Annotated in this window: 90 protein-coding genes and 8 tRNA genes; 13 read left to right on the top strand and 85 right to left on the bottom strand. The window is 60.8% G+C overall.

What is annotated here, in order from left to right; translation table 11 throughout:
• Positions 1-258 precede the first annotated feature (258 nt).
• From ACESSC_RS06605 to ACESSC_RS06680, 16 genes are all read right to left on the bottom strand, one after another.
• Positions 259-474, bottom strand: a complete 216-nt coding sequence (locus ACESSC_RS06605; RefSeq protein ID WP_373162049.1) for a hypothetical protein — start codon at positions 472-474, stop codon at positions 259-261.
• 233 nt (positions 475-707) lie between these two features.
• Positions 708-2,003 (bottom strand): M20 family metallopeptidase, encoded by a 1,296-nt coding sequence (locus ACESSC_RS06610; RefSeq protein WP_373162051.1) that lies wholly within the window; start codon positions 2,001-2,003, stop codon positions 708-710.
• A 116-nt stretch (positions 2,004-2,119) separates the two neighbouring features.
• Positions 2,120-3,103 carry a DMT family transporter gene (locus ACESSC_RS06615; RefSeq protein WP_373162053.1) on the bottom strand — a complete coding sequence of 328 codons (984 nt, stop codon included), beginning with the start codon at positions 3,101-3,103 and terminating at the stop codon, positions 2,120-2,122.
• A 201-nt stretch (positions 3,104-3,304) separates the two neighbouring features.
• Positions 3,305-5,494 (bottom strand): YhgE/Pip family protein, encoded by a 2,190-nt coding sequence (locus ACESSC_RS06620; protein ID WP_373162056.1) that lies wholly within the window; start codon positions 5,492-5,494, stop codon positions 3,305-3,307.
• Positions 5,495-8,260 (bottom strand): YhgE/Pip family protein, encoded by a 2,766-nt coding sequence (locus ACESSC_RS06625; RefSeq protein WP_373162058.1) that lies wholly within the window; start codon positions 8,258-8,260, stop codon positions 5,495-5,497. It lies immediately after the preceding gene.
• Positions 8,261-8,549: 289 nt separating this feature from the next.
• Positions 8,550-9,767: an IS3 family transposase gene (locus ACESSC_RS06630; protein WP_373162061.1), complete on the bottom strand. Its 1,218-nt coding sequence runs from the start codon at positions 9,765-9,767 to the stop codon at positions 8,550-8,552.
• Positions 9,768-9,898: 131 nt separating this feature from the next.
• Positions 9,899-11,923 (bottom strand): molecular chaperone HtpG, encoded by a 2,025-nt coding sequence (gene htpG, locus ACESSC_RS06635; RefSeq protein ID WP_373162064.1) that lies wholly within the window; start codon positions 11,921-11,923, stop codon positions 9,899-9,901.
• Positions 11,924-12,125: 202 nt separating this feature from the next.
• The gene (locus ACESSC_RS06640) at positions 12,126-12,626 is read right to left on the bottom strand and encodes a GNAT family N-acetyltransferase (protein WP_118288826.1); all 501 of its coding nucleotides are present in this window, start codon (positions 12,624-12,626) and stop codon (positions 12,126-12,128) included.
• 39 nt (positions 12,627-12,665) lie between these two features.
• Positions 12,666-13,316: a tyrosine-protein phosphatase gene (locus ACESSC_RS06645; RefSeq protein ID WP_055250497.1), complete on the bottom strand. Its 651-nt coding sequence runs from the start codon at positions 13,314-13,316 to the stop codon at positions 12,666-12,668.
• Positions 13,317-13,333: 17 nt separating this feature from the next.
• A complete protein-coding gene (locus tag ACESSC_RS06650) occupies positions 13,334-14,071 on the bottom strand; it encodes a CpsD/CapB family tyrosine-protein kinase (protein WP_055250501.1) in 738 nt (245 codons plus the stop codon).
• 2 nt (positions 14,072-14,073) lie between these two features.
• Positions 14,074-14,730 carry a YveK family protein gene (locus ACESSC_RS06655; protein WP_055250503.1) on the bottom strand — a complete coding sequence of 219 codons (657 nt, stop codon included), beginning with the start codon at positions 14,728-14,730 and terminating at the stop codon, positions 14,074-14,076.
• Positions 14,731-14,925: 195 nt separating this feature from the next.
• Positions 14,926-16,350 carry a sensor histidine kinase gene (locus ACESSC_RS06660; RefSeq protein WP_373162067.1) on the bottom strand — a complete coding sequence of 475 codons (1,425 nt, stop codon included), beginning with the start codon at positions 16,348-16,350 and terminating at the stop codon, positions 14,926-14,928.
• Between the two features lie 3 nt (positions 16,351-16,353).
• Positions 16,354-17,082: a response regulator transcription factor gene (locus ACESSC_RS06665; protein WP_089572665.1), complete on the bottom strand. Its 729-nt coding sequence runs from the start codon at positions 17,080-17,082 to the stop codon at positions 16,354-16,356.
• A gap of 64 nt (positions 17,083-17,146) precedes the next feature.
• Positions 17,147-18,022: a phosphate ABC transporter ATP-binding protein PstB gene (gene pstB, locus ACESSC_RS06670; RefSeq protein ID WP_199410587.1), complete on the bottom strand. Its 876-nt coding sequence runs from the start codon at positions 18,020-18,022 to the stop codon at positions 17,147-17,149.
• Between the two features lie 103 nt (positions 18,023-18,125).
• Positions 18,126-19,364 (bottom strand): sensor histidine kinase, encoded by a 1,239-nt coding sequence (locus ACESSC_RS06675; protein WP_373162070.1) that lies wholly within the window; start codon positions 19,362-19,364, stop codon positions 18,126-18,128.
• Positions 19,365-19,389: 25 nt separating this feature from the next.
• Positions 19,390-20,085 carry a response regulator transcription factor gene (locus ACESSC_RS06680; protein WP_117655503.1) on the bottom strand — a complete coding sequence of 232 codons (696 nt, stop codon included), beginning with the start codon at positions 20,083-20,085 and terminating at the stop codon, positions 19,390-19,392.
• A gap of 197 nt (positions 20,086-20,282) precedes the next feature.
• Between ACESSC_RS06680 and ACESSC_RS06685 the strand changes: the two genes are divergently transcribed.
• Positions 20,283-21,623: a D-alanyl-D-alanine carboxypeptidase family protein gene (locus ACESSC_RS06685; RefSeq protein WP_373162073.1), complete on the top strand. Its 1,341-nt coding sequence runs from the start codon at positions 20,283-20,285 to the stop codon at positions 21,621-21,623.
• 131 nt (positions 21,624-21,754) lie between these two features.
• On the opposite strand, the gene ACESSC_RS06690 is transcribed toward ACESSC_RS06685, so the two are convergent.
• The 7 genes from ACESSC_RS06690 to serS all read right to left on the bottom strand — a co-directional run bounded on the left by ACESSC_RS06690 (position 21,755) and on the right by serS (position 27,383).
• Positions 21,755-21,845: transfer RNA gene (locus tag ACESSC_RS06690), tRNA-Ser, on the bottom strand.
• A gap of 92 nt (positions 21,846-21,937) precedes the next feature.
• Complete coding sequence (locus ACESSC_RS06695) at positions 21,938-24,379, bottom strand: tetratricopeptide repeat protein (RefSeq protein WP_373162075.1); 2,442 nt, start codon at positions 24,377-24,379, stop codon at positions 21,938-21,940.
• 354 nt (positions 24,380-24,733) lie between these two features.
• A tRNA-Arg gene (locus tag ACESSC_RS06700) sits at positions 24,734-24,810 on the bottom strand.
• Between the two features lie 347 nt (positions 24,811-25,157).
• A tRNA-Arg gene (locus tag ACESSC_RS06705) sits at positions 25,158-25,234 on the bottom strand.
• A gap of 165 nt (positions 25,235-25,399) precedes the next feature.
• Positions 25,400-25,476 (bottom strand) — tRNA-Arg (locus ACESSC_RS06710).
• A gap of 74 nt (positions 25,477-25,550) precedes the next feature.
• A complete protein-coding gene (locus tag ACESSC_RS06715; RefSeq protein ID WP_373162078.1) occupies positions 25,551-25,928 on the bottom strand; it encodes a hypothetical protein in 378 nt (125 codons plus the stop codon).
• Positions 25,929-26,099: 171 nt separating this feature from the next.
• Positions 26,100-27,383 (bottom strand): serine--tRNA ligase, encoded by a 1,284-nt coding sequence (serS, locus tag ACESSC_RS06720; RefSeq protein ID WP_118080822.1) that lies wholly within the window; start codon positions 27,381-27,383, stop codon positions 26,100-26,102.
• Between the two features lie 111 nt (positions 27,384-27,494).
• Between serS and ACESSC_RS06725 the strand changes: the two genes are divergently transcribed.
• Complete coding sequence (locus ACESSC_RS06725) at positions 27,495-27,668, top strand: DUF6724 family protein (RefSeq protein WP_199574351.1); 174 nt, start codon at positions 27,495-27,497, stop codon at positions 27,666-27,668.
• Positions 27,669-27,824: 156 nt separating this feature from the next.
• On the opposite strand, the gene proC is transcribed toward ACESSC_RS06725, so the two are convergent.
• The 25 genes from proC to ACESSC_RS06850 all read right to left on the bottom strand — a co-directional run bounded on the left by proC (position 27,825) and on the right by ACESSC_RS06850 (position 51,231).
• The gene (gene proC, locus ACESSC_RS06730) at positions 27,825-28,595 is read right to left on the bottom strand and encodes a pyrroline-5-carboxylate reductase (RefSeq protein WP_118080820.1); all 771 of its coding nucleotides are present in this window, start codon (positions 28,593-28,595) and stop codon (positions 27,825-27,827) included.
• Positions 28,596-28,668: 73 nt separating this feature from the next.
• Entirely contained in the window at positions 28,669-29,139 is a 471-nt protein-coding gene (gene rlmH, locus ACESSC_RS06735) for a 23S rRNA (pseudouridine(1915)-N(3))-methyltransferase RlmH (RefSeq protein WP_373162081.1), read from the bottom strand.
• Positions 29,140-29,145: 6 nt separating this feature from the next.
• On the bottom strand, positions 29,146-30,084 hold the full coding sequence (locus ACESSC_RS06740) for an SPFH domain-containing protein (RefSeq protein ID WP_117757556.1): 939 nt from the start codon (positions 30,082-30,084) through the stop codon (positions 29,146-29,148).
• 289 nt (positions 30,085-30,373) lie between these two features.
• A tRNA-Leu gene (locus ACESSC_RS06745) sits at positions 30,374-30,460 on the bottom strand.
• 43 nt (positions 30,461-30,503) lie between these two features.
• Complete coding sequence (locus ACESSC_RS06750) at positions 30,504-31,421, bottom strand: TatD family hydrolase (RefSeq protein WP_271738465.1); 918 nt, start codon at positions 31,419-31,421, stop codon at positions 30,504-30,506.
• Positions 31,411-32,271: a 16S rRNA (adenine(1518)-N(6)/adenine(1519)-N(6))-dimethyltransferase RsmA gene (gene rsmA, locus ACESSC_RS06755; RefSeq protein ID WP_118226168.1), complete on the bottom strand. Its 861-nt coding sequence runs from the start codon at positions 32,269-32,271 to the stop codon at positions 31,411-31,413. The genes ACESSC_RS06750 and rsmA overlap by 11 nt, the downstream gene beginning before the upstream one ends.
• Positions 32,272-32,381: 110 nt before the next feature.
• Positions 32,382-33,983: a methionine--tRNA ligase gene (gene metG, locus ACESSC_RS06760; protein WP_118384982.1), complete on the bottom strand. Its 1,602-nt coding sequence runs from the start codon at positions 33,981-33,983 to the stop codon at positions 32,382-32,384.
• Positions 33,984-34,052: 69 nt separating this feature from the next.
• A complete protein-coding gene (gene rsmI / locus ACESSC_RS06765; protein WP_118206060.1) occupies positions 34,053-34,931 on the bottom strand; it encodes a 16S rRNA (cytidine(1402)-2'-O)-methyltransferase in 879 nt (292 codons plus the stop codon).
• A 6-nt stretch (positions 34,932-34,937) separates the two neighbouring features.
• Positions 34,938-35,999, bottom strand: a complete 1,062-nt coding sequence (locus ACESSC_RS06770) for a glycoside hydrolase family 5 protein (RefSeq protein ID WP_373162084.1) — start codon at positions 35,997-35,999, stop codon at positions 34,938-34,940.
• Positions 36,000-36,481: 482 nt separating this feature from the next.
• Positions 36,482-36,554, bottom strand: a tRNA-Phe gene (locus ACESSC_RS06775).
• Between the two features lie 123 nt (positions 36,555-36,677).
• On the bottom strand, positions 36,678-36,965 hold the full coding sequence (locus ACESSC_RS06780) for an ATP-binding protein (RefSeq protein WP_199586032.1): 288 nt from the start codon (positions 36,963-36,965) through the stop codon (positions 36,678-36,680).
• Between the two features lie 321 nt (positions 36,966-37,286).
• Positions 37,287-37,667, bottom strand: a complete 381-nt coding sequence (locus ACESSC_RS06785) for a DUF192 domain-containing protein (protein WP_117655491.1) — start codon at positions 37,665-37,667, stop codon at positions 37,287-37,289.
• A complete protein-coding gene (locus ACESSC_RS06790) occupies positions 37,643-38,119 on the bottom strand; it encodes a TadE/TadG family type IV pilus assembly protein (RefSeq protein WP_117655490.1) in 477 nt (158 codons plus the stop codon). The genes ACESSC_RS06785 and ACESSC_RS06790 overlap by 25 nt, the downstream gene beginning before the upstream one ends.
• A complete protein-coding gene (locus ACESSC_RS06795; protein ID WP_373162085.1) occupies positions 38,119-40,179 on the bottom strand; it encodes a hypothetical protein in 2,061 nt (686 codons plus the stop codon). Before ACESSC_RS06795 ends, ACESSC_RS06790 begins: the two co-directional genes overlap by 1 nt.
• A 64-nt stretch (positions 40,180-40,243) precedes the next feature.
• A complete protein-coding gene (locus ACESSC_RS06800; RefSeq protein ID WP_231501542.1) occupies positions 40,244-40,741 on the bottom strand; it encodes a TadE/TadG family type IV pilus assembly protein in 498 nt (165 codons plus the stop codon).
• Positions 40,716-40,934, bottom strand: coding sequence for a hypothetical protein (locus ACESSC_RS06805; RefSeq protein ID WP_373162086.1), 219 nt, complete (start codon positions 40,932-40,934; stop codon positions 40,716-40,718). Before ACESSC_RS06805 ends, ACESSC_RS06800 begins: the two co-directional genes overlap by 26 nt.
• 1 nt (position 40,935) lies before the next feature.
• The gene (locus ACESSC_RS06810; protein ID WP_147326459.1) at positions 40,936-41,499 is read right to left on the bottom strand and encodes a hypothetical protein; all 564 of its coding nucleotides are present in this window, start codon (positions 41,497-41,499) and stop codon (positions 40,936-40,938) included.
• Positions 41,463-41,696 carry a hypothetical protein gene (locus ACESSC_RS06815; protein ID WP_117628991.1) on the bottom strand — a complete coding sequence of 78 codons (234 nt, stop codon included), beginning with the start codon at positions 41,694-41,696 and terminating at the stop codon, positions 41,463-41,465. Before ACESSC_RS06815 ends, ACESSC_RS06810 begins: the two co-directional genes overlap by 37 nt.
• Positions 41,697-41,706: 10 nt before the next feature.
• Entirely contained in the window at positions 41,707-42,348 is a 642-nt protein-coding gene (locus ACESSC_RS06820; RefSeq protein ID WP_373162089.1) for a type II secretion system F family protein, read from the bottom strand.
• On the bottom strand, positions 42,345-43,193 hold the full coding sequence (locus ACESSC_RS06825; protein WP_373162091.1) for a type II secretion system F family protein: 849 nt from the start codon (positions 43,191-43,193) through the stop codon (positions 42,345-42,347). Before ACESSC_RS06825 ends, ACESSC_RS06820 begins: the two co-directional genes overlap by 4 nt.
• Before the next feature lie 50 nt (positions 43,194-43,243).
• Positions 43,244-44,572, bottom strand: a complete 1,329-nt coding sequence (locus ACESSC_RS06830; protein WP_006235095.1) for a TadA family conjugal transfer-associated ATPase — start codon at positions 44,570-44,572, stop codon at positions 43,244-43,246.
• Entirely contained in the window at positions 44,569-46,212 is a 1,644-nt protein-coding gene (locus ACESSC_RS06835) for a CpaE/TadZ family protein (RefSeq protein ID WP_373162093.1), read from the bottom strand. The genes ACESSC_RS06830 and ACESSC_RS06835 overlap by 4 nt, the downstream gene beginning before the upstream one ends.
• On the bottom strand, positions 46,212-46,871 hold the full coding sequence (gene cpaB, locus ACESSC_RS06840; RefSeq protein WP_373162095.1) for a Flp pilus assembly protein CpaB: 660 nt from the start codon (positions 46,869-46,871) through the stop codon (positions 46,212-46,214). The genes ACESSC_RS06835 and cpaB overlap by 1 nt, the downstream gene beginning before the upstream one ends.
• Positions 46,872-47,123: 252 nt before the next feature.
• The gene (gene rsgA / locus ACESSC_RS06845) at positions 47,124-48,077 is read right to left on the bottom strand and encodes a ribosome small subunit-dependent GTPase A (protein ID WP_373162151.1); all 954 of its coding nucleotides are present in this window, start codon (positions 48,075-48,077) and stop codon (positions 47,124-47,126) included.
• 472 nt (positions 48,078-48,549) lie between these two features.
• On the bottom strand, positions 48,550-51,231 hold the full coding sequence (locus tag ACESSC_RS06850) for a cation-translocating P-type ATPase (RefSeq protein ID WP_373162098.1): 2,682 nt from the start codon (positions 51,229-51,231) through the stop codon (positions 48,550-48,552).
• A gap of 441 nt (positions 51,232-51,672) precedes the next feature.
• On the opposite strand from ACESSC_RS06850, the gene pyk reads away from it, so the two are divergent.
• Positions 51,673-53,133 carry a pyruvate kinase gene (gene pyk, locus ACESSC_RS06855; RefSeq protein ID WP_118080786.1) on the top strand — a complete coding sequence of 487 codons (1,461 nt, stop codon included), beginning with the start codon at positions 51,673-51,675 and terminating at the stop codon, positions 53,131-53,133.
• Between the two features lie 203 nt (positions 53,134-53,336).
• Here the strand turns inward: pyk and ACESSC_RS06860 are convergent, their stop codons facing one another.
• The 6 genes from ACESSC_RS06860 to pheS all read right to left on the bottom strand — a co-directional run bounded on the left by ACESSC_RS06860 (position 53,337) and on the right by pheS (position 60,942).
• Positions 53,337-54,185, bottom strand: coding sequence for a hypothetical protein (locus ACESSC_RS06860; protein WP_373162100.1), 849 nt, complete (start codon positions 54,183-54,185; stop codon positions 53,337-53,339).
• Between the two features lie 81 nt (positions 54,186-54,266).
• Complete coding sequence (locus tag ACESSC_RS06865) at positions 54,267-55,037, bottom strand: energy-coupling factor ABC transporter ATP-binding protein (protein WP_373162102.1); 771 nt, start codon at positions 55,035-55,037, stop codon at positions 54,267-54,269.
• Between the two features lie 44 nt (positions 55,038-55,081).
• Positions 55,082-55,918 (bottom strand): energy-coupling factor transporter transmembrane component T family protein, encoded by an 837-nt coding sequence (locus tag ACESSC_RS06870; RefSeq protein WP_373162104.1) that lies wholly within the window; start codon positions 55,916-55,918, stop codon positions 55,082-55,084.
• Positions 55,896-56,981 carry a cobalt transporter CbiM gene (gene cbiM / locus ACESSC_RS06875; RefSeq protein WP_373162106.1) on the bottom strand — a complete coding sequence of 362 codons (1,086 nt, stop codon included), beginning with the start codon at positions 56,979-56,981 and terminating at the stop codon, positions 55,896-55,898. The genes ACESSC_RS06870 and cbiM overlap by 23 nt, the downstream gene beginning before the upstream one ends.
• Positions 56,982-57,227: 246 nt before the next feature.
• Positions 57,228-59,681 carry a phenylalanine--tRNA ligase subunit beta gene (gene pheT, locus ACESSC_RS06880; protein WP_373162108.1) on the bottom strand — a complete coding sequence of 818 codons (2,454 nt, stop codon included), beginning with the start codon at positions 59,679-59,681 and terminating at the stop codon, positions 57,228-57,230.
• A 184-nt stretch (positions 59,682-59,865) separates the two neighbouring features.
• On the bottom strand, positions 59,866-60,942 hold the full coding sequence (gene pheS, locus ACESSC_RS06885) for a phenylalanine--tRNA ligase subunit alpha (RefSeq protein WP_373162110.1): 1,077 nt from the start codon (positions 60,940-60,942) through the stop codon (positions 59,866-59,868).
• Positions 60,943-61,447: 505 nt separating this feature from the next.
• Here pheS and ACESSC_RS06890 point away from each other — a divergent pair.
• Positions 61,448-63,022 carry a carboxypeptidase M32 gene (locus tag ACESSC_RS06890; protein WP_373162112.1) on the top strand — a complete coding sequence of 525 codons (1,575 nt, stop codon included), beginning with the start codon at positions 61,448-61,450 and terminating at the stop codon, positions 63,020-63,022.
• Positions 63,023-63,227: 205 nt separating this feature from the next.
• On the opposite strand, the gene glmM is transcribed toward ACESSC_RS06890, so the two are convergent.
• From glmM to ACESSC_RS06905, 3 genes are all read right to left on the bottom strand, one after another.
• Positions 63,228-64,559, bottom strand: coding sequence for a phosphoglucosamine mutase (gene glmM / locus ACESSC_RS06895; protein WP_118080770.1), 1,332 nt, complete (start codon positions 64,557-64,559; stop codon positions 63,228-63,230).
• Between the two features lie 84 nt (positions 64,560-64,643).
• Positions 64,644-66,956, bottom strand: a complete 2,313-nt coding sequence (locus tag ACESSC_RS06900; RefSeq protein ID WP_373162114.1) for a DUF4012 domain-containing protein — start codon at positions 66,954-66,956, stop codon at positions 64,644-64,646.
• 149 nt (positions 66,957-67,105) lie between these two features.
• Positions 67,106-68,128: a DMT family transporter gene (locus ACESSC_RS06905; protein ID WP_373162116.1), complete on the bottom strand. Its 1,023-nt coding sequence runs from the start codon at positions 68,126-68,128 to the stop codon at positions 67,106-67,108.
• A 289-nt stretch (positions 68,129-68,417) separates the two neighbouring features.
• Here ACESSC_RS06905 and ACESSC_RS06910 point away from each other — a divergent pair.
• Positions 68,418-68,492, top strand: a tRNA-Val gene (locus ACESSC_RS06910).
• Positions 68,493-68,827: 335 nt separating this feature from the next.
• Complete coding sequence (locus ACESSC_RS06915) at positions 68,828-69,514, top strand: DUF5710 domain-containing protein (protein ID WP_117563722.1); 687 nt, start codon at positions 68,828-68,830, stop codon at positions 69,512-69,514.
• A gap of 319 nt (positions 69,515-69,833) precedes the next feature.
• On the opposite strand, the gene ACESSC_RS06920 is transcribed toward ACESSC_RS06915, so the two are convergent.
• The gene (locus ACESSC_RS06920) at positions 69,834-70,403 is read right to left on the bottom strand and encodes a hypothetical protein (protein WP_117797210.1); all 570 of its coding nucleotides are present in this window, start codon (positions 70,401-70,403) and stop codon (positions 69,834-69,836) included.
• An 11-nt stretch (positions 70,404-70,414) separates the two neighbouring features.
• Between ACESSC_RS06920 and ACESSC_RS06925 the strand changes: the two genes are divergently transcribed.
• Positions 70,415-70,906 (top strand): hypothetical protein, encoded by a 492-nt coding sequence (locus tag ACESSC_RS06925; RefSeq protein WP_117816991.1) that lies wholly within the window; start codon positions 70,415-70,417, stop codon positions 70,904-70,906.
• A gap of 100 nt (positions 70,907-71,006) precedes the next feature.
• Here the strand turns inward: ACESSC_RS06925 and ACESSC_RS06930 are convergent, their stop codons facing one another.
• A complete protein-coding gene (locus ACESSC_RS06930; protein WP_373162118.1) occupies positions 71,007-72,473 on the bottom strand; it encodes an ATP-binding protein in 1,467 nt (488 codons plus the stop codon).
• Between the two features lie 544 nt (positions 72,474-73,017).
• Between ACESSC_RS06930 and ACESSC_RS06935 the strand changes: the two genes are divergently transcribed.
• Positions 73,018-76,062 (top strand): insulinase family protein, encoded by a 3,045-nt coding sequence (locus tag ACESSC_RS06935; protein ID WP_373162120.1) that lies wholly within the window; start codon positions 73,018-73,020, stop codon positions 76,060-76,062.
• A 64-nt stretch (positions 76,063-76,126) separates the two neighbouring features.
• Here the strand turns inward: ACESSC_RS06935 and ACESSC_RS06940 are convergent, their stop codons facing one another.
• Positions 76,127-77,761, bottom strand: a complete 1,635-nt coding sequence (locus tag ACESSC_RS06940) for a zinc-ribbon domain-containing protein (RefSeq protein WP_373162122.1) — start codon at positions 77,759-77,761, stop codon at positions 76,127-76,129.
• A 221-nt stretch (positions 77,762-77,982) separates the two neighbouring features.
• Here ACESSC_RS06940 and ACESSC_RS06945 point away from each other — a divergent pair, with 221 nt between their 5' ends.
• From ACESSC_RS06945 to ACESSC_RS06955, 3 genes are all read left to right on the top strand, one after another.
• Positions 77,983-78,246, top strand: coding sequence for a type II toxin-antitoxin system HicA family toxin (locus ACESSC_RS06945; RefSeq protein ID WP_117839829.1), 264 nt, complete (start codon positions 77,983-77,985; stop codon positions 78,244-78,246).
• The gene (locus tag ACESSC_RS06950) at positions 78,239-78,568 is read left to right on the top strand and encodes a type II toxin-antitoxin system HicB family antitoxin (protein ID WP_373162124.1); all 330 of its coding nucleotides are present in this window, start codon (positions 78,239-78,241) and stop codon (positions 78,566-78,568) included. The genes ACESSC_RS06945 and ACESSC_RS06950 overlap by 8 nt, the downstream gene beginning before the upstream one ends.
• A 128-nt stretch (positions 78,569-78,696) precedes the next feature.
• Complete coding sequence (locus ACESSC_RS06955; RefSeq protein WP_373162126.1) at positions 78,697-79,293, top strand: 5-formyltetrahydrofolate cyclo-ligase; 597 nt, start codon at positions 78,697-78,699, stop codon at positions 79,291-79,293.
• Positions 79,294-79,317: 24 nt separating this feature from the next.
• Here ACESSC_RS06955 and metA read toward each other — a convergent pair whose 3' ends face one another.
• Positions 79,318-80,244 (bottom strand): homoserine O-acetyltransferase MetA, encoded by a 927-nt coding sequence (gene metA / locus ACESSC_RS06960; protein WP_117765542.1) that lies wholly within the window; start codon positions 80,242-80,244, stop codon positions 79,318-79,320.
• A 211-nt stretch (positions 80,245-80,455) separates the two neighbouring features.
• Here metA and ACESSC_RS06965 point away from each other — a divergent pair, with 211 nt between their 5' ends.
• Entirely contained in the window at positions 80,456-81,433 is a 978-nt protein-coding gene (locus tag ACESSC_RS06965; RefSeq protein WP_117765544.1) for an L-lactate dehydrogenase, read from the top strand.
• 382 nt (positions 81,434-81,815) lie between these two features.
• On the opposite strand, the gene ACESSC_RS06970 is transcribed toward ACESSC_RS06965, so the two are convergent.
• The 12 genes from ACESSC_RS06970 to ACESSC_RS07025 form a co-directional block, all read right to left on the bottom strand.
• Positions 81,816-82,784 (bottom strand): SIS domain-containing protein, encoded by a 969-nt coding sequence (locus ACESSC_RS06970; RefSeq protein ID WP_373162129.1) that lies wholly within the window; start codon positions 82,782-82,784, stop codon positions 81,816-81,818.
• 144 nt (positions 82,785-82,928) lie between these two features.
• Entirely contained in the window at positions 82,929-83,684 is a 756-nt protein-coding gene (locus tag ACESSC_RS06975; protein WP_373162131.1) for a GntR family transcriptional regulator, read from the bottom strand.
• Positions 83,685-83,686: 2 nt separating this feature from the next.
• Positions 83,687-85,666, bottom strand: coding sequence for a RecQ family ATP-dependent DNA helicase (locus ACESSC_RS06980; protein WP_195404609.1), 1,980 nt, complete (start codon positions 85,664-85,666; stop codon positions 83,687-83,689).
• Between the two features lie 266 nt (positions 85,667-85,932).
• Positions 85,933-86,652 (bottom strand): GntR family transcriptional regulator, encoded by a 720-nt coding sequence (locus tag ACESSC_RS06985; RefSeq protein WP_055285258.1) that lies wholly within the window; start codon positions 86,650-86,652, stop codon positions 85,933-85,935.
• A 219-nt stretch (positions 86,653-86,871) separates the two neighbouring features.
• Positions 86,872-87,879 (bottom strand): YitT family protein, encoded by a 1,008-nt coding sequence (locus ACESSC_RS06990; RefSeq protein ID WP_373162134.1) that lies wholly within the window; start codon positions 87,877-87,879, stop codon positions 86,872-86,874.
• A 355-nt stretch (positions 87,880-88,234) separates the two neighbouring features.
• A complete protein-coding gene (locus tag ACESSC_RS06995) occupies positions 88,235-88,864 on the bottom strand; it encodes an HAD family hydrolase (protein ID WP_373162135.1) in 630 nt (209 codons plus the stop codon).
• 156 nt (positions 88,865-89,020) lie between these two features.
• A complete protein-coding gene (locus ACESSC_RS07000; protein ID WP_373162138.1) occupies positions 89,021-90,004 on the bottom strand; it encodes an SIS domain-containing protein in 984 nt (327 codons plus the stop codon).
• A 192-nt stretch (positions 90,005-90,196) separates the two neighbouring features.
• Positions 90,197-91,030 carry a PTS system mannose/fructose/sorbose family transporter subunit IID gene (locus tag ACESSC_RS07005; protein WP_055252122.1) on the bottom strand — a complete coding sequence of 278 codons (834 nt, stop codon included), beginning with the start codon at positions 91,028-91,030 and terminating at the stop codon, positions 90,197-90,199.
• Positions 91,031-91,043: 13 nt separating this feature from the next.
• Positions 91,044-91,838, bottom strand: a complete 795-nt coding sequence (locus tag ACESSC_RS07010) for a PTS mannose/fructose/sorbose/N-acetylgalactosamine transporter subunit IIC (RefSeq protein ID WP_006235136.1) — start codon at positions 91,836-91,838, stop codon at positions 91,044-91,046.
• A gap of 36 nt (positions 91,839-91,874) precedes the next feature.
• Complete coding sequence (locus ACESSC_RS07015) at positions 91,875-92,798, bottom strand: PTS sugar transporter subunit IIAB (protein WP_055252120.1); 924 nt, start codon at positions 92,796-92,798, stop codon at positions 91,875-91,877.
• Between the two features lie 183 nt (positions 92,799-92,981).
• Complete coding sequence (locus ACESSC_RS07020; protein ID WP_055252118.1) at positions 92,982-94,064, bottom strand: DMT family transporter; 1,083 nt, start codon at positions 94,062-94,064, stop codon at positions 92,982-92,984.
• 259 nt (positions 94,065-94,323) lie between these two features.
• A complete protein-coding gene (locus ACESSC_RS07025) occupies positions 94,324-95,316 on the bottom strand; it encodes an SIS domain-containing protein (RefSeq protein ID WP_373162141.1) in 993 nt (330 codons plus the stop codon).
• A 205-nt stretch (positions 95,317-95,521) separates the two neighbouring features.
• On the opposite strand from ACESSC_RS07025, the gene ACESSC_RS07030 reads away from it, so the two are divergent.
• Entirely contained in the window at positions 95,522-96,244 is a 723-nt protein-coding gene (locus ACESSC_RS07030) for a GntR family transcriptional regulator (protein ID WP_082435559.1), read from the top strand.
• A gap of 35 nt (positions 96,245-96,279) precedes the next feature.
• Here ACESSC_RS07030 and ACESSC_RS07035 read toward each other — a convergent pair whose 3' ends face one another.
• The 12 genes from ACESSC_RS07035 to ACESSC_RS07090 all read right to left on the bottom strand — a co-directional run bounded on the left by ACESSC_RS07035 (position 96,280) and on the right by ACESSC_RS07090 (position 110,216).
• Positions 96,280-96,861 carry a GNAT family N-acetyltransferase gene (locus ACESSC_RS07035; RefSeq protein ID WP_055252112.1) on the bottom strand — a complete coding sequence of 194 codons (582 nt, stop codon included), beginning with the start codon at positions 96,859-96,861 and terminating at the stop codon, positions 96,280-96,282.
• A gap of 75 nt (positions 96,862-96,936) precedes the next feature.
• Positions 96,937-97,962: a threonine aldolase family protein gene (locus tag ACESSC_RS07040; RefSeq protein WP_055252110.1), complete on the bottom strand. Its 1,026-nt coding sequence runs from the start codon at positions 97,960-97,962 to the stop codon at positions 96,937-96,939.
• Between the two features lie 45 nt (positions 97,963-98,007).
• A complete protein-coding gene (locus tag ACESSC_RS07045) occupies positions 98,008-98,871 on the bottom strand; it encodes a phosphatase PAP2 family protein (protein WP_055252108.1) in 864 nt (287 codons plus the stop codon).
• A gap of 56 nt (positions 98,872-98,927) precedes the next feature.
• On the bottom strand, positions 98,928-102,560 hold the full coding sequence (mfd, locus tag ACESSC_RS07050; RefSeq protein WP_373162143.1) for a transcription-repair coupling factor: 3,633 nt from the start codon (positions 102,558-102,560) through the stop codon (positions 98,928-98,930).
• A 156-nt stretch (positions 102,561-102,716) separates the two neighbouring features.
• On the bottom strand, positions 102,717-103,382 hold the full coding sequence (gene nth, locus ACESSC_RS07055) for an endonuclease III (protein ID WP_117800586.1): 666 nt from the start codon (positions 103,380-103,382) through the stop codon (positions 102,717-102,719).
• 63 nt (positions 103,383-103,445) lie between these two features.
• Positions 103,446-105,248, bottom strand: coding sequence for an ABC transporter ATP-binding protein (locus tag ACESSC_RS07060; protein WP_373162145.1), 1,803 nt, complete (start codon positions 105,246-105,248; stop codon positions 103,446-103,448).
• Positions 105,249-105,373: 125 nt separating this feature from the next.
• Positions 105,374-106,729 (bottom strand): DNA recombination protein RmuC, encoded by a 1,356-nt coding sequence (locus tag ACESSC_RS07065; protein WP_373162146.1) that lies wholly within the window; start codon positions 106,727-106,729, stop codon positions 105,374-105,376.
• Between the two features lie 123 nt (positions 106,730-106,852).
• A complete protein-coding gene (locus ACESSC_RS07070; protein WP_118450645.1) occupies positions 106,853-107,287 on the bottom strand; it encodes a hypothetical protein in 435 nt (144 codons plus the stop codon).
• Positions 107,288-107,728: 441 nt separating this feature from the next.
• Positions 107,729-108,268, bottom strand: a complete 540-nt coding sequence (gene rbr / locus ACESSC_RS07075; protein WP_373162147.1) for a rubrerythrin — start codon at positions 108,266-108,268, stop codon at positions 107,729-107,731.
• Positions 108,269-108,366: 98 nt separating this feature from the next.
• Complete coding sequence (locus ACESSC_RS07080; RefSeq protein WP_373162149.1) at positions 108,367-109,272, bottom strand: HhH-GPD family protein; 906 nt, start codon at positions 109,270-109,272, stop codon at positions 108,367-108,369.
• A gap of 21 nt (positions 109,273-109,293) precedes the next feature.
• Positions 109,294-109,779: an RrF2 family transcriptional regulator gene (locus tag ACESSC_RS07085; RefSeq protein WP_117773298.1), complete on the bottom strand. Its 486-nt coding sequence runs from the start codon at positions 109,777-109,779 to the stop codon at positions 109,294-109,296.
• 359 nt (positions 109,780-110,138) lie between these two features.
• Positions 110,139-110,216, bottom strand: a tRNA-Asp gene (locus ACESSC_RS07090).
• Positions 110,217-110,428 lie beyond the last annotated feature (212 nt).

Raw genomic sequence — 110,428 nt, forward strand, 5'->3', positions numbered from 1 at the left:
CCCCCCCCCCCCCCCCCCCCCCCCCCCCCCCCCCCCCCCCCCCCCCCCCCCCCCCCCCCCCCCCCCCCCCCCCCGCCGTGGTGTGCGATCTGCAATCCTTCCGCCTCTTCGGATCACAAAATCCGTTGGACGGAAAGACTTCGGGTCATCTCTTGAGCCCGTGGCTGCATGGGAAACCGAATGACGGCACGAGCATCCATTCGGCTTCCAAGGCAGCCACGGACAAAACGGGGCAAAGAGCTACGAGCGACATCGTCCCTACTCCCCCGCCACGCTCGCGCGCAGCTTAGCCGCGATGGGCTCAGACGCCAGCAGGAACACCAGCATTGCCACCGAGCACGCCAGGCACACGATCCATGTGCTCGTAAAGGCACCCGTGGCATCGAACAGTATTCCCGAGACGATGGCGCCCACCGTGCCGCCAACCATCTCGAGCGAGGTGATGGTGCCCGTCACCTTGCCCAGGTCGGCCATGCCAAACTGCTTGGACGCAGCGATAGTGGGCGTTGGAGATGGTGTACTGCGCAAGGGAAATGCCCAGGTCGCTGACGATGAGCGGCTGGAACAGGCTCATGCAGTTGACGAAAATGGTGTAGCACGTGGCCATGATCACAAAGCCGGAGGCCACCACGAGCCAGCCGGGGAAGAACTTACATTGCTGGGACATACTGTTCCTTTTTTAAACAAACGAGTAGCAAGATTGGGTGCTACCGATGATCGGCGATGTAGCCCAAAGCGACGGCGGCATAAGCCGCGGCGCCAAGGGGAAGCTCGGCATCGCTAAAACGTGCCTTGGGATGATGCTGAGCAAAATGCTCGTCCATATCAGTCACGGCAGCGCCCACGGTAAAGTACGCACTCGGGATCTCGCTCGAGATCAACGCAAAGTCCTCGCTCGCCATGGCGTGGAACAGCGGCAGGAAGGCGGACTTGGGCAGCACCGCGCCCACGTAGCCAAGCGACGCCTGCGTCATATCGTCATCGAGTACGAGCGGGGGAACATCCGAGAGTGTCTCGATAGTCGCCGGCGTACGATAGGTCGTGGCAACGCCTTTGACGACCTCCGCGATGCGGGTCTTGAGGTGCTCCATGAGCTCGACGTCGAAGCCACGCAGCGTTCCCTCGAGCACACAAGTGTCGGGAATGACATTTGCGGCCTGACCGCCGGCAAACTTACCCACGGTGAGTGCGACCTCCTTGGCCGCCGGCACTTCGCGCGCGATGAGCTCCTGGAGTGCCAGGTGCACATGGACGCCGGCCGTGATGGGGTCGATGCAGATCTCGGGGCTCGAGCCATGGCCGCCCTTGCCCTGAAGCGTGATGCGAAAACCGTACACGCCCGAGAGCGCCGGGCTGCCGTAGAGCACCAGGCCAAGCGGCGACTGGCTATTGACATGCATGGCAAAGGCGACCTGAGGACGCGGGTTCCGCAGCAGACCGTCGGCGATGGCGGCGCGGGCACCCTCAAAGGTTTCCTCGCCCGGCTGGAACAGCAACTTAACTGTGGCGTTAGCGTCGACAAGCTCGGACTCGCGGGCCTTGAGCAGGCGCGCCGCACCAAGCAGCGCCGTCGCATGCATATCGTGTCCGCATGCGTGCATGCAGCCGTTCGTAGAGGCGAAAGGCTCGCCTGACTCTTCGGCAACGGGCAGGGCATCCATGTCGCCACGGAGCATGATGACCGTACCGGCCTGTTCGTCCGTGCAGACGCCATTGCCCTGGGCCGCGGCGGCACCGGCGCCGACAAGGCCCACGACACAGGAACCATCGACGAGCGTGGCAAATGGGATTTCCATCTCGGTCAGGCGCGCTTGAATATACGCAGAGGTCTGTGGGAGGCTATTACCCAGCTCGGGCATCTGGTGTAAATCGTGTCGCCACGCAGCGAGCTCGTCTGCAAAAGCCTGAGCTTCTGCAACGAGACCGTCACCGATAGCGGCCTGCGCCACTGCGGTGGCCTTGGGCGCTGATTGCGGTTGAAGATCGGACTGAGCTGGTGCCATAAATGCCCTCCAGTAACGTTTTTGCAGTAAGCACTTTGATAGCGTAAAGTGTAAGGTACAACTTTAAGGGCGAGGCATAAAAAATGCCGCCCCAGGAGGGCGGCGCAACAAGTTGTTTACAATTGCGGGCGCGGCTTTCGACGCAAAAAATCGAAGTGAGTCTCGCTCAAGATAATCGACAGGAAGATAAGCACAAAGCCGGCGAGCAGGCGCGAGGTGAGCGCCTCCCCCATCAGCAGCACCGAAAACAACACGCCCGAAGGCGACTCCATCGAAAGGAGCAGCGAGCCCGTCGAAGCCGGGACATGCGCCAGGCCGACGTTTTGAATGAGCAGCGCCACGCACGTGCAGCCCACCGAGAGAAAGGCCATCACGCCGATAAAGCTCGGCGTCCACACGGACAGAGGCGCCTGGGTCTCGAATAGCAGCGACGAGATCAGGCTCAAGACGCCATTGCCCACAAACATCCAAAACGTGATGACGTTGATGTCCATCTTGCGGCCGTACTTGGCGGTCACCGCCATCTGGATAGCGAAAAAGACCGCACCCGCCAGCGTAATGACGTCACCGATGTTGAACTCAACGCTATCGAGTGCGACGAGGCCAATGCCCGCTAGGCACAGCAGCGCGGCACCCAAGTTGTAGCGCGTAAGCTTTTCGCCGCTCAGGAAAAAGCTCGCAAAGGGCACGAGGATGCAGTACGTACCCGTCAAAAACGCGTTCTTGCCCGCCGTAGTATTTGCCAGACCGACCGTCTGCAACGCATAGGACGCCCACATGAGCACACCCATACTCAGGCCAACGATCAGATTGCGAGCGTTGAAATGTGCAATGATGCGTTTGTGGAAGACGGCAAGCATGACCAATGCTGCGGGCAGAAAGCGTACATAGAGCAGCTCGAACACCGGAATGGTGCCGAGTGCGTCCTTCATAGTGGTAAAGGAGTAGCCCCAGATGACCGCCACCGAAAGTAGCAAAACTTTCCAGAACAGCGGAGAGCGTGCGCCAGCGCCCCTCGGAATACCGCCCGCACCCAAATCCTCACGGGCCACAGGGCTATCGGGCATGTTTTCGATTTCGTTGGCAGCGTATTGGGCCATGGAACATCCTCACACTCAATCTGGGCGTGGTGTCCGCACGCGTATGGCTGCGTGCCGCCTCATGGTCAAATAAAAACAGGGCGCACCGGACCCCCGGCACGCCCCGCTACTGTAGCAACAACCAAGCAGCCCATGCAATTCACTCAGCTAAAGCGTCGGAACAGAAAACCTCGATGTTCCGACGGCGTTTACGTTGCTGTATTAAATCAATTTGGTCGACTCCAGCTTTTCGATGATCCAGTCGTTGGCTTTGATGACCGGGCGGCGGAAGACCACGCCCAGGGCCAGCGACGGAATCAGATAGCTCGCCAAGATACCCAGCTCAATCCAGTACTCCATATGGTAGGCACCGGCCATGGCAGCGTGCATGGCGTTGATGCCGTGGGTAAACGGCAGGAACGGATAGATCGCCTGGAACACAGGGCCGGTCATCTCGATGGGGAACGTGCCGCCCGAACCGCCGACCTGCATGACCAACAGCACGACAGCGAGCGCCTTGCCGATATCGCCAAACGAAACCGTAAGCGTGTAGACGATATTGGAGAACACGAGACTCGCGACCCAGCCAGCCAGCACAAACTGCAGTGGGTTGTCGCACTGAATGCCAAAGAACAGGATGTCGCCCGCGCACACGAGCGTCGCCTGCAGCAGGGCCAAACCGCCAAAGAACAGGTAGCGACCCAGGTAGATCTCGTGCAGGCGCACGGGGATGAGCTCGTTGATGAGCTCATCGTCAACCGAGACCTTCATCATGGCCGCCAGCACGATCGAGCCGACCCACAGCGACAGAATCGTGTAGAACGGTGCCATGGCCGAACCGTAGTTGCGGATCGGATAGACCGGTTTGCGGTCAAGCGCGACGGGACCGGAAAGCGACACGGCCAGACCCTCGGGATCGTTGCCGATCATCGTCTTGATCGTGGCCAGATCGTCCGACATAAGAGCACCGTCGAGCTCGTCCTTGAAAGCGCTAATCTTGTCCGACGCCTCACCCAGTTGGTCAGAAGCCTTGTTGACGAGCTTTGCGGCTTTGGACAGACCCTTTGCCAACGAACCGGATGCGTCGGTCAGACCGTCTACGGCACTATCCAGATCGCCCGAGATACCGTTGAGCGAATCCAAAACGCCCGAAATAGTCTTCTTGAGTTCTTTGGCCTTGACCGAAAACGTAGAGTCGTAGTCAGTCTTGGCGCCCGAGATACCAGCCTTGGCATCCGCGATTGCCTGATCGACCTCGGCACGCGACTTGTTAACCTCTGCCATGCTGTCCGAGAGGGACTTTGCGGTTGCCTTCAGGTCCTTGGCGTTGTTGCGATACTCCGTCGCGATCCTGCCCAGCGATGTCGCCACAGACTTAAGACTGTCCTGGAGCTTTTCGTCACTCACCTGCTCGGCAAAACTGCGGAGCTGGTCGGCCGTGTCGTCGATTTCCTTGGCACGCGTATCGAGCGCCGCCGCGGCATCGTTGAGCTGGGACACCGTGAGGTCAACATGCTGGTTCGCGGCGTCAAACGCCTTCGCAAGCTCGGTGGACACGTTGTCGAATGAGCCCGCGCTTCCGTCGATCGCGGTGTTGATGGCGTCGTTGGCTGCCTTGAGCGCTTCCTCGGAATCGCTCACACCGCTCTTTGCGTGCTCCATCAGCTGCTTCGTCGACTCATCAACAGTGCCCGTCTGCTTGAGCATGCCGCCCGCCGATGTCAGTGAATCGGACGTAGAGCTCAAAATGCCCGCGAGCGACGTCGCACTCGCCTGAACATCCTGCAGGTCCTCGACCGAATCGCCCAGCGTAGAGGAAAGATTGGCGATAAAGTTGCTGACCTGATCGGTGCTCATGTAATCGAGCAGGCTGGACACGGTCTTAAGGCCGATGGTCGTGATGGTCTTGGTAAAGGTCTCATTCACCTGGCTCTGGACGGCGCTCGAACCCTTTTCAGTCACGATCTGTGCGATAGCGTTGGCCTTCTGGTTCTCGTAGAACTCGATATCGGCATGCTTCACGTCGGTCGAAAAGAGCGTCATCATATCGGCACTAAACGTCTTAGGGATAACGACAGCCGCATAGTATGCGCCCGATTTGACACCCTCGATGGCCTTTTCTCGATTGTTGAGTACAACCCAATCGAAGCTCTCGTTGCCGCGCAGGGTGGCGGTCACGTTTTCGCCCACGTTGACCTCGACGGGGATCAGATCGCTCTCGTAACCCTCATCGGTGTTGACCACAGCGATCTTAAGGTTGCCGGTGTTGCCGTACGGATCCCAGCTGCCGGCGATGTTAAACCACGCGTACAGGCACGGCACGATAATGAGGCCCATCACGACAACCAAGCCGATTACGGAGCGAGACACGTTTTGGACATCGCGCTTAAACAGATGCAGGATGTTTTTCATTTATGCCTCACCTCCTTTGGAATGCTTGCCAAGCGGGGCGTTCTTTTCATTCATCACAAACGTGTCATCCCCGTTCTCGGGCACATGGACCGCATCGCAATGACCACATTGGCTGACAGTCTGAGTCTTGGGTTCAGACCCCCGCTCGCTCGCATTCAAGCCGAACATGCGACGAGCGGCCGGAATGGCGGCCGTGTGCTCGCGCATCTCGCGGCGCAGGTCCTCATCCGAAAGTGCCGAGATGCGCATCTGGGTGTTGAGGCTCGAGCGGATGTACTCGATGTTGATGAGCCAGCCGCAGATGGCAATGACCGAGATAATCCAGATGACCAGCAGAATGATCTTGCCATTGTTGTCGATATCGAGAACCGTCGACAGAACGAAGAGCAGCACCTGCACGCCGACTACAGCAGCGAAACCGCCCTTGATGTAGTACGGATAACGATGCTCAAACGCCACGGCATGATCGAGCAGTTCGCGACGGTACGAATCCGAATCGAGCATGACGCGCATGGCCGTGCGCAGCGAATAGCGCTGGCGCGGCAGGTCGTTGGACTCGCAGATCATAAGGCCCGTCGTGGAAAGCTGCTTATCAAAGAGCAGGTTGAGGTTGAGCAGCAACGGGCGCAGCTGCAGACCGATAAAGAGCGCGATGATAAGGAACACGCCCAGGATGCACAGGTTGAACAGGTAGTTGAACGAATACATGCCACCGACGGTCTCGCGCAGCAGGTTGATGCCATAGGTGAAGGGCAGCAGCGGATGCAGCCATTGGAAGAAACCTGGCATCATCTCGATGGGATACATGCCCGACGAGCCGGGGATCTGCACAATGACGAGGATGACGCCAATGGCTTTACCGATATGCTTAAAGGTGGTGGACAGCGCATAGATGATGTTGACGTAGGTGAACGAGATAGCGATGCCGCCCAGCACAAAGAGCAGCGGATTGACGCACTGAACGCCAATGACCAGGTCGCCCACCGTAACGATAATGGCCTGGAACGCGCCCAGGATCACCAGCAGCAGCCAGCGGCCAAAGTAGCCCTGACGCGCCGTAAAGCTACCGATGCCCTCGCGGTCGACCTCGAGTTTGTAGATGGCGATGAGCACGTAGCCGCCCACCCAAAGCGCCAGGTTGGTATAGAACGGGGCAATGCCCGAGCCAAAGCTCTTGACCGGATAGATCGACTTGGACGTCAGCTCAACGGGGGACGCCATAAAGTCCGCCACGTCGTCCACGTCGACGCCCATCAGGTCGGCCAGCTCGCCCATAGACTCAGAGGTCTGCAACGCCGCGATGTCGTTAGCGGCGGTTGCGAGCCTGTCCTGGACCTTGGCAAGAGAGTCGTCGGTCTGGGACAGTGTGGTCTTGGCCTGTTTGAGCGTCGCATCGAGTTGGGTCAGCGTGCCACGCGCGTTCGCAATCGTGGGCGTAAGACCCGATACGATGCCGGTCAGGTCGCCCGAGACGGTGGCGAAGGAGTCCAGCGCGCTCGAAGCCTTCGGCAGCGCGTTCTGCCCCAGGCCCGTCTGAGCCTGATTCATGTTGGTCGTACCGGTTTGGATCGCATTGTTGATGGCATCGCTGGCGCCCGAAACAGCCGAAGCATCATTCGCGATAGCGCTTGACTGAGCGGAGAGATTATCCTTGACGGCCTGAAGGCTCTCATTTTGCCCTCGAAGCGTATCAATCGCAGACGCGATCAGCTTATTAACTTCTTCCGAGCCCGTCGGCGCGCTGTCGGCCAGGTTCTGCAGACGATCGATAAGAGTCTTGTTATGGTCAATCATCGTCTGAAGCGATTCGAGCGAGTTGTCGATGCGAGTGGTCGTAGACGTCAAGGCGCCCGTCATCTTTCCGACCGCAGCGTTCGCAGAAGCCGACGTCTTGGACAGTGCAACACTTCCCTCCGAAAGCGCCTTAGAGAGCGAGGTAATCGATTTGCCCGCGGTGGTGCGCGCTTCGCCCAACAGGTCGTTGCCTTGGGAGATCGCTTGAGTCAGCGAAGGCGTCTGACCCTGCAAACCGGCCAGCGCCCCATCCGCCGAGGCGATAGCACCGCTCGTTTTGTCGATAGCGGTGTTCATGTCGTTGATCGAATCGCGGACCTCGCTCAAGGTACTGGATGCCTCGGACACCGAACTCGTCAGCGAATCCTGAACCTGGGCGGTCTTATCCTTAAAATAGATGCCGGCATCCTTGGCGATGCCCGCTACGGTCTCGCCCACCGTGGAGACAAACTCCGAGTTGATCTGCTCCTCGATGGTGTTGGCACCGGTATCGGTGACCTTGGGCGCAATGGCGCTCTTTTTCTCGTTGACGTAATAGGTGAGCTTCGGCTGATGGTAGTTGCCGTCGAGCATCGAGACCAGATTGTCGGAGAAGTTCTTGGGGATTACGATCGCCGCGTAGTATTCCCCGCTCTCGACGCCCTCTTTGGCATCGGCGGCCGAATCGACGAAGGTCCAGCCCAGCTGATCGTTTTCCTTGAGCTGGTCGACCACCTTATCGCCCGCATTGAGCTCGCCCACTAGGTCGTTCTGGGTGCCCTGATCGTTGTTGGCGATAGCGATTTTAATGCCCTGGGTGTTTCCATATGGATCCCAGTTAGCCACGATGTTGTACCAAGCGTACAGCGAGGGGATAACGCACACGCCCAGGGTAACCACCAAGGCGACGGGGTTCACAAGCAGTCGCTTAATGTCGCGCTTAAATATCGCAAAGGAGACCTTTGCATCGGATAGTTTGCTGCCGAGACTCACGCTTGGACCATCCATCCTGTCGTTGAATCAAATCGTACTATCAACAACCATTGTACGTAGGCGCTTTAGCGTCTCGAAGCACAATGGTATTGAGTTTTGCGGGTAGCAATATACTACGAAGATTAGTTAACGTACAGTTGTACAGTATCTTTAATTTCAGCAGGTCACAAAACCACAGCCCGCACAAATTAGCAAGCAACCAAGTGCCCAATGAGTACCTACACATCGAGAGAGGAAAATCTCCCACTTTTTACCCAAATGGGGATGCGGACGATTTCTTGGACCGCGCCTAGGCGTATCCAAGCTTCCTGCGGTACTCCATCGGGCTCAGCCACTCGAGGGACTTCTTGATGCGCCCGTCCCGATAGTACACGAGGTAGGCCTCGAGCCTCCCCATGAACTCCTCGGCCGTCACGCCCTCCCAGTCCCTGTAGCGGAAGAACTCGTTCTTGAGGCGCCCGAAGAAGCCCTCGCAGGCCGAGTTGTCCGGGCTGCAGCCCTTCGCGGACATGCTCCTGACCAGGCCGTTCTCCTCGCAGATCCCGATCCACTCCGGCCAGCGGTAGTGGCCGCCCCGGTCCGAGTGGATCGTCGTGCGCGCCCCCGCCGGCCTCGCCGCGCAGGCCTTGAGCAGGCTCGAGTTCGCGAGGCGCTTGTCGGGGTGCAGCCCGATCGACCAGGCGACGGGCATCCCGTCGAAGCAGTCGATGACCGGGCTCAGGTAGACCTTCTCGCCGCCCGGGAGCCTGAACTCGGTGATGTCGGTGAGCCACAGCAGGTTGGGCTCGTCGGCGTGGAAATTCCTGTTCACGAGGTTCTCCGGCGCCTTGGAGACCTCGCCGGCGTAGGAGCTGTAGCCCCGGGCGCGCCTCTTGTTGTAGACGACCTCGAGGCCCTCTTCGCGCATCACGCGGGCCACGCGCTTCTCGCTGGCGCGGACGCCCTCGCGGCGCAGGCGCGCCCAGACGGTGCGGTACCCCCAGCACCCCGAGCCCTCGCGGAAGATGCGCACCACGCGGCCGCGTATGTCGGCGTCGCGGTCGCGCGGCGCGGCGACGCGGGGCCTCCAGTACTCATAGGAGCTCTTCGATATCCTCAAGAAACCTGTGATCGAGCGGAGGGGCAGGGCGGTCGCCCGCCTCAATCTCTCGCCGAGCTCGCACTTGCTCCTGTTCGAGATCGAAGCCGGGTCCCACCCTTCCGCTTTTAGGTCGGCCAACACCGCCCTGAGCAGCAGGTTCTCTATCTGGTCCTCGTTGAGCCCGGCGAGCGGGCCGGTCGCGGGCGGGGCGTAGATCGACTTGTCGGGGCCCAAGCTGGCCTCCTTCCGTGGCGGTTTCCTCGCCACGATTCTACAGCCCCCGCCGGTGTAGCTGCGCGGGAGGTGCCCCGTCGCCCACTTCTTGGCCGCGCTCACCGTGACCCCCGCGAACTCCGCGGCGGCGGTGGGCCCCATGCCGTCCTCCGTCGCCAGGAGGAAGAGCTCGACCTTCTCCCTGCTGTACATGCGAACCTCCAGTCCGGACCGCCCCGCGGTCCAACTTTCTGTCCGCACCCCCAATACAGGCTCAATGTGGGAGATTTTCCTCTCTCGTTCTACTAACTAGCTACGGCGTTCGTTAGAACGGCGGAACCAAGTTACATAAGATTACAAATGGCGGCTGCGAAGGCAACGGGGTCCTCGGGGAGGATACCCTCGACCAGCAGAGCCTGGTCATAGAGCAGACCGGAGTACTGCTTGATCTTGTCAGCGTCGCCCGCCTTCTGGGCAGCGACAAGCTTGTCAAAGACCGGGTGCTTAGCGTTGAGCTCGAGCACGCGCTGGCTCTTGGGCATGCCGTCGGGCGCGCCCTCGGGTCCCTTCTGGAGCACCTTCTCCATCTCGAGCGAAAGCGGGCCCTCGGTGGTGATGCAAGCGGGGGCATCGGTCAAGCGCGCGGAGACGGCAACTTTCTCGACCTTGCCACCGAGCGCCTCCTTCATAGCACTAAAGAGGTCCTCGTTTTCCTTGGTGGCGTCCTCGGCCTCCTTCTTTTCGTCCTCGGTCGCCAGATCAAGATCGCCAGTCGCGACGTTCTTGAGCTCCATGTGACGATCCTCGACCTCGGGCTCGGCACCGTCGGCCACGGCCTTTTCGGCAGCCTCGCGAGCTGCATCGTCCTCGTAGATCTTGGGCATATCGGCGGCAACGTACTCACGCATGGCCTGGAAGGTGAACTCATCCACGTCCTGCGTCAGAAGCAGCACGTCGTAACCGCGGTCGAGCACGCCCTTTACCACGGGCATCTTGGCCAAGCGCTCACGCGAGTCGCCGGCGGCGTAGTAGATGGCCTTCTGGTCCTCGGGCATGCCCTTGGCATACTCGGCCAGGGTAATCATCTTCTGCTCCTTGGCAGACCAGAACAGCAGCAGGTTGGCGAGCTCATCAGCCTTCATGCCATAGCTCGAGTAGATGCCGTACTTAAGGCCGCGACCAAAGTTCTCAAAGAACTTCTCGTAGGCCTCGCGGTCGTTGTCACGCATATCCTCAAGGTCAGCGGTGATCTTCTTCTCGACACGCTTGGCAATAGCCTTGAGCTGACGGTTCTGCTGCAGCGTCTCACGCGAGATATTGAGCGTCACGTCGGCAGAGTCCACGACACCGCGCACAAAGTTGTAGTAGTCGGGTAGCAGGTCGTCGCACTTCTCCATAATCAGCACGTTGGAGCTGTAGAGCGCCAGACCCTTCTCGTAATCCTTGCTGTACAGATCGAACGGAGCGCGTCCCGGCACAAACAGCAGGGCGTCGTACTCGAGCGTGCCCTCGGCGTGGAAGCTGATGGTGCGCGCCGGATCGTCAAAGTCGTGGAACGTGGACTTGTAGAACTCGTCATAGTCCTTCTGCTCAACGTCGGAGCTGCGCTTTTTCCAGATCGGTGTCATGGAGTTGATGGTCTCGAGCTCCTGGTAGTCCTCGTACTCGGGCTTGTAGTCGTCGCCGGCGTCCTCGGGCTTGGGTTTCTGGCGGCTCTTGCTCACCATCATCTGAATCGGGTAGCGCACATAGTTGCTGTACTGCTGAATCAGGCTCTTGAGGCCCCACTCGGTCAGGAAGCGATCGTAGGTCTCGGCCTCGCCGTCGGCGTCGAGCTTCTCGTTCTCGCGCAGCGTGAGGATGACATCGGTACCGTGCTCAGCACGCTCGCCATCCTCGATGGTGTAGCCCTCAAGACCGTCGGACTCCCAAACATGGGCGGTATCCTCGCCATAAGCGCGGCTGACGACCTTCACGTGGCTGGCGACCATAAAGGCGGAGTAGAAACCCACGCCAAACTGACCGATGATGTCGACATCGGAGCCCTGCTGCTCGGCGTTCTCGGTCTTAAACTCCTCGGAGCCGGAGTGCGCGATGGTGCCCAGATTGCGCTCGAGCTCCTCGGCGGTCATGCCGATACCGTTATCCGAGATGGTAATGGTGCGGGCGTCTTTATCAAAGGAGACGCGAATAGCCAGGTCGCCCTGGTCGAGCTTGACGCTCGGGTCCTGCAGGCTCTTAAAGTTGAGCTTGTCGACGGCGTCGCTCGCGTTAGAGATAAGCTCGCGCAGGAAGATTTCCTTATTGGTGTAGATGGAGTTGATCATGAGGTCGAGCAGTTTTTTGCTCTCGGTCTTAAATTGACGCATGTGCAGTCCTTTCGCGCTACCCCCGTCCGCAAAAACGGCCCGGTTGCCCAAGCCGCATCGCAGACCTGCTATGTTCAGACTTAGATTTTATAACCCATTAGCGCGCATATATACATACGGAATCGAAAAACTGTATGTCCAAACGCTCCGGTGCGCCAATTGCCAAGGAGTGTCCCCGACTGCCGGCAGGAAAGGAACGTCCCTATCTGCCATCTACGCGCTTGGCCATCCAAGCATGGGGCTGGCCCTCGTCTTCGTAGTCCACCGGGGCAATCTGCGTGTAGCCCGCCTTGGCATAGAGCGGCAGCACGTATTCCTGCGCATGCAGCTTAATGAGCTTGGCGCCGGCATCACGCGCGCACGTATCACTGGCCTCGACAATCTTGCTCGCCAGACCGCGACGGCGCATGCTCGGCAGTACAGCCACGCGCCCCATAATATAGGTCTCCCCCGCCGCGACGTCTTCATCCAAGTCGCACGCCGGCGACACCGGAGCCTCTGCGTCAGCCGCGCGCTCGAGTTCTTCGGGAAACACGCGCGAGCAACCGGCAAGCTCACCGTCTACATAGAGCGTCACATGAATGCAGTTCGGATCCTCGTCGATAGCGTCAAACTCATTCTCGTAGCCCTGCTCGTCCATAAAAACGACGCGGCGCACCAACGCCGCGTCATCAAAGCATCCCGTCTTAAGTTGGATATCCATGGCTGCCCTTTCATTCAATGCGAACGTTAGGGACAGATTTTAGCGAAAGTGAGCTCCGCGCACGCTAAACTTCGCGCGAGCCTTCGCCAGGCAGTCGTAATGACCCACGTTATGGGCATCGCTCGCGATGAAGCTGTACAGGTTCTGATCGAACAGGCGCTGTGCCGGCTTTTTCTCGCGACCAAAGCGACCGCCGGCAATAAAGTCCGCCGAAGCCTGCAGCTTGCAGCCCATATCGACCAGGCGCTCCGCCACGCTTACATCCTTTTGAACCGCACGATAGCGCTCAGGATGAGCGATGATCACCTGGTAGCCACGGCACTGCAAATCGTAAATCGTGTTCTCGTACTCTCTAAACGCATACGCATCGGCATGCGTCGAAAGCTCGAGCAGAAACTCGTTGGTCCCATCGAAATGCAAGTGATCCGCGGCATCGATACCAAGCTCAACGAGCTTTCGATGGTTGACCTCGAAGCCCATCTGGAGCGGAAAACCGTCAGCGTTATCGCGCAGCAGCTCAAAGGCATCCCACATCTTGTCGTAATCAAAATAGGGATCACGGCAGTGAGGAGTGCAAACGATTCTGGTTACACCGGCCCGCTTGGCAGCCTCGAGCATCGCCAAGCTCTCTTCGAGATCGGCGGCGCCGTCGTCTACACCCGGCAAGATATGGCAATGAATGTCACGCATAGGTCAGCCTTAATCAACTAAACGTTTGCTCGGTTGGTGAAGATGCCCTTTTTGGAAGTGCCCTGATCGTCGGAGCCCTTCTTAACCTTCTTACCGTCCTTGGTGTAGTAAGAATAGTAGTACTCGCTGGTCTCGGTCTCACAGTAATTCATGACGGTACCGATGAGCTTGACCTTCTCGGACTTCTTAAGCTGGGCGATAGCGTTGAGCGCCTCTTCGCGCTTGGTAAAGTCCTCGCGCACCACGAACAGCGCGCCGTCGGTCAAGCTGGCAATCTCGGCAGCATCGATGAAGGTGCCGACCGGAGGAGCATCGAAGATGACGTACTGGAACTTGGCGGACAGTGCCTTTACCAGCTTGGCAAAGCGATGGGAGACGATGATGTCGGCAGGATTGGGAATGTGCGGCTCGGCATCGAGGAAGTAGAAGTTCTTCTGACCCGTCTCGACAATTGCCTGGTCAATGGAGATCTGCTCGGAAAGGACCGCATAGAGTCCGCCGCGCGAACGAACGCCGAGCATATCGGAAAGGGACCTGCGGCGCATATCGGCCTCGACCAGGAGCACGGACTTGCCGCTCGTGGCGATTGCCTGAGCAAGGTTAATGGAAACCGTAGACTTGCCCTCGTTGGGAATCGAGGAGGTAACGGTGATGGTGCGAATGGGGTCGTCCACGCTCGCAAAGCGGATGTTGGCCAGAAGGGTCTTGGCGGCATTCTGTACAACGAGCTTATCGGTGTTCTTTGCCTTAGCCATGCCTATTTACCACCTTTCATAGCCGGAATTCGGCCAACAACGGGAATACCCAGGAGCTCTTCTGCCTCTTCGGCACCGCGGATGCGGGTATTGAGCATGTCTGCCAAAACGACATAGGCAACTGCGATAAAGATACCGGCGAGGAACGCGACGGCAATATACAGCGTGCGCTTGGGGCCGCTGGGGGCTTCGGGGGTCTTAGCCTCGTCGATAACGTTGATGCTCTGGGCAGCGCCGACGTTCTGAGCGACCGTACTCACCGAGCTGGCAATGGCCTTTGCGACCTCAGCCGTCTCCTTGGCATCGGTGCCGGTAACCGAAAGCGTAATGACACGCGTGGTGGTCTCGGAGGAAACAGACACCTTGTAGTCATCCAAATCGGTGAGGCCCAGTTCTTTGGCGGCGCCGCTCTTAACGCTATCGCTATCCAGCAGCGTGGCGATATCGTTGGAAAGCATCTGGCTCGCCGAGAGATCGTTGTAGCTCATCTGACCGCTATCGTCGGTCTTGGCGAGAATGTACATGCTCGTCGTCGCGGTATAGGTGTTGTCCATCGCAACGAAGGACACGATGCCCATGGCGATCGCGCAGACCACCGGAAGGGTGATGACCAGCTTGAGGTGCTTCTTCAGCAGCTGGAACAGTTCGAGAAGGGTCATGCAGCTTGCCTTTCATTTCCCCAGTTCGGATTGACAAAACTGTCCGTATGTTATCGCATCTTTTTACCGAGACCAAACTCTATACATAAGAAACAGGCTCTCCTGTAAAAATGTCGGAAGCAATCGTAAAATTGCACAACAACGCCGCACCCGAAAGTCAAATGCGGCGTCTACATCAATATCTATGTTGCATCGCTATGCGAATGGCTCGTCCTGCTGTATGGGAAACGTCACCGTAATGGTGGTTCCCACGCCCAACTCGCTCGACAGATCGAGCGTGGCGTGATGATACAGGGCCGCATGCTTGACAATGGCAAGCCCCAGGCCGGTTCCGCCGCGCGCCTTGGACCTACTCTTGTCCACGCGATAGAACCGCTCGAATACCTTGCCCTGTTCTTCAGGCGCGATACCGATTCCCGTGTCGGCGACAGCGAGGAACGGATGGCCTTCGTCGTTGGTGCCGCACTGCAACGTAACCGTACCGCCGGGTCGATTGTAGCGGATGGCGTTGCTTGCCAGATTATAGATGAGCTCGTCGATCAAGCGCGACACGCCTTCGATGACCACAGGCTTGGTCTCATGACTTATCGTCACATTCGCCTGACGGGCGACCTGTTCAAGACGCTGCTCAACCGCGTAGGTGGCACGTGAGAGCTCAATAGGCTCCGTGGACCCAATGGGCACCGCCTCGCCCTCAGTTGCACGCTCGGCCTCGTCCAAGTTAGACAGCGTAAGGATATCGTTGACAAGCGCTGCCAAGCGGCCCGCCTCGCGATAGATGCGACCGCCAAAGTTGCGCAGGTCGTCCTCGCCCTCGACCATGCCGTTTGCGATGAGCTCGGCATAGCCCGAAATCGCCGTAAGCGGCGTCTTGAGCTCATGGGTGATATTCGCCGTGAACTCGCGGCGCATACGGTCGTTGTCCGCTAGCACCGCCATTTGGCGCTTGAGTTCCTGGCGCTGCGACTCGATACGCTCAAGCATGGGGACCATCTCGGCATAGGCGTGCTCATAGCTACGGCGTGGGTGATCCAAATCCACCTCTTGCAACGGCGCGATGATGGCACGGGACTCACAGCGCGCCATAAAAAACGAGAGTGCTGCACCCGCTGCTGCGATAAGCAGCATCGGCGCCAGCATCGACAGCAAAATCGCCGCAACGCCAGGCTGGGCCTGCGCCAAGCGAACGACCTGGCCGTTATCAAGGGTGACGGCGCGATACAGCATAATCTCGTCGAGTGTAGAGCTTGCGCGCTCCGCGGAACCCGAACCACTCTCAAAGGCCTCGATGACCTCGGGGCGATCGCCATGGTTGGGCAGTGTGGAAGGCGACGCCTCGTTGTCGTAGGCAACAGATCCGTCCTTATTGATCAGCGTGATACGAAGATCCTCGCGATCGAGGCTTCGCAAGAACGGAATGGGCTCCTGCTGCTCGTCGAGGGCGGCAGCAATGAGCTCGGTTTCCTGCGCCAGATTGGCACTCGTGGCATCCGCCAAAGTGTTTTGTACAAAGAACGCACCCAGCACCGTAAACGCCACGATAACCGCCATGGCGCAGACAAAGATCGTCACAAAAACGCGGTGCGACAGCGTATGTTTTCCCTGGGGGGCGAAAACCACGGGTTACTCCTCCGATGCGGTAGCCGCGGTGTCGTCGCCTTCGGCACCATCACCGGCAGAAGGCTCGGCCAGGCGATAACCCACGCCGCGCACGGTCTCGATGGCGCTGGCATGCTCGCCCAGTTTTTGGCGAAGCGTCTGCACGTGCACGTCAACGGTGCGCGAACCGCCGTCGAAGTCCCAGCCCCACACGCTCTGCAGCAACGACTCGCGGGTAAAGACCACGCCGGGCTTGCGCATGAGGTACTCGAGCAGGTCGAACTCGCGCAGGGTGAGCTTAAGCGGCTCGCCGGCAACGGTCACCTCGCGATGGCTGGGCGAAAGCACGATGTCGCCCACGCTGAGCACATCGCTCGCCTGCTTGACCATGCCGCCGCGACGCAGCAGTGCGCGGCAGCGGCTCGCAAGCTCCATGAGCGAAAACGGCTTAGTCAGGTAATCGTCGGCACCGCCATCGAGCGCCATCACCTTGTCGAGTTCGGTGTCCTTGGCGGTAAGCATCATGATGGGCACCGTCGCCGTCAGGCGATCGGCACGCAGGCGACGCATAATCGCCAAGCCATCGGTGTCGGGCAGCATGATATCGAGCAGCACAGCATCGGGCACCCGTCGTGCCACGGCAGCTTTAAACTCGCCATCACACGAAAAGCCCTCGGCCTCGATTCCCTGCTTGCGCAGCGCGTAGACTGTCAAATCCCTGATGTTGTCATCGTCCTCGACGTAATAGATCATGTTGAACCCCTTTGCGGCCGATATGACCGCATCTTAACCCTAAAGGCACCTGTAAAAGACAGCGTCAGCCAAAACGCCCCGTCAAATAATCCGCGGTGCGCGGATCGGACGGATTCTTGAAGAGTTGCGCGGTGGGCGCGTGCTCCACCAGCTCACCCAGCAAAAAGAACGCAACCGAATCGGAAATACGCGCGGCCTGCTGCATGTTGTGCGTCACGACCACCAGCGTGCAGGTCTCCTTGAGCTCGCAGGCCAGCTGCTCCACCACCAACGTCGACACAGGGTCGAGTGCCGAGGTCGGCTCGTCCATCAGCAGAATGTCGGGCTGCACGGCAAGTGCGCGGGCGATGCACAGGCGCTGCTGCTGTCCACCCGAAAGACCCAGGCCTGACTCTTTGAGCTTGTCCTTGACCTCGTCCCACAGGGCAGCGCGACGCAGGGAGTCCTCGACCAGCTCATCGAGCACGGCGCGGTCGCGCGCACCCATACCGCGAGGACCGTAGGCGACGTTGTCGTAGATGCTCATGGGAAATGGGTTGGGGCGTTGGAACACCATGCCCACGCGCTGGCGCAAACGGCAGATGTCGCAATCGCCCAGGATATCTTGACCATCGAGCGCAATCTTGCCCTCGATGCGGCAATCCTTGATGCCGTCGTTCATGCGGTTAAAGCAGCGCAGCAACGTGGACTTTCCGCAGCCCGAAGGCCCGATGAACGAAGTGATCTGCTTGTCGCGGATCTTGATATTCACGTCCTTGAGCGCATGGTGATCGCCATAGAACAGGTCGAGGCCCTCGACGTCGATGCGCGTCGGCGAGGCGGCAAGATCCTCTGCCGTGGGGCGAGTCGCATCCCCAACCTCGCGCTCATGCGCGGCCTCGGCCTGCGCTTCCATGAGTTCTTCAAGCTCCGTGGGCTCCACAGCCGCAGCAGCCGTCATACCGCACACCTCCATATCGATATCAATTCAGCAGTATCGATAGTAGGAATCGCGGCTCATACGCACGTGAGCACATTGTCAAGTGTTTGTAAGGGCACACTGGCTATGCGGCGGGCAGCTCGATGGTGAATATCGTGTGTTCGGGCGTCGATTCACATGCAACGGTACCGCCGTGTGCCGCGATGATCTCCTTGGCAATAGCAAGGCCCAGGCCGGCACCACCGCGATTGGTCGCACGCGCCGCATCCAGGCGATAGAACTTCTCAAAGATCACCTTGAGCTTAGCCGCAGGGATAGGATCGCCCTGATTGATAAAGTGCACGCGCACGCCGCCATCGTCTTGGCGCCTGGCCTCAATCGTGATAGTCGAGCCCTCATAGCTATAGGCGACGGCGTTTTTCATGATGTTGTTGAACACGCGGGCCATCTTGTCGCCATCCACGAGCACCGTCAGGTCCTCGCGAATATCAACCTGGGCTTCCTTATGCTGCTCGTTGAGGATGGGATAGAACTCGTCAGCCACCTGAGCCAGCAGCAACCCCAGATCAACATAGCCGCGCGTGAGCACGATATCGTGGAAGTCAAAGCGCGTGATATCGAAGAACTCTTCGATGAGCGCATCGAGCCGGCGCGCCTTGTCGAGCGCCACGCCCGTAAAGTGCGCACGTTGCTCAACCGGCAGCTCAGGAGCCTCTTGAAGCAGCGAAAGATAGCCCACCACACTGGCAAGCGGGGTGCGTAGGTCATGTGCCAAGTACGTGACCAGATCGTCCTTGCGATGAGACTCGTCACGCAAGGCCTGCTGCACCTTGCGCTCGCGATCGCGCACACGGTTGAGTGCGCCCTCGACCTCCAGGAAGTCGCCGTCGATGTTGTCCCAGGTGTCGGGGTGATCGATCAGGCGATCTTGAATACGAGCGGCCAGCACACAATCGGCATGCTGCTCGCCCTGCTCATAGCCCTGGTAGTACAGGGCGCGGCCGCAAAAGAACAGCACGCACACGGCAAGCGCCAGCATAAAGCCAAGCATGTTGAATACAAAGCCGGCATCGAACAGCACCGGCCCTTCGATGCCGCCGAGTGCCATGGCGCCAATCGCCAACGTCATGGCCCACGCGGCACCGCCAATCACCACGCAGCGGCGTACGATTTCAAATCGATCGATCAGCAAAAAGCCGACAAGCAGCACCGCCAAGATTCCAGCGATGTTATCGATGCCAATCAGCAGCAGGCTCAGCAAAAAGAGCAGCACCGTTGCAAGTGCGCGGTTGTCGACGACCGACCTCACGTATTCAAAGAGTCGATCGGGCACCTCGAATGCCTGCCTATCGTCTTTTGTCATGTCCACTTCCCCACCATCAAAGGCGCTATTCGATTATGTAGCCGACGCCCCAGACGTTTTTGATAAAGCGCGGCTTTTGAGCGTCGTCGCCAATCTTTTCGCGCAGGTGGCGAATGTGCACCATCACCGTATTGTTGGAGCCGGGCATAAAATCCTCGTTCCACACCGCGCGGAACAGATCCTCCACGGCTACCACGCTGCCGCGATGCTCAACCAGATACAGCAAGATGGAATACTCGATGGGCGTGAGGCGCACCGGTGCACCGTCCACCGTTACGGAACGAGCATCGCGGTTGATCTCCAGGCCGTCGAGCTGGATGGTCGGCGACTCGGCCGCCTGCGAGCGGCTACCGTAGCTGGTGTAGCGGCGAAGCTGAGCGTGCACACGCGCGATGAGCTCCAGCGGACGGAACGGCTTAACCACGTAATCGTCCGCGCCAAGCGAAAGGCCCTCGATCTTGTCTTGCTGGGCATCGCGCGCCGTCAGCATGATCACGGGATAGGTATGGCTGGAACGGATCGTACGCAGTAGCTCAAAGCCATCGATATCGGGCAGCATGACATCCAACAGTGCCAGATCGAACTCCTGCTCCAGGATTGCCTTGGCAGCATCGGCCCCGCTATAGGCAATCTGGACATCAAAGCCCTCTTTTGTAAGGTAGATACCAACCAAGTCGGCGATGGCCTTCTCGTCATCAACTACCAAAATGCGCTCGTTCATGCGTGCTCCTCTCGCGCTCCATTATGCCCGAGGCGACGCACGCCACACACAACAAGCGTGGGTGATTAAGTCGGCCTTAAGCACCCTTGTGCCCGTTCGGGCGCGGATGTGGGCCACGCACGCACGCGATGATCGCCGACGCCGGCAAACGATATACTCTAGTTCCAGAAGAGACCATCCCGTCGAAAGCGAAATCCGTGAAGTCCCTCACCTCTTTTGCAAAGCGCTCAGCCCAGCTTGCCGCCGGCTTTGTCTGCGCTATCGCCCTTGCCGCTGGCGCGCCCACCGTCGCCGGCGCCCAAGTGCTCACGACCGACAATGTTTGCGGCAAAACCGCCGATGCGCGCGGCATCACGGCCGAAAACCTGCCCGATATCGATGCGACCAATGCCCTCGTCATGGGCAAAGACGGCACCGTCTACTATGCCCGCGGCGCCGATGAGCAGGTCAAGATTGCCTCGATCACCAAGGTCATGACCGCAATCCTAACCGTCGAGAATTGCAAGATGGACGAGAAGGTCACGGTGAGCAACGCCGCAGCCACCGTGGGCAATTCAACAGCCGGCCTACTCGAAGGCGACGAGCTCACCGTGGAGCAGGCACTGCGCGGCCTGATGATTCCCTCGGGCAACGACGCCGCCATCGTGCTCGCCGAATATGTGGGCAAGAAGATCGACCCTAAGACCAAAGACGCCGAGGCAACATTTGTGAAAGCCATGAACGAGCGCGCTAAGAAGCTCGGTTGCACCGGCACGCTTTTTGAAAACCCGCATGGTCTGGACTTTGATGAGTGGGCCGGCGATATGTACTCAACCGCACACGACGTAGCGCTGATGATGCAAGAGGCCATGAAAAACGACACGATCCGCGAGGTCGTAGCGAGCGAGGATTCCTGGATCGAGGTCACGGGCGCCGACGGCACCGACCATTCGCATTCCATGGACACGCATAACTATTTGCTAGGCCAAGATGGCAACATCGGTGGCAAGACCGGCACCACCGATGATGCAGGCTATTGCTTTACGGGTGCCTACAACCGCGATGGCGACGAGATCTACACCGTCGTTTTGAACTCCACCACCACCGACCAGCGCTTTACCGATACCGCAACCCTTGCCAATTGGTACTACGGTCACAAGGTGACGGTCGCAATCGCCAACACGCAGGAAAAGACCGCCAACGGCAACCCGCTTATGGCGCGCATTGGCCAAACCGACTGGACGGATAAGACGATCGACGCCACGCTCGCCGATCCTACGGCGCAAGCGACCGTGTTTTCCCTTGCCGGCGAGGTGACCGAAAAGGTTAGCTACGACGATCTTTCGGGCACGGTGCATGTGGGCGACAAGGTGGGCAGCGTTACGCTCAAGCAGGATGGCACCAAGATCGCCGTCATGGACCTGGTTGCCGACGAGGAAGGCGCAGGGCCGAATCCCATTGAATGGCTGCTCGTGAAGCTCGATCGCTTGGGCCGTCGCATCGACAACCGCCCACTCACGGCAGAAAGCGAGACCGTCGCCAAGGCGCCCGAGGTGTAGTGCGCAAGAATAATAAGTCCACTGAAAGGAGGCGTCCGAAAGGATGCCTCCTTTTTTGAGGGTTCGAATCCCCAGCCGCCATTCTTGATAATAAAAAGGGCCCCAAATGGGACCCTTCTTCAAATTCGTACTGGCGGAGAGCTGGGGATTCGAACCCCAGATGCCCTTTTGGGGCATACTCGCTTAGCAGGCGAGCACCTTCGGCCTCTCGGTCAGCTCTCCGTAACAGCCGTTCTATAGTAACCAAACAGCCAAGGATGAGCAAGAGGAAATTTTCTAATTGCCTAGCAGCCTTTCCTTCTTGAAAGCTTCGCCTACCCCAGCGAGCGGTTGAGGGAGCCGAGCTCGTCGTTGCCCATGGTGCGCCACATTTGGAAGATGCAACCGCGCGCCAGGAAAAAGAAGCCGTTATCGACCAGCTGCACGGCGGCATCCGCAAGCTGGTTGGCCACCGCGGGCACGGGCGGCAATTCGAGTCCAGCCCTGTGGATGGTCTCGACCGCTTCCTCGAACGTCGGAGGCTCGCTGACACCCATCTCGTTCATAAGGCCCTGCATTTCTTCCAGCGCGCTGCTGCCCGACTCCTCGCCGCGCGGCACCAGACGGTAACAAGCCAGCGCCAGGTCGAGCTGATCGCAATTCCAATAGGCAAACGCCAAGCGATAGAACAGGTAGCCGATTGCAGAACGATCGCTGGCAATACGTAGGCCGTGGCGCGCCACCTCGATAATCTCGTCAAAGCGCTCCAGACGCGCAAGCACGTTGATGAGCGCAAAGTGCGACTGCATGGACGAGCGCGCCAGATCGTAAAGATGGCGCACCTCGGGCAGTGCTCGTTCAAAGTCCTCTTGCTCGGCGTAAAAGCTGCAGATCTCGTGCTGGGCAAAGTACAGCGCATCGGGCGCACGAAGGATTCGCACAGAGCGGTCTTCTTCCAACACCGGTAGCACCATGCGCACCAGCTGGTTATCGCAAAACTGCGTTTGAACCGGACCTGTCGCCAAAAGCTCGGCGACGGCGCACTTAGCCTCCAACTCCTCAACAAGACGGGAAAAGCCTTCAAAAGCACCTGTACGGTCGACTTTTGCCTGCTCGCGCAATTCAACAACACGGGCCACGTATGGGTCGTCGTCCTCTTCCATGACCTCCAGCTCGTCAGCCGTATCGGCAAGCAGCAGATCGCGCAGCGCCGGCGGCAGCATGCGATGGTCATCACGCGGACGAGCATGAACCTCCGCCGGCTCAATCGTCTCCGGAGCGGTTGACTCATACGCCTCAAGCACACGCTTGCACGGCATATCGTCCATGTCCATGCTCTCAAGATCCTTGGCGACAGGCACGCAATCGGCCAGATAGGCCGCGCGCCCAAAGAAATACGTTGCGACAACGCACTCGCCCTGCTCACTGTCGGGAGCAGCAATCTGCACATAGCAGCGTGTGATGCAGGCGCCCGCGGCAAAACACGCTGCCGCAAGCGTGAGCGCCACGCGCGCATCGTGCTCCGCGGCCCAGATCGTGCGCGTGTCCTCGTCCAGCTCGTGCCAGGCGTCATCTTGAGCGTCGTATTCACGTTGCGGCATGGCATCAACGACAGACTGCCCAAACCGAACGAGCATAATCCCCTCGGCAACGTTTGCCCGATAGGTATAGTCGAGCCGCGTGACCACGTTGAGCGCCTCGACAATACGCGCGAAGCGGGTGCGCACGTCCCACTCTCCGCCCGGCTGGCACGAAACCGTTCCCGGTTCGCCCCACGGGTTATCGCTCGAGGCCGTATCGAGCAGTCGAGGAACATCGTTGGTCGTCTTAGCGATATGCCACGCATCAAAGAGCGCGCAGCCCTCAAGGCTCGGCGACGAGGCCGCGGGGACCAATCCAGCCCCGATGCGCTCAAGGATGCCGGAGAGGCGGTTGAGACGGCACTCGATGGCGAGCAGCGTGTCAATCTCGTCCTGGTCCAGCAGACTGCGATCAAAATTGAGATAGAAAAGCTTTGAGCGATCGATGCGAGCTAGGCTCATCTCGGACTTGGCGGCGATGGTGCGCAGGCGGGGCAAGTCAATTTCGCTCATAAGGGCGGCGGCATAGCGCTCGATACCGCTCGGATTCTCGGCATGGTCAACGCGGTAAAGCAGCGTCTCGATAGCATCGGGGAGCGGTGCCGTGTTAAAGCCCAAAAACACCTCGACCGGCTCGGGCAACTTTACGAGCTTGATCTTGTCGACAACGTTTTGCATACCCTCGTCGAGTCCGTCGGCGTCCGCCGTGCTCGCAATGGTATTTTCGGAGTCAGCGAATATCACGTAGCGCAGGAACATCGATGCCATGAACTCGCCGTAAGGAAGGGAGCGGGTCGAATTCCATGTCTCGTGATCGGACTGTTCGCGCATGGGACCTTCGGGAGAGCCGACGGCTCGCGCGCACGCGCGCATTGTGCCGTTGGCTCCCCGAACCACAATCTCACCAATACCGGAGTCCGACTCGTCAAGGACGAGTTCCATGTCGGGATCGTTGGGCAGCGGAGCCTCGCTAACGGGGCGGTCCACCTTGTACACCTCACCCGAAACGCTTACGTAGCCCAAAAGCGACACATGACTTTTGCCAACGAATTCGACGACATAACAAGATTCATGCTGATCCTCGCCAAAGAGCTTCCAGACCACGCCATACGAGCGTCCCGCTGGCTGCTCGGGCATCGCCGGAAAGCGCTTCTTGGGATCGAGAAACCTGAGCTTGTATGTCGGACGCTCTGCCACGAAGTATCACCCTGATCGGTCGTTGAGAGAAGGAGTGGCCGCGGATGGGCCGCGACACCTACTCGGAATCTTACACGAGTCGACAGGAAATCGTCCCTTTGGACGAAAGCACTCAAGCTGGCGCAAAAGAAAAGCCCCCGTTGCCGGAGGCTTTCAATTTCAATTGGTGCGGCGTATAGGATTCCGCGCATCCGCTGCGCGGATCCGCACCGGCTTCGCCCGCCTGCCGGCGGACTCGCCCGCTCGCTAAAAACGCTCCGCGTTTTCTTGACGCCCGCGCCTCGACCGAGGTTCGAATCCATGCCAGGTTTCCATAAAAGAAAAGCCCCCGTTACCGGAGGCTTTAAGCTCAAATGGTGCGGCGTATAGGATTCGAACCTATGACGTTCTGATTCGTAGTCAGACCCTCTATCCAGCTGAGGTAACGCCGCGACTTGTTGATTATTATGCACATGGACTGAATAATCGTCAAGCGTTTTTCAAAAAAAGTTATTGAATTTGATTTTTACTCATTTTGACCACTTGATGCGATCTTCGACGCATCGCGATATAAGAAAAGCCCCCGTTGCCGGGAGCTTTAAAGTCAATTGGTGCGGCGTATAGGATTCCGCGCATCCGCTGCGCGGATCCGCACCGGCTTCGCCCGCCTGCCGGCGTGCTCGCCCGCGGGCTAAAAACGCTCCGCGTTTTCTTGACGCCCGCGCCTCGACCGAGGTTCGAATCTCCGCAATGCTCCCATATAAGAAAAGCCCCCGTTGCCGGGAGCTTTAAAGTCAATTGGTGCGGCGTATAGGATTCGAACCTATGACGTTCTGATTCGTAGTCAGACCCTCTATCCAGCTGAGGTAACGCCGCAACGCACGGATTATTATGCACGCGAGCCCCCGATGGGTCAAGCGACAATTAGAAAAAAATTTTACGGAGTGATAATTAAGTTGTTCGTGCCTCGACCGAGGTTCGAATCCATGCGGTGCTGCCATAAAAGAAAAGCCCCCGTTGCCGGAGGCTTTCAATTTCGGTTGGTGCGGCGTATAGGATTCGAACCTATGACGTTCTGATTCGTAGTCAGACCCTCTATCCAGCTGAGGTAACGCCGCAGCGCAAGACATATAAAACCACTTTAGTTAGTTGGAGTCAAGCACAATCTCAAACTTTTTGAAGAATATGTTCCTTACACAGCTCCGCATGCGCCAGCGTCCCCCATGCGATCAATCGGTTTTTCAACCACATCGAACCCGGCACCGAGCTCCCTCAACAGCGAGCGCACCCGCTGGGCACAGTCATAATCGGCAAACGAGATACTCAACATGCGCGCCACCTGGTTAGAAGTCTCAACTCCATAGAACCGCTCAAGTGCCACAAGCCCCTCGTGTGTCACAAAGGTCTCGACTACATGCGGCGACTCCTCAAAGCACCATTGGGTCAACGGACCCTCGCTCGTCTGCCGCACCACCAAACCACCCATACCGGATGGCTCACACGTAACTAGTAGGTGCTCCCCACCTTCATCGCTCTCAAACAAAACTACCCGCTCATCAAACAGCTCCATCGCATCCCCTTCCTCTCGCTTCTATTTAACAAAAGCATAGCAGGTAAATGGCTGTATACAGAACGTTTGTTCGTGTGTTTTCTATCGAGCTGTCCGCACGGCATGGTATAGCCGTACACAAAAAGGGCGCCCCTAAAAGGAGCGCCCTCGCAAATCGCCTATGCAGCTAGCTTACGCGACCGGCTCGATCTTCTCGAGGCCGCCCATGTAGGGACGCAGAACCTCGGGGATCGTGATGGTGCCGTCGGCGTTCTGGTAGTTCTCCAGAATGGCGGCCATGGTGCGGCCAGCCGGCAGGCCGGAACCGTTGAGGGTGTGCAGGTAGCGCGAGCCCTTGAAGTTCTCGGGGTCGCGATACTTGATGTTGGCGCGACGGGCCTGGAAATCGCCGCAGTTAGAGCAGGAGCTGATCTCTTTGTAGGCGTTGTAGCTCGGCAGCCAGACCTCGATGTCGTAGGTCTGACGGGCAGAGAAGCCCAGGTCGCCGGTGCACAGGCTAATCACGCGATACGGAAGGCCCAGCTGCTGAAGCAGGAACTCGGCCTCGGCGGTCATGCTCTCGAGCTCCTCGTCGGACTCCTCCGGCTTGGCAAACTTGACCATCTCGACCTTGTCGAACTCGTGCTGGCGGATGATACCGCGGGTGTCGCGACCAGCGGAGCCGGCCTCCTCGCGGAAGCAGGGGGTGAAGGCGGTGTAGCGGCGCGGCAGGGTATCAGCATCGAGAACCTCGCCGGCGTGCAGGTTGGTAAGCACGACCTCGGCGGTGGGGATCAGGAAGTTGTCGCCCGAGACGTGATAGGCGTCGTCCTCGAACTTGGGCAGCTGACCCGTGCCAAACATGGTCTGACGCTTGACGACGATGGGCGGCCACCACTCCTTAAAGCCACGGCTGGTGTGCGTGTCAAGGAAGAAGTTGATGAGGGCGCGCTCAAGACGGGCGCCGGCGCCACCGAGAACGGTAAAGCGGCTGCCGGAGAGCTTGTTGCCGCGCTCGAAATCGAGGATGTCGAGGTCGGTGCCCAGGTCCCAGTGCGGCTTAAAGTCGAAGTCGAACTCGCGCGGGGTGCCCCAACGACGGCGCTCGATGTTCTCGTCCTCGTCCTTGCCGTACGGCGTGGCCTCGCAAGGGATGTTGGGAAGGTGAGCCATAAAGTCGTACTGCTCCTGCTCGAGAGCGGTGCGGCGCTCGGCCAGACCGTCAATCTTCTCGTTGACGGCGCGCACGGCCTCCTTGGCGGCCTCGGCCTCGTCCTTCTTGCCCTCCTTCATCAGGGCGCCGATCTTCTTGGACTCGGCATTACGCGTGGCCTGGAGCTCCTCGACCTCGGTGATGACGGCACGGCGCTCGTCGTCGAGCTCGAAGAACTTCTCTCGATCCCAAGACGTCTGGCGGTTGGCCATGGCGGTATCGATGGCATCGGGGTTCTCGCGAACAAACTTGATATCAAGCATTAGATCCTCCGGCGATATACATTCCATTTAGGTTGCAACCTTGTACATGTATGGGCAAGTATATACTTATGAGCGTTTACGACCCAACCCAACTACGCAAGAAGGCACCCAATGGACGCAGTTTTTTCCTTTTTGTTTGGCACCCGCACCGGTTTTGCCATCCTTTTCGCCGGCGGCATCCTACTGTTTGCGATTCTTGCCTTTGTAATGGAGAAGCGCACCCATAAGATGTATGTCGACCGCGGCCCCAAGGACGAGGACGATCAAGACAGCTTCTGGGACTAACCTGCCAAAAAGGGACTGGTTTATTTTGGTCGGTTTTATCTGGGCAAACGCAAGCGCCTCGCAACTGGAATTGAGCCAGTTGCGAGGCGCTTTTTGCTATAGAGATAAAACCGCAGGAAAACCTGCCAAAATAAACCTGTCCCTAAATGGCAGGTTTTACTGGAGGGTGGCGTCGATGGCCTTGACCAGGGCGCTGCGCATGCCGGCGTCCTCGAGCGCGACGACGCCCTTGATGGTGGCGCCACCGGGTGAGCATACGGCATCCTTCATCGCCGCAGGATGCTGGCCAGTCGCAAGCTGTAGCTTTGCCGTGCCCAGCACCATCTGGCTCACAATGCGATAGGCATCGGCGCGCGGGATACCGTGCTTGACGGCCGCGTCGCCCAAGGCCTCAATCGCCATGGCGACAAATGCCGGTGCGCAACCGCCCACGGTACCGCCCACAAACAGCAGACTCGAATCGAGCTCGACGACGGTGCCAAGCTTTCCGAGCAGACCGAGCACCGTGGCACGCTGCTCATCGCTAAGCGTGGAAGCCTTCTCGCAGGCGATAACGCCCTCGCCCACCGAAACCGGCGTGTTGGGCACCGTCGAGATGTGTGCGACACCCGGCAGGACCTGCTCCCACTTGGCGCTATCCCAGGTCCAGGCGACCGAAAGGACAACCTTGTCGGCAAGGGTTTCTTTGAGCGGAGCGAAGACCTTCTCAATCATGTATGGCTTGACCGCAGCAACCACGATATCGGATGCGGCGACAACCTCCGCCGCATCACGACAGGCAACCATCCCACGTGCCTCACAACGCTCGACCAAGGCGTCGTAGTGGCCCGCGCAGGCGCACATATCGCTCGCAGCCACACCGGCGGCGATCCAGCCATCGGCCATAGCGCTCGCCATATTGCCAAAACCGACAAATCCGATCTTCATATCTCATAGTCCTCTCAGACACGCTCTTCAAAACGAAGGCTATTGTCCCACGGCATTGTTTCGTATTGCCGACCTATTTGTGATACGGCTCGCCACGGCTGATCTTGCAGGCGCGGTAGATTTGCTCCAGCAGCACCACGCGCGCCAAGTTGTGCGGCAAGGTAATACGTCCAAAGCTGAGCATCTCGTCGGCTCGTGTGCGCACGTCATCGCTCACGCCGTCCGAACCGCCGATTACAAAGGCAATGTCGCTACTACCTCGCAGCATAAGATCGTCGAGCCTCGCCGAGAGCTCCTCACTCGAACGCTCCTTGCCCTCAATGGCCAGCAAGATCACATGCGCTCGAGACGGCAAGGCAGCAAGAATCGCCGCCCCCTCCTTGTCACGCGCAGCATCCACACCGCCCGCCTTAGCCGGGTCGATATCGGCCACCTCGCGGATATCCACCTTGGCATAGGCACCCAGACGCTTGGTGTACTCAGCGCACGCGTCCTTCCAAAAGCGCTCCTTGAGCTTACCAACACAAACGACGGTGTATTTCACGCGCGCCTACTCCTTCGAATCGTTTTGAACTTTGCCGGCAGCCAGCATCTGCTCGAACATAGAGGCCGACTGCGAGAAGTCGCTCGGCAACACGACCGTCGAGTTTTTGCCCGTACGTGCGAACTCCGTCATCATCTCGGTCCACTGCGTAAACATGAACAGCTGGTTGGCCTCATCGTTGCCAACGCCTGTCTCCTGGATAATCTCGAGCGAATCCTTGATGCCCAACGCGATAGCTTTGCGCTGGTTGGCGATGCCTTCGCCTGCCTTTTCCATCGCCTCAGCCTCGGCGGTCGCCTCGGTGACGCGCTTGATGCGGTCTGCCTCGGCGAGCTCCTGTGCCGCAGCGCGCTTGCGCTGGGCGGCGTTGATGTCGTTCATGGAGTTCTCAACCTCGGTCGGCAGTGCGATTTTGGTGATGAGCGTCGACACGAGGGTGAAGCCGTAGGCGGCCATCTGCTCGGAAACGGTAGCGTTGACATCCTTGGCGATGTCATCCTTCTTGGCAAAGACCTCATCGAGTGTGTAGACAGGAATCGAAGAGCGCAGGGCGTCGGTGATGAAGTCACGCATCTGGTCGACGGGCTCCTGCAGCATGTAGTAGCTCTTGTAGATGCCCGAATCTGCCGGGCCGGCGCCCATGTCATAGCTCACGTGGTACTGAGCGGAGACCTCAAGGCCAATGGTCACGTTGTCCTGGGTCTTAACGTCGATGCCAAAACCATTTTTCATGGTGCGCAGACTCACCGTGGCGGCCTTGCGGTCGATCACGGGCACCTTCACGTGGAAGCCCGCGTTGACGATACGGTTGAACTTACCCAAGCGCTCGATGATTACGGCGTGCTGCTGCTCAACGACGTAACAGGCGTTGGGGAGCAGCAGCAACAGGATGATGATGGGAATCAAAAGGCTGGTAAGGGCGGCGATGATACCGGAAAACAGCATGGTCTCTCCTCTGATAGGCACACGTTGGTACTAGGATACCCGTCCAAGGAGATCGTGCATAACAAAAAGAGCTCCCATTGCTGGGAGCTCTTTCAATCAATGGTGCGGGCGAAAGGACGTCCGCGTATCCGCTTCGCGGATCCGCACCGGCTTCGCCCGCCTGCCGGCGGACTCGCCAGCTCGCTAAAAACGCTCCGCGTTTTCTTGACGCTCGCTCCTTCACAGGTTCAAGTCCCTGCGATGGGCACATAACAAAAAAGCCCCCATTGCTGGGAGCTCTTTCAATCAATGGTGCGGGCGAAAGGACTTGAACCTTCATGGGGTTGCCCCCATACGGACCTGAACCGTACGCGTCTGCCAATTCCGCCACGCCCGCGTGCAGGAATTAGAATAACGGAGCGCCATCGCGAACGCAAGAACTATTTTTGAAAAAGTTTGCAGGCATTTTCCCAAGCGGCATGCGCGATTGTTTCGGCGTCCTCACCAGTGCGATCGACACGGTCGTTAACCAGCGCGTTTGCCGTAATGGAGATCATTGCGGGCTCGCATTCAAGACCGCGGATGGGCTCCGGAGCCATATACGGGCAATCCGTCTCGAACAAAATTCGATCGAGTGGGGTTGCCGCAAATGCCTCGCGCACGTCGTCGTTGCGCTTAAAGGTGGCCGCACCACCATAGGCGATATAGCAGCCCAGCTCCACAAAGCGCTCCATCGTGGCGCGGTCCTCGCCAAAACAGTGCAGCACACAACCGGCCTGGGGCACGCCCACCTCACGAAGCACGTTGTAGGCGTCCACGTGCGAGGTACGCTCCTGGTCCATGTCCTCGTGACGCAGATGCAGCTCCACCGGCACGTTACGACACACGGCAAGCTCGAGCTGGCGCGCCATGCAATCAATCTGCACGCTGTGGGGCGCCGGCGTGATGTCGTCGTCGTAATCCATGTGGTAGTCCAGACCGATTTCGCCAATACCGGCACACAAAGGGTCATCAAGCGCAGCAACAACCTGCGCGTGAATGTCGTCGGTATAGTCCGGCGCGCCATACGGATGCACGCCGGCAAGATACTTGATCTGCGGGATATCCTGCATCGGCAGAATTTCGCGCACGAGCCAGTCGCTATAGCCCGTCACGCTGCGCTTGTCGGCGATGGGGTCGAAGACCGTCACCAACAGGTCGATGCCTGCCGCCTTGGCACGCACGAGTGTCTCGGGCACATCCTTGCCCCAGAACGAAAGCAGATGCGCATGTGTGTCGGCAAGCGGTGCCAAGGGCACGGGACAAGCAACCGTCTTCTTTTTCTTGGTAAACGTCACGCGTTCGGCATTAAGCGTCATGGGAAAGCTCCCGAGCCAGGCACACAAAGTCGGCGACGCCGAGCGTCTCGGCGCGCGTGGTGGGTGCGATACCGCAAGCCTCAAAGGCGGCATCGAGCACGTCCTTGGCAAAGCCGTTGGCGCTCATGGAATTGCGGATGGTCTTGCGACGCTGAGCAAATGCAGCGTCAATCACGCGGGCCACAAATTCGCGATCGAGTCCTTCGGGCACCACACCGTCAACACGGTCGATACGCACGACGGCCGAGTCCACGTGCGGCGCCGGCATAAAGCAACGCGGCGGCACCTCAAAGCGACCCGTCACCTGCGCATACAGGCCAAGCTTTGCCGTATAGCCGCCATAGGTCTTGTTGCCCGGCACTGCGGCAATGCGATCGGCAACCTCCTTTTGCACCATGACGACGGCGCGCTTGAGCGCCGGCATCGTCTGGAAAAATTGCAAAATGATCGTCGCCGCCACGTTATAAGGCAAGTTCGCGACAAATACCGTCGGCTCACCGCCCGCAGCCTGCTCAATCTGCTCCGGGCCCACCTTAAGCGCGTCGCCCATGATAAAGCGGAAGTTGGCATAGTCGGCGGCGTGGGCGTCGAGCACCGGTTCGAGCTCAGGATCGGCCTCAATGGACGTAACGCACGCCGCTTCCTGCAGCAACGCAAGTGTCAAAGTACCGCAACCCGGACCCACCTCGAGTACGCGCTCGTCACCTGCAAACTCGGCAAGCTCGCAGATACGCTCGATCACATGATTGTCGATTAGAAAGTTCTGGCCCAGGCGATGCTTGGTCGCAAGGCCAAACTCCTCCAGCAGCTCCCTTGTTGCCGTGGGGTTTGCCAAAGGCGAAGTTGTCATAGTTGCCTCCTTAGCATGATGGCGGCGTCTTGAAACGAAAGGGCATGGACCGTTGCGGCCATGCCCTTACATCTAAACAGCAAATTGCCGATATGGCGCTCGCGCGGTCTCTACGCCAGACGCGGGAACAGCGGATCGCCCTTCTCGACGGGCTGACCACCAGCAAGCAGGCCCCAAGCGCAAATGCCCTTGAGGTCGTCGGTCGCGGCCTCGTTCTCGCAGGACAGGCGGCGCAGGGCCTCGGCAGAGGTCTGAGGCATGAGCGGCATCAGCAGGTGAGCGGCAATGCGGATGGCCTCGAGCAGGTTGTAGATCACAAACGCCAGCTCGTCAGCCTTGGCCTCGTCCTTGGCAAGTGCCCAGGGCTCGGAGTCCTCGATGTAGTGGTTGGCGGCGTGGATGAGCTCCATGACCTCATCCTTGGCTCCGCCGTAATCGAGCACGTCCATCTTGGCCATGTAGCGGTCGACCAGGCCATCGGCGATCTTTGCCAGCGGGTTGTCGAACGCATCGAACGATGCGGGCTTGGCGGGCGCGCAGCCGTCAAAGTACTTTGCGCTCATGTTGAGCGAGCGCGAAATGAGGTTGCCCCAGCTGTTGGCCAGATCGGCGTTGTAGACCTGCTCCATACGATCGAAGCTGATGGCGCCGTCGGTGCCGGGGACCACGTCGGTCATAAAGTAATAGCGGTAGCCCTCGACGCCCAGCATGTCGATAACGTCCTGCGGAGCGATGGCGTTGCCGCGGCTCTTGGACATCTTCTCGGCCTTACCGGTCTCGGCATTGCGCACGGTCAGGAAGCCGTGGGCAAAGACGTGCTCGGGCAGGGCCTCGCCGATGGCCATGAGCATCGCGGGCCAAATGACGCAGTGGAAGCGGATGATGTCCTTACCCACGATGTGGAACTGCGCGGGCCAGCGATAGGCCAGCTCGGCACGGGCCTCGTCGGTGTCGACACCGTAGCCGACGGCCGTCATATAGTTGAGCAACGCATCGAACCACACGTAGGTCACGTGACCCTCGTCAAACGGGACCTGAATGCCCCAGTCAAAGCTCGTACGGCTCACGGAAAGGTCGTTAAGGCCGCCCTCGACAAAGCTGCGTACCTCGTTCATACGGAACGCAGGCTCGACAAAGTCGGGGTGCTCGTCATAGAGCTTGAGAAGCTTGTCCTGGAAGGCGGAAAGCTTAAAGAAGTAGGACTCCTCCTGCACGCGCTCAAGCGGACGGTGGCAGTCGGGGCACAGGTGCTGGCCGACGCTGCCGTACTCCTCGTCGCCCTTCTGGACCTGCGTATCAGTGAAGTAGGTCTCGTCAGGCACGCAATACCAACCGTCGTAGCTGCCCTTATACAGATAGCCGGACTCCTTCATGCGCTCCCACAGGTACTGCACGGCATGATGCTGGCGCGGCTCGGTGGTGCGGATGAAGTCGTCGTTGGAGATCTCGAGCTTGCTCCAAAGCTCCTTGAAGTGCGGGGCCTGGCTATCGGTCCACTCCTGCGGCGTCATGCCATGCTTGGCTGCGGCCTCGGCGACCTTCTCGCCATGCTCGTCCATGCCGGTCAGGAACTTGACGTTATAGCCGGCGGAACGGCGATAGCGAGCCTGAACGTCGGCGATGATGGTGGAATAAGCCGTGCCCAGGTGCGGATCGGCGTTGACGTAGTAGATGGGCGTCGTGATAAAGAACGAAGGCTTGCTTTGATCCATGGGGTTTGTCCTCCAGAAAAACGTTGCATACAGAGGATGATTCTAGCGCAAGGGCTGGATATCCTCCATCTATTGCATATCGAGCACCATGGCATAGACATCGCGCTTGCGGCGCGAATACTTCTGAGACAGGCGCTTGGCCACCGCAGACGCGGGCTCCCCCTCCTCGAGCGCGGCGCGGATATCCTCGCGCAGGGCCTCGTCGGGATCCGCTGCCGTGGCGCCGACCGGCACGATACCGGCCTCCTCATCCTCGCTCGGCGGCGCGATGACCAGCGCGATCTCGCCCTTTACCTCGCCGCGAGCGCGCAGTTCCTCGGCAAGCTGGGCAGCGAGCCCGCGCAAGACCTCCTCGTGCAGCTTGGTGAGTTCGCGGCAGACGGCAACCTCACGCTGGGGAAAGACCTCCGCCACGGCCTCGAGCGTCGCCACGATGCGATGTGGAGACTCGTAGAAGATGAGTGCGCCGGGCACCACGGCAAGGCGCTGCAAACGGCGCACACGGTCGCCGTGCTTTCGGCCCAAAAAGCCCTCGAAGAAAAAATGCTCGCAGGGAATGCCGGACGAAACAAGCGCCGTGACGCAAGCAGAGGGCCCGGGAATAACTTCGACGGGTACATCGGCCTCACGCGCCGCCTCGACCAGCGCCTGGCCGGGATCGGACACGCTCGGCATGCCGGCGTCCGAGGCAAAGGCGAGGGTCTCCCCCGCCAGCAGACGGTCGACCAGGCCGGCAGCGCGGCTAGCGATCACATTCTCGTCGCAACGGACAAGCGGCTTGGAAATGCCCAGGTGCATCAGCAGCTTTGACGTCACACGCGTGTCTTCGCAGCAAATGGCATCGGCGGCGGCAAAGGCCTCGCCAACGCGCGGGGACAGGTCGCCTAGGTTGCCGATGGGCGTGCCGACCACATAGAGTTTGCCCGTATGGGCGCTGTTTTGCGTCATATCAACCTATTCAATCATGCCGCGCTCGAGCGTACCGAGCGCCGCGCGGGCGTCCCATGCTGCAATGCGCTTCTCGGTCTTCCACGTTTGGAAGAACCAACCGGCAGCCGGCGCAAACGAAGCCAGCTGGTTGGCGATAAACACGCGCTCGTAGGCATTGCGGCCCTCGGGCGTAACCGACGAGTTGGCAAAGATCGCCGCGCCCGACCATTCGCCCACCAGCACGGGGAACCCAGTCGAAATCGCCTCTTTGAGCTCGCGCTTGTTACGCGAAATCGCCGTCGTCAGCCCGCGAGGGCTCGTGATGTCGAGCGCATACTCGTCGCGGTAATGGTACAGGTGAAGGTCCATGTAGACGTTCTTGTACTTGGCGCCGCGCATAAAATGCTTCCACTCGCTGGGATGCCCCGACGACGAGAAGACGACGATCTTATCCTCGGGCATATACGAACGGACGAGCTCGTAGGCATCGCGATAGAAATTGCGCAGGTAGTGAGCAGGAATGCCATCCGTCATGGTGAAGAGGCTCTTGCGAACGCTCATCTGCGGCGTGTCCAGCAGCTCAATGCCCAGCAGGCTCTCGGCCTCGCCATAGCGATCGGCCAAGCGCTCGAGCACGTCGAGTGCGACATGACGGCCGTTGGTGGACGAATGCCACTCGGCGACAGCCTCCGGCGTGGTGGGCGAATCGTTGGAATCGCCCTGGCCACCGGGCACGGTTGCCAGATCGAGCAGCACGCGGATATCGTACTTGGCAGCCCACTCAATTGCGCGGTCGATGTAATCGACAACCGATATGTAGGAGGCATCGGACCCCTGTGAGCCAAAGGCATACCAGGGCACCGGCAGACGCACGGCATTGAGACCGATCTGCGCCATGCGGCGAAAATCGCCCTCGCTCACAAACGTCTCGTAATGACGACGCATGCGCTCGTTGTAAGCGGCGGTACCCATGGCCTCCTGCAGCTCGGCTGCGTTGGATGCGCCGGTCGCCGCGTACAGCGACGGGGTCACCCAAGGCTCGGGAATAAACCAGCCAGAGAGATTAACGCCGAGTATCCTCTCCATCACTGCCCCCTTCGGATCATGCAGGTCGAACCCGCATCGTATTGCATGGGATAAGTATCGTTTTGAGTATACCCGCGTGTGCGGACAGGCGACCGAACGGTCTGCAAAGTGACGCGAAAGTGGGAGGAATGTCTGGGGCGGGCGGGCTCGGAATGGTGCGACGAGGTGCGTACGCGCGCCGGAGGCAGGCACCGGAAAGTGTGTCCCGTTCTGAGCCCTTATTCTGGGACGCAGTTTCCGCAGAACCCTACATAAAAGAAAAGGACCCCTTTGCAGAGGTCCTAGTCAATTCAAGGTGGCGGGGAAGGGAATCGCGTCCGCGCGCTGCGCGGACGGACCGCTGCGGCGCTTGCGCGCCTTGCGAGCTACGCTGGCAAACGCTCACGCGTTTACTCAGCTCCGCGCCCTCACGGGGTTCGATTCCGCGTGGGGGCCACATAAAAGAAAAGGACCCCTTTGCAGAGGCCCTAGTCAATTCAAGGTGGCGGGGAAGGGAATCGAACCCCTGACACGAGGATTTTCAGTCCTCTGCTCTACCAACTGAGCTACCCAGCCATTTGAGGTGTGCCTTGTTTCAAGGCTTGATTAGTATAACCAAGGACGCGTTCCGGTCAACCGAGAATTTCAAAAAAGTTTTTGAGCACAGCCTCGGTTCTATAAATCGGCACGTCAGAGGCATCAGCCGGCAGCAAGAAGTTTTTCGCTCAGAGCCGCACGGGCAAACTCACTTGGCGTCATCCCCTCGGCAGCCGCCCGTCGACGAATGGCCTCCTTCATTCCCAGAGGAATCTTGACCGACAGCGTTGCCGTCCCCTCACCTGAGAGTGGGGGCCGTCCATGCACGATCCCACCAACGGTGTGTTCGCCATCCGGAAACTCTCCGCGCTCGTACGACTCGCACCACGCGTCAATCGTTTCATCCGTTACAACCTGACCATTAGCGGCCGTATACGTCTTGCCCATCATCGACCCCTTTGCCGAGCCCGTTCAATCTCCTGCCAAAATTTCTTCTGGACTGGAGACAAGGCATGAATGATAAGCCACCCACGGACAAGCTCGACCGCGACAAGCTCCACGCTTCGTCCGTCTGGGAGCCATCCAATCGCAAGCCATCTCGGCGGCTCGTCCTTCGACTCGCGACGAATGCACTCAGTAACCGCAAGCCAAACGCTAAGCACCTGCTTTTCTGTCAGGTGCTTTTTAGCGTTGGGATGGATCTCAACATCCATGCATCTTCTCCTCCATCTTACCCAATTTCGTATGACGAAAGTCCGCTGTCGCCAATTCTTAAGCCGGCACGCGTTGGAGAGCAGGGGTCGAAACAATGATTGAAGAGCGCTCTAGTGCGGCCCAGGCGCCGGGGCAGGAGCACATACGCCAGGGACATACGTTTTCGTAGCGCGCGAGGATATTGCCGTCGCGATCGATGAAGGCGATGTCGATGGGATAGGCCATAAAACACGTATGGACCGAAGAGCAGCGTGGAAACGCCATGACAAGCGGCAGGCCGTTGGCGGCAACCGGACACCGTCCCAGCATGCCGCGCAGGCGCACGACAAACGACTCCGCCACCGCAAACTCGGCCGGCGTCCAACCCAGCCTGTTGAGTGCCCGCGCGTAGGCGATGTAGGACGAGACCGCGGTCACATGACCACCCCCGGACGCCATGGATCGACCGTCACCGCGCGCTCGTGCGACAACGTTGTCGGCGCCCCCAGCGGAACGCCAGCGATGCTGAGAGAAGTCGGCCACGGCTCATAGTGCATGGTGCAGGTGTAGGTCCTAAACGTACCGGACAGGGAGAGCAGACCACCATCCGATGCCTCCGCGCCTTGCTCGCTCGACACTTCGATCTGCAAGTCATAGCCTTCCATGGCATTCAGAATTTGAGTCTGGACCGTCGCCGAGGCATCGACAGAGCTTTCGTCGCCCTCCCCCTCCGACGCCACGGCGTGCGCCAACACGATGTCGGGCACCACGCGGTCGAAGCGCGCGACAGCGCTGGCAAAGATCATGACGTTGTACACGATGAGTGCCAGCACCAGCAAAACGGGCGTAACCACTGCCATCTCCACCGTCGCTTGGGCGCGCTCCTCGCGCAGACGCATGCGGATACTCATTACGACCCACCGCCCAGAGCGCCAACCAGCGTGGCGACATCGACGGTGAGCGGGATGGAGCCGCCGCCGGGCAGAGGAATCTCCGCAAGCGTGAACACCGTACCGCTAATGGTGCGTTCGACTTGATATTCCAACGCCTCGCAAAGCGCCTTGGGATCGGTCACGCCCAACGGAATACCTCGCAGCTTGTCTTGCGCTTGAGAGAGACCGGCAATGTCAGACCCCGGACTCTTAATGACGTTGGCGGAATCGGTCAGCACCGGCTTTCGCAGGCGCAAGTCGCACGGTTCCAAACCCAGCGCCGCCACGGATGCCGAAACGGTATCGCCGAGCCACGATGCAATGGAGCCCAACGCGCCGCTGCCCCCTCCTAGGCCTTCAATCATCTCGTCCATAAGTTCGTCGGCCGAACCTTGGATATCACCGTATCCTACGAGCAGCCGTCCCCAAACATCCATGACGCCGTCGAGCACGCCGGCAACGCCGCCCGAGCGTTCCTTCAATGTCGAGAAAAATCGCGAAAGCACGTTGTTTTGCGCCGTCGCCTCATCGGGCGCCAGCACCGCGGCAGAGATGGCACCGCGATCGCCAAGCCTGACTGCCGTGTTAAACGAAGAGTTGAGCTCATCGGGGCTCGAGATGGCACCCGAAACCGCAAAGGCAACCACGCCGTTGCGGCCAGGTGGGGCGATACGCGGACGCTCGCCCGAAAGCGCTTTAATGGCCTGGTCAAACGCATTGCCCGCACGGTCGGCTTCGTCCTCGGTCTGACGCTCGAGCTCGAGCTCCTTGTTGCGACAGTCGACGTAGTCCTCCAGGGCGTCTTTAAACTTGTCAAAGTGATACTCGAAGCCGTTTTCGATAGAGGTTGAAGGCGCCGCAACAGCACCAAGCGACAAAACGCCAAAATGGCATTTGCTGCATTTATCCTGTCCATCGTAATCGGCAACCGAAGCAAATCCGCTCGGCGTCCCTTTCTTATAGTTAGGGCAGGTCGTCCCGTAATGCAGATACGCCTTGTCATCGTTCACGCTAGTCGGCCACACCGCATCGGTATAGAGTTCCGTCGCCCGAACCTCATCAGAGTTGCGCGGCAGCAGCGGAATATAGGAGGAAACCCTGTCTCCGTTCTCGGTTATATATGCCCGATCGACCTCCGCGTTCGCATAGGTATAAAACGCCTTACGCGCCGCAGACTCTGCCTTCATCTCGACACTCGAGCCCTGGGGCTTCTCATTTGTCAGACGCCAATGGTAGTAGTCCTTCGCGCGATCAAGGGCAACTTGGGGCTCCCACGTAACGCTCGATGAGTAATGCGGATTTTGAACACCGGAAAGATCCGTTAGGCTTTTCGCGCGCTCCCACATGCAAGAACAGCTGCCGACCGAGCCCTTGTCAGACCCACCACAATCCGCCAGCCAAGCACGCTCTTTAGCCTTCGCCGTGTCCTCAGAAGCCTTCCGCAGCTCCTCGGCCGCACGCTCTAAATCATCTGATGTGTCTTTAATGGTATCGGTCGAGATCTCTGACCCTTTGATCGCAGCGAAGTCCGACTCGGATGTCCTGGGCACGGCAAGCGCCGTACCGGTATAGGTCACACTATCGGTATCCTGCGCCGACACCGCCTGCGTGGCACGCGCGGCGATCAGATACGGCAGAGCCGTCTCGATTTTCTGTAAGCCTTCCGATGCGCTTTTGGCAAACTTGTTGCGCGTTTTAATGATCTCGATCCCGGTGTCGACCATATTGCCGGCAACCGGCTCGGCACCCGGGATGAGGATGGCGACCAGGCCCGTCCCGATCGTGGCAAACCCCGCCAGCCCCAGACTCAAGATACTCGCATCAACCACCGTGGCAGCCGTGTGATAGGACGACACCACGTTGGCACCCGCCAGCGCGCCGCTATCAGCCGCCACCTGGGTGTCCCCGGCACGCGACATGCTCCATATCGCCGCGGTCGACGAAAACAACAATGTGAGCACCACTAGGATGACCACGGCAGAAGAAAGCGTGGTATAGGCACCGTCTTCGATAAACAGATCGACACCGGCTCGACCCATAAAGCCGCCTCGCTTGCGATGGCAGCTCGGACGGTGCGTCAAAACGCGTCTAGACCAGAAACGCTTAATCCCATGCAGCAATCCACGAATCATAATCTCCCTCCAGCCATTCGGGACGCGATTGATACGAGACATCGACCTTGAGCTCAACGTAGCCGCCCTCGGCGGTACCACCCATAGCCTGCACAAATGCACCGATCACAGGCAACGGCTTGACCTCGCCGGAAACGGACACGGACGAGGCGCCACCCGCACCGACCCGGCCAAGCTCGATATCCCACGACAACGGCCCGCCGGCATGAAAGATCGAAACGTTGGGCACTGCGGCAAGTCGGCGGCGGGTGAACTCCTTAAGATCGTCGTCCTCCGCCGTCGTCGTGGTCATGAGCCGCGCGGTCTCGGCGGCGGCAGACTCCATGACCGCGCGCGTATAGAGCAGACACACCGGTTGCAGTGCGAGAAGGATGAGCGTCAGAAACGTCGGCAGCAAAAAAGCGGCCTCGACCGTAGACTGCGCCCGGTCCTCGCGCGCGATATCAATACAGCGCGATGTCCTCAGCACCCGCAGCAGCGTCGACAACCGATGTCGAGGTGACGCCGTGAGACGCCGCCCGCTCGACCAGCGCCGCCAAGCGCCCATCGGTGCCAGCACGCCAAAGCCCCGCAATCGCCAGCACGATCGATAACAGCGCCACCGTGACGATGGCGTATTCGACCGTTGCCTGGGCAGACTCCTCGCGCAGAACGCCATGCATTTCACGACCCCTCCTTTGAGCTTATTGTTTGCGGGACCAGGCGCACGGCGCGCAGACGACACGAAGCATCGCCAGTATCCGCGGCAACCGTCACCATATCGACCCAGCCGCGTCCGTCACGCACGATGGCGCCCCACACGTTTCCCTTGATGTCGAGATAGCCGCTCAGAGCAAGTTGCGCCGTGGGTACCTCGCGATAGGAACGCAGCATATCCGCCGCCGCTTCGGTCATCGGTCGGTCCTCGGACCATGCAAGCCGGACCACAATCGCGTTGCCCCCAGGCGAATCCGTCGCAGTGCCAGACCGCTTGTCGAGCGTCCGCAGAAAGGTTTGCGCCGTGACAGCGACATCCGAATCGTCCGCATCTCGCATCTCATCTTTTTGAGACGCCACCGCCGAATCTGAGCCCAAATCGGAGGCGGTCCCAGGACGCTGCTGCCGCGCGGCGTTAAGCCCCCAAAGCACCGCCGCTATCGCCACGGTCAGGCAAGCAAACACCAGCAGCACCCCGACGGGGCGCTCGCCCTCTACAGGCTGTTGATGCCCTCGCTGATAGCGTTCCATAGATCTTGGACCTTGCCCTTAAATGCGACGATGGCGATAATCGCGATCACCACGAGCACGCCGACCAAGATGGCATACTCGGTGGTACCCTGCGCACTCTCCTCCTGCAATAGTTCCTTGGCGCGCTGACGAACATGTGCCGCCCGGCAAAACGCCCAGCCCTGCACCTTGCCAGCAGTGTCAGTCATCGTGTTCATGTATTCCTCCCTACATCATCCCGCCTGCTCCCAGCAGCGGGCCCAATATGGACAGAAGCAACGCCGGCAAGATGAGCGTGCCGGTGGGAATCAGCAGCTTGACGGGTGCACGCTCGATCTCGCGCTCGACCGCGGCACGGTGAGCTGCACGGATCTCGCGACTTTGAGCGGCCAGTGTCTCGGCAAGTGGGGCACCCAGGGCGAGCGCCTGCCCCACCGTGATGGCAAAGGTCTCGAGCGCTCGCACGTCCAGGTCGCGCGCGGTGGCCAATAACTCGTCCTCACGCGTGCCCACGCCCACCTGCCACGCCATGCAGGCCCGCTCAAGGCGAAGAGCCAACACTGACCGGCGGTTGGCGCAGAAAATCTCAAGCGCCGCATCAAACGAAAGGCCGGCCGAAAGACCCAAGCGCACAACATCGATCATCTCGGACACTTCGCCGAGCGACACTCGCGCCGGGCCGCCCGCTCCAACCGCGCCCTTCACTCGCGCGGTCAGGGCATCGACCACCGAGCGACCCGCGGCAGCGACCAGCACCGCCTCGCGCTTGCAGGCCCCTGCGATCTTGCGTGCATCCGCCCGATCCAAACCCGTCGCGACAAATACACTCAGGGCGCACAGGCAAGCCGCAACTGCAACCGGGGCGTTCATAGCTCCACCCGCATAATGCGCCTGATAACCACCAGGGCAACGGCGTTGAGGGCAAGACCCAGCACCACAGCGCCCGCGCCGGCAGGCGTCGCAAGACCGCGACGAAAATCTGCCGAAAGCAGCGCCAACACCGCGCACATGCCCGCTGGCATCGCCGCGACCATATGCGCCGACATGCGAGCCTGCGACGTCTTAACATCCAGGCGGCGCTTGAGCTCGATGCGCTCCCCCACCATGCTCGACGCCTCGGACAGTAAGTCGGCAAGCGGAGCACCGGTGCGCTGAGACACCTTAAGCGCCAAGGTCACAAGCGAAAGACCGGGGGCGTCGATGCGCACGAGCAAGTCATCGAGCGCGTCGGTCGCCGAGATGCCGCAATCGATCGCCGCTGCCACCCGCAAAAACTCGGTATGCACCGGCTCTTGCGCATGAGCGCCCACAAAGCGCATGCCCTGGGCCAGCGAATGTCCCGAGGCAAGCGACATGGAAAGTGCGGTAAACGCCTCGGGCATGGCCTCTTCTGCATCGTGTTGCTCGCGCCGGCTCTCAAAGCCATCCCGAGCGGCGCCAACGGCAATCGGAGCAACAAGTCCCAAGGCAAATCCGAGGGGCGATAACGACACCATCGTTAGTAAAACGCAGCAGACACCGCTCGATAGCAGCAGAAACGCCAAACGCCCCGAAGCATCCTCGATCACGAGGCCAAGGCGATGCGCCGGAGCCAGCGATGCCCACGAACGGGCGATCTTTTTCAGCAGATCGTTTTCCACCAGCTCACGCGGCAGCTTCTCTGCCACCGTCTCGAGCACCTGACGCGCCAGCTCCGCCGGCGGTATCTGCGGCACACGAGGTTCCGCCCCGCACGCCGTCGCGACAGAAAACGCTGCTAAACCCCCTACGACGAGGGGCACAGCGACCTCCATTCGTCCACCTCCTCTTGTGTGAGCGTCCCCGACCGCAGGCCTTCTGCGATAAACGGCGGCTCGCGGTCAAGCGTCCAGGTGCGCTCGGCGGCATCGAAAGTCACATAGCGCTCGAGCTCTACGCCGCCCGACGCGGCGCGACGCACTCCCGAATACGAGGAGACGAAACGCCTGCCATCGGCGTGGCGCTCAGACATCACGATGCCGTCGAGCGCCATGGCAATCTGCTCCTCGATGAGCTCGCTCGGCAGATCGATGCCATAACGTGCAAGCAACGTCAGACGCACCACGGTCTCCTGTTCTGAGCCCGCATGAAGTGTGGTGAGCGACCCGTCGTGGCCCGTGTTCATGGCCTGCAACATGTCGCAGCACTCCGCACCGCGCACCTCGCCCACCACGATGCGGTCGGGGCGCATGCGCAGGGCATTGGTCACCAGGTCGCGGATCGTCACCGCGCCCTCGCCCTCAATTGAAGCCTCGCGCGCCTCTAGACGCACCACGTGCGGATGATGCGCAAACTTGAGCTCGGCAGAGTCCTCGATCGTCACGATGCGCTCGCCGGTGGAAATCTCGCATGACAATGCGTTGAGCAGGGTGGTCTTACCAGATCCCGTGCCTCCCGCAACCGCCAGATCCTGTCGCAGCGACACCGCGCACGACAGCAGCTGCGCATACCAAAGCGGCAGCGACCCCAGCCCCACAAGCTCGTCCAGCGAGCAGATGCGGTCCGAGAACTTTCGGATGGTGAGAATCGGTCCGTCAATCGCCACAGGCGGAATCACCGCGTTGACGCGATAGCCCGTTTTGAGGCGGGCGTTGACGATGGGGCTGCGCTCGTCGATACGGCGGCCAAGTGGCGAGATGATGCGGTCGATGAGCACGCGGATTTGCTCATCGTCCTCAAACGCATGCTCGATGGGGTACAAGACGCCGCCGCGTTCAAAGAAGGCCGAGCGGCAGCCGTTGATCATGATCTCGGTAACGGTATCGTCCTCGATGAGCGGCTGCAACGGCCCCAAGCCCACCACGTCATCCAAAATCTCGTCGATGATGGTCTCGCGCTCGGGCGTCGCGAGATCGGTCGGCTCCTCAACATTGAGCGCCGCCTCCACCGCAGGACGCAATTCCGAGCGGGCAAGTGCCGGGTCGATATAGGCGCTGATACGCGCCACTTCGTCGTAACCCATGCGGTCCATCACGGCGCGCTTGGTGCGTCGTTTCACCGCGCGGCGACGCCCCGCATCTACAGGCGCTGCCGCCGCTGCAGCGCCAGCAGCCTTAATCCTCGTTTGCAGGCTCATCGCTGATCACCCTCGCGCGACCAGGGAAGGCGAATACGCGGGCGTTCGGTGCGCATTGCACGGTCGGCGACCATATCGCTCCAAGGGCCGACGGCGCACCCCAGTTCCACGAGCATCTCGCGCGTGGCCTCGCGCACGCTGGTCGCAAAAGCGCTGGTCTGCCCCACTGCCTCGTCAGCGCGCCCAAACGCCATGAGCGCCGCCAAGTCCTGCCCGCCGTCGGCAATGCGGATCTTGGAGCTCAACGCGCAGGTAATCTCAAAGCGCATGGCGACATCCTCGTCAGCGCCGCGCGCGCCAAACCGGTTGAATACGGCGCTCATGCGCGTACGCGGCACGCCCACACGGCTCGCCAGCTCGATAACGCGTGCCGCGGACGTCGCAGACGACACCGATGGATCGCCCACGACCAGGCAGCGGTCGCTCGCCGCCACCGCGGCCGCCACGGCGTCGCCCCAAAAGACCGAGGTGTCGACAAGCACCACGTCGGATTCGCGGCGCAAGACATCGAGCAACAGCTCCACCGGACGCGCTATGAGCTCGGCCTGTTCGGGCGCGGCGACCGGGCCCCAAAGCGTGACGCCCGGGGCCACGCGCATCGAGGCGGCCACGATGTCCGATTCGGCGAGTGCGCCCGCAGCCGATGGCTCGATAAGCGTCGCCATGTCATGCGGGGCATCGGCACCCAGCAGGTCGTAGAGGTTTCCAAACATCAGGTCCAAGTCGAGCACGGCAGCACGCAGGCCCAGCAGCGACGCCGCGTGCGCCATGGCGGCGACGATCGTCGACTTGCCGCAACCGCCCGAACCCGAGACGGCGCAGACAACCGGGGCTCGATGCGACGAAGCGGCGGCATCCGCCGACGGCGTGGGGGCAGGCGGCGCCGGCACGGGCGGCAACGTCCCCGTCTCCCCGGAAGCGCTCATATGCTGCGCCCAAGCCGGCATGGCAGGCTGCTCGGTCCGCGGGGCCGAATCTGGGAACTTCACGGTCGCACCGACACGAACATTGTCGTTCCCGGCAAGTCCCTCAACCTCGTCGAGCTCATCGACCAGGCTCACGCCATGCACGTATCCCATATCTACAGCCAAAAGATCCTCGCCATACGGCACCGGCTCTCCGACTTCATCGTATGCAAGGGGGTCCCGGGGACACCGACCATGCTCGGCTTCCGCTTTTCCACAATCATCAACACGCGGGCCTCTTGTAGCGCGAGGCGCCCCGGGTTCCCTATCAACAAAAGCATCGGGCTCAATCGTCAGACACCGGTCGCAATCAACCGTTCCCTCGCCCGCGCGCCCGTTGCCGCATATGCTGCGCGCAGCGATAACCTCGGTCGCCCCTGCGCGAAACAGCCTCTCGATATCCGAAGGATCGAGCGTCTCTATCAGTACGACCACGCGGCTCACGCGGCCCTCGGCCGTCAGGCGCGCAACGGTCTTTCGCACGTCTTCGGCATCGAACAGGGCTGCCGCGATAATCGCCGCCCCGCGACGCGACGGAAACGCCCGTGCCATGGACACCAGCCCATCCAGGTCACCCACGCGAAGCACCTGCGCGCCCGCATCGCGGCCCTCGACTTCCCGCTGCAGCAATCCGTAATCACCACACGCGCAGCATGCAAGCCAGATCGCCTTCATCACTCGTCGCCTCCGCTCTTTTTGCTGCGCACCGTGGCGGGAATCGTCAAACTGACCGCCCCCTTGCCCGAGGCCCCCAGCAATTCCTTAACGTCTTCGGGGTCGGCCGCCAGCGTCACCCATTCGATCTTGCCTTCGCGCGTGGCGCCGGCCTCTTCGCTGGTATCGATCACGCGCGCACCGCACAGCCGATCGGTCACGCCGTCCTTTTGCACGTACACGTCCACGTAGCTGCCCACGCCCGTGGCGCCCCCGACCGAATGCTCGGCATCGACCGCCACCGAAACGGCGACCTTGCCTTTGGGCACCTCGAGCGTGTGGGTTTCGGCCTTGGTGTAGACATCGCAAATCACGGCATTTTTAGGGATGCGTGAGGTCGTCACGTCGCCGCGCACCTGGCGCAACTCGGTCGCCGCATCGCGCGGCAGTAGGCTCGCCAGCCATTCCTGGGTTATGACATTGGTCTCGTCGAGGGTCTCGCCCACATCGATATCACGCGCCGCGACGCACACCTCGACGCGATCGCCGCCATACTTGGCCAGCGTCTCGGCCTGGACCTGCTCAGCCTGCGAGCGAATCGACGATGCGTAGACCATGCAGAGCAGCGCGGCGAGCACACCCGCGATTAGACTGATGGCGATGCGTTTGCTCTTGTTCACGGCCGCTCCTCTCAAGGTAGCACCGGGCGGATGCCCGTAGCACCATTGTCCGAGCGGGCAAGCAGCAAAACGGTGCGATCGCGATCTTGGTTTTGAGTGTCAAACCAATTGCCGACCAAAAGCTGACCGGCCCGTCAAGCTCGTGGCAAGGTTTTGGTCAGCACGTCAGCAAAACGCACGTTTAGGGGCGCATCGGCAATAAAAAAGCCGCCTCCCGTACCATTGGGAGACGGCTGTCATAGGTAGATTCAATTACAGATGGACATCGGGATCGAGCATCTGAGCACTCACACGCATGGATGACGCCAGGTTTTGGAACGTCTCCAGGCGCAGGCTGTCGATTTGCCCGGCATCCTCGGCCTCGCGAACGGCGCAGCCCGGTTCGTGGGTATGCGTGCAGTCGCCAAACCGGCACGCACGCGACGCCTCGACGATCTCGGGAAACGCGCGTGCCAAGCCCCGCTCATGCCCCACGAGCGGCAGACTGCGCAGGCCCGGCGCGTCAGCAATAACGCCGGCTTCGCCCGGCAGCGCCACCATCACGCGCGCGACCGTGGTGTGGCGACCCTGGTCATCGCGCTCACGTACGCCGCCGGTCGCCAACGTATCGTGACCCAGCAGCGCGTTGAGCAGCGTCGACTTGCCAGCACCCGATTCACCCAAGATCATGGCGCAGCTCCCGGCGGGCACGCAGGCGCGCACCTCATCCAGGCCACGACCCTCGGCAGAGGACGTCACGATCACGCGCACGTCCGGACCCACCAAGCGGTGCACACGGTCCAGATCGCGCTCGAGCTCATCGGCGTCGCAGCGGTCGGCCTTGGTGAGTACCACCACCGGCTCGGCATCGCAGTCGAGTGCCAACACCAGCGAGCGCGCCACGCGGTCGAGCAGTACCTCGCCGGCGCCGAGCGCCTGCACGATCAGCACGCTATCCACGTTGGAGCAAAGCACCTGACGCTCGCCGCGAGCGCGTCCGCGCCAGCGCTCAAAACTCGTGCGGCGTGGCAGCACGCACTCGATCACGCCCATGTCGTGCCCGGGCGCACGACGCACCGCCACGCGGTCGCCCACGGCGGGCAGCAGAACCTCGTCCTCGCCACGCGACTTGGCAAACCCCACGGCATGCTCGGCACGAAAGGTGTCATCGGCAGTCGCCACCAGCGGAAACCCACGATCCAGGCGCACCACGGCACCAAGCTGCATCTGCTCGGGCTCCTCGGCCCGAGCACAAAAATCATCGAAGGCAGCCCGCTGAGCATCATCGACCGGCAGATCGTCGAACGCCGGAACATCCTGCAGCGCATCGAGTCCCGGCACGCTTGCCAGCAGCTCCTCGGCAGACGCGGGAGCTTCGGTCGCAAGCTTCCGACGACGATCGCGCTTAGCCCGCGCCCCCGTCGTCTTTTTCTTCGCCTTAGCCTTCGCCTTGCCCACAAGCGCCTCCCAGCACCACAAATCACAACTGAGCGGGTATTTTAAATCAAAAAGAGCTGGCCGGGCAAAGCCCGACCAGCTCACATACTTTCCCTCAGCCCTTTTCATCCGCACGGGGAGAGAAGCCAGCAAGGATAGCGCAGGGCCCGCCCCGGAAGCCCTTTCTCCCGAACGATCCCGCAGCGCAAAGCGCGAGGACCAGTGAGGGAGAAAGGGCGTGGGGCGGGCCCGAACGAGAGCGTTACTCTTTCTCCACTGCGCGCATGATCGCCTTGTAGATCTCCATCAACGGAATGATCAGGAAGGCAAGGCCCAGGGCGGCGATAACGCCCTTGAGCTCAAGCGTCACGGGGCCAAAGAACATCTCGGCAAGCGTCGGCTGAACGGTCACGATAACCGTCAGTACCAGCGCCAGCGCGGCAGATGCCCACAGCCACTTGTTCTGCTTCTTCATGCTAAACAGCGACGCACGACGGCTGCGCATATTGAAGCAGTGGAAGATCTCGACCATGTTGAGCGTGATGAACGCCATCATCACGCCTTCCTCGTCGGCATTGCCGGCGATCATATCGGCGATGTGGATGTAGCCCATGTCAAAGTACACGCCCACAAAGAAGCTCGCCAGCACCAGCGCGGTGATGATCAGGCCCTGAACCACACAGTCCAGGCCCATATTGCCGGCAAAGACGCCGTCCTTGGCGTTGCGCGGCTTGCGCTTCATGATGTCACCCTCGGCATCCTCCATGCCCAGCGCGAGCGCGGGGAAGCAGTCGGTGACCAGGTTCACCCACAGCAGCTGCACCGGCTGGAAGATGGTAAAGCCGATGAGCGTGGCGATAAACACCGAGAACACCTCGGCAAGGTTAGCCGAAAGCAGGAACTGGATGACCTTGCGGATGTTGTCGTAGATGCGACGGCCCTCTTCGCAAGCACCGATGATGGTGGCGAAGTTGTCGTCGGCAAGCACCATGTCGGCAACGTTCTTGGTGACGTCGGTACCGGTGATGCCCATGCCCACGCCGATGTCGGCGCGCTTGATGGACGGGGCGTCGTTGACGCCGTCGCCCGTCATGGCCACGATCTGGTCGCGCGACTTCCAGGCCTCGACGATGCGGGTCTTGTGCTCGGGCTGGACGCGAGCGTACACGCCGTAGTCCTCGATGTGCGCGTCGAGCTCCTCGTCGCTCATGCGATCGAGGTCGGCACCGGTGATGGCATGGCTGCGATCGGTGACGATTCCCAGCTGCTTGGCGATGGCCACGGCGGTGTCGATGTGGTCGCCCGTGATCATGACGGTGCGGATACCGGCGTCATGGGCCTCGCGGATGGCGTCGGCGACCTCGGGGCGGACAGGGTCAATCATGCCGGACAGGCCGCAGAAGACCAGGTCATGCTCGAGCGCAGCGGGGCTGCAGTCGCTCGGGACCTCGGTGTAGGTGCGGCTTGCCAGCGCCAACACGCGCAGGGCCTCGTCGGCCATGGCCTTGTTGGCGGCCACGAGCTCGGCGCGGCGCTCCTCGGTCAGCGGGACGACCTTTTCGCCCTCGTAGATATGGGTGCACAGGCCGATCACCACGTCGGGCGCGCCCTTGGTGTACTGCTCGTACTCGCCATCCAGGGTCTCGACGACCACGGACATCATCTTGCGGCCCGAGTCGAACGGGGCCTCGCCCACGCGCGGGTGCTCGGCAGTCAGGCCGGTGAGACCAGCCTTGCCGGCGTCGTTGACGAGCGCACACTCAGTCGGCTCGCCCACGGCCTCGCCCAGCTCCTCGTCCCACTGGGCATCGGAGCAAAGGGCCATACCTGCCAGGAACTTCTCCTTAGGCGCAGCGAGCTCGTGCTTGACGACGGTCATCTTGTTCTGGGTAAGGGTGCCGGTCTTGTCGGAGCAGATGGTCTGCGTGCAGCCGAGGGTCTCGACGGCAGAAAGCTTGCGGATAATCGCCTGGCGCTTGGCCATCTTGGTCACGCCAAGCGACAGCACGATGGTCACGACGGCGACCAGGCCCTCGGGGATGGCGGCGACGGCAAGCGAGACGGCGACCATAAAGGTGTCGAGCAGGGCAGTCGGGTCGGTGAGGACGTTGCCCACGCCGTGACGGATGATGTCGACGCCAAAGATGACGACGCAGATGACGATCACCATGATGGTAAGGATGCGGCTGAGCTCGGCAAGCTTCACCTGCAGCGGCGTAAGCTCTTCCTTGGCCTCGGCCAGGGCGCCGGCGATCTTGCCCATCTCGGTATCCATGCCGGTACCGACCACGACGGCGCGGCCGCGGCCGTACACCACGGTAGAGCCCATGTAGCACATGTTCTTGCGGTCGCCGAGCGGCACGTCATCGGTGCCCGCGGCAAGCTCGATCACGTTGGCGTGCTTCTCTACGGGCACGGACTCGCCGGTGAGTGCAGCCTCTTCGATCTTCATCGTGGCACTCTCGAGCACGCGGCAGTCGGCCGGAACGGAGTCGCCCGCCTCGAGCATGATCACGTCACCGGGCACGAGCTCGGCGCTCGGCAGGTGCACGAGCTTGCCGTCGCGCAGTACCTTGGACTGCGCCGCGCTCATCTCCTGCAGGGCCTCGAGGGCTTCTTCGCTCTTGGCTTCCTGGACCACGCCCAGCACCGAGTTGACGATAACGACGAACATGATGATGACGACATCGGCAAAGTCGGGCTCGCCCTTGACCATGCCCGTGAGCGCACTGATGACGGCGGCAACGATCAGCATGATGACCATGGGATCGGCCATCTGCTCAAAGAAACGCTTCCACAGCGGCGTCTTCTCGGCTTCCTCGAGCTTGTTAGGGCCTGTCTTAGCGAGGCGCGACGACGCCTCGTCGTCGCTCAGGCCGAGGTTCTCATCGACACCCTGGTCGCTGAGCACCTCCGCCGCGGCGGACAGGTATTCCTTTTGCATATAGAGTCCCCTCCTGGGATTCGGGCCACTCAGCAGATTGATGCCCGATCATAATTCCCAGGAGAAGGGCAAGGGCTCATCAAGGCTGCCGTGCTGAGCGGCAGTTGATAGTGGAGCTATGGTACCCCAAAGCAACGCGTCTAGCCAAAACAATCCATTTGGAAATATGGTCCATAAGCAACGGTGCAGGCCGTGTGATGCTCAACATTGATAAAACGTTTTTTCTTCGGCGCATCATCAAATTGAAATATCGCCCAGATAGCAGCGGTTAGAACGGTTGGTAAAGTTTTTGCATATACCGTTTTTCCGCAAAAAATGAACTTCTAATTCGGCATACGGTCGATTTTTTGGGGTATTCGGTCGGCATTTCGTTATAATCAACTCAGTTTTATTTCTTATGGTTTATCTATCAGCGCAAGACGATGTCAGATGGAGGTCTGAATGTACAAGCGCACTAAGATTGTATGCACCATGGGTCCCGCCTGCGATAGCGACGAGACCATCCGCGAGATGATCAAGGCGGGCATGAACGTCGCCCGTTTTAACTTCTCGCACGGCTCCTACGACGAGCACCACGGTCGCATCGAGCGCGTCCGTCGTATTTCCAAGGAGCTCGGTATGCCCGTCGGCATCCTGCTCGACACCAAGGGCCCCGAGGTCCGCACCGGCCTTCTGGTCGATGGCAAGAAGGTTGCCGTCAAGACCGGCGACAAGATCGTCGTCACCGCTCAGCCCACGACCGAGGATTTCCACGGCACCGCTGAGCACATCTCCCTCGACTACCTGGCTCTGCCCTCCGAGGTCGAGAAGGGCTCCCTCATCCTGATCGATGACGGCCTGGTTGCCCTCGAGGTCGAGTCCGTCGACGGCCAGGACATGACCTGCGTCGTCAAGAACGACGGCCTGATCGGCGAGCGCAAGGGCGTCAACATGCCCAACGTCAACATCTCGCTGCCCGCCATCACCGAGCGCGATCGTCAGGACATCCTCTTTGGCCTGACCGAGAACATCGACTACATCGCCGCTTCCTTCATCCGTGACGGCGAGTCCGTCCGCGGCATCCGCAAGCTTTGCCGCGAGAACGGTGGCGAGCACGTCACGATCTTCCCGAAGATCGAGTGCGCCCTGGGCGTCGAGAACTTCGACGAGATCCTCGAGGCTTCCGACGGCATCATGGTTGCCCGTGGCGACCTGGGCATCGAGATCAAGCCCGAGCTTGTTCCGCACATCCAGAAGGAGATCATCGCCAAGTGCAACGCGGCCTACAAGCCCGTTATCACCGCTACGCAGATGCTCGACTCCATGCAGCAGAACCCGCGCCCGACGCGCGCCGAGGTTGCCGACGTTGCTAACGCCATCTACGACGGCACCGACGCCGTCATGCTCTCTGGCGAGTCCGCTGCCGGTAAGTACCCGGTCGAGGCCGTCAAGATGCAGGCCAGCATTGCTCTCGAGACCGAGAAGTACCTCCCGGCCCACGCTCCGCTCGAGGTTCCGGCCGATGCTCACGGCACCCGCGTTGTCAACAACGTTGTGGGTATGTCCGCTGTGAACATGGCCACCACCGTTGGCGCCAAGTGCATCACCGTGCCGACGACCACCGGTCGTACTGCTCGCCTGATCTCGCACTTCCGTCCCAACATGCCGATCTGCGCGTTCTCCCGCCACGAGTGGGCCGTCCAGCAGATGATTATGTACTGGGGCGTTATCCCGCATCAGGCCGAGATTACCCAGGGCACCGTCAACGGCACGATCGTCAAGGCGATCGAGACCGCTAAGGAGCTCGGCTACGTCGAGGCTGGCGATTTGACCGTCGCTACCGCCGGCGATCCCCGCATGAGCGTCCAGCTCGAGGACAAGGTCTCCTCGACCAACGTCGCTTACGTCGCTCAGGTGCGTTAAGTCGTACTTGCAAGCATGTTTGCACAGAAAAAGGGCCCGGAAGGCTTTGCCTTCCGGGCCCTTTTTTAGACCGTCTTCGTATGCCGCATCATCGATTTGTGTTCAGTCGCGAACCTTTCCGATGTCGAGCGTACCACCGAAGATGCCCTGCGACGGGAGCTGTTGGTCAATTGGGATGAACTGTTCACCGTTAAGCCGGCCGGCTAGCAGCTAGCGATCAGGGGGACTGCGGGAACGTCAGAAGCAGCAACGCGAGCTGCAAATCCCGCCTCGGTTAGCTCGATGACCTCGGTAAACGTTGCGTCGAAGAACTCCTCGGTCAGAAGGCGGTATGGCGGATGATCGGGCTCACCGGGGTTTTCGCGCACGATCTCGTGCATGACGCCGATGGTCTTGAGCACATACTCCTTATGGATGGGATACTGACCAAAACGCGTCGCCGCAGTATAGAGGCGATCGGTCGCGCGCGGAATCGAAACAATGCCGAGCGTCTTGCCAAACCAGTCAAAGTCGCCTTGCTTTTTAATGCGGAATTCCTCGCACGGCTTGCCGCCGTGCGCCTCTAGGTATTGGTTCACGCGGGTATTCCACACAGTATCGGCCACAAGGTGAGACCAAACGCCCAGCGTCAGATCGAGCAGCGACTGCGCCACGTCATCGGGCGCGAGCGAAAGCTCACTAGCACCGGGACCGGCAACCGGCTCGGCGTCCTTGTAACGTTGGGGATAATGCACCCGATTGAGTCGCTCACGCTCCTCGACAATCGAGGTCGCGGCAGCCAGCGTACCAACAGGCGCCCCTTTGAGCAGCGGCGCCACATAGGTATCCCAGAACTCATGCTCACGAGGCTTAGGGATGGGCTCAGGCTTGGCAAAGTGCGTAATGCGGTACGGGATGGGATCGGCAATGCCAGGGACCATATAGCCCACGAAGATATCCGGAACCACGCAGCCAAACAAAAAGGCATTGCGGTCGCGCACGCTATTGGCAAGCGCACCGGTGCGCTCCAGCAAACGCTCCGTCTGAGCGATATGAATGTTCCAGCTTGGCATAGCCACCCCCATAAAAAAACCTGGATAACTATACCATCACGGCAAAGCCGCGCGGGCGGCTACGCACGCTCTACGCAGCAACTATTCCGCAGCGCCGCTCTCGGTTCCATACGACGGCGAAGGCGCCTCGACCACATGGTGATATCGATCGATATAGATGGCGCGGGCGCCCAGGCGCCGCACCAAATCCTGATGATGTGTGCTCATCAAGACCGTCTTGCCGGCAGCAACATAGGCCAGTAGAAAGTTGACCACGATGTCGCACGAGTCCTCGTCAAGTCCGTTGGTGGGCTCGTCGAGCACCAGGATATCCGGGTTCATCGACACCACCGCGGCCAGCGCAACGCGCTTCTTTTGCCCGCCCGAGAGCTGATAGGGAGAGGCGTCGGCAAGGTCGGCAACCTGGAACAGCCCCATGGCATCGCGCACGCGGCGCTCGAGCTCGTCTGCCGGCAGCCCCATTTGAGCCGGGCCAAACGCGACTTCCTCGCCGACCGTGGCGCAAAAGAGCTGCGCATCGGCATTCTGGAACACAAAGCCCACGCGTTGATGGAACCGTTGGGCCGTCGCGGAATCCTTGAGATTTGCCGCATCGACCACGCGCCCGTCAAACAGGTACGCACCCGTGTCCGCAAGCTCAAGGCCATTGATAAGACGCATAATCGTCGTCTTGCCGCAGCCGTTGGGACCGAGCAGAGCAACGAGCTCTCCACGGTTCACCTGCAATGAAACGCCATCGACCACCGTATGACCCGCATAGGAAAACACCACGTCGCGAAACTCGATGAGCGGAGTGACCTCGGCGCCGGCAGCACCGCTCGCACCCATCGCGTTATTCGTATCGTTTGCCAAAACGTCGCCCTTCCCTACTCACATCAACGGTTCGACCGTCCGCGCTACAGCACCGCGCACAACACGGCGAGCAACGCCACAACGGCCGCGTAAACCGCATCGCGCCAGCCAAAGCCGCTCCGTGCAGGCGCCGGATACACGCCGGCGAAGCCGCGACACAGCATGGCCTCGTCCATCGCGCGGCTGCATTCCATCGCCTTGATAAACGTCATGCCCATGATACCCGCCAGCGAATCGGTGCGCGAAAAACCCGCAGGCGCGGAACCGACGCTGCGCAGCATGACCGATTCGCACAGATCGTGCGCCGTGCGTCCCAGCACCTCAATATGCTTGAGCGCCATATCAAACGTAAAGATAACCTCGTCGGGCAGGTGCAGCATCTTGAGCGCCGCCGACATGCGGCTCCAGGTGAGCGTCCACGAAACACCCAGCACCAGCGACACATTAATAAACGTCTTGAGCGAGATCTTGAGCATGGCGCCCGTGGCAGACGCGCTCAGCAACAGGGCAGGCAGCGCCAGAACCACCGCAAGCCCCGTGGCGCCAAGCGCCGGTACAAAAGTCGCGCGCAACCCGCGCGCGGGGCGCACCGCGACCAGCACCAGCGCGATAGCCGCCATCAGCATCAGGTACAGCGGGCTCTGCGTCAGACACACGCACAGGACGCAGACGAACATCCCCACCAGGCGCACCGGAGCCGAAACGCAAGAAAGGGCGCGGTCGACCATCGACCCGCCCTCGTGCGCGCCTCCACCCAGGCGGACCCGCTCAAGCAGGCTCGCCAGGTGCAGGACGTTCTTTTGCATCACACGATGCCGAGCGCCCGTGGGCTCGTAACGCTGCGCGTCCGCAAGCCAGCTAGGCAGCTCGACCGTCGCCATGAGCCCCGCTTTCCTTAACTGTCAGCGAGATCAGACGGAATGCGATGGTGAGCACCGCCACACCAATCACGCCCGAAAGAATATACATCGCGGCCTGGCCGGCAAAGCCAAGGCCCTGCTCCTCGGAATAGGCCTGCAGATAATCGCCCGTGGGCAGAGCGTCGGCAAAGGTCGGAGTGTCGAGGCCGGCCGAAGCCTGCAGGCTATCGTCGCCGGCTTCCTGGACGGCAACCGCAGCGCCCTCGGCATCCCACTCACCCCAGGCGTCACCCGTGGCCAGCAGGCCCAGCGGCGTGGCTACGACAAGCATGGCAACCAGGATGAGCGTGGGGACCAGCGTGGTCTTCTTGGCAGCAGCGCCCTCGGCGGCAAGCTGACCATCGGCGGCCTCGGGGCCGACGATAATGCTCGGCGCCGTCTTCTTAATGAAACCGTAGATGGCGGCCGTCGCCACGCCCTCGACCACACCGGCAACCAGCATATGCGGGACCAACATGGCCGGAATAGCCACGGACAGCGGGAAGGGGCAGTACAGCGGGGCGCCCGAAGCGTTGGTGAAGAGCATCGGCTGAATACCGAACTCGATTGCCGCGCACAGGGCCGCCAGGCACAGGCCAACCCAGCCGCTTACGATGGCCGAAACCGAGGTGCCCCAGCTTTTGTCGTGTAAACGGCTGTTGAGCGCACGGAACACGATAGCAGCGGCAAACGGCAGCGCAAAGGCCATGTTAAAGCAGTTGGCTCCAAAGGACAGGATGCCGCCGTCGCCAAACAGCAGCGCCTGCAGCGCCAGCGCAACCGAAACCGCAATGGCAGCAGCCTCGGGGCCCAGCAGCAGCGCGATGAGCGCGCCACCAACGGCGTGACCAGTGGTACCGCCGGGCAGCGGCACGTTGAACATCATGAGCAAGAAGGAGAATGCGGCGCAGATGCCCAGGAACGCCATATGCTCGCGATCGAGCGTGGCGCGCACCTTTTTGATGCAGTGAACCCATACGGGCACCATCGCCACCGCCATGACGGCATCGGTCTGCGGGGACAGGTAGTTGTCTGGAATGTGCATATACGCCTCCCGGTTATCGGCGCACGAAATTGCAACGTCGCCTAAATCACCTTGTCAGTATTACGTAATGTCAGATTCGTAACACGCCGCGGGCTATCATAGCAAAACGGCGCGCTGCCGACAAAGCAGCACGCCGTTATGTAATGCGCGTGTCATATATGCAGGCTCAGCAGCGCCTTATACCGAGCGTAGCGGTCACGTAGGACTCGCCAGCAGCCACCGCTGACCTATACCCCAGCGCAAGACCTAGCCGCGGACCTCGCCGTTTACGCCCTTGCACACCTTGGTGACGATCTTCTGGTGCGCCTTCTCGACCTCTTCGCTGGTGAGCGTGTGGTCGTCGGAGCGATACGTAAGCGCAAAGGCCATGGACTTCTTGCCCGCTCCGATGCGGATGGGATCGCGATAGACGTCGAACAGGCGCACGCCCTCGAGCAGCTTGCCGCCGGCGCTGGTAATACGGCGCTCAAGATCCTCGCAGGTCACAGCGTTGTCGACCACGATAGCTAGGTCATGCTCAACAGCCGGGTACTGCGAGAACTCGCGGTAGTTCTCCTGATTGCGGGCGCCCTTGATCAGCTTGTCCAAGTCGAGCTCAAAGGCAACGACGACCTCATCGATGCCCATCGCCTCGCGCGCCTCGGGGTGGATCTCGCCGACCCAGCCCAGCACGGTACCGCCGGACAGAACCTCGGCCGCACGACCCGGCTGCAAGAAAGCGTAGCCCTCGCCCTCCACGGGACGGAAGCGAACCTTCTCGATGCGCAGCTGGGCAAGCAGCTCCTCGACAATGCCCTTGCCAAAGAAGAAGCGCAGCTTGCGGTACTTCATGTTCCAAGACTGCTCACTCCATTGGCCCGAGAGCACACCCGCCACAGACTTGGTCTCCTTGGGCAGGCTGGCGTTCTCGCGACCGTGGAACAGGCTGCCGACCTCGTACAGGTGCACGTTGGGCGTGCCGTGGGCCTCGTTGTAGGCAACGGACTGGAGCAGGCCCGGCAGCAGCGAGCGGCGCATCTCGGTCTGCTCGGCCACCAGCGGATTCATGAGCACCACGGGGCAGCCGCGGCCTTCGGTGGACATGCCGATCTTCTCCAGGTCGCCCGGAGCGGCAAAGCCAAAGGTCGTGGTCTCGTTGAGGCCGCAGGCGCGCAGGATCTCACCGACCTTACGGGTGAGCTTCTGCTCGCGGGTCAGGCCACCGATGTGGTTCTTGGCAGCCGGGATGGTCGCCGTCACGCGACCCATGCCCCACAGGCGCAGGACCTCCTCGATCAGGTCGATCTCGCGCGGCAGGTCGGGACGGAAGCTCGGCGGGGTGACCATAAAGTCCTCGCCGTCGCGCTCGACGGTGCAGCCCAGACGGGTGAGCGAGCGCTCGATAAAGCCGGGCTCGATATCGGCACCGCAGATGGCATGCACGCGGGCCAGGCGCAGCTTAATGCTGTCGATGGTCTTGGGCGCGGGGAACACGTCGACATAGCCGGGAGCAACCTCGCCGCCGGCGATCTCCACGATGAGCGCGCAGGTAACGTTGGCGACATCCACACAGCCGGTCTCGTCGACCTGGCGCTCAAAGCGGATGGAAGCATCGGAGATCAGCGACAGGTCGCGGCTGGTGTGCGAGGTGCGACCGGCGTTGAAGCAGGCGCTCTCGACCATCACGTCGACGGTGTCGTCCTCGATCTCGGAATCCATGCCGCCCATAACGCCGGCCAACGCCACGGGGCGCTCACCGTCGGTGATGAGACCCATGCCGGCGTCGAGCGTGCGCTCCTCGCCATCGAGGGTGGTGAACTTCTCATCCTGCTGGGCGGCGCGAACCACCACGCGGCGGTGGCCGTCGCGCTCGGCAAAGGTAGACAGGTCAAAGGCATGCAGCGGCTGACCGGTGAGCATCATCACGTAGTTGGTGATGTCAACGATGTTGTTGTGCGGACGCACGCCCAGGGCGTTGAGGCGCTTGACCATCCAGTCGGGCGAGGGGCCGACCTTCACGTTGCGCACGATGCGGGCGACATAGCGGTCGCACAGGCCCTCGTCGGCGATCTCGACCGAAAGCTCGTCGTCGGTCGCGCGGCCAGTCTCCGCCTTGATGGCAGGCAGCTCAACGTGGAAATCACGGTCGAAGATGGCGCCAGTCTCGCGGGCCATGCCGATCATGGACAGGCAGTCGGGGCGGTTGGGCGTGATCTCGCAGTCGAGCACGGTATCGCTCGAGCCCACGTACTCGGCAAACGGCATGCCGCAGGGCGTGTCCTCGGGCAGGATCATGATGCCGGAGTGGTCGCCGCCCAGGCCGAGCTCGCGCGCGGAGCAGTTCATGCCCATGGACACGACGCCGCGAAGCTTGCTCTTCTTGATCTTGACGTCGCCGGGTAGGACAGCGCCAATCATGGCCGTGACGATATGGTCGCCGGCCTCAAAGTTCTGCGCGCCGCAGACGATCTGCAGCGGAGCGGGGTTGCCGTCGGCGTCGAGGTTCTTGTCGCCCACGTCGACCGAGCACACATACATGTGGTCGCTATCGGGGTGTGGGGCCTTGGTGAGCACCTTGGCGGTCACCACGTGGTCGAAGGACTCGCCCACGGTGTCGATCGCCTCGACCTCGGTGCCGGTACGGATATATTCGTCCGAAAGGGTCTTGGGATCCTCCGGAATATCGATCATGGTCTTGAGCCAGTCGTAAGAAACACGCATCTAGCTCTCCTTTCATACTGAAAGCCTGCGAAGAAATGCAGGTGGAAACTTCAACTTTGTGAACATTCCTTACAAAGCGAGGGTTGTCCAAGTGCGGCAGATCGGCCCGAAAGAGGAGCGCCGCGTACTTTGGTACGCAAGCGACGAATGAGCGCCGAGGTGCCGTGCTTGGGCAAGCCGCAGCCTAGAACTGATTCAAGAAGCGCATATCGCCCGTCATGAGCGTACGCAGGTCGGGCAGGTCGTAGCGCAGGGCCGCGACGCGCTCGGCGCCAATACCAAAGGCGAAGCCGGTGTACTTCTCGGGATCGATGCCGCAGTTGATGAGCACGTTGGGGTCGACCATGCCGCAGCCCAGGATCTCGATCCAGCCGCTGTGCTTGCAGAAGTTGCAGCCCTTGCCGCCGCACACGTGGCAGCTCACGTCCACCTCGCAGCTGGGCTCGGTGAAGGGGAAGAAGTGCGGGCGGTAGCGCGTCTTGCGGTCCTCGCCAAACATGCACTTAACAAAGTAGTCGAGCGTGCCCTTAAGGTCGCCAAAGGTGATGCCCTCGTCGACGACCAGGCCCTCGATCTGGTTGAACTGCGGCAGGTGGCAGGCGTCAGCCGTGTCGGGGCGGTAGACGGTGCCCGGGCAGATCATGTAGATGGGCGGCTTTTGCGACTCCATGGTGTGGATCTGCACGCCCGAGGTCTGGGTGCGCAGCAGCACGTCGGACTCGCCGTGGGCGTGAGCCTCGGGGTGCGCGACGCTGCCGGGATTGTTGTCGACCACGTAGAACGTGTCGCGGGCCGAGCGGCTCGGGTGATCCATGGGGGCGTTGAGCGCGGTGAAGTTGTAGTAGGAGGTGTCGACCATGGGGCCGGACTCGACGGTGTAGCCGATGCCGCTAAAGATGTCCTCGGCCTCCTCGATAATCTGCTTGATCAGGTGCTGATGGCCGATCTGCGGACGGACGCCCGGCAGCGTGATGTCGACGGCGTCGTGCTCCAGTGCGCGCTTGAGGGCGGCGGCCTTCATCTCGGTGGTGCGCTCGTCGAGCATGCCCTCGATCAGCTGACGCATCTCATTGGCGCGCTTGCCCATGACGGGGCGATCCTCGGGGGCGAGCTTGCCCATCATGCGCATCAGGCCGGTGATGCGGCCCTTGCGGCCGAGCAGCGCGACGCGCGCGGCCTCGAGCTTCTCGGCGTCGTCGGCGCCTGCGACGAGCTCCTTGGCCTCTTCCTCGAGTTTGACCAGATCATCAATCAGACTCATGTCTTCCCTTTCGTCTCTCGCGCATCCGCTTGCCGAGGCAGCTGGCGCTACCCGACGCTTACGGATGCGCGGCCCGGTTCGGTAACAAAAAACCGTCCTCGGGCATGTACATTGCCCAAGGACGGTTGAATTCCGCGGTACCACCTTGTTTGACCCGGCGGATGTCTGGCCCGCCGCGCCCACTCTTTGCCCCTTTTCGCGAGGCTCACGGCTTCCCTACTGGGGCTTTGCCGCCGCGTAGCCGCGCGCCCGTTGAGGTTGCTGCTCGGGAGTGAACGCTTGGCCCTTGTCACCGCAGGAAGGCTTGCAGCCCATGACCTTCCCTCTCTTGCCGGCGACGCGGCGGGCAAAACCCTCTCCGTCAACGCATTGGGCTATAGGATAACACATTCTGCGTGCGCATCGCCGCGTTCCGTTTTGTTCGCGCTGGGTACAAAGCAGGTAGCTGTGCAAACTGACCGCACGCCCACCCGTGGCGTCCGGTCTGCGAGATTAAGGATATGGTATGGGAAAGAAACTCGATAAGAAGGCCAAGGCCGCGGAGGGCAAGGCACCCAAGGGCATGAAGGTCGATAAGGCCGTCAAGAAGTTCCGCAAGCTCGAGGGCAAGCTGTGGACCCGCGAGTACCTGCTCAAGATTGCCGAGTTTGACGGCGCGACCATTGCCCCCGCCAACGGCGCCGCAGCGCGCGCCGACGCCATGGGCACCCTTGCCGGCGAGCATCATAAGCTCCTGACCAGCGAAAAGTCTGTCGAACTTGTGCGCTCGCTGGCACGCGAAACCGTCGCCGGCGGCAAAATCGACGACCCGCAGCTGCTCGACGAGATCCGCGTACTCGGCCGCGACCAGCGCGAAGCGAGCGTCATTCCCACCGAGGAGGCCGAGGCCTGGACCAGGCTCACCTGCGAGGCCGACGCCGTGTGGCACAAGGCCAAGACGGCCAATGACTGGGCGAGCTTTGAGCCCTATGTGGATAGAATCGTCGGCCAGCTTAAGCATCAGGCCGAGCTCATGGACCCCAAGCGCGACCCATACGATGTTTGGCTTGACCAGTACGAGCGCGGCCTTTCCGCCAAGAGCTTCGATGCGTTTTGCGATGAGGTCAAGGCTACGGTCGTGCCGCTCGTGCACGCCATCGGCGAGCGCGGCCAGCAGCCCGCTGCCGACTTTTTGCACGCCCGCGTGCCCGAGGCTGCCCAGCGTGCCATGAGCTTCGATCTTATGAAGCTCGTCGGCCTGGACCTGAACGACACCACGCTTGCCTTTACCGAACACCCGTTTAGCGAGGGCTTTGCCGTGGGTGACGCGCGCATCGCGACGCACATCTATGAGGACGACTGCATCTCCAACGTCTACAGCATCATCCACGAGGCCGGTCACACCATGTATGAGCTGGGCGTGAACCCCGCCTATGCGCGCACCTGCCTGGAGGGCGGCACCTCCATGGGCATCCACGAGAGCCAGAGCCGCTTCTTTGAGAACACCGTGGGTCGCAGCCGCGCCTTTATGGGACCGCTGCTCGAGGTGCTGCGCCGCCACGCGCCCGAGGTCTACGGCAACGTGGACGAGGACGCGCTCTACCGCGCCGTGAACATCGCGCAGCCGTCGTTGATCCGCACCGAGGCGGACGAGCTCACCTATCCGCTGCATATTATGGTGCGTTACCAGATTGAGCGCATGCTGTTTGCCGGCGAGGCCACGGCCAAGGACATCCCCGCGCTTTGGAATCGCTTTATGAACGAGTACCTGGGCATTCCCGTTCCCGACGACACGCGCGGCTGCCTGCAGGATACACACTGGAGCGGCGGCTCGTTTGGCTACTTCCCCACGTATGCGCTGGGTAGCGCCTACGATGCCATGTTTGTGCCGGCCATGTGCCGCGACGGTGTCGACCTCAACGGCGCCTGTGCGAGCGGCGATCTGGCGCCCGTCCGCGCCTGGCTGGGCGAGCACATTTGGCAGTGGGGCCGTGCCAAAGACGCGCCGGAGCTCATCAAGGGCGCCTGCGGCATGGACTTTGACGCCCGCTACTACTGCAGCTACCTGCAGGACAAGTTCACCACGCTGTACGCGCTGTAAGGATTGGCCAGCACGCCATCGCCAACGCCAACCATGTTGACGCCGATGTCTTGGCAAAGTCAGCGAAAACGGCCCCAAGCGAGCAAGGTGACGTGAAATGAAAGGGCGCTGACCTTCTGGTCGCGCCCTTGAAATTGAACGTCAGATTGCCGCTTGGGGCCGTTTGCAGCGTCGAGCCGTTACGCGGTTTGGTAAAACCGCGTAACTAAAGAGCTTCCAGCGCCGCGGCGATGCGCTTCATAGCGGCGTCGGCAGCTGCCTGGTCGGGGGCTTCGGCCAAAACGCGAATCACCGACTCGGTTCCACTCTTGCGCACCAGCACGCGGCCCTCGCCCGCCAGCGACGCCTCGGCCTCGGCGATGGCGGCTTGCACGCCCATGTTGCCCAGCGCGGCGTCTTTATCCGCCACGCGCACGGCAACCTGCGCCTGCGGCAGCAGCTTGCACGGAGCCGTGAGTTGCGAGAGCGTCTCGCGCTCGGCGCGAATCACTTCCATCACGCGCAGCGAGGTCATAATGCCGTCGCCCGTGCGCTCGATATCACCAAAGATCGTGTGGCCCGTCTGCTCGCCGCCCAGGCTGTAGCCGCCCTCGCGCATCTTGGCATACACATGACGGTCGCCCACGCCGCTGGTCACGGCACTTAGACCGGCAAGCTCCAGCGACTTGACCAGGCCAAAGTTGCTGGCGATCGTCGGCACCACGGTACCGCCCGAGAGGCGCCCGTGCTTGTTCAGGTACACGCCGCACACGTACAGGATCTGGTCGCCGTCGACCACGCGACCGCGCTCGTCCACGGCCAGGCAGCGGTCGGCATCGCCGTCATAGGCAAAGCCCACGTCCAGGCCCTGCTCCACCACGTGGCGCTGCAGGCGCTCCATATGCGTGGAGCCGCAGTCGACGTTGATGTTAAAGCCATCGGGCGCGGCGTTAATCACGCGTACGTCGGCACCCAGCGCGTCGAACACCGGCTTGGCCACCGAGGATGCCGAGCCGTTGGCACAGTCGAGACCGATCTTGACGCCCTGCAGCGAAAAGTTCGCACTTGCAATGAGCGAGGCAATATAGCGGTTGCGACCCTGCATGTAGTCCACCGTGGCACCGATGTGGTTGCCCGTGGCCAGCGGCACTTCGCTCTTGCCATCGATGTAATCCTCGATGAGCTCCAGCACGTCCTCGTCCATCTTATAGCCGTCGCTGTTGACGAGCTTAATGCCGTTATCGCAAAACGGGTTGTGGCTTGCGCTGATCATGATGCCGCAATCGAAGCAGCCCTCCACGGTCTGATGCGCCACGCCCGGCGTCGGGATCACATGCAGCATGTAGGCGTCCGCACCGCTCGCGACCAAGCCACTCACCAGCGCCGCCTCGAACATATAGCTCGAGCGACGCGTGTCCTTGCCCACGATCACGCGTGCTTTGGTCCCGCGGTTGGCGCCGTAATACCAGCCCACAAAGCGGCCGATCTTATAAGCGTGCTCTACCGTCAGTCCAACGTTGGCCTCGCCGCGAAAGCCGTCGGTGCCAAAGTACTTCATGCGCTCTCCTTACAAAATAGGGGCGAACAGATTGCCCGTCCGCCCCCAAAATGGTACTCGATTATCTGCGCTACCAGAAAAACCCTACGCCGACGCGCTGTCGCGAGCCGCCTGGCATGTAGGAGTCTGACGCAGCGTAAGCGGCTTGTCCCCCGCCTCGGCCGACGTGGTCAGCGTATACGTGATCGTCGTCGTCTCGCCAGCATGCAGGTCAACGGTGCCCGAATAGAAGGGGATTCCATGCCACGTAGCGGCGCCAAGACCAAACTGGGTGCCCTCAACCGTAAGGTCACTGATGTTGCCGCCCGTCGGGGCAAACACTGAGACATTCAGGCGTTCGTCGTCACGCGCGGCATCGGATGCGCCCGCCGCAACGTAGTCGGGCAGCTTGCCAGCCTCCTCCTGCGTCATGATGTTCGTCAGGGTAACGGTGATGCGATAGGAGCACGTGCCGTCGCCGTTCTTCACGCCCTGGCCAATCTGCGTGTCGGCGTTCAGATACCAGTCGAGCTTGGAGAAGCTCAGGTTGTTAAAGTAAACGCCGGCAACGGGATCGGCACTCGGATCATCCGGATCGGGCAGCGAAGCGTCGATGTTCATCTCCTTGATAGCGTTCTGCTCGTCATCGTTTTTCATCCACGCAATCAGACGGCCCTCTTCGGCACCGCGCTCAACGGCGCTGACAAGCTTCGTAACATCGACATCGCCGATACCGCCAAGGATCTTGTCGAAGGCGGCGCTGGCAACAGCCGCAAAGATACCGTCCGATTCCTCGACCGGATAGTTCCAGTACACATCGTGCATGAGGACCTTTGCGGCGTTGGTACCGTCGACAACCGTTCCGTCGGGCAGCGACACGTTGCCGACCAAGCCCAGCAGATACTGCAGGAACACCGGGTCGATACCCACGACGCCGTCAACGTCCTGGCCATATTGAGATTTCCACAGGGCTGCGACACGCTGCGAGTTGCGGGGCCAATCAGGCGAATAGGTATTGCCCGAGTTGTACAGGTTACTGTGATTGCCGAACAGCGCCTCATCCTCTTCGTCGACGCTCTCGACTGCCTCATCCTCGCTGAGTCCAATGCGGGGAACAAACTCGCCAATCGACATCTGGCCGTCGGTGACCGAAATCAGGCCCTGCGAACCGCCAAAGCCGCCGCAGGCACGAATCTCGACGTTGTTCATGGCGTACACAAGGTAGTTGCGCGTCTGGCCGTTGGCGCCGAGCATCTGCGGAAGGACGGGGGCGACCTTCTCCGCCGCGTCAACCGCGCCGTTGAGGGTGGCAAAGCCGTCCTTGGCCTTATCGACCAGCTCGGTCACCTGGGAAATATGAGTATCGCCAATGCCCTGGATCTTCTCGTTGGCGCTCTTGAACACCTTCGAGCTGCTGGAAAGCGAATCGGCGACCGCCTGCAGCGCGGACACGTTAATCATGCCGTCCTGAAACAGCTTGCCGGGCGTGGCCTGCGAAAGGTTATCGGCCATGGGAACCAGCGCATTGCTCGAGACATCGGACAGGGCGTCGATCATGGTGCGGGCCGCATTGATGTCGCTGCCATACACCGGGATAAACGAAGCCGCCGTCCACAGCGGGCTCGAGGTCTCCGCCTTCATGCTGTCGCAAAGCTCATCAATCTTCTTCGCGTCGTCAGGCAGCGTCGAAAAATCGCCCGACGTGACCTTGTCCTTAAGGCCACCGACAATCTCGACGGCCTCCTTCGCTTCACTCTTTACGGTCTTTGCCGAGTTAAGCAGCATAAAGCCGCTTGCGCCAAGCGCAACGAGAAGCACCGCGACTACAGCGGCAATAATGGCGCCGGTGTGACGCTTTTTGCGTTCGCCCTTGCGATGGCGATGACGGACCAGACCGTCAGAGGTCGAACTCGACGAAGCGTCGCTACCGTAGTTCAAGCCAAAATCGTAATAATCTTCCTTGGAACCCGAGCCCGCAAACTCGGCACCGCTATCATCCAGGCGGGCGAACGTGCCAGTCTCGGAGGCACCGGTGTAAATCGTGCCAAGGTTACCCGTAAGCCCCGCGCCACCGGCAGAGGGAGTATTGTTGGCGGCCTTGCCGGCATTAACGTTGCCGGCGGCATTTGCGGCGTTGGCAGCACCTGCGTTGTTCGCAGGTACCGAAGGAGCCCCGCTCGGCTGCGACGCGGAGGTTGCACCGCCCGCAAAGACATTCCCTCTTGCACGGCCGGTCTTTTTCGCCTTTTGAGACTGCTCGTACAGAGCGGTAAACATCGCCGTCTCGCCCGGGGACACGCGCTTACTGGAACCGCCCTGTCCAGCGCCGCCCGGCGTGCCGGCCTTACCAGCCCCGTTCGGACGCGGCGGAACTGCAGGACGGCCGTTATCGCTGCCCTTAAAGTGATTACCAGCCATAAAGAAATCCTCGCAATTGAGTCGCAATGAAAAAATCCATAACGTTACTAGTTTATGGCATTTTGAGCATCGACAGCTAAACTCCAGACACGGACGTCAATTGGCGAAAATGCGGCACAACACCTTTTCTGTCTTGGCGGCGGCGCCAGCTACACCGTGAGGAACATCATCACGATGATCATGGCAAAGCCGATAAGGTCGGTCGGCAAAAACACCGTGCCCAGCATAACGGCGCTGGTGATGGTCGCCGAAACCGGCTCCACAGTTCCGATGAGGCTCGCACGCACCGAGCCGATGTCCTTAACGCCCTGCATATAGAGCATGTAAGCAAAAAACGAGCCGATAACCACGAATACCGCGAGCGCCTCGACGCCGGCAGCGTCGAGTGCCGGCATATGCGCCCAAGGCTGCACGAAGACGCACGAGACCACGCCCGCCGTGAGCATTGCCGAGCCCGTGACGATGGGGCTGCCGTATTCGGGCAGGATCTTGGCGGGAATCACCGCCATACACGTGGCGCTGACCGCACACATAAGGCCTGCGACCAGGCCAAGCGGCGATATGCTCAGACTGGTAGGGTCGCCGCCGGTAGCGATTAAAAAGGTGCCGCCCAGGGCCAACCCAATGCCAACGGCCTCACGCACGCGAGGCATGCGATGGTCGATCACGCAGGTGTAGCCCATAATGATGACCAGTTGCAGGCATTGGAGCACCGTCGCGGTTCCGGCATTGGTCAGGCGCACGGCCGAAAGATAACAAAACTGGTTGAACAGCAGACCAAAGGCGGTAAAGAGCAGCAGCTGCTTGCGATCGGCGGGTGTGGTCCAGAGCTTAATCAGGCGCTCGCGGTCGCGCGTAACAACCACGGCCATAAAGAGTAGACCGGCGAGAATCTGACGCACGCTCATAAGCCACAAGGTGTCGACGTGGTAGGTATCGAACAGAAAGCTCGCGCTGGTGCCCGAGAAGCCCCAAAACGAACCGCCCACCAGCGTAGCCAAGACGCCCGTGGTCATCTTGCGCGTCGAAGCGCTGTTCAGGCGCTCGCGCCAAGCGCGGCGGGTGCTACGGCTGAGCTCATCGGTGCCCTCGGGCACATCAATGTTCGATATATCGGTCATCGGCACCGAAGCCCCTGCGCCTTCGACCTGCTCGACACGCTCTTTGCTCATTCCATTCCCTCGAAGCAGCCTGGAAACAATTCGGCTTACCTTACCACGGCGAAGGCACCAGCTGGAGGCTTGTCCGCTTATCGGTAGGACAATTCCGCAGACGTCTTTCCATAGCTCGATACCGCAATGGCCTTGCATTATGCGACAGTCAAATCGCGGCAGCAGGCTCTTTTGAAATGGATATGACAAAGCCCCCGAATTCCACAATGTAAGCGATTTTTAAAAATGTTCTTGCCACCGAGTTCAGGCTCCGTTATATTATCCCTTGCGCGCTTGCGCACCCTTGATCGGGCGTTTAGCTCAGGGGGAGAGCGCTTCCCTGACACGGAAGAGGTCAGAAGTTCAAATCTTCTAACGCCCACCAAATGTTCGCAGCTCAGAGGCTATGTCCTCTGGGCTGTTTTGTTTTTTGTCGCTAAATCCGCTGGCAGTTCCAACCGTCATCGCAACGTAACAACAATTCACCTGACGAATGGCAGCCAAATATATTCAATACCCCAACATCAACAATAGCCAGGCACAAAACTGCGCCGCAAGCTGCTCCAACCGCCCAACTGGTCAAAAGCCGACCATCTACTTGCCAATTTATCTAACGGCGTAACCAAGCAGTCCGCGCCGCAACTTCTCAACAAAACGCCGCGATGTCTGCGCCCTGCGGTATCCTTGAGCCACTCGCACCTGCAGCACCAAGGAGCCGCCATGCGCACCGAGCTCGATGTCCCCTTTTCGCACAAAGAAGAAGCCAAAGCGCTGGGCGCCAAATGGGACCGGACCAAGAAGATCTGGTATGTACCCAGCGGCGTCAACCCCGAGCCCTTTGCCGAGTGGCTGCCCGGTGTTGACCGATCCGACCCCTCAGCGCCGTATATATATCTAGTACTGGGCAAGCGCGAGTGCTGGAAGTGTCACAAAGAGACCTCGGTCGCGGCCTTCGGCATTCCCTATCGAACCGATAACGACGAGAGCATCGCCATCGCGCACGCGCCCAACGAAGCCGGGCACATTGCCATCGACACGGCCAACGCCAACGCACTCGCCATCGTGCCCGCTCTTGGCTGCGTGCCGGGCGAGATCCGCGACTACCTTCATAAGCGCTGCGGCTACAAGCCCGTAGGCGCGCGAGCCTCCAAAGCCCCGTCGCTCGGCAACACGTGCACCATTTGCGACGCGCTGCAAGGCAGCCGCTATCTGTTCGAGGAGCCCTCGTCCCCGTTTGCCCTCACTGCCATCAACAAGCTGCCGGCACTGGAGTTTGTACGCGTCGAAGTTGCCGGCGTCTTTGGCGTCCCGGCCACGCGCACCGACTTTGACCAGGCGCTCTTTACCTGGGCACGCGACCATCACGCCAAGTTCCACAAGCAGCTCGGTGAGGGGATTTATTTATAGGGACAGAGATGCCTTCACAGCCAGCTCCTCCGCATCACCTATCCCTCGTCGCCGGCGTCGTACACGATATCGAGGCCACAAACAGGGCATTTCTCCTGATACACCGGCATATGAACGCCTGTCCGTTTTCTCACTTCGTCGCTAAGTCTGTCGCACGCATCGATGAACCGAATGTCGAGGCACGGTATTTGCGAGCCGCAGCAAGGACAGGCGACGACAAACGACCCGCAATCAACTTCTACGCTCGGAAACATTTTGTTGTCTATAAGGGCGCACGGCAGTTTTCCGTACTTCCCCATCGCAATATCGCCTCGCCAGCTCACGTTCGCTCCCCTCTCGCTATACAAATCAGGAAGAGCATGCACCGGCAGGCGTGTGCGAGATTGCATCGCCACGCGATCCGATCAAACAGCACGATCGTAAAAGACCGCCAAAGCCAAATTTCATCGTCGGTCGCACCCTGTCCGGCAAACTCAATATCGACGGGTATGTGCTTCAGATAACTCATGTCGGGCGCAAAACGAGGGTCCGGTCCGCCTTTATGAACAGGACCGTGCAGAACAAACCATCCGTTTTCGGGCTCGAACCGCTCAACAAACGCAAGGCCGAGCACCTTATAGCCCACCTCGGTTGCAAATATGACTCCGACTGGGACGTCACATTCCATGCAGTTGAGCATTTTACGGTTGTAATTCTGGTCTCGAAAACCAACGGTACCCGGCGCTTGAACCGAGTACTTAATGACCCACGTACCATCGTCCAAATAGAGCGGAGGCACATTGTTGATGCTCTCGGTTTGCCGCTGGCGCGCTTGTACCCCGCTACCCCACTCCCCTGTATACTGATGTAGCACGTGTTTCATCCGGGCTTGTTGGGCCGGATTGTTCATGGGAGGGTCTTATGGCTGCTTCGAATCCGCCTAAGGGGAGCGTTTCTTCTTCGTCCATCAAGCCGGTTACGCGCAAGGCCGTGCGTTGCCAGCGCGAGGTCGCCTGGCTTGTCACACAGGCGGCGGGCAAACTCGTGGCGAACACGGAAGACGTCAATGCGCCCACACCGAGCTTTGTGCTGGCAGCGGCGCTGGATCGAGTACGCCAGCTGGAACTCGCCGCACAAGAAGACGGCGGCCATCTTGGCTACCAAGACGCTATGGCGCCCGACCTGTTGACCTTTTGTCGCATGACCAAGTTGCCCGCCGCACCCAATGCGCTTTCGGACGCAGGCTACATGTTTACGCTTTCGGGCGCGGACCTTATCCGCGATATCTACGCATACTGCAGCGAGCTCGCCGAGCGCCACGTCTTTGGCACGGCTGAAGTCAAACCGGGAAATGTCATCAAGCTGGTTCTCAGGCTGTTCCTGATGGACGGGTTCGGGGCCATGCCGGCGTAAGCCGAGTCTTTAGCATCACCGTCGACTGGGCAACAACCGCTTTACCTTAGTGGGCGCCAATCGAGGGTCGATTATTGGGTCGCCTCGTCCACTAACGCATTTATTCCACGCGCTCTGACAGTCGATATTTGCGGTTGCGGCTTGTCGACGGCGCCGTGGGCTCAAGCTCGCCTTGAGCAATGAGCGCGTTGACGCGCGACCTAACCTGGGAAATTGTAAGCCCCGTGCGTTTTGCCAGCTCACGCGTCCCCAGCTCGCCGTAGTGTTTGAGTGCCGTCACAATTAAGCCTCCGCCATGATCGACCGGCTCGATCTTTGAACGGTAAAGTACGACCTTGAACCGATCGAACCCCGGGCAGAACAGGGGCTCGGCCAGACCGTGCGCACGCATGGCATCGACCATCATCGGGATGCCCGATCCGTTGCCCTCGGCAGGAGAGCCCGCACCGTCGGGCAATGGGACAAGCGACATGAGCTTCACGAGCGTCGCGTTGCGGCACCGAGAACTACCGTCAAACAGATTCTCGCGAGTTTTTCCACCATAAAGACCGCCAGGGTTCGTCACCTCGATACGGTCATCAAAGACGTCAACAGCGATCGACTGTCCACAGAACCGATCTCTGTATTCTCGGTGGATTACGGCGTTGGCAATCGCCTCACGCAAGACTTCCTCGGGAATCTCCAGCGAGTCGATACGCGAGACGCCTTGAACGGTCGAGGTGCGACGCAGGTTTTTGGCGACAGCCGCGACAGCATCCGAAATCATCTCGCCCAAGGTGCCCTCGCAGACTGTGCGGTCCATAAACCTTAGCGGTCCCGCAGCGCCCTTTTGAGTTCCCGCATGGACAGCTACATCAATAAAGAGCTTGGGATAGAACTGCTGAGGGTAAACGCCCGCGGCAAGGAGGCCAGCCTTGGTAACATTGCCCTGGGGGTCGAGGAAATTCAGACGCTCCATCTTTGTCTTCCTGTCCGTCGCACCGTGCATCGCTCGAGGCGTCAACGAATAGGCACGCTCTATCGTGCGGTCGACCAGCGACTCGTCGAGATCGCCCACACTCGTGCCGGGCACCGTATCGCGATCGCTAGGACTCGTCCGTTCGTATGACGACAGCGCCAAAACCTCGGTCGACGAAAGCGGCACGTCTTTGTCATCGATGCGCTTGTAGCTGCCGCCCTGGGCGCCCCGTTCTATTACATAGCAAGGCTTGCTCGACGGGTCGAGCTCCTCGATTGTGATGACGAGAACAACGGTACCCCGAAGCTCCACGCGCTCAATGGTGTATTTGGGCGGATTGGCCAGCTTTCCACGACCGCCGGCATCGCCCATGCCCGCCACGAATTGGTTGAGCACTTTCTCGGTCTCAAAGTTTGCAACTGGGACAAAACCCGCACGCTCGCTCACTCCGAGTACGATGATGCCGCCGGCGGTGTTTGCGAAAGCGCTGACCGTTTCCCATACGTCGCGGGAAAGCGTCGTGGCGCTCTCTTTTACTTCGACGTTAAGGTCATCCGAACCCATGCGCTTTAAAGACTCGAGCAAACCGGCCAGCTCGTTTTCGTTCATCTGCACGTCCCTTCGCTCGGTCCTGCGGAGAATGCCGCAGACGGATTTCCCTCGTCTCTCAGTTATCTCTCGTAATTATCTCTCATCTTTCTGTTATCTCTCATATTAGAGATGAGTGAGAGATGAAAGATAAGATGTCTGTCATCTGTTTCATTTAAACATGTTTTCGCTGGTAAAACAATCTATATTGAGACAATACCATGGTTGTCTGTCTCTTTGCAGCATTGTTATCTCTCATATTTATCTCTCATCTTTCTGTTATCTCTCGTATTAGAGACGAATGAGATATGAGAGATGTGCGGGCGGCGGATGAGCGTGGATTTTGGACGGTCGGGAAATGAGGGTGGATATTTGGACGGTTTTTGGGCGTTTTGAGGCTGATTCCGTCCGAAAATCCACACTCATTTGGCGGGCGTCCGAATTTCCACGCTCGTGTGTCCGAAAATCCACGCTCATCCGGCAGATTGGTCGAGGGCCCCATATGGGTATACTCTCGAGGATTCGACTCGATTCGCCCCCGCTGGGGCGTCAAAGGAGACTGCATATGCCCACCACCTCAACCGACCCGCGCGCCGCTGCCGCCGCGCTGCTAGTGCCCGGCACTACCTGCCACGGCTTTGCCGTCGAGCGCTGCGAGACCGTGCCCGAGCTCGACTCGGACGCCTATGTGCTGCGCCACACCGCCTCGGGCGCTCGCCTGCTGTACCTGGCATGCGATGACGAGAACAAGGCCTTTGCCATTGGCTTTAAGACGCCGCCGGCCGATTCCACCGGCGTGTTCCATATTCTTGAGCACTCGGTACTGTGCGGGTCGGCCAAGTTTCCCGTCAAGGAGCCGTTTGTCGACCTGATCAAGAGCTCCATGCAGACGTTTCTCAACGCCATGACCTACCCCGACAAGACCATCTACCCCGTTGCCACCACCAACGAGCAGGACCTGTACAACCTGATGGACGTGTACCTGGACGCGGTGTTCAACCCGGCCATCTATACCAAGCCCACCATTTTTGAGCAGGAGGGCTGGCACTACGAGCTGGACCTGCCGGAGAGCGCCGAGGTCGAAGGCGACAGCAGCTCCGCGAGCCTGCGCGAGGGCACGCTGCGCTATAACGGCGTGGTGTTCAACGAGATGAAGGGCGCGCTGTCCGACCCCATGAGCGTGCTGGACGACGCCGTCAACGCCGCGCTCTATCCCGACACCGCCTATGCGCACGAAAGCGGCGGCGACCCGCGCGCGATTCCCGCGCTCACCTACGAGCAGTTCCTGGACACGCATGCGCGCCACTACAATCCTTCCAACTCCTACATCACGCTCTACGGCGACCTGGACGTGGACCGCGCACTGGCCTTTTTGGACGAGCGCTATCTGTCGCAGCCGAGTGCCGCAAGCCGCCGCATGGACGCAGCCGTTGCCGCCGGCGAGGACCCGTCCGCGCTGGCGCCCAATCCGCTGGGCGTGCAGGCGCCCGTGACCTGCGAGTACAAGCACGTCGAGATGGCCACTACACCCGAGAACGCCCTGGTGGGCCTGGGCCTTGTGTTGGGCAGCGCGCTCGACCGCAAGCGCACGATCGCGGCGGATATCCTGTTTGAGGCACTGCTGGGCTCCAACGAAGCACCGGTTAAGAAGGCCATTCTGGCCGCCGGCCTGGGCGGCAACGTGGTGAGCTACACCGCGGCCGAGAGCCTGCAGCCCTACGAGCTCATCATGTTGCAAAACGCGCAGCCCGGCGTGGCGCGCGAGCTGCGCCGCGTGTTCCAGGACGCCTGCCGCGACCTGTGCGAGCACGGCGTTCCGCGCGAGCGCTTGGAAGCCATCATCAGCAGCAACGAATACGATCTGCGCCAGCGCGACTACGGCATCGCCGACGGCGTGGCCATTGCGTGCGACGCGCTGAGCACCTGGCTCTACGATGACGACGCCGCGACGCTGGCACTCAAGTACGGCCCGGTGTACGAGGAGCTGCGTAGCGAGCTGGACGGCACCTACTTTGAGGACCTGCTGCGCGAGCTGGTGCTGGAGAACGACCACATGGCGCTCGTCGAGCTGGTGCCGGTGGACGCCGCCGAGGGTTCGGAGGGTGCCGAGGCCATCGAGCTGGCAGCCAAGCGCGACGCCATGACCGATGCCGAGCTGGCCGACGTGGTCGAGCGCACGGCTGCGCTGCGTGCCGCGCAGGAGGCCGAGGACACGCCCGAGGACAAGGCCACGCTGCCGCGCCTGCGCGTGTCCGACATTGGCGAGGCGCGCCCCGAGCCGCCGCTGGTCGTAGACACGACCGCGCCCATCCCCTGCCTGCGCCACGGCATCCCCACCAACCGCCTGGCCTACGCCATGCAGTATTTCGACCTGAGCTGCGTCGCATTTGAGGACCTGCCCTATGTGACGCTGCTCTGCCGCCTGCTCAAACAGCTGCCCACGAGCGAGCACTCGGCCGAGGAACTCGACAATCTGCTCGCCGGCAAGCTGGGCTTTTTGAGCTTTACGACCGAAGTCATGACCCAGCCCGACGTGGACGGCGTGCGCCCCTACCTGCTGGTGAGCGCCGGCGCCCTGTCCGAGAAGATTAATGCACTGGCGAGTCTGCCGCGCGAGGTATGGTCGAGCACGCTTTTGGCAGATGCCGACGCCGACCGCGTGCGCGACGTGCTCACGCAGATTCGCATTGGGCTTGAGCAGGGCTTTATCAACAACGGTCACTCGGCGGCGCTCGGTCGCGCGATGAGTTACAGCTCGCCTTCGGCCGTGGTGCGCGAGCAGCTTTCGGGCGTGGACTTTTACCTGTTCCTGCGCGATCTGCTCGACCACTTTGACGAGCGACTGGACGGCCTGCGCGCCAAGCTTGCCGAGCTGGCGGAGCGCATCTTTGTGGCCGATGGCTGCCTGGCGAGCTTTACCGGCAGCGACGAGGACTTTGACGCGTACTGGGATGCCGCGGGCGACCTGGGACTGGGCGCTGGCGACGGCGCCGATGCCGGCCGCGACGCGCTCGTGGTGCCGACGCCGCGCGACCGTCACGAGGCCTTTGTCATCCCCAGCGACATTTGCTTTGCGGCAAGCGCGTGCGACCCGCGCCGTCTGGGCATTGACGTGACGGGAGCCTGGGCCGTGGCTGCCAACGCGCTCTCCTACGACTACCTGTGGAACGAGATCCGCGTGAAGGGCGGTGCGTACGGCTGCGGATTCCGCGCAGCCGGCGAGCGCCAGACGGCGTTCTATACCTACCGCGACCCGGCAATCGACCCCTCGATTGAGCGTGTGGAACGCGCAGGCGAATGGCTCGGCAGCTTTGAGCCCGACGAGGCCGCCTTCGAGGGCTTTATCGTGAGCTGCGTAAGTGGCATGGACGCGCCGGTGAAGCCGTACGCGCTCACCAAGCGCCGCAACACGACCTACCTGGCCGGGCTCGATCCGCACGCGCGCGAGGAGCGTCGCGCCCAGATGCTCGCCGCCACGCCCGGTGAGCTGCGCTCGCTCGGCGCCGATGTGACGCGCATCGCAGCCGCGTCGCCCACCTGCGTCTTTGGCGGCCGCGACGTCATCGCCAAGAGCAACGCCGGCTTCAACGTAGTCGACCTGCTGGGCTAGCCACAGCAAGCAAAACCACCACAAAGGGGACACAGGCACCTTCGTGGTGGTTTGCGGCTGATCGTTACTTGTGGAACGGATCGAGTTGCGCCTTCAGCGGATTGAGCTGATACAGACTCACAAAGCGCTCTTTGCGAGACGATGAGGTGTTGACCCAGCTGCCGTTGCAGACGTCGTACTTCGAATCCAGGCGGATCCACTCCTCCGGCTTATTCTTCTCACTCTTATTGCAGAAGTACCGCTGGTACTCGATCTCGTGCTCAAACTCAAACTCGTCATCCGAACCGCCATCGGTGTACTCATCGACCGCCGTCAGATTGCCGTGCTCGTCGTAATAGAACTCCGCATATCCATCGCGCGTGGAATCGATCCGGTCGAGTTTGCCGCCACTGTACGAGTAATTAACCGTGGAAAACGAACTCAGTGAACCATAATCGTTACCGTGTGTGTCATAGGCCACGGGCGAGATGCGCGTAATATTACCCTCCTTGTCGTACTCGTAATTCAGCGTCAGCGTCCATCTCGTGCCCACGGTGTCACCCTGGCAGTCCGTCGTAAAGGACGTCACGCGGCCGCTGTCATATCCGTACGAATAGACGACCGTGCGAGGATTGCCCGGACCGGTCTCGGTGTCGGACACTAGGTTGCCGCCCTGGTAGACATACGTACTCGCACTCTCGCCGTAGCCTGCGTGGGTCGTCTTGTTGATCAGGCTTCCGTCGGCATCGTAGGTAAACGTCGTGGAGGTCGACGCATCACCAATAGCGGCGTCGCAATCGATGCGCGTCAGGTTTCCGTCGGCATCGTACGTGAACATGTTTTCATCTTCGTAGTCACCCGAGCGAACTTCCGCTATTTCCGAAATGCGATGCAACTCGTCGTGCTCGACGTCGTAGCCCATGCCACCACCCTGTTTGAGGCTGCTCGTATACCCCGTAACATAGCCGTCCTCGTCGCGCTCAATCTCATACGTGCTGCCGTGCACACCGTCCTCGTCGGTACCCTCGTAGTACACCGGCAGCCACAACTCCTCGAGCTGCGTATCCTTAACGCCGCTGACCTTCGTATCCTGCGGCAGCGCCAACGTGGCGAGCTTCTTTTTGCCCGAAAGATCGACGCTTTTGAGCTCCGCGGCATTTGAAAGATCGAGCTTCTCGATGTTGTCGCAACCGTCCAGGTTAACGACAGTGACGTTGCTTGCCGAGTTAAGCTCGACGGTCTTGAGGTCACCGCAGCCCGAGAGGTCCAGGTTGACGAGTTTGTCCCCGCCATATTCCACACTGGTAACGTTGGGGAACACCTTGCCCAGGCCCTGGGTCGACGTGATGCCGTCCAGCTCGACCGACGTCACCGCCTTGGCCTCGTCGCGTGAGATGCGGCCGTCACCGTTAGTGTCGTACTTGGTCGAAACAAGCGCACGCATGCCGCTGTCCGGAAAGGTTTTCTCGTCGATTGGGGTGGTCGCAATCTGGGTGAAGTAGAACAGTGCGCCACCGCCGATGCCCGCCGCCACGACAAGCACCGCGGCGAGTGCGATGAGGGGCTTTTTGGAACGCTTGCGCCGCACGGGCACGTATTGCTGCGTGGCAGGCTGGGGTTGCTGCGTGGACGTGACCTGGTCGGGTGCTACGGGTGCGCCGCATACGGGGCAAAAGAGGGCGTCGTCGACAAGCGGCATGCCACACGAGCGACAAAACATGGCGGGCTCCTTTCGGTTCATTCCTTCCACCATGAAGGTAAACCCAAAAATGCAGCCCTTGTTGCGCAACATTCAGCCCAAACCACCGCAAAGGGGCGCAGTTCACAGGTGCCTTTGTGTTGGTTCGAACACTTGTTCTATACGTACACATGTTCTATAGTAAGGGTGCTTGCATCAGACTTAAATTGCAACTAGGATATAGTTGCAGAATGTGAGGCGGGATGACTCGGACCGATAAACTCATCGCCCAACTGCTTAGCTGCCCTTCGACGTATCGGTATACCGATTTCTTAAAAGTCATGGCTTCATATGGCTTTGAAATGGACAACAAAGGCAAGACATCCGGATCGCGCGTTCGCTTCTACAGGCCATCAGATGGCAGGATGTTCGTAATGCACGCACCACATCCATCTGACGAATTGACAGCGGGGACCATTCGAAACATCGTTCGATTTCTGCAAGATGTCGGAGGTAGTCATGAGTAACGTTTTGGCATACAAGGGTTATTTCGCCCCAGTCGAGTTCGATGCCGAACAGCATGTGCTAACAGGTATGGTCACCGGCATTAGGGACGCAATCGTATTTGAAGGCTCCACGGCTGAAGAAGTGGAGCAATGCTTCCACGAAGCCGTCGACGATTACCTTGAGTTTTGCGCCGAGAAGGGTAAGGAACCCGAGCGGGCTTTTAAGGGCTCGTTCAACGTAAGAACGGGCTCTGAGCTCCACAAGCAAGCAGCGCTGGCAGCGGCAAAGAAGGGCGAGTCACTCAATAAGTTTGTGACCGAAGCAATCGCCGCGGCGTTATAGCGTTAACGCATGGGCCAAAACCACCACAAAGGGGACAGGCACCTTTGTGGTGGTTTCGACATTTGCCCAGATAAAACCTGCCAAAATAAACCTGTCCCTTTTTGGTAGGTTTGGGAGAGGAAGCCGGGATGGACAAGGCTGAGTTGCGGCGGGCGGTGATTGCTCGGCGCGATGCTCTTGATTTGGACTTGCGGGCGGCGAAGTCTGCTGATATCTGTGCGCGGCTGGTTGAGCTGCTAGGCCGCTTGGATGCCGCGGCGCCGCACACCGTTGCCGTCTATGCCGCGATGGGTTCCGAAGTCGACCCAGCCGCGTTTGCCGCGGCTGCCGCCAAACGCGGCTGGCGCGTGGCCTATCCGTGCATGCTCTCGGCAACAGACGCCGCAGCTTGTGGCCAGCGCATGTGCATGCGGGCAGTCGCGGCTGGAGACGCGGCCGCGGCCCCGTTTATCGCCCACCCCACGCGTACCTTTGCGGCCACGGACATCGACAGCGTCCGCTTCCCCATTGTGCCTGCCGAGGCTCTCAACATGATCGTCGTGCCGCTCGTAGCCTTCGACCACGCCGGCGCGCGCCTGGGCTACGGCGGCGGCTGCTACGACCGCTACCTGCCCATGCTCTCGCCCGCATGCCAAATCGTCGGTATCGCCTTTGACGAGCAGCGTGTCGATCACGTTCCCACCGATGTCCACGACCTGCCGCTACCCCACATCATCAGCGCCTAACGGCTGGCGCACCTCCCGACAGGCCTAGTGCTCTTCGCCGGCGCGGGCCAGGTCGTAGGGTGTGGTCTGGTAGACGTAGTAGTTGAGCCAATTGGTGTAGAACAGCTGAGCCTGGCTGCGCCAGACGTTACGCGGCTCGGCGGTGGGGTCGTCGTTCGGGAAGTAATGCGCCGGCACCTGGGGGTTGAGACCGCGCTTCACGTCTCGCTCGTACTCCAGGCGCAACGTGTCGGTATCGTACTCCGGATGGCCAAAGACAAAGAAGCGGCGGCTGTCGGTCGACTTGACGATGTACAGGCCCACCTCGTCGGACACGGCCACGACCTCAAGCTGCGGCTCAGCCTCCACGTCCTCGCGGCGCACATCGGTGTTGCGCGAATGCACGGCATAGAAACGGTCATCGAAGCCGCGGACCAGCGGGCTTTGCGGCTTCACCAGATAATGCTCGAACACGCCGCTCGCCTTTGCCGGCAGGTCGTGCTTCTGGATACCGTAGTGATGGTAGAGCCCCGCCTGTGCGCCCCAACAAATATGCAACGTAGAGTGCACGTGCGTGGTGGACCAATCCATGATCTGGCAGAGCTCGGGCCAGTAGTCGACCTCCTCGAACGGCATCTGCTCCACCGGCGCGCCCGTGATGATCAGGCCGTCATAGTGGATGTCGCGGATGTCGTCGAACGTGCGGTAGAACGTCTCCAGGTGGCCGGCACTCACGTGCGTGGCCTCGTGCGTTTTGGTGCGCAGCAGGTCCACCTCCACCTGCAGCGGCGTGTTGGAGAGTTTGCGCATGATCTGCGTCTCGGTGGCGATCTTGGTGGGCATGAGGTTGAGGATGAGCACGCGCAGCGGACGGATGTCCTGGTGCAGCGCGCGGTACTCGGTCATGACAAAGATGTTCTCGCTCTCGAGCTGCGCGGCGGCAGGGAGGGCGTCGGGGATGCGAATGGGCATGGATGCTCCTTACGAGTCAGTTGCAGCTATGGTACAACGAGCGGCCCCATCCGCGCGAGCACATCGCCCGGCGATGTCGCCAGCGGCCCAAATCACTCCAAAAGTAGAGATTAAAGCATGTCCCAAAAATCTACTTCGCTTTAGCCTAGCAAAGTGACGGCAGGAGGCTACAATGGTTCGACGCGAAAAACTCGGCCGAAAGGATACATATATGTACCAGACGCGTAAGATCGGTGTGGTCGGCCAGGGCCACGTAGGAGCACATGTCGCCAACAGCCTGCTCATGCAGGGCATTGCCGATGAGCTGTACCTGTGCGATATCAACGAGACCAAGGTGACATCCGAGGTCCAGGACCTGCGCGACTCCCTTTCGTTTGTCCCGTACAACACCAAGATCGTCAACTGCTACGACCACTACGAGGAGCTGGCCTGCTGCGACGTCATCGTCAACGCTGCCGGCAAGGTCGCGCTGGCCGCCGGCAACCGCGACGGTGAGCTGTTCTTTACCACCGACGCCGCCCGCACCTTTGCCAAGCGCATCGTCGACGCCGGCTTTGACGGCATCTTCGTGAGCATCTCCAACCCCTGCGACGTCGTGTGCACCGAGCTGTGGCACCTGACCGGCTACGATCCCAAGAAGATCATCGGCTCGGGCTGCGGTCTGGACTCCGCCCGCCTGCGCACCGAGATCTCCAAGAAGGTCGGTGTGAGCCCCAAGTCCATCGACGCCTACATGATCGGCGAGCATGGCTTTAGCCAGCTGGCCGCCTTTAAGGCCGCAACCATCGCCGGCAAGAGCCTCAACGAGCTTCAGGCCGAAAACCCCGACAAGTACGCCTTTGACCACATGGAGGTCGAGGAGCTCGCGCGCAAGGGCGGCTATGTGACCTACCAGGGCAAGCAGTGCACCGAGTACGCCGTCGCCAACTCCGCTGCGCGTGTCTGCGCCGCCGTGCTGCACAACGAGCATGCCGTGCTTTCGGCCTCCACGCTCATGACCGGCCAGTATGGCGAGGAGGGCATCTTCACCTCCCTGCCGTGCGTGATCGGCGCCGAGGGCGTCGAGGAGGTCTACACGCTCGACCTTTCCGAGCACGAGCTCGAGGGCTTCCACAAGAGCTGCCAGCACATTCGCGACAACATCGCCCAGCTCGACTGGTGGGATGCCGAGGCCTACGACGCAAAGTAGTTCGCCGGTTGACGCGGCAACTCGCTCATAACGGACGCAATGCAGGGCGGGCCGTGCCGGAAATCCCCGGCACGGCCCGCTTTTTTGGCTCACGCGACACGCTCGCAGATTCAGGTCTAATACTTTTCCCGCAAAGTGAGCGAGCAAAATCGGACCCCCGAAGCATCGACACTTTTCAGCTGCTATTTCCTGCGGTTTCATCGAGATTTTCCTGCGGTTTTGGCGCCAAAAAGTGCGGATGCTTCAGGGGTCCAAAATAGGTCGTTCACTTCTGGGGAAAGTATTTGACTTCGTTATCAGACAGCTGGGACGGGGTGCCGCGACGCAAACGGGACCCTCGTTTGGTGAAGGCCCCGTCGTAAAAGATTGCTTTCCCAGCTACTTAGTACTGCTCGATGCCCATGTAGCGACGGATCTCGGGGCTGTGGTCGAACACCTTGCCGCGGGCGGCGCGCAGCTCGCAGCTCATGTTGTAGAAGAAGATCGGCTCCAGGTACGAACGCACGCTGGCAGGCACGTCGCCCACGCCGTACTCGAGTGCGTCGAGCACCATGACCGTATCGGTGTGCGTGTTGAGGAACGCCAGCGCGCGCTCCTCCATGGGGCGGCACTCGCCCGATCCGAGCTGCACAAAGTAGAACACGCCGGGCTCGGTAGCCTCGAACGGGCCGTGGAAGTACTCGCCGGAGTGGATGTAGCAGCAGTGCTGCCACTGCATCTCCATGAGCGAGCAGATGGCCATGGCGTAGGTCTGGCTAAAGTTGGGGCCGGATCCTAGGATGTAGAAGAACTCGTGCTGCTGGCAGAGCTCGGCAAAGCGATCGCCCAGCTCGGCATTGACCTTCTCGCGGGCAGCGGGCAACAGCGCATCCATCTGCTTAAGGCCGGCGTACATATCGGCGAGCGCCTCGTAACCCTCCTGCTGGTCGAGCAGCTCGGCAGCCATCAGGACGCCGATGCCTTGCGGAACCTCGGCCTGCGGCACGCCTTCGCCCCACGGATAGACCCAGGTGGTCCACTTGCCGTTATCAATCTTGGAGCCCTCGCAGTCGGTCATGGCCACGACCTCGGCGCCGGCTTCCAGCGCCATCTCGCAACCGTCGACGACCTCCTGCGTATTGCCGCTGTGGCTGCAGGCGACGACGAGCGACTTCGGCCCTAGGCTCTTGGGGGCCATCAGGCAAAACTCGCGCGCCGTGTAGACCGTCGAGGTAAACGTGGTGGCCTCGCGCTTGAGCAGTTCGTTAGCCGGCATGAGGTCGATCATCGAACCGCCGCAGGCGATCCAAAAGACATTCTCGACCTTGCCCTTGCGCTCGATAATTACCTGAATCAGATCGTGTGCGTTCACGGTGACGCTCCTCCTTGTGTGGCGGCTTTGAACGACAGCAGCTCGTACCTGCGATCGTTCTATGTTGTCCTATTTATAGCACGCCGACTGTCACGGGTGAAGTCATTACAGCAAATTTGTTCTATGTTGTTCTATCTATGGACGTTAGATGTCGAAGACGTAGCGCGAGCCCACGATCTTTTGGCGCCCGAGCAGCAGGGGGCGCTCGTCTGCATCGGTAAAATACGCCTCCATATAAAAGAGCGGCTCGCCGACCGGCACCTCCAGCAGCGGGGCCACCTGGGCATCGGCAAGCGCGATCTCCACGGTACAGGGGTCGGACTTGAGCGGCGCGCGGCCCGAGTGGTCGGCAACGAGCGCAAAGATCGAGTTATCGGTGAGGTCCTCGGCGGCCAGCGCCTGCAGGTAGGGATGGTCGGCGAGCACAAAGGCGTTGTTCTCGAGCATGACGGGGATGCCGTCGGCCGTGCGCACGCGCTCGACCACGATAAGCTCACTGCCGGGCTCCACGCCAAAAAACGCCGCGTCCTCGCGCGTCGCCGCAACCACCGTGCGCGACACCAGGCGCGCTCCGGCCACCATATCGTTGGCAGCACAACCCTCAGTAAAACTCTGGACGTCACCCTTCTGGCGAATCTTGCGCTTGAGCTTGGGCGCGCACACAAACGTGCCCCTCCCCTGCTGGCGGCTGAGATACCCCGCGCGCGACAGCTCCTCGATGGCGCGGCGCACGGTGATGCGTCCCACGCCGTAGGACTTCGCGAGCTCGATCTCGGAAGGAATGCGCGAGCCAGATGCGTACACGCCGCGCGCGATCTCGCCTTTTAGGTCGTCCATGACCTGCTGGTACAGCGGCACGGCGGATACTTCAGTGCGGTCGGTTTTATCGTCGAATGCCATCGTTACGCTCCATCCCGCGCATGCTCGGACTCAAATTCTTCAATCGCCGCCATAAACTGCTCGCCAAAGGCGTCGGCCTTTTTCTCGCCGATGCCGTTGACCTGGATCAGCTCGTCGCGCGTCTGCGGGCGCAGGCGGCACAGGCCGCGCAGAGCCTTGTCGGAAAAGACCATATACGGCGCCATCTCCAGCTCGGTCGAGATCTCCTTGCGCAAGGCACGCAGGCGCTCGAACAGCTCGGCATCGTCGCCCACGCGCGGGCGCTGATCCAGCTCAGCCTCCTCGCGCAGCAGATCCACCGCACGGCGGGCGCGAGCCGAGGCCTTGCGCTTGGACGCGCGACGCTTAACGGTAAAGGCGAACGCCTCATCCTCGACCTCGCCGGCACGCGGGCCCAGCCCAACGACCGGGTACTGCCCCTGCGAGGTGGCCAAATAACCGCGGCCGCACAGCTGGCCGATGATGTCCTTGATGCGCCCGACCGATTCGCTCGACAGCTCACCGTAGCCGCGGTCCTCGTCCAGATGCATCTGGCGAATGCGCTCGGTGTTGCCGCCGTGGAGCACGTCGGCGATCAGCGACTTGCCAAAACGCATGGGACGCGTGGCCACATAGCGCACGGCAGCGCGGGCCATATCGGTGACGTCCTCGACCTCGAACTGCGTGAGGCAGTTGCTGCAGTTGCCGCAGCCCTCGGCTTCGTCCGTGGCGGTGCCGCCCGCGGCGGCTGCCGCATGCTCGGCCGCGGCCTCGTCGCCAAAGTAGCGCAACATGTATTCGCGCAGGCAGCCGGTGGTATTGCAGTAGCCCTCCATCTGGCTGAGCAGGCGATATCGATTCTGGAGCGCCCACGCGCGCTGCTCGTCGTCGAGCGCCTCGTCGGCAGCATCGCCGCGGTCGATCAAAAAGCGGCGCATGCGAAAATCGTTGCCGTTCCACAGCAGGTGGCAGCTGGCCGGATCGCCATCGCGGCCGGCGCGGCCCGCCTCCTGGTAGTAGGCCTCGATGCTCTCGGGCACGTTGTTGTGAATCACGTAGCGCACGTTGGGCTTGTCGATGCCCATGCCAAAGGCGTTGGTGGCAACCATCACCTGGATATCGTCGTCGATAAAGGCGCGCTGGCTTTGGCGGCGGGCGTCATTGCCCATGCCGGCATGGTAGCGGCCAACGCGAATGCCGCTGGGGCCCAGCGCTTCGGCAAGATCGCCTGCCAGCGCATCGACCGTCTTGCGGGTCGAGCAATACACGATGCCGCTCTCGCTCGAATGCGCGATCACGTAGTCGCGCACCCAGGCGGTCTTGGCCTTGTCGCCCATCTCTTCGCAACCAAAGTAGAGGTTCTTGCGATCGAAGCCCGTCACCACCGTCGCCGGGTTTTGCAGGCCGAGCATCTGCTGAATGTCCGTGCGCACGCGCTCGGTCGCCGTAGCGGTAAAGGCCGCCACGATGGGGCGCTGCGGCAGGGAATCGATGAACTCGCGAATCTGCAGGTAGGCGGGGCGGAAATCCTGGCCCCACTGGCTCACGCAGTGGGCCTCGTCAATGGCCACGAGCGGAACGCCGATGCCGCCTTCGGCCGCAGCTTCCTGCGCAAAGGCCAGAAAGCGCGGCTCGAGCAGGCGCTCGGGCGCCACGTACATAAGCTGGTAGCGGCCCTCGCGCGCCCGCTTGAGCACGGTATTTTGCTGGGCCGGAGTAAGGCTGGAGTTGAGATAGCTGGGTCGCGCGCCCGCCGCGAGCAGCGCACGGGTCTGGTCCTCCATAAGGGAGAGCAACGGACTCACCACAAAGGTGATGCCGGGCAGCATGAGCGCGGGCACCTGGTAGCAAATGGACTTGCCGGCGCCTGTGGGCATAACACCCAGCGCATCGCGACCGGCAAGGATCGCATCGACCATGCGGTCCTGCCCCGGGCGAAACGAGGTGTAGCCAAAATAGGCGCCGAGCGTGTCGAGCGCCATCTGCTGCATGCTATCGGTCATGGTTTCCTAACGTCCAAGTCATCTGCCGCCGATTATACGCCGCCACGCGGACCGGTGCCGCACGGCCACCAGCGATGGGCTACGCAATCCGGAGGGAACGAGCGTGGATTTTTGGACACTTTCCGGATGAGCGTGGATAATCTCCCACTTTGGGCCCGTCACCAAGCCAAAAACGGGAGATTATCCACGCTCATTCTGCAGATTGCCGCTCTGGCGGGCTTGCAGCGTCGAGCCGTTGCGCGGTTTGGAAAACCGCGCAACTAGAGCTACATCACCATGACGTAGCGGCTGCCCACGTAGTACTGCTTACCCATCAGGACCGGCTCGCCATTGGGGCCGATAAAGCCGGCACGCAGATTGAGCAGTGGATCGTGCGGAGCAATGCCCAACTCGGCCGCCTGCTCGGCGTTAGCGCGAACGGCCTCGACCGTACGGTAGCCAACCGAGACAATCGGCGTTCCGCCAACACGCTCGACCTCGGCAAAAATCGACTTGTCCTCAAGATCGGCCGTCAACAGCTCACGGTAGGCGTCAAACGGCACAAAGATGTTCTCCTCAAAGATGGGCTCGCCGTCGGCCGTACGCACGCGCTTGATATGCAGTAGCAGCGCATCCTTCTGCAGACCAAAGAACTCCATCTCGTTTTGGCGCGCCGGAACGATCTGGCGATCGACCACGTGCGCACCGGCCTTCATGCCGTTGCCGGCACACAGCGCGGTAAACGTCTGCAGCGTCGAGGCATGGAACTGACGATTGATGTGCGGTGTGGAAACAAAGGTGCCGCGGCCCTGTTGCTTAACCAGGTAGCCATCGGAGCACAACTCCTCGACGGCGCGACGCACCGTAATGCGGCTCACGTCGTACTGTTCGGCAAGCTCGAGCTCGGACGGAATACGCTCCTTGGGTGCATAAACACCTTTCTCGATCGCATCTTTGATTTCGTCATAAATCTGCTGGTAAAGCGGTGCATTTTTGGGTGCAGGCATATCTAATCACTCTTATCGAAATATCGAAATAACTAATACGTATATAACGTCTAGTTTCATGTTACCTCATATTGATAAAACGATACACCCCACCTACCAAAAAGCGACAGCTTCATTTTGGTAGGTTTTATCTGGTCAAACGAGAGCCCCTCGAAAGCAACGGGGCTTTCGGGGGGCTCATTCGAATGGGCTGCGCTTGACCGGCAAAAAGCCAAAACCCTACTTGCCGTCGTCCTGCTGCAGACTATCCTGCTCGCTGAGGCGCGCCTGCCTGCAGGCCATGCGCGCGGGCTTGTCGGGATCGGGTACGGCCGTGGGCATGGGCTCGTCAACATGACCGCCCCACCAGCCGCCCACAAAGTTGAGCGTGTGGAACACGTTGATCACGGCGCCGGGATCAATGTCGCATACCAGCTTGATAATGTCCTGACTCTCGTAGGTCGAGACAACGGCGTGCAGCAGGTACATCTTTTCGCGGCTGTATCCGCCGATGACCTCGGCACAGCTAATGCCGTGCTGAAAATGGTCAACATAGGCAGTCATGACCTCGTCTGCCTTGCGCGTCGTGATCTGCAGCGTCACGCGGTCGTAGCGACGATAGAAACTGTCGATGGTCTTGGTCGAAATAAACTGGAACACGATGGAGTACGCCGCATTGTCCCAGCCAAACATAAAGCCAAAGATCGCCAAGATAAAGCAGTTGAAACCAAAGATAACGCCCCAGATGGTCTTGCCCGTGTGGTTGGAGACCCACAGCGCGATAAAGTCGGTGCCGCCGGTAGATGCGCCGGACTTGAGCGCGATGGCAGCGCCCAGACCCGAGACCACGCCACCAAAAATGATGAGCATGATCTTGTCGCCCAAAAACGGGGCGAAATGAAAGATGTTGAGGAACAGCGATGAGAGCACAACTTGCATCATAGAGAAGATGACGAAGCGCTTGCTAATGCCGCTCCAGCATAGGAGCGCCACGGGGATGTTGAGCGCGAGCATACCGAGCGAGATGTCGATGTGAACGCCGCCGAGCGAGGTAACGCGATCGAGCAGGACCGCGACGCCGGTAAGACCGCTCGGAAGCAGGTCGGCGGGCCGAATGAACGCCTGGATCAGGAATGTCTGGAGAACGGCGGAAATGGTGACCGCCACGGCGGTAATGGCGCGGCGGACGATGGTAAGGCGGCCGAGCACGAGCACGCGGTCCGTGAGCTGATCGATGGCATTCGCCACGTAGGCTCCCTTCGAAGGCAGATGTAGTTGTGGGGCATGTCGGCGATTGTAGCATGGAGCGACAGAGGGCGCCTCAATTCACCCTCTCTCGACAACCAAAACGGGACCGGTAACCCCACAACCAAAGGCCCAAATTCTAAGTGAGTAGACTTTTCGCAACCTGCCGAGCACAGCCAATAACAGCCACCTCTGTGACCTGCGGTTTTACTAAGGCAGAAACGCTTTGTGCTCGGCATGCGCCAAAAAGTCTACTCACTTAGTCTGAGTCGAAGCCAAACTGATCCAAATTGAAGCCAAAATGGGCCAATCCGCCGCGATAAATGCGCGAATCGGCACTTCTCGCGGCGGATTGACGCTACAAAGCGGCCAGAATGTCGGTCAGATTATCGATAACGGCATCGGCTCGCGATTGATCGAGGTTGACGCCCTCGTGCGGACGCAGTGCCAGGACGCGCGCGCCGGAGCGCTTGCCGGCCTCGATGCCCAAAGGCGAGTCCTCGATAACCAGGCACTCGGTAGGCTCCACACCCAGCGCCTCCATGGCACGCAGGTAGATCTCGGGGTCGGGCTTAAATGCACTGCACTCGTGACCGCTGATGGTGTAGTCCAGCACGTCGGTGATACCGGCAATCTCCACCAGCTCGTCAATGAGCTCGCGATAGGACGAGCTCGCGATGGCACACTTGACGCCGCGCTCGTGCAGCTCGCGCATCACCGGCTCCGTCTGCTCGTTGAGCAGCTCGGCATACGGAACAGGGTGAACCGGGCTGTAGACCTGCTTGTACTCAACGCGCAAGTGCTCGCGCAGCTCAACATCGTCGGGCACCAGCGACTTCCAGATGGCAGGCTCGTTAGACCCCGAAAGATCGGGGATCTCGTCAAAGTGGAACCCCTTTTCCTCCATAAACGCCACGCGGCGACGGTTGTAGAACCACTCGGTATCGACCAGCACGCCGTCCATATCAAACAGCACTGCCTTGATCATACGCATCTCCTCCCACCTGCCAAAAAGGGACAGGTTTATTTTGGTAGGTTTTATCTGGTGTTTTGCGACGCGACAGACACGCCCCCAAAGCAAAAAGGGGACGGGGCGCAAACCCCATCCCCTCTCAATCAACCCGTAAGGTCTACTTACTTGTGATTAGTAGGAAAGCTTCCACATGTAGCGACGCATGGTCAGCGGGTGCTGACGGGCCTCGGCGATCTGGTTGCCGTACTCGCGCATAACGGCGAGGTGCAGCAGCGGGTTGAAGTAGGTGACGACGCTCGCGGGCACGGCGTCAGCCAGGCCGTAGTCCTTGGAGTCGATCAGAGCGACCTTGGCGCCCATGCGCTCAAGGAAGGTGAGGGCGCGAGCGTCCATCGGACGGGTAGCACCATCGGACATGAAGAAGACGTAGGGCTTACCCTCGGTGGAAACCTCGAACGGGCCGTGGAAGTACTCGCCGGTGTTGTAGGCGGCGGCGTCGATCCACTGCATCTCGGTGAACAGGAAGGCGGCGTGAGAATAAGCCATCTTCTCGGAGGCACCGGAGGCCATGAAGTAGATCATCTTGTCGTCCTTGAAGTCCTCGGCGAACTTCTTGGCGAGCTTCTTGCAGTGCTGAGCGGCGTTCTCGCAGAGATCGAAAACGTTGGTGAGGCCAGTGATCATGTCCTCGTAGTGGTCATAGCCCTCGGTCTGCTGAAGGATCTCGAGAGCAAGAGCGATGGCATAGCCGGGCTTCTCGCACTTGGCAGCGTAGTTGGCGTGGAAGCCGTGGACGATGACGTGGTCGGCGTCGACGGTCAGAGCGGAGCCAGCCTTGTTGGTGAGGGAGACGACCGGGCAGTTGTGCTTCTTGGCGGTCTTGTTGGCCTCGACGGTCTCGGGCGTGGAGCCACCGAGGGAGCAGGTGATCACGAAGGTGTGCTCGTTGACCCAGGAAGGCGTGTCGTAGTTGAACTCGTTAGCGGTGAAGATCTGAACGTTCAGATTGTCCGTGTTGTTGGCCAGGAAGTACTTGGCGGGGTAAAGGTCGGACATGGAAGCGCCGCAGCCGACGAAGGCGACGCTGCGGATCTCGTGGTTGGACAGGACGTCAGCGACGATCTGCTTAGGGAGGTTAAGGTCGATCTCGTACATCTGACACATTCCTTTCGATTTGTTGCGGCGTCACATTGCCGGACGCTCGCAGGGTTACCGTGGTTAGGACCGAGTCGCCGGCCCGTTGAGGATGTGACAAAGGGACAGTCCCTTTGTCACATTTTGAGAATGGGAACCTGCCTGGGGTATGGGATGCCAGGCAGGCCCCCGGGGGAAAGCGCTGGGTCGCGACTAGGCCAGGATGCCGGCCGCGGAGAGGGCGATGCCGCCCACAATGGCGATCACGAGAAGCCAACCGGTGTTGACGTTCTTCTTGATGAGCCAGTACATAAGGCCGGTGAGGCCGAGGGAGATCATCTGGGGCATCATGCCGTCCAGGATGTCCTGAATCACGACGGTGCCCTCAGCGAACTGCAGCGGGGTGGTGGCGCCGATCAGCGTAGCGATCATGCCGCCCACGGACATAAGACCCACGATGCCGCAGACATACATGAGCTTCTCCATGAGGTCGCCGCCCTGGAGCTTGCTCAGGTACTCGTGGCCACCCTGGTAGCCGATCTTGGCTGCGAACCAAGTGATCAGCACGGAGGGCACGATGGAGATGAGCATGGCCAGGATCGGGCCCATGATGGAGCCCTGCTGAGCCAGCTGAACACCCAGGCCAAAGGCGATAACGCGGATGGTGCCCTGGAAGAAGGAGTCACCGATGCCGGAAAGCGGACCCATGAGGGAGGTCTTGACCGCGTTGATCGAATCGGGATCGAAGTTCTCGGGATCCTTGGCGTACTCCTCCTCCATGGAGGCGGCGAGGCCCAGGACAAAAGCGCTCGTCTGCGGGGTGCAGTTGTAGAACGCCATGTGACGGTGGTAAGCCTCTTTCTTAGCAGCGAGCTGCTTGGGGTCGGACTCATCCGGATAGAGGCGATCGAGCGTGGGAACCATGCCGTAGAGGAAGCCCATGTTCATCTGACGCTCGTAGTTCCAAGAGGCCTGGATGGCCCAGGAGCGCCAGAAGAACTGGCTGACCTTCTTGTTCAGGGACACGTCCTTGGTTGCGGTTGCCATAGTGTGTTCCTCCTTAGTCTTCGTCGTCTTCGAGCGGATCGTAGTCGGAATCGACACCGGCGGCTGCATGGGAACCGTTGAACTTGAAGCCCATGAAGACGACAGCCAGGCACACACCGATCAGAGCGACCGCGATAACGGACAGGTTGAGGTAAGCGGCGAGCAGGAAACCGATGAACAGGAACGGAGTCATACCCTTCTTGATCATCATGGTGAGCAGCAGGGCCAAGCCGTAGGCGGTCATGATCTTGGTCGAAACGTTAAGACCAGTGGACAGCCACTCGGGAACCATGTTGACGATGGCCTGAACCAGGTCGGTGCCAACAAAGACGGCGAGGAAGATCGGCAGGAAGTACATGACGGCGTACAGACCGGAGCCGGCGCAGATGTGCATGCGGTAGGCGGTCTTGAACTTTCCGTTATCGATCGCGCTATCTGCCACATGGGTGAGGGCGGCGATGATGGAACGGAACACGATGCCGAGGAGCTGACCCAGGACGGCGACCGGGATGGCGATCGTCATGGCGGTCTCGGCGGAAGCATCGGTCAGGCACGCAAAGGCAGCGGCCACGATGCCGCCCAGGACCATATCGGGCGGAACGGCGGCGCCGACCTGCACCAGGCCCATGGACACGAGCTCGACGGCGGCACCGACGGCAAGGCCGGTGGGCACATCGCCCAGCAGCAGACCGACGAGCGTAGCGCCAACGAGAGGCTGCTCGAAGTTAAGACGACCGAGCAGGCGGGAGTCCCACATGCAGAACACGCCGACGAGGCCGACGAGCACCGCACTGATGAACGTATTCATACCCTTCTCCTTTCAGTCAGGCAAAAGCCTGGTTGATTACAGCTTGGCGTCGATGTCGACGCTCTGATACGTAGGGGTCTGCTGGACGTAGAGCTTGATGCCCATGTCGAGCAGCTGGTTGACGTCGGCCTTCTGGGTGGCGTCGAGGAAGACGGAGCTGTCCTTGCCGCCGACCTGATCGGCACCGTCGTGGTTGGCGGTGGCGCCCAGGTTGATGGCGTCGAGCTTGTAGCCCTGGCAGAACTGCAGCATCTCGGCCGTGTTGCCAAAGACGAACATGACGCGCTCGCCGAGGGTGTTGAGCTTGTCCATCTTGGCGAGGGCACGCTCGACGGTGAAGACGTTCAGGCGCACGCCCTGGGGCTTGGCCAGCTTAAGAGCGCCCTTCTTGATGTCATCGTTGGCGGCAGCGTTGTCGACGACGATGATGCGCTCGGCCTGAACCTTGGTGGTCCAGGTAAAGACGACCTGGCCGTGCAGCAGACGGTAGTCAAGACGTGCGAGGACGATCTTGGCGGGACCGGAGCTGTGACGGGACGCCTTGGCCTTCTTGGCGGGAGCCGCGGCGGCCTCGACCGGTGCGTTGGGGTTGGTCAGACCGGTGCGGGCCTCGTTGATGAGGGCCGCGAGCTCGGCACCCTTGACGGGGACGGGGCTCATAGCGAGCGTGAGCGCCAGCGGGATGTTGAAACCGCTAACAACCGTGAACTTCGTGCCGTTCTTGGAAAGCTCGACCATGTTGTTGTTGACCGAGCTGCCGAGCATATCGGTCAGCACATAGACGGTGTCGTCCGCGTTAAACGTGGCGATCATGGCGTCCACCTTATTGGTGATGGGCTCCTTGTCGTCACGAGCAAGCGACACGACGTGGACGTTCGACACGTCGCCGAGAACCATCTCGAGCGTGTCTTTGGCGCCTGCGGCCAGGCCGCCATGAGATGCGAGAATGATCTGATTCATCTTGCCTCCTCCTTTTCGTTATGGTCATTATAACGTCTTATACGTTGCGGATATTGATAATTAGTATATAAACCGTTCGCGGGTGAAAAACGACCGTTGGCGGGTTTAACGCAATCGAAACGATGGTCTTGGGTAGGCCGGCGCTGGCTGGATAACCCCAGGTCGGACGCCGCGCGCAACCCCCTATCGCACGAAGTACCAGGGGCTTTCCTGCACGGTGGGCTCCAGCGCAATGCCCGTGCGCTCGCGGAACAGATCCATGTCCTGCGATTTCTCCGTCCACCACGCGTTGGGCTTAAAGGTCATGCTCTCAACGACATGACCGACAAACACACTGTTGCGCAGCTTGGAAAAGTCGGTGTTCATAATCACGATGGACGCGAGCACCAAAACGATGCCCAGAACTTTGATCGCGCCGGCGGGCTCGGCGTAGACACCAATGCCCAGCAGTACGGTGACGACTGTCTCGAATGACATTACGACGGGAACTTTCGACGTCTCGAGCCCCATGGACAGACCCTGCATATATAAGATGTAAGCCACGGCTGTGGGGATGAGTCCAAAGCCAAGGAACAGCAGCAGCAGCTGTGGCGACATTGCCGCGGCGACATCCGGCCACGGAGCCGCGATAGCTGCCATAACCGCACCGCCAAAAACAAAGCCCCAAAACGTGACAGCCAGCGGGTGGACCGTCTTGGTTGCTATCCGGCTAAACACCGCGAGCGACGCACCACAAAGGCCTGCAATCACGCCCGACGTGACGCCCCAAACCGAAAAATGAAAACCGGAAAGGTCGCCATTGGTCACCGCAAGCACACAGCCAACGATGTTAAAGACAATGGCGACGAGCTTGTTGAGGGTCACGTCCTCGCGATAAAGCACGCGGCCGAACATGACGCCAAACACCGGCGAGGTGTAGAGCAGCACCGAGGCCGTGGACATGCCCACCTCGCCCATACACTCGTAATAGCAGGTGTTGGCGACGGCTAAACCGACGATACCGACAAGCGCGCAGGGAACGAGCTCTTTAGGGCTTGCCTTGAACAGCGTCATGGGACCCGAGGCTTTTCCCTCACGAGCACCTCCCTGGCAACCCATAAATGCCAAGACCGGAGCCATCAAGACGGCACCCGACAACAGGCGAAAGGCAGCCATGCTCTGGGACGAAACGCCCATGGCTGAGATGCCGTTTACAAAGATTCCGATGCTGCCCCACATAAGCGCGGCGATCAGCACCAGCACATAGCCCAGATTGCTCCTCTTCAACGCAGCCTCCTCAGTATATTTCCAATATGTTTCATGCTACGTTATAGTCGTTATATACATTTTTCAAGGCACAAATCGGCGAACGGGAAATCTCTCGACACAAGGAGTGTCCCCAACTGCCGGCAGAAAGGGAACGTCCCCAAGTGCCGCTCTAGCAGTTGCAGTGAAATAGTTCTCAAACAGAGGCTTCACGCCCCCAAACAGGAACTATTCCACCGCAACTCATGAGGGGTATTGGGCTGTTAGGCCGCTCTATCCCTTAGTAATCCAGCTTCCACATGTAGCGGCGCGTCATGTAGTCCTTGTGGGTGACGGCGGAGAGCGCACGCATGTAGACGTTGTTGAGGATCGGGGCAAAGATCAGGTGGTTGAAGTACTCGCTCACGCTGTCCTTGATGTCGTTGAGGCCGAGCTCCTTGGCGTCGAGCTGGTAGACGCGCTCACCACCGTACTGGTTGACAAAGCGAATGCCGCGCTCGTCGTTGCAGCGGCTGCGGCCGACGCTGATGAGCTGGAACAGCGAGGTACGCTTGTCCAGGATCTCGAAGGGACCGTGGAAGAAGTCGCAGGTGTTGATGGCGCAGGAGTCGATCTGCAGCATCTCCTGCACGTTGCAGATGCTAAAGACGTAGGCGGCACCAAAGAGCGGACCCTGAGCCATCACGTTGATGCAGGGCTTGTCGGCGTTCTGCTCGGCCCACTTGGCTGCGAGCGGACGGGTGTACTCGACGGCCTTGCGATAGATGGGGTCGACCAAGTCGAAGGCGGCCATAGCGGTCTCGTACTCGGCATAGCCCTCGGTCTGCTGCGTAAGCTCCATGGCGATCATGGTCACGACGGCAGAGTTGGTGCGGCCCATGCAGGACTCGTCGACGGCCAGGCTGTCGTACTGGATCTTGTAGTCGCAGACCTCGGTGAGGCCGGACTCGTCAACATAGATGGCGATGGTGCTGGCGCCGTGGTCCTTGGCGACCTGGGCGGCGACGATGGTCTCCTTGGTGCCGCGCATGGACACGACGACGGCCAGGGTGTTCTCGTTGACGTAGGCAGGCGTGGCGTGCACGAACTCGTTGCTGGTGTAGCTGGAGCTCACGACCTGCGTGGCCTCGTGCTCCATAAAGTACTGGGCAGGATAGTTGCCGCCGTTGGATCCGCCGGCGCCGATCCACACGACGCGCTTGATGCCGCCCTTGTCTGCCTTGTCAGCCAAAACCTGGGAGACGACGTCCTTAACCTGTTCCTGAGTAGTCATCGTGCATCAGCCTTTCTTCTCGTTTGATGCTGTCGATGGCATACAAGTTACATACATGTTTTAACGATGTCGACTAGTTGTATGCTATATTTGTCTTAGAAATTTTGCTGATGCGGTTTTCGATAACTCGTTACCAGCGATTTTATTGTTGTATTGGATACATGCTTGATTAGCCAAGCATACAAGTTAGATACAGGTTGTTCGCATGAGTACTTCGTCAAAAAAGAACTTGGCCCAATACGAGCGTCTGGCGGGTACGCTGCGTGACCGCATCGCCGCCGGCACCTACGCACGCGGAGACAAGCTGCCGTCCGAGATGGAGCTCATGGACGAATCGGCGCTGTCGCGCAGCACCGTGCGCCACGCGCTTAAGGTGTTAGTTGACGAGGGCCTGGTGCGCACCGAGCGCGGACGTGGCACCTTTGTGGCCGACACGCCGGCACTGCATGAGAACAACCTGGTGTTTTCGAGCTACACGGCACAGGTCCAGGGTCAGGGAATGAAGCCCACCACGCGCACGGTGGACTCGGGCTTTACCAAGGCAACGGGCAGCGTGGCCAAGTTCTTTGACGCTACCGTGGGCAGCAAGCTCGTCAAACTTGTCCGCCTGCGCTACCTGGACGATGCGCCGCTGTGTCTGGAGACCACCTATTTGCCGCCAAGCTTTGGGTCGCTCATCGATCGCGATATCAACGGTTCGCTCTACGCCACGCTGCGCCAGGAATTCCATCGCGCGCCGGCACAGGGGCACAAGACCTTTGAGGTGTGCTATGCCTCGCAAAACGAGGCGTTTTTGCTCAACGTTGAGCGTGAGCAGGCGCTGATCTTGATCACCGACTACGTCTACGACACCGACGGCCGCCCGCTCCATGTCTCCAAGCGCATCCAACGCACCGACCGCGCCAAATACACCGAGCCCATCGGCTAACCACCACAAAGGGGACAGGCACCTTCGTGGTGGTTTTAGGCGAGGAGGTCGGGGAACCAGGTTGGTTTGGGCTGGTTGGGCGTGCGCTCGGCCAGGACCAACTCCATCCAACACATGTCGTACCAGCGACCGAACTTTTGAGCGCAGCGGTCGAAGGCACCCACCAGGCGATACCCCATATGGGCATGGAAATCCTGACTGTTGTGCGTTAGATACTCGTCGTCCTTGTCGTGCGGCACGGCGATGAGGGCGCACATGTTGGTGATGCCCATCGCGACCAGGCACTGCTTGAGCGCGTCGTGCAACCTGCGACCCAGTCCGCCGTGGCGCACGTCGCGCGCCAGGTAGATCGATGTCTCGACCGACCAGTCGTACGCCTCGCGGCTGTTGAGCGGACTCACATAGGCATAGCCTACCGGGCGCCCGTCCAGCTCCATCACCAGATACGGATAGCGCTTGAGCGTACGCTCGATGCGCCCGGCGAACTCCTCAACGCTCGGCACCTCGTATTCGCAGGTAATCGCCGTCTGGCGCACATACGGCTCATAGATGGCAAGCAACGCCGGCGCGTCATCGGGCGTCGCCAGGCGAATCGTCGGCTCGGACATCTCGGTCATACAACCCTTCTCCCAAAAGCAAAGGCCGCCCTGCGCCAAACCCAAGCGCAAGGCGGCCCTCGTCATTGCATCAACTTACAGGACGGCAGCCAGCGCGTCGATGTCCTCCTGCGTCGTGGCCCAGCTGGTGCAAAAACGCACCACGGTGCGGGTCTCGTCGTACTTTTCCCAGTACTCGATCGAGGCGTGCTCGCGAATGCGGGCCATATCCTCGTTGGGCAGAATCACGAACTGTTGGTTCGTAGTCGTCTCCAAGAAGAACTCGTAGCCGCGCTCATGCAGCACGCGGCGCAGCGCCTGAGCCGTCTCAATCGCCTGGCGACCGATCTCAAAATACAGGCCATTGGTAAAGAGCGCCTCAAACTGCACGCCCGTCAGGCGGCCCTTGGCCAGCAGCGCGCCGTGCTGCTTAATGCGCGGAATGGGATGCGCCGGAGCGTGCATGCCGCAGAACACCACAGCCTCGCCGCAGAGCGCGCCGCACTTGGTGCCGCCAATGTAGAATACGTCGCACAGCTGCGCCAGCTCGGGCAGGGTAATGTCGCACTCATCGGCCGCCAGCGCATAGGCCAGGCGGGCGCCATCCACAAACAGCGGAATCTCGCGCTTCTGGCACACCGCATGGATTGCCGCGAGCTCAGCCTTGGAGTACAGCGTGCCGTACTCGGTCGACAGGCTCACATACACGGCGCCCGGAAACACCATGTGCTCACAGCTCTCGTTTTCGTAGAACACTTGGATATAGTTTTCGAGATCCTCGGCGTGCATCTTGCCCTCGTAGCCGGGGATGGTGAGCACCTTGTGGCCGCCAAACTCGATGGCGCCCGCCTCGTGGCAGGCAACGTGGCCGGTCTCGGCGGCAACCACGCCCTCGTACGGCGCGAGCAGCATGTCAATCACCGTCGCGTTGGTCTGCGTGCCTCCCACCAGCAAAAATACGTCGGCATCGGGAGCCTGACAGGCCTCGCGAATAAGCTGCTTGGCACGCTCGGTGTGCGCATCGGTGCCGTAGCCAGGCTGCGGCTCCATGTTGGTGTCGACGAGCGCCTGCAGCACCGCCGGATGTGCGCCGTGGGAATAGTCGTTGTTGAACGCGAGCATGGCAATCCTCTCTTACCAGGTATCGGCCAGATGATTCAGGTGGGGCTATTGTACGCCGTGAGGATAGGCAATGCGCGCGGCAAGGCACTCAAGTGCCAACACCAGGGCAAAGCCGCAGCTCACGTCAGTCAAAAAGTGTGCACCGATCACGATACGGCCAAAGGCGACGAGCGCCGCGACCACGGCAGCGACCCAAAAGACCACGCGGCGTCGCGACGGCTTTTCCGTAAAGGCCGCCGCGGGAAGCCCGGCGAGCATAAGGCCGATCGCCGCGTGCGCCGTGTGTCCGCTCGCAAACGACTTAAAGCCGTCCTTGATCACGCCGGCGGCGATATAGCTCCACTTGTCGGGATTGCCAATCACCCACCACGGCTGAAAATTGAGCCCCGGCGTGACCTCGATCACGCGCATGCGCGGGCGCGACCACAGCGGCTTGACGATCACGTTGAGGATGATGGCCTGAGCGACCCACACGGCAAGCACCATCAGCGCCCAGCGTGTGAGCTCGTCGGAGTCGGTGTCGCGCGTGAGGCGATAGGCGATGAGGTTGGCCGCGATGACCAATGCAAACGTCAGAACCAGCTGAACCGCGATGAGTTTGCCGCCAACCTTCAGGGACGAGACGATCTCGTAGCCGGCCAGGCCAACGTTGACGAGGATGCCGAGCACGGCGAGCCATTTGCTCCCCCTGGAGTCGGGACGCACCGCGCGCACGAGCATGACGCCCGCGATACTCGCCGTCAGCTCGAACGGCAGCTCGCCAGCGGCCTCGATAAAGCGACCGTACATGCTGCCGATATTGAAGAGCGCGCTCGAGATCTGATAATCGAAGAAACTGCCCACGCCCAGACAAAGGCACAGGACAACCGCGATCATGGCGACATCTTTCTTATAGATGTATCCGAACATGCTTTCCTTTCGATGAGGTCAGATTGCCCAAATGGGGCGTTTGCAGCGTCGACCCATTAGTCGTCATCGCTGGCGCCCAGCTGCTGCAGCAGCATGAGGGCGGCTGCCACGGGGCCGGTGCCGTCGTTGGCATCGAGACCGCGACCCAGGCCGCTGCCCGCACCGGCGCCCGCCTTATAGGGCACCGACAGCTTGCGGCTCTTGGGGAAGTTCACCGCGCCGTACCGATTCTTAAACTCAAAGGCCACCTTCTTGGGCACGTCGACGCCCAAAAACGTGATGCGTCCGCCGCTGAGCGTGACGCTCTCGAGCCCCAGGCGCTCGCCGCGGATACGGATACGCGCGCGGTTGAACAGGTTGAGTCCCGCCAGCGGCAGCTCACCATGCGCGGCCTCGGTCTCCTCCTGCACCTCGTCGACACTCTCCAGGTCCTCAGCCGCCGCGAGCTTGCGGTACACGAGCACGCGCTGGTCCACCGCCGGCATGTACTCCTCGGACAAGAAGTAGTCGGCCGGCAGGTTGATGCCCACGCTCGCCGCCTCCACGCCGGCATCGTCATCGCCGCGCGCCTCGGCCACGGCCTGGCCCAACATCTGCGTAAACAGGTCAAAGCCCACGCTCGACAGGTTGCCGTGCTGCTCAGCGCCCATCAGCGAACCGGCGCCGCGAATCTCCAGGTCGCGCATGGCGATACGCATGCCGCTGCCCAGGTCCTGGAACTCGGAAAGTGCAGTCAGGCGCGCCGTGGCCTCCTCGGTGAGCGGCAGCTCGCCCGGGAACATAAAGTACGCGTAGGCCTGCGTGGCCGAGCGACCCACACGGCCCTTGAGCTGGTAGAGCTGTGCCAGACCCAGGCGCTGCGAGTCCTCGATGATGAGCGTGTTGGCGGTCGCGTTGTCGATGCCGCTCTCCACGATGGTCGTGGCGATGAGCACATCGATCTTTTTGGTCGCGAACTCGATCATCACGTCCTCGACCTCGCGCGGGCTCATCTTGCCGTGCGCCACGCCCACGCGCGCCTCGGGCGCGGCCTCGTGCACGCGTGCCACAGCGTCATCGATGGTCTTGACGCGGTTGGACACGTAGTACACCTGTCCGCCGCGACCCACCTCCAGGCGAATCGCCGCGCTCACCACGTCGGGGTCGTACTCCCCCACGTGCACGATCACGGGGCGGCGCCCAGTCGGCGGCGTGGTAATCAGGCTCATATCGCGCACGCCGCTCGTGGCCATCTGCATGGTACGCGGGATGGGCGTGGCCGAAAGCGTGAGCACGTCGATCTGCTCGCGCAGGTTCTTGAGCTGCTCCTTGTGCTGCACGCCAAAGCGCTGCTCCTCGTCGATGATCACCAGGCCCAGGTTCTTGGGGTTCACATCGGCCGAAAGCAGGCGATGCGTGCCGATGAGCACATCAATCGTGCCCTCGGCAAACGCCTTGAGTGCGCGCTTTTGCTGCGCCGGCGTGCGAAAGCGGCTGAGCACCTCGACCTCAAGGCCAAACGGGGCAAAGCGTTCAAAGAACGTCTCGTAGTGCTGCTGGGCCAGAATGGTCGTGGGGCAGAGCACCATGACCTGGCGACCGGAGTCCACGCACTTAAACGCCGCGCGCAGGGCGACCTCGGTCTTGCCAAAGCCCACGTCTCCGCACAGCAGGCGGTCCATGGGCTTGGGCGCCTCCATATCGGCCTTAATATCGGCGATGGCCTCCAGCTGATCGCGCGTCTCGTCGTAGGGGAAGCTCTGCTCCATCTCGATCTGCTCGGGCGTGTCGGGCGGGCAAGCGATACCGGCAATCGAAGAGCGGCGCGTATACAGATCGACCAGGTCAAACGCCAGCTTTTTGGCGTTCTTGCGCGCCTTGTTGGTGGCACGCGTCCAGTCGGCGGTGTTGAGCCTGGTCAGGCGCGGCTTGTCGCCGTCGGGACCAACGTAGCGCGTAATGCGGTCAACCTGCTCCAGCGGCACGTAGAGCTTGTCGCCGTCGGCATATTCCAGCAAAAAGTAGTCGCGCTCCTTGCCGCCCACTTCCTGGCGCGCGATCTCGCTAAAGAGCGCGATGCCATGCGTTGCATGCACTACGTAGTCGCCTGGCTTAAAGGGGAAGGTGATCTGCGTAATATCGACCTTGCGGCGGCTGCGGGCGCGGTTGGCGTCCATGCGAGCGTTGAGGTCGGCGATCGAGAACACGGCCAAATTGGCGTCGGGGACCACCACGCCCTGCGGCAGGGCGGCATCCACAAAGGTCACGCGTCCGCGCGAGATGGTGGGCACGGCGGCACCGGCGGCAGCCTGGGCCGCGCCCGCCTCGAGCGAGCGGGCGTTGAGCGCGTCGGCCTTACGCTCGTGAATGGAAGCATGGGCCTCCTGGCGTGCGGCACGGTCGGCAGAATCCGCCGTTGCCACGCGTACGCGCTCGCCAATAACGCCGGCGTTTTCGGGCGCGGCCGTCAACGACTCCTCAAAGGTAATGCCCTCGTCGCCAAAGGTGAGCTCCATCGACTCGCGCGCACCGCGGTCGGGAATGGCAAACACGCAGGCATAGCGCTTGCCCACGACTTCCTGAATGCGCGTCATAAATCGATTGTCCGAGCCCGCAATGGCCGGCTGCTCAATCTTGAGCTCTGCCGTAACCGCACCGCCGGCACGAATCAGGCTCACGTAGTTCAGGCGCTGCTGAGCACCAAAGTCGAGCTGTTGGGCGCGCACATACAGACCCTCCAGACGGTCAATCCCCGCCTCGCCGGCACGGGCCTCGATATCCTCGTAGGCGCGCAGGCAGTCATCGAACAGCGAGCGCGGCTCGGACAGGACCACAAGCGCCTTGCCGCTCACGTGCGCCAACGGGCTCACGGTCTGGCCGTACATCACCGGCAAAAAGCGGTCGAGCTCGGGCGTGACGATGCGCGCATCCACCATCTCGAGCAGCGCCGCCAGCTTGCTATCGCTCTGGCTGGCGCGATAGAGCGCCACATGCATGTTATGGACCGCCTCGTCGGTGAGCGCCAACTCGCGGCACGGGAAGATCTCGATACTGTCCTCGTTGCCGATGGTCTGGCCCGTTGAACTCACCATGCGGCGGATGCGGTCGATCTCGTCGCCGAAAAATTCAATGCGCACGGGCGCCTTTTCCTGCGCGGGAAACACCTCGACGGTGTCGCCGTGCACACGGAACAGGCCGGGCGCGTCGGCGGCACCGGCATTGGTGTAGCCCATGCCCACCAGACGCTGCGGCACCTCGTCAAAGGGAATCTCCTCGCCCACCGCAAAAGTAGTGGACTCCCAGTAGCGACTCTCGACCGGCGGCACGCAGCGCAGCAGTGCACGGGCCGAGGCGACCATGATGCAGTTATCGCCGCGCACGATGCGCCCTAAAGCCTCGCAGCGTTGGGCCACCACGGCGTCGTCGGGCGCCTGCTCACGCCATGGATAGTCTTTGCGCTCGGGAAAGCGGCACACATGCGCCAGACCCACATAGGCGGCCAGGCTGCGCGCGGCGCGATCGGCCGCGTCCTCGCCGCTCACGATATAGACCGTGGGACGCGGGCGGCGCGCAAACTGGGCTGCCGCCATGAGCGTGCGGCCCGACTGCGACACGGCCAGCGTCACGTCCTCGCCGGCATCGAGTCCGGCCTCGACGGTCTGCAGCGCCTCGGCAGTGTAGAGCTGCGCGGCTATACGGTGAATGAGCATGTGGTCCTCCGGCATCGCAACGCCAAAAGCCCGCCGGGGCAGGCTCGGCGGGTCGTACATCAAAACTATTGATTGTCATGGTAACGCATGGGGCGGACTCCGGCTCAAGGGCAAACCCAGCCCCGCAAAAAACGCCAGACGAAGATGCGTTCCGCCCTACCCCGCCACGCGCACGCTGGGGCACAAATCTGCCAGCGGACACTCGTCACACTTGGGTTTGCGGGCGTCGCAGATCTCGCGACCAAAGGTGATCCACTGATGGTTGACCGACTCCCAATACTCGTGCGGCAAAATCTTGAGCAGATCCTGCTCGGTCTTGAGCGGTTCCTTGGCATGCGTCTTGGGACTCAGCATCAGGCGGTGCGCAATGCGGTTGACGTGCGTGTCCACCGCAATACCCTCCACGATGCCATACCCCACGTTGAGCACGATGTTCGCCGTCTTGCGTCCCACGCCCGGCAGCTTCACGAGTTCCTTCATGTCGGCCGGCACCTCGCCGTCATAGTCGGCGACGATCATCTGCGCGGCCTCGACGGCATGCTTGGCTTTGCTCTTGTAGAAGCCGAGCGACTTGATGGTGTCCGCCACGTCAGCTACGCTCGCCCCGGCCATGGCCTCGGGCGTGGGCCACTGGGCAAACAGCCGCGGCGTCACTTTGTTGACCTGCGCATCGGTCGTTTGCGCCGAAAGCAGCACCGCGATCAGCAGGCGGAAGGGATTCTCGTGGTCCAAAAAGCACTCGACCGGGCCATAGCGACGGTTGAGGCGCTCACACACCTCGATGGCGCGCTCGCGCTTGGCGGCATTGGTCTCGCGTGGCATAACGACTCCTCGGCTCAACGGCACAATAAACTTATGGGCACAATTGTCCCACGTCCGAGACGTTTACGCCTCCAAGAATGCGCCGGTCTGACGGCTCCACAGGCTCGCGTACTCGCCGCCCGCCTCGACGAGCTGCACATGCGTGCCGTCCTCGACGATCTCGCCATCCGCCAGTACCACGATGCGGTCGAGCGCCGCCACGGTGGACAGGCGATGCGCCACCACAATGGAGGTGCGGCCGCGCATCAGGTTCTCAAGAGCTTCCTGCACCAACGCCTCGGACTCGCTATCGAGGGCAGACGTCGCCTCGTCGAGTACCAGAATCGGCGCGTCGGTGAGGATGGCACGGGCAATGGCCACGCGCTGGCGCTGGCCGCCCGAAAGCTTAACGCCGCGCTCGCCCACCATGGTGTCAAAGCCATGGGGCAGGCGGTCGATAAACTCCAGGGCATTGGCCAGGCGCGCCGCCTCGCGAATCTGCTCATCAGTGGCGTTGGGACGACCGTAGGCAATGTTTTCGCGAATGGAGCGGTGGAACAGCAGCGCCTCCTGCGGCACGTAGGCAACCTGGCGGCGCAGGCTCTGCTGCGTGCAGCGCGAGACATCCTGACCGTCCACGAGTACGCGGCCGCCCTGAACATCGTCCAGACGCAGCAGCAGCTTGGTGAGCGTCGTCTTGCCCGAGCCCGATTTACCCACCAGGCCCACGCGCTGGCCCGCCGGCACATGGAGCGTCAGGTCGTCGAACACGCTATCGCCCGCCGCGGCGTCACGGTATGCAAAGCTCAAGTGCTCAAAATCGATCGCGCCCTCGGTCACCTTAAGCTCGGGAGCATGCTCGTCGTCCGCCACCAGGCGCGGCTCGTCCAGCACGCGCGTCATCTCGGCGGCGTCACCCAGCGCGCGGTTAATGCGCTGCATCATGGAACTCACGTAGTTCAGGCGCATGGTGAGGTTATAGGTGTAGGTAAAGATCATGACGAGCGAGCCGGCCGAGATGCCAAACCACGCGTTGCCGCCCGCCACGAACACACTCACCACGGCCATGGTGATGACGATAAGGCCCGAGGTCGTAAAGTTGCGCTGCATCATGGCGTGCATCGAGACCGTTTCGGCATCGCGCGCGGCACGATCGGCGGTGTCGAACAGATCGCGTTCAAAGTCCTCTCGCCCGCAGGTCTTGACGGCCAAGATGTTCGTGACCGCGTCGGAGAGCACGCCCGAGAGCTTGTTTTGTGCGGCGGACGTCGCGGCCGAAAGCGGCATGATGCGCTTGTACATAAGCCAGACAAACGCGATGTAGACGACCATGATGCCCACCAGGATCACGGTAAATGTGGGCACCACCGGAGCGAGCGCCGTCACCGTGCAGACAACCGAGGTGATGGTGGGAATGAGCGAATACACCGTCACGTCGACCAGACCCGTGTAGCCGCTCATAAAACGGCTCGTCTGGCTCACAAGCGATCCGCCAAAGCGGCTGGTGTGGAATGTCATGGATTGATTGGAGAGCGTGTCGAAGCACAGGCGCGCCAGGTGATAGTTGCCCGCGATCTCGAGCTTGTAGACGGTGTAGTCCTGCAGCTTGGAGAGGATCTGGCCCACCAGGTTGACGAGCACGAGCGCCAAAATGTAGGGACCGAAGACCTCAAACACCTGGTCGCCCGCTACGGGGCCGGCCTGGACACGATCGACGATGAGGGCCATAACGTAGGTGTTGGCAAACGTGAGCAAAAAGATGTAACCCGCCGACGAGAACACCGAGAGAAAGACGATCAGCGGCTGCGTGCGCGTGACATCCCAAAAACGCTGCAGCGTGCGGCGCACGGTCGAGCGTTTGAGCGGGCTGGTGCTTCTCTGAGACATGGGCTTCCTTTCGCGTCTGATAGGGCGAAAGGCCATTGTTGCACATTAAAGTGCGCTTTAGGCAAGTGCGATGCGAAAAGCACCCGCGCCCTGCGCCTGCGCAGGCGCCCCGCCGTCAAGTGCCGCTAGTCCTCGTCTTCTTGGTCTGCGAGCAGGCCCGCGGACGTGAGCCCCAAGACCTCGTCGGCCTCCTTGGCGTCTTCCAGCGCGTCGATATCCTTGAGCTTGCGCTCCATGACGTTGGTACGCGTGGTGATGATGCCCTCGACCGTTTTGCCCGCAGTCTCGATCTGCTGCTGGGCGCGACGCAGCGCCGCCTGATAGCGCGGTAGTTCGGCTTTGACGGCGGAAAGCACGCGTAGCACGTCGTCGGTGCGCTTTTGCAGCCTAAACGTCTGGTAGCTCATCTGCAGGCTGTTGAGGATGGCCGCCATGGTGCTGGGGCCGGCAACGTTGACGTGATAGTCGCGGCCCAGGGTCTCGATAAGCCCAGGGCGGCTGACGACCTCAGCGTACAGCCCCTCAAACGGAACGAACATGATGCCAAAGTTGGTGGTCACGGGCACGCTCAGGTACTTTTCGCAGATGTCCTTTGCCTCGCGCTTCACCATGGTGTCGAGCGTCTTGCGCGCGGCGGCGACGGCCTCCGCGTCGCCCGACTCCTGGGCGTCGAGCAGATGCTCATACGCATCGCCCGGGAATTTGGAGTCGATTGGCAGCAGCACGGGGTCTCCCTCGTCTACCGGCAGCTTGACGGCAAACTCAACGCGCTCCGAGGCGCCGGGCTTGGTGGCGACGTTTTCCAGATACTGGTCGGGCGTGAGAATGTCCGCCAGGATCGCGCCCAGCTGCACCTCGCCCAAAATGCCGCGCGCCTTGACGTTACCCAGCACGCGCTTAAGGTCGCCCACGCCAGTGGCGATAGATTGCATGTCGCCCAGGCCCTTGTACACGGCCTCGAGCTGGTCGCTCACCTGCTTAAACGATGCAGACAGGCGATCGTTGAGCGTACGGGAGAGCTTCTCGTCCACCGTCGCACGCATCTGATCGAGCTGCACGTTGTTGTCTTTGCGGATGGCGCCCAACTGGGCATCGACCGTCTCGCGCACCTTGTCCAGGCGGTGCTCGATGCCTTCGCGGTTGGCGCCGAGCTGTTGAGCCGTCTCGCGGCGCAGGTCATCCATACGGTCACCCGCCTGCGAGAACTCGCGCGCAATGGTCAGGTAGCGCTGCTGCTCTACGGCGGCGTCGGTGGTCTGCTGCTGCGCGATGGCATTGGCCGTGCGGCGGGTTTCGGCCAACGCGACGTTCAGGGTGTCGAGCGTGCTGTTGGCCTGCTCGAGCGCTGCCAGCGTTTCCGCGCTACTGTCGCCACGCTCCCGCAACTCGGCACGCAGGCTCTTGAGCTGGAGGGCGCAAGCCACAGCAACCCCCACCGCCACCAAGGCGATCACAACAAGCACAATATCAATAGCAGACATAAACTCCGCCCAACAAACCCAATCGAGCACCAATCAAAACCGCGATCAATCTTACCCTGTCAAACGCAGCTCATGTCCAATCGAGCGCAGACAAGTTACCTTTGCACTATGGGTGCTGGTCCGCTAGCTCTCCCAGCTGGCGCGGATGGTTGCCGCGGCATCCCCCAAGCGCTGACCGAGAGCTGCCAAGTGCTGAAGTACCTCATTGGGCGAGGCGCCGTTGAGAATGCACGTGAGGGCATATGAGGCCAAGAAGATTACCGCGAGCCCCAGCGGGATCAGCACGATCATCGCCAGCGTACGCAGGCGCTGGGCCCAGCGACGGTGACGCGCACGACGTTTATCGAACGCGAGCTCCTGCGCATATGAATCCTGCTGTACGGAATAGGCCTCTGGCGCCGATTCACACCCGGGCACAGCTGCAGGTACAGCAGCGGGCACGACATTTTGCGCAAAGGGCTGGGCTGCCGCCCCGTGCATTTGCATCTCCATGAGTCGTTGCTGCTGACGCAGCATGCGCTCAGCTTGTCGCTGCGGAGTCTCAAGAAACAGATCCATGCTGGCCTCCAAAATCGGAGCATTCGACGCTTACGACCAGCATCCCGCACCGCCATGACCGCGACAACGCAATCGCCGGCAATAGCCACAAAGTTTCTTTTGCTCAAAAGCTGTCGAAAAGCTCAACAACTCCCCTACCAGCACTTTCTCTGAGCTTTTTTCGCCAGCAATCTTTTGGCCTTCCGCCCTTACGCCAACTGACCAAAATCTAACCAAAAGCTTGACGAAAATTGTGGAGACCGGGACCCCACAAAAACGTGCCGCCCCAAAAAGGGGCGGCACACAACCTTTTTTATCAGCTTTTCTGTATCGAGCACGCGACGACCCAACGCCGGAGCGCAAGGCGGGGAAATACCTTTGCCTCGCGCGACTCTGCGAAGCCGTGAGCGAGAGGGAAAGGTATTTCCCCGCCCTGCGCTCCGCAGCAGCCAGCGCCAAGCGCTAGTAGTTCACCACCTGCTCCTCAAAGTACGCCTTGGGGTGGTTGCACACCGGGCACACCTCGGGCGCCTCGGCACCAACGTGCAGGTGCCCGCAGTTCAGGCACTTCCACACCTTTACGCCCTCGCGCTCAAACACCTCGCCCGACTCAATGCGCTCGACGAGCTTGTTGTAGCGCTCCTCGTGAGCCTTCTCGACAGCAGCGACGCCGCGGAACTTCGCGGCGATCTCGGCAAAGCCCTCCTCATCGGCGGTCTTGGCAAACTCGTCGTACATCTCGGTCCACTCGTAGTTCTCGCCCGCGGCGGCATCGCGCAGGTTATCCAGAGTGCCGGGAACGGCGCCATCGTGCAGATACTTAAACCACAGCTTGGCGTGCTCGGACTCGTTACCCGCCGTCTCGGCAAAGATATTCGAGATCTGAACGTAGCCGTCCTTTTTGGCCTTAGATGCATAGTAGCGATACTTGGTGTGCGCCTGGGACTCACCGGCAAAAGCGGTCTCAAGGTTCTTCTTGGTTTGGGAGCTCTCAAAATCCATAGGTGTACTTCCCTTCAATACATGCCGCCCATAGGCTTTGAGCGGCCTTATTTTATGGTACCCCCTGCCGAAAATCTAAACCTTAAAATTCGAGCGGGCTACACACTCAGCCAACGATCGTCCTCGGAGCGGCAAAAGCCCTCACGCTCCAGATCGGCTAGAATGCCCGCGACAAGCTCGCACTCGACCGGCCCGCGACCGGCCGCCGTCTCCATCTCGTTAACGCCCCCCACGGCGTCAGCAAGCGTAATCCCCGCCGGCTGGCCATCGCGCGCTGCCAGCAACATTCGCACGATATGCGCGCGCTTTTGGCGACGTGAGCCCTCAAACTTTGATTGACGGCTATAGCCCGCCGACCGCCTGGACGGATTGGGCAACGTCTTTTTTAGATATGCGCCGTAATCCAGCAACGCGTAATACCACGCGCGCGGCGTGTCGGCATCATCGAGCGGCACGGCAAAGGGAGCGATCTCGTCGGTCGCCGCACCGGGGGCCGCCGGACAGGCGGCTTGGATCAGCGGCACCAGCTCGCGATCGGGAACAGCCGGCATATCGGGAAAGAAGTGATGCAGAAAGACCGTGCGCACGTTGGTCTCCAGATACACGCCCGGAAGATCAAACGCAAACGACCGGATACCCTGCGCCGTTGCCGGGCCAATACCAGGAAGAGCGACCAAGTCACGTGTCTCGTGCGGAAACTCCCCGTCCCAGTCCTCTATAACGCGCTGGGCGGCCTTGTGGAGCGCCAGAGCGCGTCGGTTGTAGCCCATCCCCTGCCAAGCGTCCAAAACATCGGAAGGCGCGGCCTGGGCAAGCGCCTGCACAGTCGGAAAACGATCGAGCCACACCGGCATGCGCGCCTCCACGCGCGGCACCTGCGTTTGCTGCAGCATGACCTCAGAAAGCCAAATGATGTACGGATCGCGTGTGCGGCGCCACGGAAGGTCGCGATAACGCAGGACCCCTTCCGAACGAATCATCGAACGAAAGGGGTCCTGAATCATGGCTATGCTCCTTATGCGGCGCTATTCCTCCCGGCAAGCGCACGCGCAGGTGGCGTACTCGGGAAACGCTTCGCGGTCGGCGAACTTGGGATCGACGGCCGGGAACTGGCGGTGAGCGACGATGTCGCCGAGCGAAACGGAATCGAGGTAGTCGCGCATCAACGCCTGGGCTCCGGCCCACAGGGGATGATAGCAGCACGCGCCCATGCGCGCACAGTCACCATCAGGCGCGGTGCAATCGTTCATAACCATAGGACCCTGAACGGCCTCGACGACCTGACGAATGGTGACGTCGTCCGGACTGACCTTGAGACGCATGCCACCGTGGACGCCACGCAGGCTCTCCACAATACCGGCCTGGACCAAGCCGTGCTGAATCGAGCGGGCAAACGAATACGGGACATTGACCTCTTCGGCAGCGGTGCGAACAGAAAGCAAACACTCCGGATCCTCGGCAAGCATCGCCAGCATACGAAGGGCGTAATCAGTCTTCCTCGATATGTCCATTTTTCCCCTTTCAAGGAATACGAACAGCTCGAACGAGCTCCGGGGCCGAGCTTGTGTCGAGACGCTAAATGACCGCCAGGACATCCAAATGGTAAATCGGATATCCACTGAGTGCCGCGCTTGGAGCGAAATGCATCAGATGCGGCGCACAGTGCAATTTAGTATAACCTAACCCCCTGTCTCGTTGAACAGGTGTTGCGCAACAAAGCTGCTGTTTAGACAGATATGCTTATTGGATTTTACTTGCGTTCCCGAAGGCGCGGAGATTCTGGGCAAAGATGCCTCAGGGCGATCGTTCTATCGAAACAAAGTGTATCAAACGCAAAAAGCCACGTCCGAAGACGTGGCTTTAATTGCGTTGGCGGGAAGTACGGGGCTCGAACCCGCGACCTCCGACGTGACAGGCCGGCGCTCTAACCAAACTGAGCTAACTCCCCAGGCAGGCGTTCGCGTTTGTTTCCGCTCGCGTGCGCTGCGGGGATTAGTATACACAGAAGTCTGTCCGGCGCGCAACAACTTTTTTGAAAAAATTTTTCGGTCCCTCCGGGAGGGTCTCCGGGGCTGGGGGCGGGGGTTAAGTTTGCTGCTCTACAGTCCTGCGCAAGACGGAAAGCACATTAAGTGCTTTCCTTTGCGTGCGGAACTCGCG

The sequence above is a fragment of the Collinsella aerofaciens genome, from assembly GCF_964243765.1.
Taxonomy (GTDB): Bacteria; Actinomycetota; Coriobacteriia; order Coriobacteriales; family Coriobacteriaceae; genus Collinsella; species Collinsella aerofaciens_BU.

Coding starts and splice junctions, on each gene's coding strand:
- ACESSC_RS06995 (WP_373162135.1), bottom strand. CDS start 88,864: ATGATCAAGGCAGTGCTGTTTGATATGGACGGCGTGCTGGTCGATACC.
- ACESSC_RS06955 (WP_373162126.1), top strand. CDS start 78,697: ATGGACAAGGCTGAGTTGCGGCGGGCGGTGATTGCTCGGCGCGATGCT.
- proC (WP_118080820.1), bottom strand. CDS start 28,595: ATGAAGATCGGATTTGTCGGTTTTGGCAATATGGCGAGCGCTATGGCC.
- ACESSC_RS06805 (WP_373162086.1), bottom strand. CDS start 40,934: ATGCATGGCGTTCTGCGCGAGGAGTCTGCCCAGGCAACGGTCGAATAC.
- ACESSC_RS07045 (WP_055252108.1), bottom strand. CDS start 98,871: ATGTTCGGATACATCTATAAGAAAGATGTCGCCATGATCGCGGTTGTC.
- ACESSC_RS07030 (WP_082435559.1), top strand. CDS start 95,522: ATGAGTACTTCGTCAAAAAAGAACTTGGCCCAATACGAGCGTCTGGCG.
- ACESSC_RS06605 (WP_373162049.1), bottom strand. CDS start 474: ATGGCCGACCTGGGCAAGGTGACGGGCACCATCACCTCGCTCGAGATG.
- ACESSC_RS06835 (WP_373162093.1), bottom strand. CDS start 46,212: ATGAAGGCGATCTGGCTTGCATGCTGCGCGTGTGGTGATTACGGATTG.
- ACESSC_RS06985 (WP_055285258.1), bottom strand. CDS start 86,652: ATGCCTGCACCCAAAAATGCACCGCTTTACCAGCAGATTTATGACGAA.
- ACESSC_RS07040 (WP_055252110.1), bottom strand. CDS start 97,962: ATGCTCGCGTTCAACAACGACTATTCCCACGGCGCACATCCGGCGGTG.
- ACESSC_RS06790 (WP_117655490.1), bottom strand. CDS start 38,119: ATGAGTATCCGCATGCGTCTGCGCGAGGAGCGCGCCCAAGCGACGGTG.
- ACESSC_RS06900 (WP_373162114.1), bottom strand. CDS start 66,956: ATGGCTGGTAATCACTTTAAGGGCAGCGATAACGGCCGTCCTGCAGTT.
- ACESSC_RS06740 (WP_117757556.1), bottom strand. CDS start 30,084: ATGCTGTTTTCCGGTATCATCGCCGCCCTTACCAGCCTTTTGATTCCC.
- ACESSC_RS06665 (WP_089572665.1), bottom strand. CDS start 17,082: ATGATCTATTACGTCGAGGACGATGACAACATCAGGGATTTGACAGTC.
- rsmI (WP_118206060.1), bottom strand. CDS start 34,931: ATGACGCAAAACAGCGCCCATACGGGCAAACTCTATGTGGTCGGCACG.
- ACESSC_RS06725 (WP_199574351.1), top strand. CDS start 27,495: ATGGACGCAGTTTTTTCCTTTTTGTTTGGCACCCGCACCGGTTTTGCC.
- pheS (WP_373162110.1), bottom strand. CDS start 60,942: ATGAGTCTGATTGATGATCTGGTCAAACTCGAGGAAGAGGCCAAGGAG.
- ACESSC_RS06870 (WP_373162104.1), bottom strand. CDS start 55,918: ATGGCGACGGTCGAGCTGCCTAGCTGGCTTGCGGACGCGCAGCGTTAC.
- ACESSC_RS06645 (WP_055250497.1), bottom strand. CDS start 13,316: ATGCGTGACATTCATTGCCATATCTTGCCGGGTGTAGACGACGGCGCC.
- ACESSC_RS06860 (WP_373162100.1), bottom strand. CDS start 54,185: ATGCCAAGCTGGAACATTCATATCGCTCAGACGGAGCGTTTGCTGGAG.
- ACESSC_RS06850 (WP_373162098.1), bottom strand. CDS start 51,231: ATGCAAAAGGAATACCTGTCCGCCGCGGCGGAGGTGCTCAGCGACCAG.
- ACESSC_RS06780 (WP_199586032.1), bottom strand. CDS start 36,965: ATGATGGGCAAGACGTATACGGCCGCTAATGGTCAGGTTGTAACGGAT.
- glmM (WP_118080770.1), bottom strand. CDS start 64,559: ATGAAGTACTTTGGCACCGACGGCTTTCGCGGCGAGGCCAACGTTGGA.
- ACESSC_RS06930 (WP_373162118.1), bottom strand. CDS start 72,473: ATGAACGAAAACGAGCTGGCCGGTTTGCTCGAGTCTTTAAAGCGCATG.
- ACESSC_RS06640 (WP_118288826.1), bottom strand. CDS start 12,626: ATGGATATCCAACTTAAGACGGGATGCTTTGATGACGCGGCGTTGGTG.
- ACESSC_RS06940 (WP_373162122.1), bottom strand. CDS start 77,761: ATGTTTTGTCGCTCGTGTGGCATGCCGCTTGTCGACGACGCCCTCTTT.
- ACESSC_RS06920 (WP_117797210.1), bottom strand. CDS start 70,403: ATGAACAATCCGGCCCAACAAGCCCGGATGAAACACGTGCTACATCAG.
- metA (WP_117765542.1), bottom strand. CDS start 80,244: ATGCCCATTCGCATCCCCGACGCCCTCCCTGCCGCCGCGCAGCTCGAG.
- ACESSC_RS06975 (WP_373162131.1), bottom strand. CDS start 83,684: ATGGCATTCGACGATAAAACCGACCGCACTGAAGTATCCGCCGTGCCG.
- mfd (WP_373162143.1), bottom strand. CDS start 102,560: ATGCTCATTCACCGTATAGCCGCGCAGCTCTACACTGCCGAGGCGCTG.
- ACESSC_RS07085 (WP_117773298.1), bottom strand. CDS start 109,779: ATGGACATATCGAGGAAGACTGATTACGCCCTTCGTATGCTGGCGATG.
- ACESSC_RS07035 (WP_055252112.1), bottom strand. CDS start 96,861: ATGACCGAGATGTCCGAGCCGACGATTCGCCTGGCGACGCCCGATGAC.
- ACESSC_RS06965 (WP_117765544.1), top strand. CDS start 80,456: ATGTACCAGACGCGTAAGATCGGTGTGGTCGGCCAGGGCCACGTAGGA.
- ACESSC_RS06770 (WP_373162084.1), bottom strand. CDS start 35,999: ATGGAGAGGATACTCGGCGTTAATCTCTCTGGCTGGTTTATTCCCGAG.
- ACESSC_RS06950 (WP_373162124.1), top strand. CDS start 78,239: ATGAGTAACGTTTTGGCATACAAGGGTTATTTCGCCCCAGTCGAGTTC.
- pstB (WP_199410587.1), bottom strand. CDS start 18,022: ATGACGGCTGCTGCGGCTGTGGAGCCCACGGAGCTTGAAGAACTCATG.
- ACESSC_RS06610 (WP_373162051.1), bottom strand. CDS start 2,003: ATGGCACCAGCTCAGTCCGATCTTCAACCGCAATCAGCGCCCAAGGCC.
- ACESSC_RS07080 (WP_373162149.1), bottom strand. CDS start 109,272: ATGATTCAGGACCCCTTTCGTTCGATGATTCGTTCGGAAGGGGTCCTG.
- ACESSC_RS06945 (WP_117839829.1), top strand. CDS start 77,983: ATGACTCGGACCGATAAACTCATCGCCCAACTGCTTAGCTGCCCTTCG.
- ACESSC_RS06795 (WP_373162085.1), bottom strand. CDS start 40,179: ATGGGTCGAGCCGGTGTCGATCTGTTTATCGAAGACGGTGCCTATACC.
- ACESSC_RS06750 (WP_271738465.1), bottom strand. CDS start 31,421: ATGACGCTTAATGCCGAACGCGTGACGTTTACCAAGAAAAAGAAGACG.
- nth (WP_117800586.1), bottom strand. CDS start 103,382: ATGCCACGCGAGACCAATGCCGCCAAGCGCGAGCGCGCCATCGAGGTG.
- ACESSC_RS06715 (WP_373162078.1), bottom strand. CDS start 25,928: ATGGAGCTGTTTGATGAGCGGGTAGTTTTGTTTGAGAGCGATGAAGGT.
- metG (WP_118384982.1), bottom strand. CDS start 33,983: ATGGATCAAAGCAAGCCTTCGTTCTTTATCACGACGCCCATCTACTAC.
- ACESSC_RS07025 (WP_373162141.1), bottom strand. CDS start 95,316: ATGACTACTCAGGAACAGGTTAAGGACGTCGTCTCCCAGGTTTTGGCT.
- ACESSC_RS07010 (WP_006235136.1), bottom strand. CDS start 91,838: ATGAATACGTTCATCAGTGCGGTGCTCGTCGGCCTCGTCGGCGTGTTC.
- pyk (WP_118080786.1), top strand. CDS start 51,673: ATGTACAAGCGCACTAAGATTGTATGCACCATGGGTCCCGCCTGCGAT.
- ACESSC_RS06620 (WP_373162056.1), bottom strand. CDS start 5,494: ATGAAAAACATCCTGCATCTGTTTAAGCGCGATGTCCAAAACGTGTCT.
- ACESSC_RS07065 (WP_373162146.1), bottom strand. CDS start 106,729: ATGTCTGCTATTGATATTGTGCTTGTTGTGATCGCCTTGGTGGCGGTG.
- ACESSC_RS07070 (WP_118450645.1), bottom strand. CDS start 107,287: ATGGATCTGTTTCTTGAGACTCCGCAGCGACAAGCTGAGCGCATGCTG.
- pheT (WP_373162108.1), bottom strand. CDS start 59,681: ATGCGTGTTTCTTACGACTGGCTCAAGACCATGATCGATATTCCGGAG.
- ACESSC_RS07015 (WP_055252120.1), bottom strand. CDS start 92,798: ATGAATCAGATCATTCTCGCATCTCATGGCGGCCTGGCCGCAGGCGCC.
- cbiM (WP_373162106.1), bottom strand. CDS start 56,981: ATGCACATTCCAGACAACTACCTGTCCCCGCAGACCGATGCCGTCATG.
- ACESSC_RS06980 (WP_195404609.1), bottom strand. CDS start 85,666: ATGACCGATAGCATGCAGCAGATGGCGCTCGACACGCTCGGCGCCTAT.
- ACESSC_RS06630 (WP_373162061.1), bottom strand. CDS start 9,767: ATGTACAGCAGGGAGAAGGTCGAGCTCTTCCTCCTGGCGACGGAGGAC.
- ACESSC_RS07060 (WP_373162145.1), bottom strand. CDS start 105,248: ATGTCTCAGAGAAGCACCAGCCCGCTCAAACGCTCGACCGTGCGCCGC.
- ACESSC_RS06820 (WP_373162089.1), bottom strand. CDS start 42,348: ATGAACGCCCCGGTTGCAGTTGCGGCTTGCCTGTGCGCCCTGAGTGTA.
- ACESSC_RS06830 (WP_006235095.1), bottom strand. CDS start 44,572: ATGAGCCTGCAAACGAGGATTAAGGCTGCTGGCGCTGCAGCGGCGGCA.
- ACESSC_RS06810 (WP_147326459.1), bottom strand. CDS start 41,499: ATGGAACGCTATCAGCGAGGGCATCAACAGCCTGTAGAGGGCGAGCGC.
- ACESSC_RS06935 (WP_373162120.1), top strand. CDS start 73,018: ATGCCCACCACCTCAACCGACCCGCGCGCCGCTGCCGCCGCGCTGCTA.
- ACESSC_RS06905 (WP_373162116.1), bottom strand. CDS start 68,128: ATGAGCAAAGAGCGTGTCGAGCAGGTCGAAGGCGCAGGGGCTTCGGTG.
- rsgA (WP_373162151.1), bottom strand. CDS start 48,077: ATGCAGCTTGGTGCCGTGGTGCGCCTGGATCGTGGGTTTCCGCTGGTG.
- ACESSC_RS07000 (WP_373162138.1), bottom strand. CDS start 90,004: ATGTACGAGATCGACCTTAACCTCCCTAAGCAGATCGTCGCTGACGTC.
- ACESSC_RS06655 (WP_055250503.1), bottom strand. CDS start 14,730: ATGACCCTTCTCGAACTGTTCCAGCTGCTGAAGAAGCACCTCAAGCTG.
- ACESSC_RS06785 (WP_117655491.1), bottom strand. CDS start 37,667: ATGGCGTCCGGGGGTGGTCATGTGACCGCGGTCTCGTCCTACATCGCC.
- ACESSC_RS06925 (WP_117816991.1), top strand. CDS start 70,415: ATGGCTGCTTCGAATCCGCCTAAGGGGAGCGTTTCTTCTTCGTCCATC.
- ACESSC_RS06680 (WP_117655503.1), bottom strand. CDS start 20,085: ATGAACGAGCGCATTTTGGTAGTTGATGACGAGAAGGCCATCGCCGAC.
- rbr (WP_373162147.1), bottom strand. CDS start 108,268: ATGGATTTTGAGAGCTCCCAAACCAAGAAGAACCTTGAGACCGCTTTT.
- serS (WP_118080822.1), bottom strand. CDS start 27,383: ATGCTTGATATCAAGTTTGTTCGCGAGAACCCCGATGCCATCGATACC.
- rsmA (WP_118226168.1), bottom strand. CDS start 32,271: ATGACAACTTCGCCTTTGGCAAACCCCACGGCAACAAGGGAGCTGCTG.
- htpG (WP_373162064.1), bottom strand. CDS start 11,923: ATGCGTCAATTTAAGACCGAGAGCAAAAAACTGCTCGACCTCATGATC.
- ACESSC_RS06915 (WP_117563722.1), top strand. CDS start 68,828: ATGCGCACCGAGCTCGATGTCCCCTTTTCGCACAAAGAAGAAGCCAAA.
- ACESSC_RS06650 (WP_055250501.1), bottom strand. CDS start 14,071: ATGGCTAAGGCAAAGAACACCGATAAGCTCGTTGTACAGAATGCCGCC.
- ACESSC_RS06890 (WP_373162112.1), top strand. CDS start 61,448: ATGGGAAAGAAACTCGATAAGAAGGCCAAGGCCGCGGAGGGCAAGGCA.
- ACESSC_RS07005 (WP_055252122.1), bottom strand. CDS start 91,030: ATGGCAACCGCAACCAAGGACGTGTCCCTGAACAAGAAGGTCAGCCAG.
- ACESSC_RS06675 (WP_373162070.1), bottom strand. CDS start 19,364: ATGACAAAAGACGATAGGCAGGCATTCGAGGTGCCCGATCGACTCTTT.
- ACESSC_RS06615 (WP_373162053.1), bottom strand. CDS start 3,103: ATGGCCCAATACGCTGCCAACGAAATCGAAAACATGCCCGATAGCCCT.
- ACESSC_RS06815 (WP_117628991.1), bottom strand. CDS start 41,696: ATGAACACGATGACTGACACTGCTGGCAAGGTGCAGGGCTGGGCGTTT.